Annotated in this window: 111 protein-coding genes and 1 tRNA gene (2 of these 112 cut by a window edge); 66 read left to right on the top strand and 46 right to left on the bottom strand. The window is 59.6% G+C overall.

Annotated features, from left to right (window positions below):
• The 3 genes from BN77_RS06575 to BN77_RS06565 all read left to right on the top strand — a co-directional run.
• Nucleotides 1-322, top strand: partial view of a hypothetical protein gene (locus BN77_RS06575; protein ID WP_007529752.1) — the 3' portion only. It extends 41 nt beyond the left edge of the window; 322 of the gene's 363 nt are visible here — the last part of the coding sequence; the start codon falls outside the window, past its left edge; it ends in the stop codon at nt 320-322.
• A gap of 58 nt (nt 323-380) precedes the next feature.
• Nucleotides 381-686, top strand: a complete 306-nt coding sequence (gene csgH / locus BN77_RS06570) for a curli-like amyloid fiber formation chaperone CsgH (protein ID WP_007529751.1) — start codon at nt 381-383, stop codon at nt 684-686.
• Nucleotides 687-819: 133 nt separating this feature from the next.
• Nucleotides 820-2,136, top strand: coding sequence for a hypothetical protein (locus BN77_RS06565; RefSeq protein WP_007529750.1), 1,317 nt, complete (start codon nt 820-822; stop codon nt 2,134-2,136).
• 8 nt (nt 2,137-2,144) lie between these two features.
• Here the strand turns inward: BN77_RS06565 and BN77_RS06560 are convergent, their stop codons facing one another.
• Together BN77_RS06560 and BN77_RS06555 are read right to left on the bottom strand one after the other, a co-directional pair.
• The gene (locus tag BN77_RS06560) at nt 2,145-3,269 is read right to left on the bottom strand and encodes a helix-turn-helix transcriptional regulator (RefSeq protein WP_007529749.1); all 1,125 of its coding nucleotides are present in this window, start codon (nt 3,267-3,269) and stop codon (nt 2,145-2,147) included.
• 600 nt (nt 3,270-3,869) lie between these two features.
• On the bottom strand, nt 3,870-4,781 hold the full coding sequence (locus tag BN77_RS06555; RefSeq protein ID WP_007529745.1) for a GntR family transcriptional regulator: 912 nt from the start codon (nt 4,779-4,781) through the stop codon (nt 3,870-3,872).
• 238 nt (nt 4,782-5,019) lie between these two features.
• Here BN77_RS06555 and BN77_RS06550 point away from each other — a divergent pair, with 238 nt between their 5' ends.
• From BN77_RS06550 to BN77_RS06520, 7 genes are all read left to right on the top strand, one after another.
• Nucleotides 5,020-6,522: a UxaA family hydrolase gene (locus BN77_RS06550; RefSeq protein WP_007529743.1), complete on the top strand. Its 1,503-nt coding sequence runs from the start codon at nt 5,020-5,022 to the stop codon at nt 6,520-6,522.
• Nucleotides 6,523-6,556: 34 nt separating this feature from the next.
• A complete protein-coding gene (locus BN77_RS06545; protein ID WP_007529741.1) occupies nt 6,557-7,576 on the top strand; it encodes an aldo/keto reductase in 1,020 nt (339 codons plus the stop codon).
• Between the two features lie 9 nt (nt 7,577-7,585).
• The gene (locus tag BN77_RS06540; RefSeq protein ID WP_007529739.1) at nt 7,586-8,032 is read left to right on the top strand and encodes an RbsD/FucU family protein; all 447 of its coding nucleotides are present in this window, start codon (nt 7,586-7,588) and stop codon (nt 8,030-8,032) included.
• A 205-nt stretch (nt 8,033-8,237) separates the two neighbouring features.
• On the top strand, nt 8,238-9,224 hold the full coding sequence (locus tag BN77_RS06535) for an ABC transporter substrate-binding protein (RefSeq protein ID WP_040676812.1): 987 nt from the start codon (nt 8,238-8,240) through the stop codon (nt 9,222-9,224).
• 117 nt (nt 9,225-9,341) lie between these two features.
• Nucleotides 9,342-10,892 carry a sugar ABC transporter ATP-binding protein gene (locus BN77_RS06530; RefSeq protein ID WP_007529736.1) on the top strand — a complete coding sequence of 517 codons (1,551 nt, stop codon included), beginning with the start codon at nt 9,342-9,344 and terminating at the stop codon, nt 10,890-10,892.
• 24 nt (nt 10,893-10,916) lie between these two features.
• Nucleotides 10,917-11,891, top strand: coding sequence for an ABC transporter permease (locus BN77_RS06525; protein ID WP_007529735.1), 975 nt, complete (start codon nt 10,917-10,919; stop codon nt 11,889-11,891).
• A gap of 66 nt (nt 11,892-11,957) precedes the next feature.
• Complete coding sequence (locus BN77_RS06520) at nt 11,958-12,977, top strand: zinc-binding alcohol dehydrogenase family protein (RefSeq protein ID WP_007529734.1); 1,020 nt, start codon at nt 11,958-11,960, stop codon at nt 12,975-12,977.
• A 14-nt stretch (nt 12,978-12,991) separates the two neighbouring features.
• Here BN77_RS06520 and BN77_RS06515 read toward each other — a convergent pair whose 3' ends face one another.
• The 3 genes from BN77_RS06515 to BN77_RS06505 all read right to left on the bottom strand — a co-directional run bounded on the left by BN77_RS06515 (nt 12,992) and on the right by BN77_RS06505 (nt 16,085).
• The gene (locus BN77_RS06515) at nt 12,992-13,939 is read right to left on the bottom strand and encodes an IS110 family transposase (RefSeq protein WP_007529732.1); all 948 of its coding nucleotides are present in this window, start codon (nt 13,937-13,939) and stop codon (nt 12,992-12,994) included.
• A 194-nt stretch (nt 13,940-14,133) separates the two neighbouring features.
• The gene (locus BN77_RS06510) at nt 14,134-14,862 is read right to left on the bottom strand and encodes a copper homeostasis protein CutC (RefSeq protein WP_007529730.1); all 729 of its coding nucleotides are present in this window, start codon (nt 14,860-14,862) and stop codon (nt 14,134-14,136) included.
• A gap of 29 nt (nt 14,863-14,891) precedes the next feature.
• A complete protein-coding gene (locus BN77_RS06505; RefSeq protein ID WP_007529728.1) occupies nt 14,892-16,085 on the bottom strand; it encodes a LysR family transcriptional regulator in 1,194 nt (397 codons plus the stop codon).
• Nucleotides 16,086-16,506: 421 nt separating this feature from the next.
• On the opposite strand from BN77_RS06505, the gene osmF reads away from it, so the two are divergent.
• The 6 genes from osmF (at nt 16,507) to BN77_RS06475 (ending at nt 23,236) form a co-directional block, all read left to right on the top strand.
• Nucleotides 16,507-17,415: a glycine betaine ABC transporter substrate-binding protein OsmF gene (gene osmF / locus BN77_RS06500; protein WP_007529727.1), complete on the top strand. Its 909-nt coding sequence runs from the start codon at nt 16,507-16,509 to the stop codon at nt 17,413-17,415.
• 64 nt (nt 17,416-17,479) lie between these two features.
• Nucleotides 17,480-18,646: an ABC transporter permease gene (locus BN77_RS06495; RefSeq protein ID WP_007529726.1), complete on the top strand. Its 1,167-nt coding sequence runs from the start codon at nt 17,480-17,482 to the stop codon at nt 18,644-18,646.
• Nucleotides 18,643-19,587, top strand: coding sequence for an ABC transporter ATP-binding protein (locus BN77_RS06490; RefSeq protein ID WP_007529725.1), 945 nt, complete (start codon nt 18,643-18,645; stop codon nt 19,585-19,587). Before BN77_RS06495 ends, BN77_RS06490 begins: the two co-directional genes overlap by 4 nt.
• Nucleotides 19,584-20,333, top strand: coding sequence for an ABC transporter permease (locus BN77_RS06485; protein WP_007529724.1), 750 nt, complete (start codon nt 19,584-19,586; stop codon nt 20,331-20,333). The genes BN77_RS06490 and BN77_RS06485 overlap by 4 nt, the downstream gene beginning before the upstream one ends.
• A gap of 47 nt (nt 20,334-20,380) precedes the next feature.
• A complete protein-coding gene (locus BN77_RS06480) occupies nt 20,381-20,776 on the top strand; it encodes a VOC family protein (RefSeq protein ID WP_007529723.1) in 396 nt (131 codons plus the stop codon).
• Between the two features lie 9 nt (nt 20,777-20,785).
• Nucleotides 20,786-23,236: a glycoside hydrolase family 2 protein gene (locus BN77_RS06475; protein WP_007529722.1), complete on the top strand. Its 2,451-nt coding sequence runs from the start codon at nt 20,786-20,788 to the stop codon at nt 23,234-23,236.
• 117 nt (nt 23,237-23,353) lie between these two features.
• Here the strand turns inward: BN77_RS06475 and BN77_RS06470 are convergent, their stop codons facing one another.
• Entirely contained in the window at nt 23,354-23,746 is a 393-nt protein-coding gene (locus tag BN77_RS06470) for a PRC-barrel domain-containing protein (protein ID WP_007529721.1), read from the bottom strand.
• Between the two features lie 247 nt (nt 23,747-23,993).
• On the opposite strand from BN77_RS06470, the gene BN77_RS06465 reads away from it, so the two are divergent.
• The 4 genes from BN77_RS06465 (at nt 23,994) to BN77_RS06450 (ending at nt 28,978) form a co-directional block, all read left to right on the top strand.
• Nucleotides 23,994-25,694 (top strand): long-chain fatty acid--CoA ligase, encoded by a 1,701-nt coding sequence (locus BN77_RS06465; protein WP_007529720.1) that lies wholly within the window; start codon nt 23,994-23,996, stop codon nt 25,692-25,694.
• A 140-nt stretch (nt 25,695-25,834) separates the two neighbouring features.
• Nucleotides 25,835-27,460 carry a glucose-6-phosphate isomerase gene (gene pgi / locus BN77_RS06460; RefSeq protein ID WP_007529715.1) on the top strand — a complete coding sequence of 542 codons (1,626 nt, stop codon included), beginning with the start codon at nt 25,835-25,837 and terminating at the stop codon, nt 27,458-27,460.
• Nucleotides 27,461-27,553: 93 nt separating this feature from the next.
• Nucleotides 27,554-28,033: a GNAT family N-acetyltransferase gene (locus BN77_RS31350; protein ID WP_157224430.1), complete on the top strand. Its 480-nt coding sequence runs from the start codon at nt 27,554-27,556 to the stop codon at nt 28,031-28,033.
• Nucleotides 28,034-28,177: 144 nt separating this feature from the next.
• Complete coding sequence (locus BN77_RS06450) at nt 28,178-28,978, top strand: alpha/beta fold hydrolase (protein WP_040676809.1); 801 nt, start codon at nt 28,178-28,180, stop codon at nt 28,976-28,978.
• A gap of 8 nt (nt 28,979-28,986) precedes the next feature.
• On the opposite strand, the gene BN77_RS06445 is transcribed toward BN77_RS06450, so the two are convergent.
• Nucleotides 28,987-29,913: a carbohydrate kinase family protein gene (locus tag BN77_RS06445; protein ID WP_007529705.1), complete on the bottom strand. Its 927-nt coding sequence runs from the start codon at nt 29,911-29,913 to the stop codon at nt 28,987-28,989.
• 90 nt (nt 29,914-30,003) lie between these two features.
• Nucleotides 30,004-30,693, bottom strand: coding sequence for an orotate phosphoribosyltransferase (locus tag BN77_RS06440; RefSeq protein WP_007529703.1), 690 nt, complete (start codon nt 30,691-30,693; stop codon nt 30,004-30,006).
• A 239-nt stretch (nt 30,694-30,932) separates the two neighbouring features.
• Here BN77_RS06440 and BN77_RS06435 point away from each other — a divergent pair, with 239 nt between their 5' ends.
• A complete protein-coding gene (locus BN77_RS06435) occupies nt 30,933-32,204 on the top strand; it encodes an MgtC/SapB family protein (protein ID WP_007529701.1) in 1,272 nt (423 codons plus the stop codon).
• A 36-nt stretch (nt 32,205-32,240) separates the two neighbouring features.
• On the opposite strand, the gene BN77_RS06430 is transcribed toward BN77_RS06435, so the two are convergent.
• Nucleotides 32,241-32,891, bottom strand: a complete 651-nt coding sequence (locus BN77_RS06430) for a TetR/AcrR family transcriptional regulator (RefSeq protein ID WP_007529699.1) — start codon at nt 32,889-32,891, stop codon at nt 32,241-32,243.
• A 98-nt stretch (nt 32,892-32,989) separates the two neighbouring features.
• Between BN77_RS06430 and BN77_RS06425 the strand changes: the two genes are divergently transcribed.
• Nucleotides 32,990-33,814, top strand: coding sequence for an NmrA family NAD(P)-binding protein (locus tag BN77_RS06425; RefSeq protein WP_007529697.1), 825 nt, complete (start codon nt 32,990-32,992; stop codon nt 33,812-33,814).
• Entirely contained in the window at nt 33,811-34,299 is a 489-nt protein-coding gene (locus tag BN77_RS06420; protein ID WP_007529691.1) for an anthrone oxygenase family protein, read from the top strand. Before BN77_RS06425 ends, BN77_RS06420 begins: the two co-directional genes overlap by 4 nt.
• Nucleotides 34,300-34,481: 182 nt before the next feature.
• Here the strand turns inward: BN77_RS06420 and BN77_RS06415 are convergent, their stop codons facing one another.
• The 7 genes from BN77_RS06415 to BN77_RS06385 all read right to left on the bottom strand — a co-directional run bounded on the left by BN77_RS06415 (nt 34,482) and on the right by BN77_RS06385 (nt 41,070).
• A complete protein-coding gene (locus BN77_RS06415; protein WP_007529690.1) occupies nt 34,482-35,660 on the bottom strand; it encodes a GGDEF domain-containing protein in 1,179 nt (392 codons plus the stop codon).
• A 167-nt stretch (nt 35,661-35,827) separates the two neighbouring features.
• The gene (pyrC, locus tag BN77_RS06410) at nt 35,828-36,868 is read right to left on the bottom strand and encodes a dihydroorotase (protein WP_007529689.1); all 1,041 of its coding nucleotides are present in this window, start codon (nt 36,866-36,868) and stop codon (nt 35,828-35,830) included.
• Between the two features lie 92 nt (nt 36,869-36,960).
• On the bottom strand, nt 36,961-37,308 hold the full coding sequence (locus tag BN77_RS06405) for a DUF805 domain-containing protein (RefSeq protein ID WP_007529688.1): 348 nt from the start codon (nt 37,306-37,308) through the stop codon (nt 36,961-36,963).
• Between the two features lie 109 nt (nt 37,309-37,417).
• The gene (locus BN77_RS06400; RefSeq protein ID WP_007529687.1) at nt 37,418-38,044 is read right to left on the bottom strand and encodes a nucleoside triphosphate hydrolase; all 627 of its coding nucleotides are present in this window, start codon (nt 38,042-38,044) and stop codon (nt 37,418-37,420) included.
• Entirely contained in the window at nt 38,041-38,823 is a 783-nt protein-coding gene (locus tag BN77_RS06395) for an ATP-binding cassette domain-containing protein (protein ID WP_007529686.1), read from the bottom strand. Before BN77_RS06395 ends, BN77_RS06400 begins: the two co-directional genes overlap by 4 nt.
• A 1-nt stretch (nt 38,824) precedes the next feature.
• On the bottom strand, nt 38,825-39,889 hold the full coding sequence (locus BN77_RS06390) for an ABC transporter permease (RefSeq protein WP_007529685.1): 1,065 nt from the start codon (nt 39,887-39,889) through the stop codon (nt 38,825-38,827).
• Nucleotides 39,890-40,044: 155 nt separating this feature from the next.
• On the bottom strand, nt 40,045-41,070 hold the full coding sequence (locus BN77_RS06385; RefSeq protein WP_007529683.1) for a sugar ABC transporter substrate-binding protein: 1,026 nt from the start codon (nt 41,068-41,070) through the stop codon (nt 40,045-40,047).
• Between the two features lie 232 nt (nt 41,071-41,302).
• Here BN77_RS06385 and BN77_RS06380 point away from each other — a divergent pair, with 232 nt between their 5' ends.
• Together BN77_RS06380 and BN77_RS06375 are read left to right on the top strand one after the other, a co-directional pair.
• Nucleotides 41,303-42,550 (top strand): ROK family transcriptional regulator, encoded by a 1,248-nt coding sequence (locus BN77_RS06380; RefSeq protein WP_007529681.1) that lies wholly within the window; start codon nt 41,303-41,305, stop codon nt 42,548-42,550.
• Complete coding sequence (locus BN77_RS06375; protein WP_040676805.1) at nt 42,534-43,016, top strand: RbsD/FucU family protein; 483 nt, start codon at nt 42,534-42,536, stop codon at nt 43,014-43,016. The genes BN77_RS06380 and BN77_RS06375 overlap by 17 nt, the downstream gene beginning before the upstream one ends.
• 3 nt (nt 43,017-43,019) lie before the next feature.
• On the opposite strand, the gene BN77_RS06370 is transcribed toward BN77_RS06375, so the two are convergent.
• From BN77_RS06370 to BN77_RS06360, 3 genes are all read right to left on the bottom strand, one after another.
• Nucleotides 43,020-44,057 (bottom strand): 4-hydroxyproline epimerase, encoded by a 1,038-nt coding sequence (locus BN77_RS06370; protein WP_007529677.1) that lies wholly within the window; start codon nt 44,055-44,057, stop codon nt 43,020-43,022.
• A gap of 586 nt (nt 44,058-44,643) precedes the next feature.
• Nucleotides 44,644-44,964: a hypothetical protein gene (locus tag BN77_RS06365; protein ID WP_007529675.1), complete on the bottom strand. Its 321-nt coding sequence runs from the start codon at nt 44,962-44,964 to the stop codon at nt 44,644-44,646.
• A 106-nt stretch (nt 44,965-45,070) separates the two neighbouring features.
• Nucleotides 45,071-45,439 carry an antibiotic biosynthesis monooxygenase family protein gene (locus tag BN77_RS06360; protein WP_040676802.1) on the bottom strand — a complete coding sequence of 123 codons (369 nt, stop codon included), beginning with the start codon at nt 45,437-45,439 and terminating at the stop codon, nt 45,071-45,073.
• A gap of 97 nt (nt 45,440-45,536) precedes the next feature.
• Here BN77_RS06360 and BN77_RS06355 point away from each other — a divergent pair, with 97 nt between their 5' ends.
• The 3 genes from BN77_RS06355 (at nt 45,537) to BN77_RS06345 (ending at nt 47,491) form a co-directional block, all read left to right on the top strand.
• Nucleotides 45,537-46,013, top strand: a complete 477-nt coding sequence (locus BN77_RS06355; RefSeq protein ID WP_007529673.1) for a MarR family winged helix-turn-helix transcriptional regulator — start codon at nt 45,537-45,539, stop codon at nt 46,011-46,013.
• A gap of 273 nt (nt 46,014-46,286) precedes the next feature.
• Nucleotides 46,287-46,859, top strand: coding sequence for a cysteine hydrolase family protein (locus BN77_RS06350; protein ID WP_007529672.1), 573 nt, complete (start codon nt 46,287-46,289; stop codon nt 46,857-46,859).
• Between the two features lie 161 nt (nt 46,860-47,020).
• Nucleotides 47,021-47,491: an aminoacyl-tRNA deacylase gene (locus BN77_RS06345; RefSeq protein ID WP_007529671.1), complete on the top strand. Its 471-nt coding sequence runs from the start codon at nt 47,021-47,023 to the stop codon at nt 47,489-47,491.
• Between the two features lie 143 nt (nt 47,492-47,634).
• On the opposite strand, the gene BN77_RS06340 is transcribed toward BN77_RS06345, so the two are convergent.
• The 4 genes from BN77_RS06340 to BN77_RS06325 form a co-directional block, all read right to left on the bottom strand.
• On the bottom strand, nt 47,635-48,495 hold the full coding sequence (locus BN77_RS06340) for an urea carboxylase-associated family protein (RefSeq protein ID WP_007529670.1): 861 nt from the start codon (nt 48,493-48,495) through the stop codon (nt 47,635-47,637).
• 172 nt (nt 48,496-48,667) lie between these two features.
• A complete protein-coding gene (locus BN77_RS06335; protein WP_007529669.1) occupies nt 48,668-50,377 on the bottom strand; it encodes an acetyl/propionyl/methylcrotonyl-CoA carboxylase subunit alpha in 1,710 nt (569 codons plus the stop codon).
• Between the two features lie 4 nt (nt 50,378-50,381).
• Entirely contained in the window at nt 50,382-52,013 is a 1,632-nt protein-coding gene (locus BN77_RS06330; protein WP_007529661.1) for a 5-oxoprolinase subunit B/C family protein, read from the bottom strand.
• On the bottom strand, nt 52,006-52,779 hold the full coding sequence (locus BN77_RS06325) for a LamB/YcsF family protein (RefSeq protein ID WP_007529659.1): 774 nt from the start codon (nt 52,777-52,779) through the stop codon (nt 52,006-52,008). Before BN77_RS06325 ends, BN77_RS06330 begins: the two co-directional genes overlap by 8 nt.
• Nucleotides 52,780-52,918: 139 nt before the next feature.
• Between BN77_RS06325 and BN77_RS06320 the strand changes: the two genes are divergently transcribed.
• From BN77_RS06320 to BN77_RS06310, 3 genes are all read left to right on the top strand, one after another.
• Nucleotides 52,919-53,602, top strand: a complete 684-nt coding sequence (locus tag BN77_RS06320) for a GntR family transcriptional regulator (RefSeq protein WP_007529656.1) — start codon at nt 52,919-52,921, stop codon at nt 53,600-53,602.
• 447 nt (nt 53,603-54,049) lie between these two features.
• Nucleotides 54,050-55,249, top strand: coding sequence for a succinylglutamate desuccinylase/aspartoacylase domain-containing protein (locus tag BN77_RS06315; protein WP_007529655.1), 1,200 nt, complete (start codon nt 54,050-54,052; stop codon nt 55,247-55,249).
• Between the two features lie 226 nt (nt 55,250-55,475).
• Entirely contained in the window at nt 55,476-56,486 is a 1,011-nt protein-coding gene (locus tag BN77_RS06310) for a D-cysteine desulfhydrase family protein (RefSeq protein WP_007529654.1), read from the top strand.
• 146 nt (nt 56,487-56,632) lie between these two features.
• Here the strand turns inward: BN77_RS06310 and BN77_RS06305 are convergent.
• From BN77_RS06305 to BN77_RS06295, 3 genes are all read right to left on the bottom strand, one after another.
• Nucleotides 56,633-56,709: transfer RNA gene (locus BN77_RS06305), tRNA-Arg, on the bottom strand.
• A 122-nt stretch (nt 56,710-56,831) separates the two neighbouring features.
• Nucleotides 56,832-58,349: a sensor histidine kinase gene (locus BN77_RS06300; RefSeq protein ID WP_007529653.1), complete on the bottom strand. Its 1,518-nt coding sequence runs from the start codon at nt 58,347-58,349 to the stop codon at nt 56,832-56,834.
• Nucleotides 58,350-58,502: 153 nt separating this feature from the next.
• Complete coding sequence (locus BN77_RS06295) at nt 58,503-60,503, bottom strand: methyl-accepting chemotaxis protein (RefSeq protein WP_208856427.1); 2,001 nt, start codon at nt 60,501-60,503, stop codon at nt 58,503-58,505.
• A 446-nt stretch (nt 60,504-60,949) separates the two neighbouring features.
• On the opposite strand from BN77_RS06295, the gene rpmH reads away from it, so the two are divergent.
• From rpmH to yihA, 4 genes are all read left to right on the top strand, one after another.
• On the top strand, nt 60,950-61,084 hold the full coding sequence (gene rpmH / locus BN77_RS06290; RefSeq protein WP_016552555.1) for a 50S ribosomal protein L34: 135 nt from the start codon (nt 60,950-60,952) through the stop codon (nt 61,082-61,084).
• A gap of 22 nt (nt 61,085-61,106) precedes the next feature.
• Nucleotides 61,107-61,508, top strand: a complete 402-nt coding sequence (rnpA, locus tag BN77_RS06285; protein ID WP_007529647.1) for a ribonuclease P protein component — start codon at nt 61,107-61,109, stop codon at nt 61,506-61,508.
• Complete coding sequence (gene yidC, locus BN77_RS06280) at nt 61,508-63,295, top strand: membrane protein insertase YidC (RefSeq protein WP_007529645.1); 1,788 nt, start codon at nt 61,508-61,510, stop codon at nt 63,293-63,295. Before rnpA ends, yidC begins: the two co-directional genes overlap by 1 nt.
• Before the next feature lie 140 nt (nt 63,296-63,435).
• Complete coding sequence (gene yihA, locus BN77_RS06275) at nt 63,436-64,095, top strand: ribosome biogenesis GTP-binding protein YihA/YsxC (protein ID WP_007529643.1); 660 nt, start codon at nt 63,436-63,438, stop codon at nt 64,093-64,095.
• Between the two features lie 45 nt (nt 64,096-64,140).
• On the opposite strand, the gene BN77_RS06270 is transcribed toward yihA, so the two are convergent.
• The 3 genes from BN77_RS06270 to BN77_RS06260 form a co-directional block, all read right to left on the bottom strand.
• Nucleotides 64,141-64,698, bottom strand: a complete 558-nt coding sequence (locus BN77_RS06270) for a fasciclin domain-containing protein (RefSeq protein WP_007529641.1) — start codon at nt 64,696-64,698, stop codon at nt 64,141-64,143.
• A 125-nt stretch (nt 64,699-64,823) separates the two neighbouring features.
• Entirely contained in the window at nt 64,824-65,543 is a 720-nt protein-coding gene (locus tag BN77_RS06265) for an anti-sigma factor (RefSeq protein ID WP_007529639.1), read from the bottom strand.
• Nucleotides 65,540-66,079, bottom strand: coding sequence for a sigma-70 family RNA polymerase sigma factor (locus tag BN77_RS06260; RefSeq protein ID WP_007529634.1), 540 nt, complete (start codon nt 66,077-66,079; stop codon nt 65,540-65,542). Before BN77_RS06260 ends, BN77_RS06265 begins: the two co-directional genes overlap by 4 nt.
• A 133-nt stretch (nt 66,080-66,212) precedes the next feature.
• On the opposite strand from BN77_RS06260, the gene argB reads away from it, so the two are divergent.
• On the top strand, nt 66,213-67,100 hold the full coding sequence (argB, locus tag BN77_RS06255) for an acetylglutamate kinase (protein ID WP_007529633.1): 888 nt from the start codon (nt 66,213-66,215) through the stop codon (nt 67,098-67,100).
• Between the two features lie 43 nt (nt 67,101-67,143).
• Here argB and BN77_RS06250 read toward each other — a convergent pair whose 3' ends face one another.
• A complete protein-coding gene (locus BN77_RS06250) occupies nt 67,144-67,917 on the bottom strand; it encodes an isocitrate lyase/PEP mutase family protein (RefSeq protein ID WP_007529630.1) in 774 nt (257 codons plus the stop codon).
• 84 nt (nt 67,918-68,001) lie between these two features.
• Nucleotides 68,002-68,100 (bottom strand): Ada metal-binding domain-containing protein, encoded by a 99-nt coding sequence (locus BN77_RS34655; RefSeq protein WP_244426162.1) that lies wholly within the window; start codon nt 68,098-68,100, stop codon nt 68,002-68,004.
• A 185-nt stretch (nt 68,101-68,285) separates the two neighbouring features.
• On the opposite strand from BN77_RS34655, the gene BN77_RS06245 reads away from it, so the two are divergent.
• Nucleotides 68,286-68,993 (top strand): pyrimidine 5'-nucleotidase, encoded by a 708-nt coding sequence (locus BN77_RS06245; RefSeq protein ID WP_007529627.1) that lies wholly within the window; start codon nt 68,286-68,288, stop codon nt 68,991-68,993.
• Between the two features lie 109 nt (nt 68,994-69,102).
• Nucleotides 69,103-69,741, top strand: coding sequence for an EF-hand domain-containing protein (locus BN77_RS06240; protein WP_007529625.1), 639 nt, complete (start codon nt 69,103-69,105; stop codon nt 69,739-69,741).
• 45 nt (nt 69,742-69,786) lie between these two features.
• Here the strand turns inward: BN77_RS06240 and BN77_RS06235 are convergent, their stop codons facing one another.
• The gene (locus BN77_RS06235; RefSeq protein ID WP_007529623.1) at nt 69,787-70,653 is read right to left on the bottom strand and encodes an LOG family protein; all 867 of its coding nucleotides are present in this window, start codon (nt 70,651-70,653) and stop codon (nt 69,787-69,789) included.
• A gap of 179 nt (nt 70,654-70,832) precedes the next feature.
• Here BN77_RS06235 and dapD point away from each other — a divergent pair, with 179 nt between their 5' ends.
• The 3 genes from dapD to BN77_RS06220 all read left to right on the top strand — a co-directional run bounded on the left by dapD (nt 70,833) and on the right by BN77_RS06220 (nt 73,631).
• Nucleotides 70,833-71,693 (top strand): 2,3,4,5-tetrahydropyridine-2,6-dicarboxylate N-succinyltransferase, encoded by an 861-nt coding sequence (gene dapD, locus BN77_RS06230; RefSeq protein WP_007529620.1) that lies wholly within the window; start codon nt 70,833-70,835, stop codon nt 71,691-71,693.
• Nucleotides 71,694-71,854: 161 nt separating this feature from the next.
• Nucleotides 71,855-73,048, top strand: coding sequence for a succinyl-diaminopimelate desuccinylase (gene dapE / locus BN77_RS06225; protein WP_007529618.1), 1,194 nt, complete (start codon nt 71,855-71,857; stop codon nt 73,046-73,048).
• Nucleotides 73,035-73,631: a hypothetical protein gene (locus BN77_RS06220; protein WP_040676799.1), complete on the top strand. Its 597-nt coding sequence runs from the start codon at nt 73,035-73,037 to the stop codon at nt 73,629-73,631. The genes dapE and BN77_RS06220 overlap by 14 nt, the downstream gene beginning before the upstream one ends.
• 250 nt (nt 73,632-73,881) lie before the next feature.
• On the opposite strand, the gene truA is transcribed toward BN77_RS06220, so the two are convergent.
• The 4 genes from truA to BN77_RS06200 all read right to left on the bottom strand — a co-directional run bounded on the left by truA (nt 73,882) and on the right by BN77_RS06200 (nt 77,892).
• Complete coding sequence (truA, locus tag BN77_RS06215; RefSeq protein WP_007529614.1) at nt 73,882-74,682, bottom strand: tRNA pseudouridine(38-40) synthase TruA; 801 nt, start codon at nt 74,680-74,682, stop codon at nt 73,882-73,884.
• Entirely contained in the window at nt 74,682-75,617 is a 936-nt protein-coding gene (gene fmt / locus BN77_RS06210) for a methionyl-tRNA formyltransferase (RefSeq protein WP_007529612.1), read from the bottom strand. Before fmt ends, truA begins: the two co-directional genes overlap by 1 nt.
• Nucleotides 75,618-75,779: 162 nt before the next feature.
• Nucleotides 75,780-76,298 (bottom strand): peptide deformylase, encoded by a 519-nt coding sequence (def, locus tag BN77_RS06205; RefSeq protein ID WP_007529610.1) that lies wholly within the window; start codon nt 76,296-76,298, stop codon nt 75,780-75,782.
• 97 nt (nt 76,299-76,395) lie between these two features.
• A complete protein-coding gene (locus BN77_RS06200) occupies nt 76,396-77,892 on the bottom strand; it encodes a globin-coupled sensor protein (protein WP_007529609.1) in 1,497 nt (498 codons plus the stop codon).
• Nucleotides 77,893-78,087: 195 nt separating this feature from the next.
• Here BN77_RS06200 and BN77_RS06195 point away from each other — a divergent pair, with 195 nt between their 5' ends.
• The 3 genes from BN77_RS06195 (at nt 78,088) to BN77_RS06185 (ending at nt 82,817) form a co-directional block, all read left to right on the top strand.
• Nucleotides 78,088-79,311 carry a DNA recombination protein RmuC gene (locus tag BN77_RS06195; RefSeq protein WP_007529608.1) on the top strand — a complete coding sequence of 408 codons (1,224 nt, stop codon included), beginning with the start codon at nt 78,088-78,090 and terminating at the stop codon, nt 79,309-79,311.
• Nucleotides 79,312-79,358: 47 nt separating this feature from the next.
• The gene (locus BN77_RS06190; RefSeq protein WP_007529607.1) at nt 79,359-80,258 is read left to right on the top strand and encodes a ribokinase; all 900 of its coding nucleotides are present in this window, start codon (nt 79,359-79,361) and stop codon (nt 80,256-80,258) included.
• A 219-nt stretch (nt 80,259-80,477) separates the two neighbouring features.
• Complete coding sequence (locus BN77_RS06185; RefSeq protein WP_007529606.1) at nt 80,478-82,817, top strand: methyl-accepting chemotaxis protein; 2,340 nt, start codon at nt 80,478-80,480, stop codon at nt 82,815-82,817.
• A 70-nt stretch (nt 82,818-82,887) separates the two neighbouring features.
• On the opposite strand, the gene ptsN is transcribed toward BN77_RS06185, so the two are convergent.
• From ptsN to lptC, 6 genes are all read right to left on the bottom strand, one after another.
• Complete coding sequence (gene ptsN, locus BN77_RS06180) at nt 82,888-83,352, bottom strand: PTS IIA-like nitrogen regulatory protein PtsN (protein WP_007529605.1); 465 nt, start codon at nt 83,350-83,352, stop codon at nt 82,888-82,890.
• 64 nt (nt 83,353-83,416) lie between these two features.
• Nucleotides 83,417-83,992 (bottom strand): ribosome hibernation-promoting factor, HPF/YfiA family, encoded by a 576-nt coding sequence (hpf, locus tag BN77_RS06175; RefSeq protein WP_007529603.1) that lies wholly within the window; start codon nt 83,990-83,992, stop codon nt 83,417-83,419.
• A 252-nt stretch (nt 83,993-84,244) separates the two neighbouring features.
• Nucleotides 84,245-85,804, bottom strand: coding sequence for an RNA polymerase factor sigma-54 (rpoN, locus tag BN77_RS06170; protein WP_007529599.1), 1,560 nt, complete (start codon nt 85,802-85,804; stop codon nt 84,245-84,247).
• A gap of 156 nt (nt 85,805-85,960) precedes the next feature.
• A complete protein-coding gene (lptB, locus tag BN77_RS06165) occupies nt 85,961-86,743 on the bottom strand; it encodes an LPS export ABC transporter ATP-binding protein (protein ID WP_007529597.1) in 783 nt (260 codons plus the stop codon).
• 39 nt (nt 86,744-86,782) lie between these two features.
• On the bottom strand, nt 86,783-87,391 hold the full coding sequence (locus BN77_RS06160; RefSeq protein WP_208856426.1) for an LptA/OstA family protein: 609 nt from the start codon (nt 87,389-87,391) through the stop codon (nt 86,783-86,785).
• 13 nt (nt 87,392-87,404) lie between these two features.
• Entirely contained in the window at nt 87,405-88,070 is a 666-nt protein-coding gene (lptC, locus tag BN77_RS06155; RefSeq protein ID WP_007529592.1) for an LPS export ABC transporter periplasmic protein LptC, read from the bottom strand.
• A 211-nt stretch (nt 88,071-88,281) separates the two neighbouring features.
• Between lptC and sppA the strand changes: the two genes are divergently transcribed.
• The 4 genes from sppA to BN77_RS06135 all read left to right on the top strand — a co-directional run bounded on the left by sppA (nt 88,282) and on the right by BN77_RS06135 (nt 91,085).
• The gene (sppA, locus tag BN77_RS06150) at nt 88,282-89,235 is read left to right on the top strand and encodes a signal peptide peptidase SppA (RefSeq protein WP_007529590.1); all 954 of its coding nucleotides are present in this window, start codon (nt 88,282-88,284) and stop codon (nt 89,233-89,235) included.
• A 26-nt stretch (nt 89,236-89,261) separates the two neighbouring features.
• Nucleotides 89,262-89,561: an integration host factor subunit beta gene (locus tag BN77_RS06145; RefSeq protein WP_003544934.1), complete on the top strand. Its 300-nt coding sequence runs from the start codon at nt 89,262-89,264 to the stop codon at nt 89,559-89,561.
• 124 nt (nt 89,562-89,685) lie between these two features.
• A complete protein-coding gene (locus tag BN77_RS06140) occupies nt 89,686-90,018 on the top strand; it encodes a LapA family protein (protein WP_007529580.1) in 333 nt (110 codons plus the stop codon).
• A gap of 161 nt (nt 90,019-90,179) precedes the next feature.
• On the top strand, nt 90,180-91,085 hold the full coding sequence (locus BN77_RS06135; RefSeq protein WP_007529578.1) for a S1C family serine protease: 906 nt from the start codon (nt 90,180-90,182) through the stop codon (nt 91,083-91,085).
• Nucleotides 91,086-91,099: 14 nt separating this feature from the next.
• On the opposite strand, the gene BN77_RS06130 is transcribed toward BN77_RS06135, so the two are convergent.
• Nucleotides 91,100-91,501, bottom strand: coding sequence for a GNAT family N-acetyltransferase (locus BN77_RS06130; RefSeq protein WP_007529576.1), 402 nt, complete (start codon nt 91,499-91,501; stop codon nt 91,100-91,102).
• An 81-nt stretch (nt 91,502-91,582) separates the two neighbouring features.
• Nucleotides 91,583-92,035, bottom strand: coding sequence for an SRPBCC family protein (locus tag BN77_RS06125; RefSeq protein ID WP_007529574.1), 453 nt, complete (start codon nt 92,033-92,035; stop codon nt 91,583-91,585).
• A 118-nt stretch (nt 92,036-92,153) separates the two neighbouring features.
• Between BN77_RS06125 and BN77_RS06120 the strand changes: the two genes are divergently transcribed.
• The 5 genes from BN77_RS06120 (at nt 92,154) to olsB (ending at nt 97,920) form a co-directional block, all read left to right on the top strand.
• On the top strand, nt 92,154-93,254 hold the full coding sequence (locus BN77_RS06120) for a class I SAM-dependent methyltransferase (protein ID WP_040677599.1): 1,101 nt from the start codon (nt 92,154-92,156) through the stop codon (nt 93,252-93,254).
• Nucleotides 93,251-94,111, top strand: coding sequence for a TrmH family RNA methyltransferase (locus BN77_RS06115; protein ID WP_007529569.1), 861 nt, complete (start codon nt 93,251-93,253; stop codon nt 94,109-94,111). Before BN77_RS06120 ends, BN77_RS06115 begins: the two co-directional genes overlap by 4 nt.
• Entirely contained in the window at nt 94,108-94,611 is a 504-nt protein-coding gene (lspA, locus tag BN77_RS06110) for a signal peptidase II (RefSeq protein WP_007529567.1), read from the top strand. The genes BN77_RS06115 and lspA overlap by 4 nt, the downstream gene beginning before the upstream one ends.
• 55 nt (nt 94,612-94,666) lie before the next feature.
• The gene (locus BN77_RS06105; RefSeq protein WP_007529565.1) at nt 94,667-96,937 is read left to right on the top strand and encodes a hybrid sensor histidine kinase/response regulator; all 2,271 of its coding nucleotides are present in this window, start codon (nt 94,667-94,669) and stop codon (nt 96,935-96,937) included.
• A gap of 110 nt (nt 96,938-97,047) precedes the next feature.
• Nucleotides 97,048-97,920: a l-ornithine N(alpha)-acyltransferase gene (olsB, locus tag BN77_RS06100; protein WP_007529563.1), complete on the top strand. Its 873-nt coding sequence runs from the start codon at nt 97,048-97,050 to the stop codon at nt 97,918-97,920.
• Between the two features lie 52 nt (nt 97,921-97,972).
• Here the strand turns inward: olsB and BN77_RS06095 are convergent, their stop codons facing one another.
• Nucleotides 97,973-100,255 carry an NADP-dependent malic enzyme gene (locus BN77_RS06095; RefSeq protein WP_007529561.1) on the bottom strand — a complete coding sequence of 761 codons (2,283 nt, stop codon included), beginning with the start codon at nt 100,253-100,255 and terminating at the stop codon, nt 97,973-97,975.
• A 111-nt stretch (nt 100,256-100,366) separates the two neighbouring features.
• Between BN77_RS06095 and mutS the strand changes: the two genes are divergently transcribed.
• From mutS to murJ, 4 genes are all read left to right on the top strand, one after another.
• On the top strand, nt 100,367-103,099 hold the full coding sequence (gene mutS, locus BN77_RS06090) for a DNA mismatch repair protein MutS (protein WP_040676796.1): 2,733 nt from the start codon (nt 100,367-100,369) through the stop codon (nt 103,097-103,099).
• Between the two features lie 3 nt (nt 103,100-103,102).
• Nucleotides 103,103-103,378: a hypothetical protein gene (locus BN77_RS06085; RefSeq protein WP_007529556.1), complete on the top strand. Its 276-nt coding sequence runs from the start codon at nt 103,103-103,105 to the stop codon at nt 103,376-103,378.
• A gap of 104 nt (nt 103,379-103,482) precedes the next feature.
• The gene (locus tag BN77_RS06080; RefSeq protein ID WP_007529553.1) at nt 103,483-106,392 is read left to right on the top strand and encodes a [protein-PII] uridylyltransferase; all 2,910 of its coding nucleotides are present in this window, start codon (nt 103,483-103,485) and stop codon (nt 106,390-106,392) included.
• Nucleotides 106,393-106,402: 10 nt separating this feature from the next.
• Entirely contained in the window at nt 106,403-107,983 is a 1,581-nt protein-coding gene (gene murJ, locus BN77_RS06075) for a murein biosynthesis integral membrane protein MurJ (RefSeq protein ID WP_007529551.1), read from the top strand.
• 22 nt (nt 107,984-108,005) lie between these two features.
• Here the strand turns inward: murJ and BN77_RS06070 are convergent, their stop codons facing one another.
• Nucleotides 108,006-108,431 carry a YcbK family protein gene (locus BN77_RS06070; protein WP_007529550.1) on the bottom strand — a complete coding sequence of 142 codons (426 nt, stop codon included), beginning with the start codon at nt 108,429-108,431 and terminating at the stop codon, nt 108,006-108,008.
• A 308-nt stretch (nt 108,432-108,739) separates the two neighbouring features.
• Here BN77_RS06070 and BN77_RS06065 point away from each other — a divergent pair, with 308 nt between their 5' ends.
• The 9 genes from BN77_RS06065 to olsA form a co-directional block, all read left to right on the top strand.
• Nucleotides 108,740-109,135, top strand: a complete 396-nt coding sequence (locus BN77_RS06065; protein ID WP_007529548.1) for a VOC family protein — start codon at nt 108,740-108,742, stop codon at nt 109,133-109,135.
• A gap of 97 nt (nt 109,136-109,232) precedes the next feature.
• The gene (gene trpS / locus BN77_RS06060) at nt 109,233-110,297 is read left to right on the top strand and encodes a tryptophan--tRNA ligase (RefSeq protein ID WP_007529546.1); all 1,065 of its coding nucleotides are present in this window, start codon (nt 109,233-109,235) and stop codon (nt 110,295-110,297) included.
• Between the two features lie 98 nt (nt 110,298-110,395).
• The gene (locus BN77_RS06055) at nt 110,396-110,821 is read left to right on the top strand and encodes a cupin domain-containing protein (protein WP_007529544.1); all 426 of its coding nucleotides are present in this window, start codon (nt 110,396-110,398) and stop codon (nt 110,819-110,821) included.
• Between the two features lie 83 nt (nt 110,822-110,904).
• On the top strand, nt 110,905-111,396 hold the full coding sequence (locus BN77_RS06050) for a universal stress protein (protein ID WP_007529542.1): 492 nt from the start codon (nt 110,905-110,907) through the stop codon (nt 111,394-111,396).
• A gap of 111 nt (nt 111,397-111,507) precedes the next feature.
• Nucleotides 111,508-112,074: a NifU family protein gene (locus BN77_RS06045; RefSeq protein ID WP_007529540.1), complete on the top strand. Its 567-nt coding sequence runs from the start codon at nt 111,508-111,510 to the stop codon at nt 112,072-112,074.
• Nucleotides 112,075-112,176: 102 nt separating this feature from the next.
• A complete protein-coding gene (gene tsaB, locus BN77_RS06040; RefSeq protein WP_007529538.1) occupies nt 112,177-112,836 on the top strand; it encodes a tRNA (adenosine(37)-N6)-threonylcarbamoyltransferase complex dimerization subunit type 1 TsaB in 660 nt (219 codons plus the stop codon).
• On the top strand, nt 112,833-113,333 hold the full coding sequence (locus BN77_RS06035) for a GNAT family N-acetyltransferase (RefSeq protein ID WP_425280174.1): 501 nt from the start codon (nt 112,833-112,835) through the stop codon (nt 113,331-113,333). Before tsaB ends, BN77_RS06035 begins: the two co-directional genes overlap by 4 nt.
• 38 nt (nt 113,334-113,371) lie before the next feature.
• Nucleotides 113,372-113,800 (top strand): Fur family transcriptional regulator, encoded by a 429-nt coding sequence (locus tag BN77_RS06030; protein ID WP_007529534.1) that lies wholly within the window; start codon nt 113,372-113,374, stop codon nt 113,798-113,800.
• 30 nt (nt 113,801-113,830) lie between these two features.
• Nucleotides 113,831-114,143: the beginning of a lyso-ornithine lipid O-acyltransferase gene (gene olsA, locus BN77_RS06025; protein WP_007529532.1), read on the top strand. The gene runs 485 nt beyond the window's last position; 313 of the gene's 798 nt are visible here — the first part of the coding sequence; its start codon is at nt 113,831-113,833; the stop codon falls past the right edge of the window.

Raw genomic sequence — 114,143 nt, 5'->3', positions numbered from 1 at the left:
TTCATCGGTGACCGCAGTGTTTGCGGCCGACAACGAGGCAGTAACAGCGCAGTTTGGCTGGGGCAACAGTGCCGGCACATTCCAGTCTGGCAAGCACAACTTCAGCGGCACCCTCCAGGCCGGCGGCTGGAATAATTCGATAACGGAGCAAAGCGGTAAATACAATAAGGCCGGCACAGCCCAATTCGGTTTCGGCAATAATTCGCTTACCGTCCAACAGGGCAAGGCCAACATATCGGGTACCCTGCAATTCGGCCATGGCAATGACGCCCAGACCTACCAGTCCGGCAAGGGCAACGTTTCTGTCACTATTCAGCATTAGTCCAGTACAACTGCAGGTCAGCGGCGTAGCCGCTGACCCCTTTGGTTGGAGTCCGACAATGATTGCAGCCCTCCCCCCAGTACATTGCATCATCGAGCACCATAAGGAGACCGGGGGCGCGATGACCCTCATGCCGACGATCGAAAGTGACGGCCGCGGCGAAGGAACCTATCAGTTCGAGATTTTCTCGAAGTCGAATGGGAACACCTCCAGCAACGTTCAAGGCGGTGATTTCCAAAAGGACGATCCCGGGCGGCTCGTACTTTCGCGATCGACCGTCTCAGTATCGCCAAACGGATGGAGCGCCCGGCTCACCGTCTATGGTCCCGGCGGCGAGAAGCTCTGCGTGGTGTCGGTGCCGTGACATTTATGCACCGTTCGCATGATCTTACCAAAGCGGAGAATCGTGGCTAATTGATTGTATACTAAATTATAATAGTAATAGCCTCAGTATGTCGTGCCGAAGTGCTTCGGCGCCATATTGGGGTGAGGAGAGAATGCGGATCTGCCAAGCTGTTCAGGCGCACAAACTGACCGCTGTTGTTGCTGCGGCTCTCGCAAGCCTTGCAAGCAGCTGGTCCGTTGCAGTTGCGGACGACATCAAAGCAGCGCCGACAGCACAGAACGATGAGCACCCAACAAGCTTGCAGATCGGTACCGGCTTCAACTGGTTCAGCCTGCCAAGTTGGGGTCCCCGCGGACCCGATTTCCTCGGAACCGGAGACAGCAGGGTCATTGATGATGGCCCTGGCTTTGGCATCAGTCTCGATTTGCCGCTCGGGCAAATCGGTTCGCAGCCCTTCCTGCTGGAGTGGAACGGCGGTTTCGCCGACCTGTCGTCCAGTTCGTCCGACCGAACGAGCCTTGCCGGCCAAAATTCGCTGAACCTGAGCGTCGGCAATTCGGCGAACGGCAGAATCACCACGCTGACGGCATCGCCTACAGGCACGCTGCCGGCGACCGCCACGACTAGTGTCACGTTTACCGACAGTGCAGGCGCGACGGGTAGTACTTCAATTACCGGCTCATCTATTGCAGGAAGTCAACAGACGGTGACCGGGTGGAATAGCGGCGTCACGGGCGGCGCGTTCGCCGCGATCCTGACAAACGGTTCCACCCAAAGCGCTTCAGCCTATGCGGCCTATGGCGACAACACCGGCTTTACCTTGGCCGCAACCGGCGATCTCAGCAGCAGCGCAATCGTCGATGAGCGCAACGAAGATGTCACCGTGATCGATCAAGAATTGTTGCTCGGCGCTCCGATCGATCTCCAGGGCGGGTGGACCATTACCCCTAAAATCGGGCCTATGTACCGCTCCATCGATCGGGACGTGGATTTTCGCAGGACGCTTCAAATTACTGCGAATTACCCGGGCGTGGTCGTGCCTGAGGTCGGCTTCGCGCAAACTGACGAACTCGATGCGCGCTACGTCGGCGCCATTGCAGAACTGGCTGTAACCAAAGCCCTTCAGCCGGATCTCAGCGTTTCGTTCGATGCGAGGCTTGGCGGTGCATACCTGCACTCCCGTTATCGGAGCCACTATTCGGCAATTCTACCAACGATGACGACAGGCCCGTTCGACTTCATCTCCGAAACGCGCGACGACGCCAGTTTGCTCGCCGGCCTGGGCGCCGGACTGCGCTATGCGCCGAAGGAAAACCTGCAGGTCGGCTTGGACGCCGGAGTGAACTTCGTCAACAAAATACCAACGATCGATTATGTCGCGGACGCCAGCGGCGGTGTATCGCCCACTATCGGTATGAGTCATGCGATCGACTATAATGTTTCCGTCAGCATCACCTGGCGGTTCTAAACAGCACGTCAGCACATCGCAGAAAGCATGGACAGGCAGTGCAGAAATTGCGTCTGCCGGTTTACCCCGAGGCGGGCCATCGCGGAGGCAAGCTGGTTGTGGACAGTGTTCTTTGAGACACCGCGTTGCCGCGCGATCTCCGAGGCCGTTTCCCCCCTCAGCAGGCAATATGCGAGATCAGCCTCTGTCGGGGTCAAGCCAAATATGGACTTGATGGTGTCGGGCGCCAGCAGGCTGTTCCCACCAAGCTCGCGTATCGTCAGCATGTAGACACGTTCATTGGTGGCAAAGACGTTCTTGAATTGTGATCCGAGACCCACGCGTCCGGACAGCGCATCGACGCTGACCAGCCATTTGATGTTCTTCACCTTGTCCTCGACCCAGGCAACGTGCCGAACACGTCCTTGCGCCGTCGCCATACCGATCAGGCGGGTGACCTCATCCTGAAGAGCCGTATCGACGAAATCGACCACCGCGTCGCTATATTCGACAAGGAGATGCGACGCTTCGACAAATTTCTCAAAACTGGCGTTGGCAAGACGCACCTGATAGTCTTCGGTGATGATCGCCGAGGGTGCGGACGAACTGAAAAAGGCGCTTTCCATATGCGCGGATCTCTCACGCTCCAGAAGCGTCGTCTTCTGTATCGCAAAAGCCGTCTGAAAGTGCGGCAGCAATTTCATCAATGATTCTGCTGCCCTATCCGTTTCGCTTCGACCCGGGCGATCGAAATGGAGCATTAGCGCAATGCGGCGTCCGCCTTCCTTGACGAGGACGAGGACCAGAAGGCTGCCCTCGGTACCAAAGCACTCGTGCAAGGGTACATCCCATTGCGGATTGAGCTTGGTTTTCAAATCGATCGAAAGGAAAGCTCCCTGGCCCAAGGTAAGCGTCGCCGCATGTAACGCAGCGATCATCTGCGGATTGCAGAGGGCAGCTTTCGGAACGCCTTTTGCGAACACGCTTGCGCGCCGATCCTCTGCCCCTTTGAAGCCTACGACGGCGCCGGCCGCAGCCTTGGTGAGATCGATCAGCTCCGCTATGACTTTTTCCCATTCAGGCGGGCTCACAACGGTTTCGTAGATCAACTGTACCAAGGGCAAGTAGATATCTTCACCAAAGCTATTGATCATCGGACCCACTCCAATGCCGTGGCGAATTCCAAAGTTCTACCTTCGGCCGCGTCGCTTTCAGAACGCAGGCCGCTCGATATCGCATGTGGCGGCTCTGTTGCCGCGCTTTGACCTTTCGTGAGTGTTTCAGGCTACCTTCATCCCGGCCCGACGCGTGTGGTCGAAGGTGGTTCCCAGCCGCTTGCCTGTTGGCTTCACAAATCGGCTGTCCTTAGGAAAAGCCAAACAGAAGCCAAGTCTTCTTACGAACCATCGAATGCTTCCTCCAGATTGTTTTTATCTTCAAGTTGTGCGGCCAAGCCGACAACAAGCACTGCGCTCATTTGGCCAAAGACAAACGGCGCTACAGAAATAGCCACCATGTCGGGAATAGTCCCAACATCACCCCTAAAAAACTAGAGATTTCTAAGAATAGCATACGCCCTCTTGTTGTAAAATGCCTGTGGACATCCGTTTATTACAACAATAGAGGTATATATTATTTCAACTCATCAAGAAGGAACGACAGCCGGCAATTGAAGTCAGCTGAACTCTAAGCCGTCGAGCTGCTCAATCATAGCTTCTGTTGCAGCGGCTGCCGGCATGGGTCTTCTTTTGAGATCAACTTCCAGTTAGCGCCTCGTCAGAAGCCGTCTGCGGAAGCGATTGCAACAGCGTCTGTCGCGCCGAGCGCAAGTGTAGCCGACATGCGGAAACGATCGCGGCCTGGTCGCGAGACTCAAGCGCGGCGATGTAATCCAGATGCTCGTGAATTGCGCGTTCGTTGCGCTCGCGCGCGAAGGCTTTGTTCCACTGATAGTGATAGTGGAAGATGATCGCGATCGCATCATAGAAATCGGCGATGAAGCGATTCTTCGAAGCCGCGTGGATGAGCAGATGGAAACGTTCGTCGAGAGTGGAAAACTCCTTGTACCGCGTGTCGAGATCGCGCAGCATCGCCTGGTGTTCCGCCTTGATGTCCGCCAGCGCGCGCCATGCCTCGCTCTCAGGGGGAAGCCTGCCGAATTCCGCCGCTGAATGTAACTCGAACATCTCGCGCACGTCGGCGAGTTCGAGTGCGAAGTCGCGGGTGAATCCCTTGAGGATCCAGTGGCTGTTCGGACGCTTTTCAATCAGGCCGAACCGTGAAAAACGAATTAAGAACTCGCGAACGCTGGTCGTGCCGGTGCCGATTTCGCGCGCCAGCTCCAATTCGTTGATCTGCATGCCGGGAGCGGCATCATCCGACAAGATACGACGCATGAAGCTTCGCTCGATAATATCGTGCAAGGAGTTCGTCTCTTCCGATGGGAACAAATCGGCCTCGGTCGGTTGGCGAAGGACGATTTTTTGGCGTTTGTTCCAGCGAATGATGCCCGCATCGCTGAGCCTTGTCAGAATGGCTCGCGCAGTACTGCGGCTGATGCCAAGCTGGGCTGCGATTTCCGGCTCCGACGGTAATGCCTCATCCGTGCGCAGATCGGCAGCATAGCGGTTGTACGCTTCCTTGAAGACTGTATTCTGCCTTGCCATGCACCCCGCCCCTATTGCCTCGGCATCACGGATCGGTTAGCCGCACAGATGCGGCGCGAAGCGTGGCAGAAGCTTATCTCTTGGCAATCCTTATCTTATTTTGGATTGCATGCGGCTGTTTGCCTCCCTCGTCCACAGGATCAATAATCCCGTTGACTTGAAAATGTTTATTGTAGATAAAAAACAAAATCAATGAGCATTCGCCGACGCAGCGAGTGTTTCCCTAGGGAGAAGAATGTTGACCAAGGACCCCTGGATCATCTTGTCTGCCGGCGACAACGTTGCGGTCGCAACGGCGGCGATCCCCTCCGGCGCGACGGTCGCCGGCATCCAGACACGCGAGAAGATCGACCCCGGGCACAAGATTGCCCTCTGTGATATTGCGCTCGGCCAGCCAGTCGTCAAATACGGCCAGGCAATCGGACGCACGACGGCGGACGTCAAGGCCGGCGACCATGTTCACAGCCATAATCTGCACTTCGAGAACGATCGTCTCGCTGCAACCGCCAACTCCGCGCCCGAGGAAGCAAGCGCTGCAGATCGAGCGCGCACGTTCATGGGCTACCGTCGCGCCGACGGCCGCTCGGCGACACGCAACTACATCGGTATCATTGCCAGCGTGAACTGTTCCACCACCGTCTGTCGTGCGATCGCCGACGAGGCCAATCGGACGATCCTGCCGCACTTCGATGGCATCGACGGTTTCGTGCCAATCGTCCATGACCAGGGCTGTGGCATGAGTTCGACTGGCGATGGCATGGCGGTCCTCCACCGGACGCTTGCTGGCTATACGCGGCATGTCAATTTTGGCGGCGTGCTGATGATCGGGCTCGGCTGCGAAGTCAACCAGCTCACGCTCTACGGTCAGAGCGGCGCCGGTAACGCCAAGCGCCATTTCAACATCCAGGATGCCGGCGGCTCGCGTCGCGCGGTTGAGCGGGCCATGGGTATGCTGCGTGAGATTGCCCAGGATGTTGGCAGGGAAAAGCGGGTGGCGTTGCCGATCGGGGACATCATCATCGGCTTGCAGTGCGGCGGCTCGGACGGCTTTTCCGGCATCACCGCCAATCCGGCGCTTGGCGTTGCCGCTGATCTTCTGGCGGCCGCCGGCGGCACGGCAATTCTGTCTGAAACCTCAGAGATCTACGGTGCCGAGCACCTGCTGCGCAGCCGCGCCGTCAGCGACGAGGTTGCCACGAAACTCGACGACAAAATCGCCTGGTGGGAGAAGTATGTGGCGTTGCATGGCGCCTCCCTCGACAACAATCCCTCGCCGGGCAACAAACGCGGCGGCCTGACCACCATCCTCGAAAAGTCACTGGGCGCGGTCGCCAAGGGCGGTCGTTCGCCGTTGACCGCCGTCTATGGCTACGCGGAGCGAGTCACAGCTACCGGCCTCGTCTTCATGGATACCCCCGGCTACGACCCAGTCTCGGCAACCGGTCAGGTGGCCGGCGGCGCGAACATGATCGCCTTCACCACCGGCCGCGGCAGCTGTTTCGGCTGCCGCCCTGCGCCTTCAATCAAGCTTTCCAGCAATTCGGCTCTCTATGCCTCGATGGAAGAGGACATGGATATCGATTGCGGCACGATCGCCACAGGCGACGCCACGATCAGCGCCAAGGGTCGCGAGATCTTCGACCTGATCATCGACACGGCATCGGGCAAAAAGACGAAGAGCGAAGAATTCGGCTACGGCGATAATGAGTTCGTGCCGTGGCATCTTGGCGCGACGCTCTAAATCACAAGCATATCAAGTCTTCAGAGGAGGAATGATGAAGACGAGGAGGATCGGCCGGACGGAGCTTGAGGTCACCGAAGTAAGCTTCGGTGGCGCGGCGCTCGGCGGCTTATATCGGACCTGCCCACGCGAGCAGGCCATGGAGACGCTGGAGGCTGCATGGGACAGCGGCATTCGCTACTTCGATGTCGCGCCGTGGTACGGCCTCGGCCTTGCGGAACGTCGATTTGGCGATTTCCTGCGTGACAAACCGGAAAAGGAGTGGGTGCTCTCGACCAAGGTCGGCCGGCTGCTTCGCCCGGTGCCGACAGGAACGGTTCCCGACTACAGTTATGTTAATCCACTCTCCTTCGACGCGGACTACGACTATTCCTACGATGGCATCATGCGCTCGGTGGAGTTCAGCTATGCCCGTCTCGGACTGAACCGGATCGATATCCTTTATGTCCACGATCTCGGTGGCTACACTCATGGTGCGGCGAAAAACGCCGCCCACCAACAGCAGTTCCTGGATACCGGCATCAAGGCGCTCGAACAACTGAAGTCCTCCGGCGCAATCAAGGCCTTTGGTCTCGGCGTCAACGAGGTTCCAGTCTGTCTCGACGTGATGCGCAATGCCGATATCGACTGCATCCTGATGGCCGGACGCTACACCCTGCTCGATCGGTCGGCGGAAGCAGAGCTTCTGCCGCTGTGCCGGCGGAAGGGAACATCACTCGTCGTCGGCGGTGTCTTCAATTCCGGCATTCTTGCGACGGGACCAGTGCCCGGCTCCCATTTCGACTACATGCCGGCAACAGAGGAGGTGCTCGCCAAGGTCGCGAGCATGGAGAAGATCGCCATCAAGCATGGCGTGCCGTTGGCCGCCCCGGCGCTGCAGTTTCCGTTTCGCGATCCGCTCGTCTCGTCCGTGCTCATCGGCACAGCGAAAGCTTCCAGCCTGAGGCGCAACATGGAACTCTTCGAGCCCGCCTTGCCGGAATCGATCTTCCCCGAATTCGACAGTCTGACGCTCGTCGCGCCGCCCCTCGGCGAAGACGCCGTACGTGTTTAAGGATCGCCCATGCTGAGAGGTATCCACCCTATCCTCAATCCCGATCTGCTGCGCGCGATCGCTCGCATGGGACACGGCGACGAAATAGTGATTGCCGACGCCAACTTTCCTTCGAGCACGATGGGGCCGGAGGTCATCCGTGCCGACGGCGTCAGCGCGACCGATATGGCCGAGGCAATCCTGACGCACTTTCCACTCGATACCTTCGTGCCAGAAACGGCCTGGCGCATGGAGGTGGTCGGCGATCCGAGGGCCGTGCCCGAGGTCTGCGCCGAATTTGAAGAAATTGTGTCGAGGCGCGCTGGCAGCTTCAAGATCGCCTCTCTGGAACGGTTCGCCTTTTATGAGCGTGCCCGCACGGCCGCCTACATCGTTGCAACGACCGAATTCCGGCTCTACGGCAACCTGATATTGAAGAAAGGCGTCGTTCACCCCGACGAGGTCTACCGCGGCTGACGGAACTTTAGGTCAGGGTTGAACATCTGTAAAAACAACTACTTGCGATAGGCAAAGAAACGACAATGGAGCCTGCGAAGCTACTTGCAATTTGATTTAGGGTCGGCTAGCTTCTGCTGAAATTGTTTTTTATCGATAAAAATCGTCCGCACGCGTTCAGCGGTACGGTTTACCTGGAGGAGAACGCACTTTGGAGGAGAACCGCATGCGCATGAAATCCATTCTTTCCCGCCGAGCCTTCACGGCTCTTGCGGGCGCCGCTGTCATTGCCACCGCAATGCCGGTGACGACGTTCGCGGCTGATGTGACGATCCCGATCATCGTCAAGGACACGACGTCCTTCTACTGGCAAATCGTTTTGGCCGGCGCTCGCAAGGCCGGCAAGGATCTCGGTGTCAACGTGCCGGAACTCGGTGCACAGGCCGAATCCGACGTTAACGGCCAGATCAGCATTCTCGAGAATGCCGTTGCCGGCAAGCCGGCAGCGATCGTAATCTCGCCGACGGAATTCAAGGCGCTCGGCAAGCCAATCGACGAAGCCGCCAAGTCCGTTCCGATCATCGGCATCGACTCGGCCGCGGACTCCAAGGCCTTCAAATCGTTCCTTACGACCGATAACGTCCAGGGCGGACGTATTGCGGCCGACGGTCTGGCCGCCGCGATCAAGGAAATGACTGGTAAGGAAGAGGGCGACGTCGTCATCCTTACCAACCTTCCGGGCGTCGGCTCGCTTGAGCAGCGCCGCGAAGGTTTTCTGGATCAGATCAAAACGAAGCATCCCGGCCTGAAGGTCGTAGCCGACAAGTACGGCGACGGCCAGGCCACGACTGGCCTCAACATGATGACCGATCTCATCACGGCTAATCCAAAGCTTGTGGGCGCCTTCGCTTCGAACCTGATCCTCGGTCAGGGTGTCGGCCAGGCGATTGCGGAGAACAAGCTCGGCGACAAGATCAAGGTCATCGCGTTTGATAGCGACGACAAGACGATTGGCTTCCTCAAGGACGGCTCGCTTGCCGGTCTCGTTGTTCAGGATCCCTACCGCATGGGTTATGACGGCGTGAAGACGGCGCTCGCCGTATCCAAGGGCGAGAAGGTCGAAGAGAAGGTCGATACCGGCGCCAACCTGGTGACCAAGGCTAACATGAGCGATCCGAAAATCGACGCTCTGTTGAACCCAAAGATCAAGTAATGATCTGATGCGGCCGCGCGGGACGAATCCCGCGCGGCCTTTCCTTCACCTGTGTTATCGTCTGAGCCAGGAGCGGACGATTGGTGGAGAGACGGAAATTTCGAGGAGGAGACGTCCATGAGTCTGGAAGAGGTCAGTCATCGCCATGATGACAGCGCCACGCTGACGGAGGCAAACCGCATACCTGCAGGTTCACCGATCCTCGAACTCAAGGGATTGCAGAAGAACTACGGCTACGTCCAGGCACTGAAGCCGGCGACGATCACCTTCCTGGCGGGCGAGATTCATGCGATTGTTGGCGAGAACGGCGCCGGCAAGTCAACACTGATCAAGCTTTTGACGGGCGTCATCACGAGAACGGCAGGCGAGATTCGCTGGTGCGGCCATCCTGTGGCCCTGGCAACTCCCAACGAGGCGATCGCGCGCGGCATCAACGCCGTCCATCAGGAGGTCGTCCTCTGCCCACACCTGACTGTGGCGGCCAACCTCTTTCTCGGCGACGAGGTCAATCAGTATGGTTTGATGCGCAAGCGCGAGATGGAGAAGATGGCGCAGGCCGTCCTCGATGATCTTGGCTTCGGACTACCCGCCGGCGTGCCGCTCGCCGACCTGACGATCGGCCAACAGCAGCTTGTCGCGACGGCGCGCGCGGCAATGCGCGGTACCCAGTTTCTAATTTTCGATGAACCGACCGCGTACCTGACCCGTCAGGAATCGGCCCAGCTTTTCAAGCTGATCCGCCGTCTGCAGGGCGAAGGCGTAACGATCGTCTACATCAGCCACCGCATGGAAGAGGTGTTCGAGCTCGCGGATCGCGTTTCGGTACTGCGTGACGGCACGCATGTAGGCACACGCACGATCGGCGAGACAAACGAGGCCGAGCTGATCGCCCTGATGATCAACCGCTCGATCGAGCAGATTTATCATAAGGAAGAAATTCCGATCGGAGATACGATCCTCGACGTGCGCGGTCTTTCCGGACCGGGCTTCGAGAATGTCTCGCTCTCGGTCAAGGCCGGACAGATAGTTGGGCTCTACGGCCTGATCGGCGCCGGACGCAGCGAATTCGCGCTCGGCCTCTTCGGCCGGGAAAAGACGACGGCTGGCGAGATCCAATGGATGGGCAAAAAAGTCGACATCACGAACGAGCGCACGGCGATGGAACTCGGCATCGCGCTTGCACCTGAGAGCCGGCGCGACCAAGGACTTTGCCTCAACCTGCCAATCGGGCTCAACATCAATCTTCCGGTCTTCAAGCGGCTGAGCAAGGGCCCCGTCATCAGCCACAGCGAAGAAACGCAGAATGCCGACCAGCAGATCCGGGACCTTGCGATCAAGACGCCCAGCAGGCGCGTCCTGGTTTCGGCCATGTCCGGCGGCAATCAACAGAAAGTCGTCATCGGCAAGTGGCTGAGCTACGGCGCGCGGCTCTTCATTTTCGACGAGCCGACTGTAGGTGTCGATGTTGGCACCAAGGCGGAAATCTACCGGCTGTTCGCCAAGCTTCTGAAACAGGGGGCCGGGATCATCCTGATCTCCTCCTATCTGCCTGAGGTTTATGAGCTTGCGGACCGGCTGCACGTGTTCCGCCGCGGCCAGCTGGTTGCGAGCCACGACTTCCACGCCGCGACACACGAAGAAGTGCTGAGCGAAGCGATCGGCGTCTGACAGAATAAGAGGGAGAGAGAACTAATGACCGCAACCCCCACCGAGGTCGCCGCACCGCCACCGCGTAAAAAGGTGAACATTCTTTTCGGCCTGACCCTAATCGGTCTGCTGGCCTTTCTTTGGATCGTCCTTGGCTTCGTCACCGCCAGTTTCTGGACGCCGCTGAACATCTCCAACCTCTTGCGCCAAGGTGCGATGACGGCGATTTTGGCTCTTGGCCAGACCTTCGTGATCATCACAGCCGGAATCGACCTTTCTGTCGGCGCGATCGTCGGCTTCACCAGCGTTATCCTTGCCTGGCTGCTGCAGGCAGGCGTACCGATCTGGGCGTCCATCCTGATAACGCTGCTGATCGGCGTCGGAATCGGCGTGTTCCATGGCTTCGGCATCGTCAAAATGGGATTGCCGCCCTTCATCATCACGCTAGCAACGTTGACGTCGCTGCGCGGTATCGGGCTCCTGATCACCAACGGCTCGACCATCAATATCGTCAACGAGCCCTTCACGAACTTCGCACGCGCAGACTTTCTCGGCATTCCGAGCCTGTTCTGGATGGTCATCCTGGTCGCAGTCCCATCCTACATCTTCCTGCATCTGAGCCGCTGGGGACGCTATCTCTTCGCTGTGGGTTCAAACCGCGAAGCGGCACGCCTCTCAGGCGTCCGGGTGAACCGCATCATCTACCTCGCCTACATTCTCTCCGCCACCTTTGCTGCCTTTGTAGGCGTCCTGCTCGCCTCGCGTATCGCGATCGGCAATGCCACGCAGGCCGACGGATGGGAACTGCAGGCGATCGCCTCCTCGGTGATCGGCGGCACCAGCCTGTTCGGCGCGGTCGGTTCAGTTCACGGGCCGCTCATCGGCGCCTTCATTCTGGCGACCATCAACAACGGCGCGAACCTGCTCAACGTCAATTCGTTCTGGCAGCGCATCATCACCGGCCTGCTGATCATCGTGATTGTCTACTTCGACCAGCTGCGCCGCCGCCGCAATCCGTAAGCTACCCGCGACATATGCAGCCGGCCCCGAGGCCGGCTTCTTCCATTTCAGGAATGCGAGACCATCATGAAAGCAGTACTCTGCCAAGAACCAGGCGTACTCGAACTCGTGGAGCGCCCTTCCCCCGGCACGCCAAAGGCCGGCTGGGTGCGGCTTGCAGTTAGCCATGTCGGCATCTGCGGCACCGATTACCACATCTTCGAAGGCAAGCATCCGTTCCTCGAATATCCGCGTGTGATGGGGCACGAAATCTCGGCGACGGTTCTGGAAGCAGCTGATGGTGTTGCCATGACGGCCGGCACCCCGGTCATCGTCAACCCGTATCTTTCGTGCGGCATCTGTGTTGCCTGCCGTCAGGGAAAACCGAACTGCTGCACCGACATCAAGGTATTGGGAGTTCATACGGATGGAGCGTTCTGCGACGAGATCAGTGTCCCTGCCGGCAATCTCTATGCTGCAAGTGGCGTGAGCATGGAGGCCGCAGCCACCACCGAGTTCCTCGCAATTGGCGCCCATGCGGTTCGCCGTTCCATGGCGCCGGCCGGATCACGCTCACTCGTTATCGGTGCTGGTCCGATCGGGCTAGGCGCCGCGATCTTCTCGCGGATTGCCGGGCATGAGGTCACATTGCTCGACACCAGTCAGGAACGACTGCGAATGGCCGCCGATCGATTTGGTTTCTCCTCGGGCATCGTTGCCGGCGAAGGTGCCTCCGAAGCTGTCAAGGCAAAGACCGACGGCGATGGTTTTGACGTGGTCTTCGATGCGACCGGCTATGGCCCGTCGATGGAGAGGGCCTTCAGCTTCGTCGCCCATGGCGGCGCGCTCGTCCTGGTGAGCGTCGTCAAGGACGATATCCGTTTCTCCGATCCGGAGTTTCACAAGCGCGAAATGATGGTAATCGGCAGCCGTAATGCGACGCGCGTGGATTTCGAACATGTCGTGGATTCGATCGTCAGGGGGTTCGTGCCTGTCGACCAGTTGATCACCCACCGCACGACGCTTGCAGACGCACCGCGCGACCTGGCACGGTGGGCTCACGAAAAGAGCGGCCTGATCAAGGCGGTTATAAAGGTCAGCGCCTAAAGTATCCGTTTTGATCAAGCCGGTTTTTGGCACCATTTTCGCTGATCTCTGATGAGAGCGTTGGCGAGAATAATGAGTTTTCGCATGATTGCGGTGATGGCGACCTTTGGTGGTTTCCTGGCTGCGATAAGGGCGTCGTATTTGGTCTTGAGGTCTGCATTGAACCGGGCTGCGACGAGAGCGGGCATATAGAGTGCCTGGCGCAGATTGGCGCGTCCACCGCAAATGAAGCGCTTGCCCTTCCAGGCTCCCGATTCACGCGGATGCGGAGCAAGGCCTGCCAGGGAGGCGACCTGTCGCTGGTCGAGCGTACCCAGTTCAGGCATTTCGGTGAGGATGACGATGGCCGTCAATGTCGAGATACCGGGAATGGATATGAGAATGTCGAAGCGGGCGGCGAGCGCCTCATCCTGCTTGACGAGCGTAATCGCTTCCTGATCGATCGCCTTAATCTGGTTTTCGATCAGCGTCAGTCGTGCCTGGTTCTGGCGGATGATGAGCTTCGAGCGCTGTACATGGCTGCGGTTCTTGAGGGCGGTGCGGTCGGTAATCAGGCTTTGACGGGCATTGATGAGTTCGCCAAGGTTTTGCAGCGATGCACTCTTTTGCGCTGTCGGCGTCACGTCGACCATGGCTGCGAAGCGGGCCAGCAGCCTTGCATCCACTCGGTCGGTCTTGGCATGGATCCCGATCACGTCGGCAAAGCGGCGCACCTTGCGCGGGTTGGCCTTGGCATAGGCAAGCCCTGCTGCCGCCAGCGCGATCTCCAACTCGCGATGGTAAGGCCCGGTCGCCTCGAAGACGATGCACTCAGGCTGATGTTTGACCAAAAGCGCCACAAGCCTGCGGCAGCCGGCCTTGGTATTGTCGAACTGAACGACGGCGACGTCATTCGAAAAGGCGAGATCGAGCGTCTCTTTAGAGATGTCGATACCGGCGAAAAATGCTATCGTCTGGGTCATCTTTTCCTGTCCTCAGCTTGTCATCCGGGTCTTGAAAACCCCGGTATCCGTTCAGGCCACATGGAAAAGAAAGGGGTGATCAAACTTTAGCTCGGCCCTTCAAAGGTCAGCGTGTCGACGATCCATCCCCTCTCATCACCGGCGGGGTCGAGCCGCCGGTGATGAAACTCAATTTGCCTGATCCGCAGGAAAATTCATAAGACAAGCGTGTCGATCACAGCGCGCATTTGACGGACGACATCGGCATCCGTCCGGTTGGTCGTCGGTGTTTCGAAGCCGAAGGCAACGGCCCGCGGATCGATGCTGTCGACCCGTGAGCTGCAGGAGGCGTGAACCTCGCTTGCGCCCGTAACCCTCAGTATGTCGCCCACGTTGCCGGGACGCACGCCGCTGCCGGGCATGATCGAGATGCGGCCGGCCGCGTTGCGGGAGAGACGTCCCAGCATCTCCAAACCATCGATCGCTTTCGGCATACAGCCGGACGTCAGAATGCGCTCGCAGCCAAGATCGATCGCCTGCTCCAGCGCTGCATCAGCATCAGGGACGAGATCGAAGGCGCGGTGAAGGGTCGATCCAAGGCCCTTGGCGCGCGCCTTTAGTCGGCTGATCAGCGATACATCCAGCGTACCATCCATTCGATTGGCGCCGACGACAACGCCGGCGAGCCCAAAAGCGCGTACGGCATCGATATCGGCTATCATCGCCTCTTCGTCCGCCTCATCGAACACGAAGGGGCCTGCGTGCGGCCGGATCATCGCATAGACAGGAATGGGTGCGGCAGCCGCAGCCTTCATCAGGCCAGCAACCGGCGTCAGTCCGCCAAGCTCCAGAGCAGAGCAGAGTTCGATACGGCCGGCACCTCCGGCGATAGCGGCTGCAAGGCCCTGTGGGCTGTCCACGCATACTTCCAGCAAAACGCTCACGTTCGATCCTCCTGTCGGCCGTTGTCTCTTTAATCGAAGGCGCTCTCTTGCGCGACGGGTGTGGCTATTAATTTGGCAACGGCATCGATGATCATGGCGCTTGCGTCAGCTGAGGCTTTCCGATGGTTGAACGCAACGTGATAGGACATCGGAACGTATTCATCGAGTTCGACGATCCGAACCTTATCGGCAATAGGTACGGCGCTGACGCGGCCAAGAAAAGAGATGTAGCCGTGATTGGCCACGAGATCGACGATGACCGGCAGCGAGTCAGCCGCGGTGATATCCTGGTTTCGGTAGCGGCGATTGTTGGCGCGCTCATGGCTTAGGGCCATCGTGGCGTGCCCGAGGCCGGTTCGGGAACTCGGCGTGCAGATCGCATGACTTTCGACGAGCTCGGTTACTGTCTGCTCGCGACTTTGCAGTGGTGCGATGAGTACCATGTTCGTCTGCAGCAATTCACGGTGCCGGAATCGCTCGAGCCCGAAGACGGAATCGAGAATTGCAACGTCAATCCGGCCGGCCTTGAGAGCTTCGCGCAGGTCATCCGCCGTCATCAACACCAGCGAGATCGCGTTTTTGCTGCGGCTGGCATTCCACTCGGCAGCCAACGTGCCGAGGCATCGCGCCACCCAGCTTTCCGATCCTGTTGGAATGATCGAACCGATGCGTAGCGCCCGCGCCGCGCGCTGATAGCGTTCGTCTGCGGATGCCTTCAGGTCGTTCCATCCCTGGGTGATGGCCTGGAAGATGGCATAGATCTCACTCCCCCGATCGGTGAGCGCGGAGCCCTGAGGTTGCCGCTCGAACAGACGGTGACCGAGCGCCTTCTCCAAAGTCGCGATCTGGAGCGAAAGCTGTGGCTGACCAAGCTTTAGCCGCCGTGCCGCCCGGTTGATACTGCCCTGGTCTGCGACTTCGAGAAATCGCTCCATCGTGGCGATCTTGATCGAGAGGCGCGATGGCTCGGCGTTTTTTATCCATCCCGCCAGTGTCTCGGCAGACCGCACGATCGGCAGGAGCTTTTCACGGACGTCGTCGCTGGCAAGCAGTGTCGCGAGCTCGCCGGAACTGCGTTCTGTCAGCTTCAGTGCCAGCTCGGTTTCAAGATTACGGACTGCCGTCGAAACCGTTGATGCTGCGAGTGAAAGGGCGCGTGCTGTCACCCTCACCGAGCCTGATGACAACACCTGGCTAGCAACAAACAACGTGCCGAGCTGCAACTGCGTTCTCCATAACGATATGAAAAATCGAACGATATGATGTGTTCGCCAAAAAAGATATCCCTGCCGCAAAATCGGAAAGCTATCCTCCTGCCAAGTACAAAACCGGGCGTGGCAGTAGAACCACGGAAAGAGCACCGGACATCTGCGGAAACGCGCAAGGGAACAAAAACAAATCGCCGCGGCGATAGAAAAGGAAATGCATTTTCGCGCAAGCGTCTGCATTCACCGCCATAATCACGCCGCGACCGCAAAACTGGAGAGGCTTGCATCGATTTTTTCAACGCGAACGCTATTTCCATCACGCACGTATTTCCGGCACCATCGCAGCGAGACTGCTTTCGCCGGCAATTTTATACGCGGGAGCCTTCCGCCGGGGGCTTTGCGCGCATTCAAACGGTGTAAATCAAGGGGACAATCCATGCTGAAGAATTTCGCTCTCGCCGTTTCGCTTGCCGCCTTTGCGGCAGGCACGGCCCATGCCGCCGACGTCGTGGTTTCATCGAAGATCGATACGGAAGGCACGCTGCTTGGCAACGTAATCGTGCTGGCGCTCAATGCAAACGGCATCAAGACGCAGGACCGCGTTGCGCTCGGTACGACGCCGGTTCTTCGCAAGGCGATCACTGCCGGCGAAATCGATATCTATCCGGAATACACCGGCAATGCCGGCTTCTTCTTCAACAAGGCCGATGACGCGGCCTGGAAGAACCTCCAAAAGGGCTACGATCTCGCAAAGAAACTCGACTACGATGCCAACAAGATCGTCTGGCTAACGCCAGCACCGGCCAACAACACCTGGGCTCTTGCCGTGCGCAATGATGTCGCCGGCCCGAACAAGCTGAAGACCATGTCGGATTTCGGCAAGTGGGTTGCCGGCGGCGGCCCCGTAAAGCTCGTAGCTTCCGCCGAGTTCATCAATTCGGCCGGCGCGCTTCCCGCGTTCCAGACGACCTACGGCTTCACGCTGAAGCCGGACCAGGAAATCGTTCTTTCCGGCGGTGATACCGCCGCGACCATCAAGGCTGCCGCCGAGCAGACAAATGGTGCCAACACCGCCATGGTCTATGGCACTGATGGTGCAATCCAAGCCGCCGAACTGACCGTTCTCGAGGACGACAAGAACGTGCAGCAGGTCTATGCACCAACCGCGATCATCCGCGAGGAAGTGTTGAAGGCAAACCCGAAGATCGAGGAAATCCTCGCACCAATCTTCAAGAGCCTCAGCGCCGATGAACTACGCAAGCTGAATGGCAAGATCCAGGTGGATGGTGAACCGGCGAAATCCGTTGCCGAGGGCTACCTGAAGGAAAAAGGCTTCCTGAAATAATCTCGTCGCCTGATGCTCCGCCCCCCACGGCGGAGCATCTTATCGACCGGACAGGGATGGATCGATGGAAGAAACCTTAGCGGTCCGAAAGCTGGACCGGCTTGGCGTGGTGCTGGTGACGTCCGGCGTCGTCGCGACTGCGCTCCTGCCCTTCATCTATGTGAAGGCAAACCGTATCGCCGCCGGAAAACCCATGGTGTTGACGCAGCTTCTGAACCAGCCCTCCGCCGTCATCCTGACAATCCTCCTCGTCGTCACCGCCCTGGCCGTGCTTTTCCTGCAAAATGCGCTGTTGCGGCTGGTGATTGCCACCCTGTGCATTGGGGCATTGCTTGCGACGATCGGGCTTGCGGCAGCTGCATTCACACCGCCAAACAGCAATGCCGCGCGTATGACGCCGGGCGGTGGATTCTGGGTGCTGTTTGCCGTAATCGGGCTCGTGGTCTCGGATGCGCTTGTGAGGATCAAGCTTACGCCGTGGATGCGCATTGCGGCACTTGCTGCCTATACCGGCCTGCTTGGCATCTTCCTGACCTCGGGTCTGCTTGACAATCTCTCGATCATGAAGGAATTCGCGACGCGGTCCGCACAATTCTGGACCGAGGCGCTGGCGCATCTGCTGCTGGCGATCGGCTCACTGGCAATCGCGATCGTCATCGGCCTGCCACTCGGCATCCTGTGTTTCTGGGTGCCGCGGTTGCGCGCGGTCGTACTGCAGGCTCTAAGCCTAATCCAGACAATCCCGAGCCTTGCCCTCTTTGGCATTCTGATGCTGCCGCTCGGCTATCTCGCGACCCATGTTCCGGCAGCTGCCTCAATCGGTATTCGCGGTATCGGCGCGGCTCCCGCATTGATCGCCCTCATCCTCTATTCGCTGCTGCCGATCGTCGCCAACACGGTTGTCGGGCTCCAGGGGGTTGATCCTTCTGTCCGCGACGCCGCAGCAGGGATGGGCTTGACGCGCCGTCAGATCCTCACGGGTATCGACCTGCCGCTTGCCTTTCCCGTCATTCTCACCGGCATTCGGATCGTCCTCGTGCAGGCGATCGGCCTGGTGACGGTAGCGGCGCTGATCGGCGGGGGCGGTTTTGGCATCTTCATCTTCCAGGGTCTCGGCCAGACGGCCATGGACCTCGTTCTGCTCGGCGCCGTGCCGACCGTCTTCTTCGCCTTCTCTTCGGCCGTCATCCTCGATGCGGTCATCGACAGCATACGAGGATCCGCCGCATGAGCATGATCGAAATCAGGAATGTTACCAAACGCTACGGTCCGACCGCCGTCGTCGACAACGTCTCGATGGATGTGGAAAAGGGCTCGATCACAGTCGTTGTCGGCACCTCGGGCTCGGGTAAATCGACGCTGATGCGGATGATCAACCGTCTCGTTCCGATCACGTCGGGTGAGATTTTCGTCGGCGGCCAGAACATCATGGACGTGCCGGTTACGGAGCTGCGCCGCAAGATCGGCTATGCTATCCAGGGGCACGGCCTTTTTCCCCATCGGACCGTCGCGCAGAACATCGCAACGGTGCCGCAGCTTCTCGGCTGGGATACGACAAAGATCAAAGGCCGCGTCGCGGAACTGCTGGGCCTCTTCAACCTCGATCCCGCGACCTTTGCCGAGAAATATCCGCACCAGCTCTCGGGCGGCCAGCAGCAACGCGTCGGGGTTGCTAGAGCGCTGGCGGCCGAACCGGAACTGCTGTTGATGGACGAGCCATTCGGTGCGCTCGATCCTGTCATCCGCGGCAAGGCCCAGGACGATCTTTTGGCGATCCAGAAGCAGTTCGGTACGACGGTCGTCCTCGTCACCCACGATATGGACGAGGCCTTCCACCTCGGCAACCAGATCGTTGTGATGAGCGCCGGCAAGGTCTTGCAGTGCTCAACCCCGGAAAAAATCCTGACCGAACCGACCGATCCCTTCGTGCAGCAGCTGACTGGCACCTCCGACCGAGCGCTAAAGCTGATGTCGCTGCTGCCGCTGAAGGAAAGCATGGAGCCAGCAAAGTCAGGCCTGACCTACGCATTGCCGCAGACGCTCAGCCTGCGCGACGCGCTTGCTGAAATGATCTGGCAGGGGGTCGGAGAAGCCGCCGTTCAGGACGCCAGCAATGTACCGGTCGGCTCGATCTCGATGACGCGGTTGCTTCAACTAGGCCGCAAGGCATGAAGCTCGTCTCTGCGAACCTTTTCCGCATTGCCGCGTTGGGGCTGCTTTTGATGCTCTTGTTTAAGACGGAGTGGCTGTCCTTCCTCCTCGTACCGTTGACCAGCAACAATGCGCCTGCCGTCTACACCCAAAACAGCCTTCCGCAGCTTGCCGCCTCGCATCTCCTACTTGTGGCAATCTCGATCATCGGCAGCGCCTTTCTTGCGATCCTGGGCGGCATTTTCGTCACCCGCAAGAGCGGCGAGGACTTCCTGCCGTTGTCGCGGGCGATCGCCAATGCCGGCCAGACCTTTCCCCCGGTGGCGGTGCTCGCCCTTGCGGTGCCCGCAACCGGCTTCGGCGCAGGACCGACGTTGATCGCACTTTTTCTCTATGGTCTGCTGCCAATTTTCGAGAATACCGTCTCCGGTCTCAAGCAAGTTTCTCCCTCAGTGCTCGACGCCGCCGACGGCATGGGCATGAATGGCACGCAACGGCTCTTTCAGGTTGAATTGCCGCTTGCCCTGCCGCTGATCCTCGAAGGCTTGAAGGTTGCGACCGTCATCAACATTGGCACCGCAACGATCGGTTCGACGGTGGCCGCCAAAGGACTGGGTGAAGTCATTATTGCCGGGCTGATTTCGGACAACACCGCCTTCATCCTGCAAGGCGGCCTGATCGTCGGCCTGATGGCGGTGCTGATCTACGATGCAATGGGGTTGATTGAAAACGCCGTTACGCAAAGAATTGGCTTGCGCCCGGCATAAGTCGACGGCTACCAACGCTGCCGTGATATCGGCAATGGGAGGCAGCCTTGGCCAAAATGATTCACTCCATGATCCGCGTTCTCGACGAGGCGCGCTCGGTCGAGTTCTACAGCACGGTCTTCGGCCTCAAGGTTGCCGATCGTATCGACTTCGACACTTTCACCCTGATCTATATGAGCAATGACGAGACCGGCTTCGAACTGGAGTTGACTGTCAACAAGGGTCGCGTCGAGCCCTACGATCTTGGCAATGGCTACGGGCATCTGGCCCTTTCCGTCCGGGAAGTGGAGGTCGAACACAAGCGTCTAACGCAAGCGGGTCTGAACCCCGGCAAGATCGTCGAGCTCAATCGCGACGGCAAGCTGCTCGCTCTATTTTTCTTCATTACCGATCCCGACGGCTACAAAATCGAAGTCCTGCAGCGCCACGGCCGTTATCTCTAAGAGCTTTCCATGATCGAAAAGACCGAACTCAGCCGGGGCTGGACACTTTCCTGCAACGTTACAGGAGGACGCGAGCTGCCGGCGGAAATTCCAGCACAGGTGCCCGGCTGCGTACATCTCGACCTTCTCGCCAACAGCCTGATCCCGGATCCCTATCTCGACGTCAACGAGATCACCAACGACTGGATCGGCAAGGAAGACTGGACCTACCGCTGCAGCTTCGATGCATCGCCGGAAGCCGGAAAGGTGCAAGAGCTGGTGTTCGAGGGCCTCGATACAGTCGCGACGATCGTGCTGAACGGCGAGGAACTTAGCCGAACCTTCAACATGCACCGCACCTACCGCTTCGACGTATCAGCGCGGCTGAAACAAGGTCCGAACGAGCTCGTCGTGACCTTCCGCTCGCCTTACGCGTACGGCGCCGAGATCGAGGCCCATTACGGCTATCGGCCGAACAACTATCCAGGCCCCGGCAACTTGATGCGCAAAATGGCCTGTAATTTCGGCTGGGATTGGGGTCCGACGCTGGTGACATCGGGGATCTGGAAACCGGTGCGGCTGGAAAGTTGGGAGCGGGCACGGTTTGCGGAGACGCGGGTTTCGGCAAAGCTTGCCGGCGCCGACGGGCTAGTGACGGTGCGCGCGCGCATCGAGCGCCACAGCGGCACGGATGCGAAGATCGTTGCGAGCATCGCCGGCATCAGCCATGTCGCAAAGATCGCGGAGGGAGCCGATGAGGTCGAGTTCCGGCTGAGGGTTCCGGCGCCGCAGATCTGGTGGCCACACCATCTTGGCGCGCAACCGCTCTACCCGCTGCAGATAGAATTGCGAGATAACGTAAGCGGTGACTTACTGGATAACTACACTAGACAGATCGGATTCCGCTCCGTCAGGCTTGACACCGCGCCCGACGAGCACGGCTCGGCCTTCACCTTCATTATCAACGACGTGCCGCTCTTCCTCTGCGGCGCGAACTGGATTCCGGACGACTGCTTTCCGCCCCGAGTGACGGGCGAACGCTACGTTTCCCGGATCGAGGAGGCGAAGGCTGCGAACATCAATCTGCTGCGCGTCTGGGGCGGCGGCATCTTCGAGCGCGACGAGTTCTATGAGACGTGCGATCGCCAGGGGATGCTCGTCTGGCAGGACTTCCTGTTTGCCTGCGCCTCCTATCCGGAAGAAGAGCCCTTGCGCAGCGAGGTCGAAGCAGAGGTACGCGACAACGTCGTCCGGCTGATGCCGCATCCGTCGTTGATCGTCTGGAACGGCAACAACGAGAACATTTGGGGCTTCGACGAGTGGGGCTGGCGGCCGATCATCAAGGAGGGCGTAAGCTGGGGGCTCGGCTACTATCTCGATGTTCTGCCGAAACTTTGCGCCGAACTCGACCCGGATCGGCCCTACTATCCAGGCAGCCCATATTCGGGGACGATGGAGATCGAGCCCAATGCGGATGGGCACGGCTGCAAGCACATCTGGGACGTCTGGAACGACGTGGGCTACGAGATCTATCGCAACTACATCCCGCGCTTCTGCTCCGAATTCGGGTGGCAGGCGCCTCCGAACTGGGCGACGATCGAGGAAACTGTACATGACACGCCACTGACGCCGGTTTCGAACGGCGTGTTCCATCATCAGAAGGCGACGCAGGGCAATGACAAACTCCTGCGCGGCCTCGTCGGGCATCTGCCAGTACCACGGACGATGGACGACTGGCACTTCGCCACGCAGCTCAATCAGGCGCGTGCGATCCGCTTCGCGATCGAGCACATGCGCTCTCATCGCGACATCTGCAAGGGCGCTGTCGTTTGGCAGTTCAACGATTGCTGGCCGGTAACGTCCTGGGCGGCACTCGATTCGGCGGGACGGCGCAAACCGCTCTGGTACGCGATGCAACAGGCATTCGATCCGAGGCTTTTGACGATCCAGCCGCGTAACGGCGGTCTGACGGCAGTCGCCGTCAACGAGCGCACTCTGTTCTGGCGGGCGAAGATATCAGGCAAGCGGCTGCGGCTTGACGGAACGGTGCTTGCCGAATTCGAGTTCTGGCGGCTGCTATGTGACCGTTTCGAGGCGAAGGAATTTCCGCTACCGGCGGATATCGCAACTCCAGACAGCGCAAACGATGAGGTCATCGTCGTGCAGATGCTCGACCGGCGTGCATTCCACTACTTTATCGAGGACATCCATCTGAAACTTCCGGCGCCGCGTGCGTTGATTGAACTTAGCGCCACGACGGATGGATATGTTGTGAAGGTGACGGCCGAGACGTTGTTGAAAGACCTTTGCCTGATGGCCGACCGGCTCGATCCGGCAGCCGTCGTTGATTCCATGCTGGTAACGCTGCTTCCGGGGGAAACTCACGTGTTCGCGCTACGGACCGCAAAAGCGTTATCGGTTGGGGATATCAGCATTGGTACCGTACTGCGCTCGGCCAACGATCTCTTCGCCCAAAACTGAAAAGGCCCCATCAGCGACGGGGCCCATCCAGGTCGTTTTACCACGCCGAAGCGCAAGGAAGAAACGCCTGCGGCGCAGCGCATATGCACGCGATTAACCGCGCGCATGCGGACGACGTTACATCCAGTAGGGAGGCACGCCGTAGTAATCATACACGCGGCGGCCATTATCGTTGTACCAGCTGTCGTCATCGTCCGCATAGCTCGGAGCGCCTTCGATCTGCTCCTTCGTCAAGTCGATGCGGTACCCATCGAGCTGGGTATCATATGTCAGCTTTTCCCACGGCAGCGGATAATGATCGTGGCCCATCCCCAAGAAGCCGCCGAACTCGAGCACGGCGTAGGCGACGCGGCCGTCCCGTTTGCCGATGATCAATCGCTCGATCGATCCGATATGCTTGCCGTCAGCTCCATATACCCGAGTGCCTTCCACGCGGTCGCTGGCAATCAACGTCGGTGTGTCCTTCACGTTCGGGTCGCGGCGGTTCTGGTCAGCGTCCTGATGCAACATCATGCACCTCCTTTTTGTTTTCTCGTGGTTGTTCCACGGATAAAAACGTCGCCTCGAACTCGATGTTCCCAATTCAGTCCCAACAACTGGCCACGAGGTATGATTGACGTTTACGTTAAGGTTAGTGTAACGCTATTCTCGGCTTGAACCATTCAGGCGATGACATAAGCTGCCGCGTTGGAAGATGGAGGATCGTCCAATCGGCTTCGCCGGTGGACCGGCGGGCAGCGACAGGGAGAGAGACAAGATGAACAGCATTTCCGTCCATCAAGGCGGCGCAAACTCCGAGAAGCCCTGGCTTGCGACCTATCCTGACAGTGTGCCGGCGGAGCTTCCTCCGCTGGAATATGAATCACTGGCGGAATTGCTCGAGAAATCCTGCACGCGCTATGCCAACCGCACCGCATTCTCCAGCATGGGAAAGGCGCTGACCTACCGCGAGCTCGAAAGCCACACGCGCAAGATTGCAGCGTGGCTGCAAAGCATCGGCCTTCAGAAAGGCGACCGTGTCGCCGTGATGATGCCGAATGTGTTGCAGAACCCCATTGCTGTCTACGGCATTCTACGCGCCGGTTTTGTGGTGGTGAACGTCAATCCGCTCTACACCCCCCGCGAACTCGAGCATCAGCTGCGCGACTCCGGCGCCAAGGCTATCTTCGTGCTGGAGAATTTCGCCCGCACTGTCGAGCAGGTACTGGTCAAGACTGACGTGCGGCATGTGGTCGTCACCTCGCTCGGCGAAATGCTGGGTGCCAAGGGACTGATTGTCAATCTCCTCGTGCGCAGGGTGAAGAAGCTCGTTCCGTCCTGGTCCATCCCGCAGCACAAGACTTTCAAGCAGGTGCTCGGCGAAGGAGCGGGCAAGGCGCCGAAGCCCGCGGACCTCAAGCAAGACGACATTGCCTTCCTGCAATACACCGGGGGTACGACGGGTATCGCCAAGGGTGCTATCCTCACCCACAAGAATCTCTTGTCCAACAAGCTGCAGCTGGAACTCTGGCTGCGATCGGCCTTCGACAAGAAGCCGCGCCCAGATGTTCTTAACTTCCTTTGTGCCCTGCCGCTCTATCACATCTTCGCGCTCACGGTGAATTCGCTGATGGGCATGTCGCTCGGCGCGCACAACATCCTCATCGCCAACCCGCGCGACATCCCGGCGCTCGTCAAAGAGTTCGGCAAGATCAAGGTCCACATCTTCCCCGGCCTCAATACGCTCTTTAACGCGTTATTGAACAATGCCGATTTCGCCAAGGTCGACTTTTCCTCCATGGTGATGTCGCTTGGTGGCGGCATGGCGGTCCAGCGGCCGGTCGCCGAGCGTTGGATGAAGATCACCGGCTCCCACATCACCGAAGGCTATGGTCTCTCCGAGACTTCGCCAGTGGCGACGGCAAATCGCTTCGACTCTGCAGAGTTCACCGGGTCGATTGGCTTGCCGATCCCATCCACCGAGCTCGACATTCGTGACGAGGACGGCAATTCGCTTCCGCTTGGCGAGATCGGTGAGATCTGCATACGTGGTCCGCAGGTGATGGCCGGCTACTGGAACAAGCCTGAAGAGACCGCTCGGGTGATGACGCCGGACGGCTATTTCCGCAGTGGCGACATGGGTTTCATGGATACGCGCGGCTACACCAAGATAGTCGACCGGAAGAAGGACATGATCCTCGTGTCCGGCTTCAATGTCTATCCGAATGAAATCGAGGAAGTGGCGGCGATGCATCCGGGCATTCTCGAGGCCGCGGCTGTCGGCATTGCCGACGGGCACTCAGGCGAGGCCGTCAAGCTCTTCGTGGTGCGCAAGGACCCGGCACTGACAGAGGCCGACGTAAAGGCGCATTGCGCCGCAAATCTCACAAATTACAAACGTCCGCGTTTCGTGGAATTCCGCACCGAATTGCCGAAGACGCCAGTCGGAAAAATCCTGCGCAAGGATCTCCGGGGCTGAGTTTGGCGGTTGCGTGAAATGACGAGCCATCCGTTTTTGCGCGGGTGGCTTTTTTGCATCTCGAGAGGTCGCCGAACTTGATTTGCGCCCTACAAAGCGAATAGTTTCCGCGACCCTCTCGCCCTGCAAAGGAGCCTGCCATGAATGCCATCGTCGAACAACTGAAGAGCACTGCGGCCGCCACCAAGGCAACCGACCTGCGCGCCGCCTTTGCCGCCGATCCGCAGCGTTTCTCCCGCTTCAGCGTATCGCTTGACGACCTCCTCATGGACTATTCCAAGACGGCGGTGAACGACGAGATCCTGGCTCTCCTGGTCAAGCTCGCCGAAACGGGCGGCGTCGAAGCCAAACGCGATGAGATGTTTGCTGGCAAGGCGATCAACTTCACTGAAAACCGTGCCGTCCTACACACAGCCCTACGCAACCGCTCCAACACGCCGGTGCTGGTCGACGGCAAAGATGTCATGCCCGATGTCAACGCCGTGCTTGCAGCTATGGGCAAATTCGCCGACGGCATCCGTTCCGGCAGCCTCAAGGGCGCGACCGGCAAGGCGATCACCGACATCATCAACATCGGCATCGGCGGCTCCGACCTCGGCCCCGTCATGGCAACGCTCGCGTTGGCGCCTTTCCATGACGGCCCGCGGGCGCATTTCGTCTCCAACATTGACGGCGCCCATATCGCCGATACGCTGAAGCTTGTTCAGCCCGAAACGACGCTTTTCATCGTCGCGTCCAAGACCTTCACGACGGTGGAGACGATGACGAATGCGCAAACGGCGCGCAAGTTCATTGCCGATGCGCTCGGGGAGACAGCCGTCCAGCATCATTTCGCCGCCGTTTCGACGGCCCTCGACAAGGTCGCAGCCTTCGGCATCGGGAGCGAACGCGTCTTCGGCTTCTGGGACTGGGTCGGCGGTCGCTATTCCCTCTGGTCGGCGATCGGCCTGCCGATCATGATCGCCATTGGCCCGGAGAATTTCATCAAATTTCTCGAGGGCGCCCATGCCGTCGACAATCACTTCCGCGAAGCGCCAATCACCAGGAACCTGCCAATGCTGCTTGGCCTGATTGGCTTCTATCATCGCAATGTGCTCGGCTATCCGACCCGTGCGATCTTACCCTACGATCAGCGCCTGTCGCGCTTCCCGGCGTATTTGCAACAGCTCGACATGGAATCGAACGGCAAGGGTGTCACGATCGATGGCACGCCTGTCGAGGGCAATTCTGGTCCTGTTGTTTGGGGCGAACCGGGCACCAATGGCCAGCATGCCTTCTACCAGCTGATCCACCAGGGCACGAGCATCATACCGGCCGAATTCATGATCGCTGCCAATGCCTTCGAGCCGCAACTGCGCCACCAGCACGAGCTTCTGATATCGAATGTGCTCGCACAGTCCGAAGCGCTGATGAAGGGCCGCACCTTCGAAGAGGCGAAGAAGCAGCTGACCGACAAGGGCATGGACGACAAGAAGGCCGACTTCATCGCTCCGCATCGCGTCTTCACCGGCAATCGTCCGTCAATCACCTTCGTCTACGACAAGCTGACGCCCTATGCACTCGGTCGCCTAATCGCGCTCTATGAGCACCGCGTCTTCGTCGAAGGCGTTCTCTTCCGCATCAATTCCTTCGACCAGTGGGGCGTCGAGCTCGGTAAGGAACTGGCAACTGGCCTGCTACCTGTCGTGGAAGGAAAAGAAAGCGCTGCGGGTCACGACTCTTCGACGCAGGGTCTAGTGGCGGCGCTGGCAAAACTCGCGAAGTAAGTCTTTGCCCTCGAATACTCCCGCGGTACGCTGCGGGAGTAGCTTATGCTATGCTGAGAAGCCCAACGCCCTGTGGCCTTGTTTGCGCCCGGCTTGTCTGATCTAACCACAGGTATGACGACTCCGGTCTATCGACTCCGCCCGTCCGTTGTGGCCGACTACGAGGCCATTGCCGACGTTTGGCACAGCAGCGCCAGCTTGCCGGATGTGGGGCCGCCCATCATGCCGACCCTCCGGGAACTTCGCGAACGTGTAGACGTTGCATTTGCTGCGAGTTGGGAGGTGACGCTTGCTGCGCGCGAACGCGACGTCCGCGGGTTTGTCGCGATCAAACCCCGTGAAGCCGTTCTCGATCAATTGTTTGTCCGGCCCAGATTTCTCGGTCACGGCATTGGCCGGGCGCTCCTTGACCACGCGATGACCACAATGCCGGCCGGTTTCACGCTGTTTACGGCCTCCAGCAACACCAGGGCGCGAACGTTCTATGAAAAGGCCGGGTTGGTTTTTCTCAGCGAAGCTGCGCACCCGCGGACGGGCCATCCTGTCAGCTGCTATGGCTGGAGCAGTCTCTGAGAAGTTCAGATGACGTTCACTGCCGCAATAGAAATGGCCAGGGCCAAAGAAACAAGGGTGCCAACGTATGCGTCAGTTTTTTTCATGACCGATGTCGAAAATTCGACTTCACAACACGTTCTTACCAAGCGTTTTCGGGAGTGAATGCACATGACGGACGACGAACTTGTAAACTTCGAAGCACACGGCGCGACACCCCTGCCAAAGTCGGAGAATGAAGGCTTCGTCAAAAATGACGGCGCTAGCATCTGGTATGCGACCTACGGTTCCGGCCCGGCCGTCATCTTGCTGCATGGCGGTCTCGGCAACGCCGGAAACTGGGGCTATCAGGTGCCGGCACTGGTCGCCGCTGGCCGGCAGGTCGTCGTCATCGACAGTCGCGGCCACGGTCGCAGCACGCGCGACGCGCGTCCGTATCATTATGTCCAAATGGCGGCTGATGTGCTTGCCGTCATGGATCGACTGGAACTCGCCAAAGCCGCCCTCGTCGGCTGGAGCGATGGCGCCTGTACGGCACTGGTCCTGGCCGACAAGCACCCGGAGCGAGTTGCCGGTGTGTTTTTCTTCGCCTGCAACATGGATCCCAGCGGCACGCTTGAATTCAAGCCGACACCGGTGATTGATCGGTGCTTCAGTCGCCATCGCAAGGATTATCAGGCGCTATCCGCCACGCCCGACGCCTTCGAGAGCTTCGTGACCGACGTGTCGAAGATGATGGCAACGGAACCGAATTATACGGCCGCCGACCTCGCCCGCATCAAGGTGCCGGTCGCCATCGTGCTCGGGGATAATGACGAGTTCATCAAGCGCGAGCACGCTGATTACCTGGCGCGCAGCATTCCCGATGCCGAACTGATCCTCCTTCCGGAGGTCGGCCATTTCGCGCCACTTCAGCGGCCGGAGCACTTCAACCGCGAAGTGCTCGCCTTTCTCGATCGATTATAGGCCTCGTCTTAGAGGCCGATTTCCTTGGCCCACGGCGGATTTGCGCCGGCGCGCGAGACCGTGACAGAGGCCGCCTTCGCACCAAGCGAGAGCGCGTTCTGCAGCGCCCTTTCGCTGAGCGACGCGACTTTTTCCTTGGTCAGGAGATCGTCGATCTTCAGAGAGGCAAGCACGCCGGCGTCGAAGGTGTCGCCCGCCCCGACGGTATCGACGACGGTGACGCGCTCGCTCGGGACGGTAACCTTGCGCGCGTTGGTGTAACCCGACGCGCCTTCAGCGCCCTTGGTGATGACGACGAGCTTGGCGCCCTGCTTCAGCCAGTAGGCCGCCAGGTCGTCATGGCTGCCCTCGAGTCCGAACCACGCGAGGTCCTCGTCGGAGAATTTCAGGATGTCGGACTTCGACGCCATGCGCTTGATGCGCGCCATGTGGGCTTCCTTGTTCTTGATGAAGCCGGGGCGGATGTTGGGATCGAGCGAAATCACCCGCTTGTCGCACTCGCGGTCGAGCAGAGCTTCATAGGTTTCGCCGCAGGGGCTGGGGATGAGGCTTATCGCGCCGAAATGCAGCGCCTCACAATCGTTGCCGAGAACAGGAAGATCGTCGGTGGTGATCATGCGACCCGCTGTACCTTCATCGTAGAAGGCATAGGTCGCCTGACCATTGACCAGCTTGACGAAGGCGAGTGTGCAGGGGCGAGGCGCGGTCGCGCAGAGGCTGAAGTCGACATTGCTCGCCTTCAGCGTATCGCGCAGGATTTCGCCCATCATGTCATCGGCAAGACCGGTGAAGAAGGCCGTCGGAATGCCGAGGCGTCCGAGCGCAATCGCCGTGTTGAAGATCGCCCCCCCGGCGTACGGCGCAAAGGCCTTCTCGCCGAAAGTCGTCTCCCGCGGCAGCATGTCAATCAGCGCTTCGCCACAGCACAAAATCATTCCGGCCTCCCAAGAATTACGATCCATCGATGTTCAAATCGATTAGATAATTTCATGGCAAAAGCAAAGCGCTACGACGCAATTCTTCATTCAAAGTGATGAAATGCCGCCATTGCGTCCGGACCAGGCGAGCGGCGCATCGAGGAATGCCTCGACTTCGCCCAAGGTCTTTTCGTCGAACAGCTTCTGCGCCTTGGCAACAGCGAGCACATCGCGCCAAGTTGCGATGTAGTGCAGCTTCACCTTGCCATCGGCAAACCGCAGCGCGCCTTCGTCGAAAATGCCATAATAAAACAGTGCGATACCGTGGTCGACCAAGCCACCGGCAGCCCGCACGGCATCGATGAACTTGAACATGCTGCCGCCAGCCGTCGTCAGGTCCTCAATGACGAGCACGCGGGAGCCCTCTGGCATGCTGCCTTCGATCTGCGCGTTGCGGCCATGACCCTTCGGTTGCTTGCGGACATAGATCATCGGCAGGCTAAGGCGATCGGCGAGTAGTGCCGCAAAGGGAATGCCTGCGGTTTCCCCACCTGCTATGCAATCGAACTGCTCGAAACCGGCATCGCGCAAGACGACACTCGCGGCAAAATCCATCACGGTCGAGCGAACACGCGGAAAGGAGAGCAGCTTGCGGCAGTCAATGTAGACCGGGCTCGCCATACCGGAAGCGAACTTATAAGGCTGGGCGGCATTGAAGTGCACCGCCTTGATCTCCCAGAGCATCTTCGCCACGAGTTCCGCCATCACGGCGCGGTCGGTGAATGTTGTCTGGATCATCGCTCTCTCCTTTGGTCTAATTTATGGGGCAATAGCAGCAAGTGCCGCAAGTTTCCAGAACCGCGAGTGCTTCCATGCCGACAATGAAGGAAAATGCCTTGGTGATCGAAGATCGATGACCTGCTGCCGCGCGAGGAAAAGCCGACAAGAACCAGGTTCGCGGTGCTGTGGTCCGCGATGCACCAATTCTTTCAGCTATTTGCGCTTGCACCCCGGCGTAGCGACGATATCGTCAAGCCATGGACCATATCGAAGTTTTCCAGCGCCTCGGCGTCGCACTCGCCATCGGCCTGCTCGTCGGCGTCGAGCGGGGCTGGCAGGAGCGCGAGGTTCGCGCGGGCGGCAGGACGGCGGGTATCCGCACCTTCGGTCTGACCGGCTTTCTCGGCGGAATAGCTGGAACGCTTCAGCCCATGATCGGCCCCCTTTTGCCCGCGGCAATCGCTGTGCTTCTGGGTCTGATCTACATTGCCGGCAAGTGGCAGGAGACAAAGGAGGACGAGGACTACAGCATCACCTCAGTCGTGGCCGCCCTTGTGGTGTTCGGGCTCGGCGTTCTGGCTGCCGTCGGCGATATCGTGACCGCGGCAGCTGGCGGCGTCGCAACGACGGTCGTTCTTGCGGCGCGCCACAGCCTGCACGGCTTTCTCAGAGGGTTGACCTGGGTGGAACTTCGCTCGGCGCTGCTATTGCTCGCGATGACTGCGATTGCGCTGCCACTGTTGCCGGATGAGGCACTCGATCCCTGGGGTGCACTCAATCCCTATTCCCTGTGGCTTTTGACGATCACCATCGCAGCCCTGTCGTTTGCCGGTTACACCGCGATTCGATTAATGGGCACTAGCCGTGGCGTTCTGCTGGCGGGGGCGGCAGGTGGGCTCGTCTCGTCGACAGCCTTGACGCTTTCCTTCGCCCGCTACTCTTCGGAGGCGCCGCAGAGTGCGCGGCAGCTTGCGGCGGGGGCAGGAATTGCCGGCGCGCTCTCGTACGCTCGCGTGCTCGTCATTGCGAGCGCGCTCTCCGTTGCTATGCTGGTGCCCCTCGCGTCCGCGCTCATCCCAGCGATCATCGGCTTCCTGGCGGCCGGCCTATTTTCGGTTTGGCTTTCCAAGACTGCGACTGAGGCCCCGGAGATCGACCTGAAAAACCCTTTCGAGCTCAAGACCGTCCTCTCCTTCGCGGCGCTTCTGGGCCTCATCAGCCTCGTCTCGAAGATGGCGATCGACTACGTCGGGCCATCCGCGCTCTTCGTCGTGGCAGCGATCTCTGGCCTCGTCGATGTCGATGCCATCACGCTTTCGACCGCACGCCTCGTCGGCACCACGATTGACGTGAGAACGGCGGCCGATGTTATCCTGATGGCCGTTGCGGTCAACACGGTGGCGAAGGTGGTTCTTGCCTTCACCACGGGACGGCAAGCATATGCGTTGTCGCTCGGCGCGGCATCGGCCGTGGCGGTGGTCCTCGGAGGAGCCGGCTATTTTGCGGCGCGCAGCTTTTTGCCGGGCTGAAGCCGATCGCAACACCGAAAGCAGGCAAGCCAGCAACTACGACAGTAATGCGATATCGGCGGGCAACATCCGCTGATAAAGCGCGATCGCCGCCCGTCCCTCTGCATCATCCAGTGAGATTGCATAGCGAACGGCGGCAGCCAGCAGCTGCATGGTAAGTCTGGCGATGGCGACCAGTTCACCTTTGCTCCGCTCCGGCTTCAGCTTTGCAAGGACGGAAAGCAAGGCCTGGGCGTGAAATTCCATGTCCTTTGCATCGACCTCCTGAAGCAGGCGATCGGCCTGCGTAGCGAACCATATATCCCGCATGACCGGCTCTTGACGGAAGAAGTCATAATATTGGTCGGCGATATTGCAGAGCGCCTGCCGCAGCGTGGTAGCGTCCGTCACCATTGCAAGCTCGGACGCCACGCAAGCCCTGCCCTGCTCGTTGAATCGTTCGGCGAGCGTTCGGATAATCGAACTCTTGTCCGGAAAATATTGGTAAAGCGCTCCGAACGATAACTCGGCCTTTTCTACGATCTCGCTCATCTTTAGGGCGTCGCTACCGTTTTTCTCGATCAGCTCCAGGGCTACTGAAAGAATCTTCTCGAAACGCTCGCGGCCTCTTTTCTGCTGGGGAATGCGGCGCGGTTGGCCGGTCGACTCCGGTTGCCTCTTGCGCCTCACGGCAACCTCTTCGCCCATCCCACCCTCCTATTTTCCGCTTGACGCAGAAAATAAGAGAGTTTATCGCATTATGCAAATGAGAGACTTTCTCTTGTTTTATTCGGAGGAGTATCCACATGCCGAATTCCGAAATTATTCTCATTGGCGGCGCGGGTAAGACCGGTGGCCGCATCGCCGAACGGCTGACGAGAAAAGATCTCAACTTCCGCTTTGCCTCACGCTCCACTGCGCGCCCATTCGACTGGGCGAAGCCCGCTGACTGGTCCGCAACGCTCATCGGCGCAAGGAGCGCTTATGTGAGCTTCCAGCCTGATCTTGTCGTGTCATGGGCGGCGGACGCGATCGGTGCGCTCGCCAGCACGGCGGTCGATTGCGGTCTCACTCATATCGTTCTGTTGTCGGGTCGTGGCGAGGAAGGCGCGCAACGCGCTGAGGAAGCACTTAAGGCGTCCGGCATCGGCTACACTATCTTGCGCGCCTCCTGGTTCTGCCAGAACTTCAGCGAAGGGGTCTTTGCCGAACCGGTCGCAGCTGGCGAATTGGCTCTTCCGGCCGGTGCCGTGAAGGAACCCTTTATCGATGCGGGCGACATTGCGGATGCGGCGGTGGCCGCGCTGACTGATCCCCGCCATATTGGCAAAACCTACGAACTAACCGGCCCGCGCGCCCTCACCTTCCGCGAGGCGGTCGCCGAGATCGCTGCCGCGTGTGGCAGGAACATCGCCTATCAGCAGATATCCATGGCTGAATTCAAGGAGGGACTTCATGCCGCCGGGCTGCCGAAAGACATGATCGACCTGCTCGAAGAGCTCTTCACGCAGGTGCTCGACGGCAGAAATTCGCTTGTTGGAAGCGGCGTTGCAGAAATGCTCGGTCACCCTGCAAGGGATTTCGCCGACTATGCATGCGGCGCTGCCGCCAATGGAACGTGGAGGATATGATAATGACGCTTGTGCTTTGGATTGTCCTCGCGGCCGCTGCAATCGGCAGCGGCCTTGTCGCCGGCATCTTCTTTGCCTTCTCGACCTTCATCATGACATCGTTTGCCCGCATCCCCACGGAGCAGGGTATCGCGGCGATGAACTCCATCAATGTCACGATCGTCCGCTCGCCCTTCATGCTGCTCTTCGTACCGACCGCGGTTTTCTGCCTCGTGATTGCTGCCGTGGCGTTCTTCAACTGGCGCGGTGGCATCAGCGTCTGGATGCTCTCCGGCGCAATTCTCTATGTCTTTGCGTCGTTCCTCTCGACGATCGCCTTCAACGTGCCGATGAACGACGCGCTGGCGAAAGTCAGCGGCAGTGGCGCCGAGGCGACCGCGCTCTGGGCAACCTATCTCAAGGACTGGACATGGTGGAACCACGTGAGGACGATCGGGTCGCTGCTCGCTTCGATAGCCTTCGTGCGTGCCCTCATGCTTGTGTGACACAAGGCGAAAGGGGATACCTGCCGCCTGAGGATGCCGTTCGCAGAAAGTTAGCGGTTATTTTAAGGGATCGATGATCTCCGGTCGCGGCCCCAAGGTGCCTCGCACGGACCCGGTTTCCTATAACGATACTGCTTGGCCGCGAATTCTGACGGCGGCAATCGGCGGGCCGATGTTTCCGATCAAGAGCCAGCGCGAGCAGCGCCGGCCGGTATGGAGTGAAGATGACCAGCGAGCTCTATCCGGTTCCGGCCCGCACGCTTGGCCACGTAGAGCGCCTTGTCTGCTGCGCTCAGCATGGCGTCGAAATCAATTGGTGTGGAACGCCCTGGCGCCACCCCGACGCTGACCGTGCACCTCAAGGTGTCTTCGTCGAGGTAGATTTCGCGGCTGGCGAAGACCTTGCGGATGCACTCGGCCACCATTTCCGCGCGGCCAGGCATGACTTCTTTCAGAACTAGCGCAAATTCCTCGCCTCCAAGGCGTGCGGCGATGTCGCCGGTCCCGCAGTGTGCGGCGAGGTCGGCGGCGAAAACCTTCAGCACCCGGTCGCCACCAGCGTGCCCAAAAGAATCGTTGATGGACTTGAAATGATCAAGATCGAAGATCAGCACTGCCGTAGCAGGGCCGATCGGGCCCTGCCCGTAGCGATCGAAAAGCGCGCGGCGGTTCACGAGCCCGGTCAGCGGATCCGTCATGGCATCCAGACGGTGCCTTGCGGCGAGCCGCCACTGGTGAAGTGCCAGCGAAAGGGCGCCGATGCCGGTCATGCTGGCGATGCAGATCGCGATACTGAGATCTTCGGCCCAATTGCTTGGCGCAGCGCCCAACACTATCCTGCCATCAAAGATCAGAACGGCAGCACAAAGGACGAAGGAGATCGCCGTCATGCAGTAGAGTGCGGTAATTCCGGTCAGGGGCGCCAGTGCCTCTTCCCGCGCCCGCCAATACTGATAACCGGTAGCGAAGAGCATAGCAGCGATCGCTGTATTTTCAGCGATAAACGCGAGCCCATCATAACCGACCAACAGAGGAGGGATGGAAGCGAGCATTGCCACCAGGGCGCAGGCGATAGTGGCTCGCAACGGCAATCTGTCAGTGCGAAACTGGTAGCCTGCACCCCAAATAGTTGCAAAGCCGGCATGGAAAAGTACGAAAGCGACACCGGCAAACACAACCATCGGATTGTCGACGTACATGCCGTAAGCAACAATGCCGATGACGATGAGAACGAGACCCAAAGTGCAGGTTAAAAGAAAGGTTTCGGAGCGGCGCACACACCAGCTGCCCAGCGATATAAGGGCAAGACACGTGGTCGAGACAGCAAGCGCCATCAAAAGGGATTTGTAATCAAGCATCATGCTTTAGCCGCCCCCATTCGTGCGAAGACTACGGCTCTGCTATGACGAATGTCTTATTTATTTCGCTAAAAATTCACGCATTTAGATCGGCGCCACCACGAGAATAGCTTATCTGCGCCGCCTGCAAAGAAGAGCGGAGTAGAAATCGCATAAATATCAGACGGTCCTTATCGAGCGATATCCCAGTAAAGCGGGAACATTGGATCGAAAACGGTAACTAGACCCGCACCGGTTTCGACCTTACTTGGAAAATTGAGGGGATTATCGCGCTTGACCAGCGTTATTCTTTCCTCGTTGAGCGGCAGGCCATACCAAGCGGGTCCGTTCAGAGACGCGAAGGCCTCGAGCTTGTCGAGCGCGTTTTCCTGTTCGAACACATGCGCAAGGCAGCTCATTGTGTTGATCGAGGTGTAAATGCCGGCGCAGCCGCAGGCGCATTCCTTCAAAGGATCGATATGGGGGGCGGAATCCGTGCCAAGAAAGAAGCGCGGATCGCCGCTCGTTGCAGCTGCACGCAGCGCAAGGCGATGGTTTTCGCGCTTGGCCACCGGCAGGCAATAGTAATGCGGGCGAATACCGCCGACCAGGATGGCATTGCGGTTGATAATCAGGTGATGAGTCGTGATCGAGCCCGCGAGATTGCCCTTCGCGGACTTGATATAGTCGATGCCGTCCTTGGTGGTCACGTGCTCCATCGTAACCTTGAGTTCCGGCAAACGTTTGCGCAGCGGATCCAGGACGGTTTCGATGAAGACCGCCTCGCGATCGAAGATGTCGACACCAGGCGTGGTGACTTCGCCATGAACGCAAAGCGGCAGGCCGATCCTGGCCATGCGTTCCAGCACCGGCATCGCCTTTTCGATATCGCGGACACCGCCATGTGAATTGGTCGTGGCGCCGGCGGGGTAAAGCTTGACGGCGGTAATCAGTCCACTCGTCTTGCCAGCCTCTATGTCATCCGCATTCGTATCTTCCGTCAGATAAAGCGTCATCAGCGGTTGGAACTTGTCGCCCTTCGGCACCGCCGCCATGATGCGACCGCGATAGGCTTCGGCGTCGGCCACGGTCACCACCGGCGGCACGAGGTTCGGCATGACGATTGCGCGGGCGAAGTCACGGCTGGTATCGCCGATCACGCCTTCCAGCATGGCACCGTCACGCAGGTGCAGGTGCCAGTCATCAGGGCGACGGATGGTGATCGATTGCATGCGCTGAAACTCCGCGGGCTAGCCTAATAAGGTTCAGCCCTGCGCATTATCACCCCGACGCGGGGCAAGGCAAACATTTTGCCTGCAGTTCTTCAGGCAGGTGCGCCATATTCGTTGGAACCGGGCGCGCCGGGGCTGAGATACCATACGAGCAGAACGATCCAGCCCACGAGCGGAATGATGCCGACGAGAATCCACCAGCCGGAGCGGCCGATATCATGGAGGCGGCGGACCGCAACGCCTAAGCCGGGAAGCAAGACGGCAAGACCGTAGAGGGCGCCAAGTATTTCGTAGCCGAAGAGGACTTTGTCGAGAAAAGCCACGATCAGTGAGGCGATGACGTTAAAGAGCGCAAACCACCAAAATTCGGGTCGGCCGGCGCGGCCACTGAAGACGGCATACTTAGAGAAGACTGACGAAACTGCTTCCGTGAAGCTCATGCGCTCTCCCTCCAGCTGTGGCCACTTCGCTTGGAGCAGAAGTTGCATGAGGATGAACCTGCAACGATTCCACCTTACGCTGCAAGTCCTGTCAGGGACGGCAGAGAGATCAGGCTGTTTCGAGGGTCATGTCCGCCCTGCGGCGATTACCGAGGATCAGCCGGCCATTGGGCAGATCATTGCCGTAAACCTTGGCGCTCGCCTCCTCCTCGCTCAGCTTGTAGCCGCGCCAGCGCGCCCACAGCCGTTCCTCGAGCAATTCGATCGGCGGCGCCAGCATGACCGAGTAGTCAAAGATGCCTTCGAGCTCGGCCCACTTGCCTTGGCTGAACAGCAGGTAATTTCCCTCGACGATGATGAAACGATGCTCCGGCGACACAACACGCGCAGAGGCGATTGCAATTTCGCGGGAGCGGTCGAAGACGGGGATCAACACCTCCTGGTCGGCAGGGCGCACAGCCCTGATGATATCGAGAAATCCCCTGACGTCGAATGTCTCCGGGATACCCTTGCGTGCCAGAAGACCGCGTTCGATGAGGATGGCATTGTCCATGTGGAAGCCGTCCATCGGCAAGACCTCAGCCGTTTCGCCCCTGGCCTTCAGGGCATCGGCAAGATTGTCCGCCATGGTGGACTTGCCGGCGCCTGGGGGACCGGCGATGGCGATCAGGAAACGTTTGACATCGCCGGCGCGGACGATGACTTCGCCGGCGATTTCATCGATCGTTGCGCTCATGCGGCAACCGGCTCCGTCGGCACGGCCTTGGCGCCGGTCATGAAGGCGACGGCATCGGACATCGTATATTCCTTCGGATTGATGACAGTCAGACGGCGGCCCAGCCGATGAATATGAATGCGGTCGGCGACTTCGAAAACATGCGGCATGTTGTGCGAGATCAGCACGATCGGCAAGCCACGCGAACGCACGTCGAGGATGAGCTCCAACACCTTGCGGCTTTCCTTGACGCCGAGGGCAGCCGTCGGCTCGTCCATGATGACGACCTTCGAGCCGAACGCCGCGGCACGGGCCACAGCCACACCCTGGCGCTGGCCACCCGAAAGGGTTTCGACCGCCTGGTTGATGTTCTGGATGGTCATAAGGCCAAGCTCGGACAGCTTGGAGCGTGCCCGCTTCTCCATCGCCGGGCGATCGAGCATGCGGAACCAGCTGCCGAGGATACCCGGCCGACGAATTTCGCGGCCGAGGAACATGTTATCGGCGATCGAGAGCGCCGGCGACAGGGCGAGGTTCTGGTAGACGGTCTCGATACCGGCTTCGCGCGCCTCCATCGGAGACTTGAAATGCACGGTCTTGCCTTCCAGTGTGATCTCTCCCTCATCGGGGCTGACGGCCCCTGAGATGGCCTTGATGAGCGAGGATTTGCCAGCACCATTGTCACCGATGACGGCTAGAATTTCGCCGGGATAAAGGTCGAAATCTGCATGATCGAGTGCGGTAACGCGCCCGTAGCGTTTAACCAGACCACGCGCGGCGAGGATGGGTTCGTTTGCCATGTTACACCGAAACCTTTCTGATCCACTGGTCGATCGCGACTGCGGCAATGATGAGCACGCCGGTGAGCAACACCTTCCACTGCGGATCGGCGCCGAGCATGTTGAGGCCCATCGAGACGACGCCGACGATCATCGCACCGAACAAAGTGCCCAGGATCGAGCCGCGGCCACCGAAGAGCGAGATGCCGCCAATCACGGTCGCCGTGATCGCCTGCAGGTTATAATCCGTCACCGCGGACGAGGGAGAGATCGAGCCGTTACGGCCAATCGAGACCCAGGCTGCGAAGGCGGCAATGATGCCAGAGACGGTATAGACGGTAAGCAGCACGCTCTTGGCCTGAATGCCGGAAAGCTTGGCTGCTTCAGGGTCATCACCAACGGCGTAGACGTGGCGGCCCCAGGCCGTGTGATTGAGGATATACCACAGCACGAGCACGAGCAGCACCATGGCGATGACGCCGAGAGTAAGCACGGCGGTGCCGAGCCTGAAACTGATGGCAAAGAAATGCAACAGAGGCGCCTGCGCATCCACGTCCGCGTCGCGGATCGTTTCGTTGGCGGAATAGATGAAGTTCGTCGCCATGACGATGTTCCAGGTGCCGAGCGTAACGATGAAAGGCGGCAGCTTAACGTAGGCGACGAGGAAACCGTTCAGCAGACCGCAGAGGCCGCCCACAAGCATGCCGGCCAGCACGGCGATCGGCGTGGGGATACCGTAGGTGATGGCGCAATTGCCCATGATCACAGCCGAAATGACCATGATGACGCCAATCGACAGATCGATGCCTGCGGTCAGGATGACCAGCGTCTGCGCTGCGCCGAGAATACCGACAATGGCGATCTGCTGCAGGATGAGCGTCAGCGTGTAGGACGAGAAGAACCGTCCACCGAGCGCGACGCCAAAGATAACGATCGCCAGCACCAGCACAATCAGCGGCACAGCGGCCGGCGTCGAGTGCAGGAAGTGCTGCGCACGTTTCACAAATGGTACGCTTTGGTGTTCGAACGACGCGACGTTCTTGTCGCTGCCGTCAAGCACCCGTTCGAAGTCCTGTGCTCCGGTCATTGTTCCTCCTCCGCTTTCGCGCCGAACCGCGCGCGGAAAGCCCCTGCCCCATATCGCGCCGGTTTTCGTTCGCCGGTTCTTGAGGCAGCAGCTATGGTCAGTCGAAACCGGCCGAGGATCAAGCCCCGGCCGGCAATAGGTTCACGTTTTGGGATTTAGCCCCAGCACTTAGCCGTGCCTTCCTTGGTGTCGATCGACTTCAAACCGGGAACCGGCTTGTCCGTCACCAGCGAAACGCCGGTATCGAAAAACGACTTGCCTTCGGTCGGCTTCGGCTTTTCGCCGCTGTCGGCGAACTTCTTAATGGCCTCGATGCCAAGCGAAGCCATCAGCAGCGGATACTGCTGGGAGGTGGCGCCGATAACGCCTTCCTTGACCGACTTGACGCCCGGGCAACCGCCGTCAACAGAGACGATCAGCACGTTCTTTTCCATACCGACAGCCTTGAGGGCCTGGTAAGCGCCAACAGCGGCCGGCTCGTTGATCGTGTGAATGACGTTGATGCTCGGATCCTTCTGCAGAAGGTTTTCCATCGCCTTGCGGCCGCCTTCTTCGTTGCCGTTCGTCACGTCGTGACCGACGATGCGCGGATCGTTTTCATCACCGATCTTGTTCGGATCCTTGGTGTCGATGCCGAAGCCCATCATGAAGCCCTGGTCACGCAGAACGTCGACGGTCGGCTGCGACGGCGTCAAGTCGAGGAAGCCAACCTTGGCATCCTTTGCCTTGTCACCGAGCGTGTCCTTGGCCCACTGGCCAATCAGCTTGCCAGCGAGCAGGTTGTCGGTTGCAAACGTTGCGTCAGCAGCGTCAGCCGGATCGAGCGGGGTGTCGAGGGCGATCACGAGGAGGCCGGCATCGCGGGCTTTCTTGACCGACGGGACGATGCCCTTCGTATCGGACGCGGTGATCAGGATACCCTTCGCGCCGTCGGCAATGCAGCTTTCGATCGCGGCAACTTGGCTTTCGCTGTCACCATCGATCTTGCCGGCATAGGACTTAAGCGTCACGCCGAGTTCCTTGGCCTTGGCTGTCGCACCTTCCTTCATCTTGACGAAGAATGGGTTGGTGTCAGTCTTGGTGATGAGGCAGGCGGAAACATCCGCGGCCATGGCCGGCGCCGAGAAGGCGACACCGAGGGCGAGCGCTCCGAGCGCGGCGGAAAGCACTGATTTCTTCATTGAGTCCTCCCTGAGATTAGCGACCCACCCCCTGGCGGGCCGGAATTGACGCGCACGAGAACCGCTGCAGTCTCGCCGGCGGCCTCCTCCAAGCCGTTCCGTGCCGTTTGACGATAGCAATTAAGAGCGAAAGAAATTGCCTTGTCAATAAATAAATCCAATTGAATTATTAATTCGCTATGGCATGCTGGACGAAAATAGCGCATAGGCCAACAGATGGGAGGAGTGGCCAATGTCGTCTTTGGACGGTCCGGTACATACGCCGGCTCAACCGCCAATTTTGAGTCCGGCAGGCGGCGCGAACCAGATCAGGGTGCGCGCCTATAACGAGCGGCTCGTGCTGTCGCTGGTGCGCCTTTACGGCTCCCAGTCGAAGGCTGATATCGCGCGGCGAACTGGGCTTTCGGCACAAACAGTTTCCGTCATCATGCGGGCATTGGAGAAGGAAGGCTTGCTCTCCCGCGGCGAGCCAGTGCGTGGCCGTGTCGGCCAGCCATCTATCCCGATGCGGCTCAATCCCGATGCGGTTTACTCATTCGGCGTAAAAATGGGTCGACGCAGCGCCGACCTGGTGCTGATGGATTTCGTGGGCAATATCCGCCTTCAGCTTCACCAGACCTATGCCTATCCGCTGCCCGATGTCTTTCTGGATTTCATCACCACAGGGATCCGCGATCTCGAAAACCGGCTCGACGAAAAGCAGCGTGGCCGCATTGCCGGCATCGGTATCGCAGCCCCCTTCGAGCTCTGGAACTGGGAAGAGGAAGTCGGTTCACCAAAAGGTGCAATGGATGTGTGGCGCGACTTCGATCTCCACACCGAGATTGCCGCCCGCGTGCCCTACCCGGTCTACCTGCAGAACGATGCGACAAGCGCCTGCGGCGCCGAACTCGTGTTCGGGATCGGACCATCCTATCCCGACTTCGTCTATTTCTTCATCGGCTCCTTCATTGGCGGCGGCATTGTCCTTAATTCCGCAATCTTTTCGGGCCGCACGGGTACAGCCGGCGCCATTGGTCCACTCCCTGTGCGCGGCAAGCACGGCGAAACAATGCAGTTGCTTGAAGTTGCCTCAATTTTTGTTCTGGAAAATATGCTGCGCGAACGCGGCATCGACCCGCAACCCCTCTGGTATTCCGCCGACGACTGGATCGATTTTGGCGAGCCTCTGGAGATGTGGATCCAGGACACCGCCCGAGCACTCGCACAGGCGATCGTCGCGGCCGCCTCGATCATCGATTTCAGCGCTGCCGTGATCGACGGCGGCTTTCCCGGATGGGTGCGCGAACGAATTGTGCAGGCGACGATCCACGAGGCCGCGATGCTCGATCTGCAGGGCGTCGTCATGCCCGACATCATTGAAGGTGCAATCGGCCCTCATGCGCGCGCTATCGGCGGCGCCAGCCTGCCGATCTTCGCGCGCTACCTCACGGACCAGAACGTTTTATTCAAGGAGGTCGAAAATGCTGAAGGGACTTAACCCACTTTTGAGCCCGGAACTGCTTTCGACGCTGCGTGCCATGGGACACGGCGACGAAATCGCCATCGTCGACGGCAATTATCCCGGCGTCGAACATGCACGGCGGTTGATCCGCCTCGATGGCCACGGCATCGTGGCCGTTCTCGATGCCGTTCTCAGCGTCCTGCCGATCGACGATTTCGTTCCGGAAGCGATCTTCCGGTCGACTGTCAAGGCCGAGCGGGACAGGCTCGATCCGGTTCATGAGGAAATGATCGACTGCTGCGCCCGCCACGAGCCGCATCGACAGGTGGTGCCGCTCATCGGGGCAGACTTTTACAATCGAGTGCGGGCCGCACACGCCGTGATCCAGACCAGCGAACCGCGGCTCTATGCCAACATCATCCTGCGTAAAGGTGTCATCTACCCCGAACAGGCGGGCGACCACGCCGTTGAAAAGGCAGACGTCGACCCCTTTACGTACTGAGCGTCAGATTTCGCCGGCCAATGGTCCCCAGACATCCGTCAAGGCAAAACCGCCGGGATGGGGATCGAAGGGATCAAGGGCGACCTGCGAAAGACCGAAGGTGAAACCGCGCCCGGCGATCGTTGGTATGATCGCGGGACGACCGGCGACTTCGGCTTCCGCCAACAATCCGACTTCGAATTCGGAACCGATGATTGACCGCGACTTGAAGACATCCCCAACCTTCGCCTTGCCGCGCGCATGTCGTGCCGCAAGGTTGGCAGAATTGCCCGTGCCGCAAGGCGAGCGATCGGCGCGTCCCGGCCACATGGTCGTGCAGGTGCGAACGGTGCCGTCTGCTTCGAGGTCGCGGAACATGACATAGGCGACGCCGGAGATTGCCGGTATTTCCGGATGAACAACATCGATGCCGCGGTTGATCAACTCCTTCAACACCATGCCAGCCTGCACGAGCGCCGCGGCATTGCCCTTTTCGATCGTCAAGTTGATCTGCCCTACATCGACTAGCGCGTAGAAGATACCGCCATAGCAGAGATCCACCTTGATCTTGCCCCAGTGCGGTGTCTCGACCTCCACGTCGAGTTCGTGGACGAAGGACGGAACCATCGTGAGCTTGACCTTCTCGCAGCGCCCGTCGCGGCAGGTCGCCGTCGCCTTGACGAGGCCGGCGGCCGTCTCCAGCGTGACGATGGTTTCTGGTTCCTTCATCTCGACTATGCCGGATTCCAGCAAGGCCGTTGTGACGCAGATCGAGTTCGAGCCTGAGCTTGCATGCGCCTGATCAGGCTGGAGGATGATGAAGGCCGCGTCGGCATCCGGATGTTTCGGTGGCAGCAGCAAATTGACCGAGCCAATCGGCGCGCCGCGTGGTTCGAGGCAGAGGAAACGGCGAAGTTCCTGACCCTTCGGATTGGTGTTTAGCCAGTCCAGCTGTTCGGCGACTGTCTTGCCGGGGATCTTGGGTACCCCACCGATCGCGACCTTGCCGATCTCACCTTCGGCGTGAACGTCCAGAAGCTGGATCGTGCGCTTCCATCTCATCAGTCAACTCCTCTCAAGCGTACCCGCGTGATTTCGCCTTAGGCCGCATCGTTGGCCAATGTCCGGCATCATGTCAGCCTGATATATCAGATCGCCACAAGTTGCCTATGGGTATTTTCGTCTGCGAGGACTTTGCGACCGCCAACTGCAAGCAACGCGCGACGCAGTGTAGGCACCCCGCCCATATCGGCCAGCGAAGGACTTATGATTATCGACCCGGAAAGCAAAATAGAAAAGAGCCCGGCGCGGGAGGAGGTGTACCGGGCTCTTGATCCTGACTGACAACTGGGAGGAGGAGTGTTGCCAGTCCGATGAAGGAGCGCTGGGAGGAGGAGTGCGCTGCCTTCGAGATAATAGATAGCCCACCGTTTCGATCAGGAATAGGGATAATACCGCAATGCAGCAATGCGTTTTGCGCATATCTCGGCGATCGCTAAAGCCTCTTTTTGCGGCATTTTTTCCATCGCCTTTTGCGTTCACGCGAAATAGGCATCGCTGCGTGGCCTGCTGCCGTCGCCATTAAGGTATTACGCGAGGGCCTGCCCAAATCTCCGACTTGCGCCTAGAGGTGCGGTACCGAGCCGAGCTATCTCGCGATGCGGTATCCCTGGCTCGACAGGCACGTGACATACTGCCGGTGTGCCGCGGCGGCCGCGGTTGCCTCTTCCGCCGCCGGATCGATCGGATAGCCGCCCATGCCGGCGCGCAGTTCGTATTGCTTCTTCGCCTCGCGATACATGAAATTGCCGTCACCGACACAGATGCGATGCGCAACACCCGGTAAATTGAGCGGCGGATCAAAGGGCGCCGCGACGGGCACGAGGGTCGGCATATTGGCGTCGACGCAGCCGGCAAGGGCCGCAACGGCCACGCACAACGCAAACGCTCCCACCATACTCCTCGGCATATTCCCTCCGGCCACGCGCGATGAATCGCTGCATGCGGGCAGCGCCGACCACACCATGACTTCGCAATATTGCGCCAAGCTAGCGCGCCGGCCCGAGCGAAGCGAGTCAGGCCGTGCAGATACCATCGACCCCGACCTTCTGGAACAGGTGCGGTCTTGCAATTGCGGACGGCGGATAGCCCGCCAGCTTCGCCCGGAACTCAGGGTGCGTGAAGGCTGTGCAAAACGCTTCGTTCGTTTCCCACACCGCATAGTTCAGGTAGGTCGGGCTCTCACCGATGGCGCGATGGAGCTGGGTAGAGATAAACCCCGGCTGGCGCTTCATGAACTCGGCGTCATTCTTCCAGACTTCGAGAAAGCGCTCTTCATCTGCCGCATCGAGCGTGAAGAGGTTGATGAGTACGACCGGTGCGGCTGGGATGGCCAGTTGGCGCTCGATAGGTAGTTTCTCGTCCATGGGCTTCATAGGAGACATTCCTGAGTTCCTTCCGAGTTGTATGCTTGGTGTCAATTCGATATGATCGAGTCATAGTACTTTGACATTATGATGTCAACAAAGATGGATGTTGCCGATGAACAATGCGATTCGAAGCCAAAAGGGCGATGACTTGACCGAGCTGATCCTCGCCCTATTCAGGGCTAATAACCTCACACTTATGTGGGGTGACAGACTGGTCGGGCCATTCGGGCTGACCAGTGCCAGGTGGCAGATTCTAGGAGCGATCGTGCAAGCCAACCGGCCGCAGCCGGTAGCGTGGCTCGCCCGCGATCTCGGAGCAAACCGGCAGAATGTGCAGCGGATCGTGAACGATTTGCACCAGGAAGGAATCGTGATGTTCAAGCCCAACCCGCACCACCGGAGGGCGCATCTCGTGGTGCTAACCGAAAAGGGACGCCGCGCCTACGACTCCGCGATCAACGCATACAACCCGAGGGTCGATTCGCTGGCTGAGGACCTTTCACTCGATGATATCAGGATAGCACACCGCGTGATGACGACGCTGCGCGCAAGACTAGAAGAAGAAATGGATGCTGAAAAGCACGGTTAGCGGTAGATAAACTCCATCAGGCTTCGCTCCAACCACGCGCACACCCGCTCGGCTTAATCCAGATCCGGCATGCGCCGAACCTCATACGCGCCCAACGAATCCGAAGCGATCGCGATCGCAGGATACCGATCTCAGCCGCAGCGTGGGTCTGGGTGATTTTTCAGTTCTGACCTCTGTAATGTCAATTTCGCGAATTCACACGATGCCGCGTCAAACGTAATTTGTTCATGAGCGGGCAGGAGCCGCCCCCGAAGGAATCGAGGATACAAGGACATGAACAAGCGCGCCCTCATCGTTGTCGATATTCAAAACGATTATTTTGCGAACGGCAAATGGCCATTGGCTGGTGCCGAGGCAGCGGCCGACAACGCCGCACGGATCATCGCGGCTGCCCGCGATGCAGGCGATCTAGTGGTCCACGTCACGCATGAGTCGGCCGGCGAGAATGCCGCCTTTTTTCTGGCCGGTTCGGAGGGTGCGCAGATTCACCCGAAAGTGCTGAACCGGCCCGGCGAAACCGTTATCGTCAAGAACCACGTCAACGCGTTCCGTGAAACCGATTTGAAGGCGACACTCGATCGCAATGGCATCGAGGACATCACCGTTGTCGGCAGTATGAGCCACATGTGCGTCGACGCCGTGACACGGGCTGCCAGCGATTTCGGGTATCAGGTGACCGTCATCCACGATGCCTGCGCAACGCGCGATCTCGAATTCAACGGCGCGCTGCTTCCCGCCGCACAGGTGCATGCAGCCTTCATGGCGGCATTTGCCTTTGCCTACGCCTCGGTACTCTCTACGGACGAGGCACTTGCCGTACGCGGCGAACTGAGAGCCTCGGCCTAATGCAGCGATCCTCACGGAGCAAAAAAGGGCGCCCGCCATTGGTCATGGCGGTCATCAGCCAGCAGGCCGCGGCAGGCATTCACGGCCGTTCGCCGTTGACTTCACAGGCAATGAGAGGACAATGCCCCTATGCCTCACCACGCCATTTAAGGGGGCTCCAGATGACAATCGCAAGGAAACTTCAGGACTACATCGACGGTGAGGGCATCGCCTATGAAACCCTCGATCATCATCGCACAGCGACAACCAGCCAATCCGCGCAAGCCGCGCATGTTCCGGGCAGTCGGCTGGCCAAATCGGTCGTCGTACACCACGAAATGGGATATGTTCTGGCCGTCGTTCCAAGCACGCATCGAATCGAACTCAGCACGCTGCAGGAGGTGATGAACAAACGCCTGGGTCTCGCCTCGGAAGATGAGGTCAGTTCGCTTTTCGCCGATTGTGACATTGGCGCGGTCCCACCGATCGGATCGGCCTACAACGTGCCTGTAATCCTCGACGAAAGCCTCGGCAGCGCTAGCGACGTCTATTTCGAGGGCGGCGATCACAGGACACTGGTCCATATGAGCGGGCTCAGCTTCCGCAACCTGATGAAGGATGCGCAAATCGCCCGCTTTAGTCACCGACCGTAATGTCGTGACTCCAGGTCGTACTGGCGCGACCACTAAGAGGTTAGCAGCTCGTACGCCTTCAAGATCGGCAACCACTAGGCTACTCATGGCTGCCCAATGCCCCGGCCATGTGACGCCTGGACGGAGGCAGAGGCTCTTGCTCCTCAGACGCCGTGCGAACGGTCGTAGCCGTTCAGCTGCGGCGGACGCCAGTTCTCCGGCAGGTGCGCTGACCTGTACACTTCCACTTCAAGAGGGTGGCAGGCTGCTGCATCCGACGAATGCTCCGAAGAGCAGTCTCCGCCGGGGCAGGCCGACATGCAGCCGAGAAGATCGATTTCGGCGAAGAACTCCAGGTAGTCCCCCGGCCGGACAGGGCTGGCCTTCATAAAATACTGGCCGGTTTCGCGGGTGAAACCCGTGCACATAAACACGTTCAGGACATCATGGATGTGACCTTCGGCCTCGACCAGCGATTTGCCTGTCTGCGTTGCAAGGGCGCGTGTGAGGTTGGAGTGGCAGCAATGATGATATTGACCCCCATGGCTCAGGAGGTTGTTGGTATAGGGATCGCAGCGCGTACCGATCACGTCGTGCACTGAGCCGCCGAATTCGTCGAAACCGTACCAGTCGAGCGTGTCGTGCGTGATGGTCGCGATTGGGCGCAGGTAGGGCATGTTCGAGAACAACTGGTCGCCGAGGCCGACATGGGTGCCGTTGAGCGCCCGGGTCTTGCCGGTGTAAAGACGCTCGGCGAGATTGTTGGCGTTGAAAAGGTTTAGATCGCCCACCTGCGCTCCCTCAATGCAAAGGATGCGGCAGAAGTGTCCGGCGGGAACCGACCAACAGGCTGCGTCTCGCGCGGGAACCGTGATGCGATCGACGAGCTCGAGATCGTTGCGCAGGGCGCGGTAGGCCGAAAGATCGGGACGCGGCAGCGTCTCGACCGGATAGCAGATCACGGGTTGGATCGCCCTGCGGGCGGCCGCATCCTGGGGGGCATTCGTTGTAGGCTTGGGCTTCATTCCTGTTCTTCTCCGTATCCTAGATCATTCGTCAGGAGACCTTGGCTATGCGCCATCTCCGGAATGGCGCGATCCAGTTCCTGCACGTGTTGCTCGAACACCCGGGATAATCGTCCGCCGCTCCCTTGTTTGCGGAGAGCTGCGGAACCCCCTGATCCCGCCGGCCTCATGCTCAGCGTATGATCGCCAACCCAGCGCCGATTCCGACGATTGCGCCGGTTTCGACAAGCAGGCTGATCCGCCCGGTCCTGGGGGCGGTGAGGCGGGTTTCCATTTTCATTGCCTCCATAACTACTACGGACTCGCCCTTCGTGACTTCAGCGCCGTCCTCCACCAGCCATTGCCGCAACGTGCCGGGAATCGGTGCGGTCAGGGTGCCATCATCGGTCTTAGGTACACTGGCGACCGCAGGCTTCTGCACACTGGGGCTCGAGAACAATGTTGCCGGCAAGCCAAGTTCGTGGCGCTTTCCGTCAATCTCGATGAAGCTGCGCAGGAGGCTGCCATCGACCGGATCGACGCGCGGCGACGGCGCAATGCCGCGAAAGGCCGTCTCGATCCAATTCGTAAACACCTTGAAGCCATCCTCCCCCGTGAAGTCCCGTTCATCGAGAACCGCGCGGTGGAAAGGCAGGACGGAGGCGACACCCTCGATGCGAAACTCTGCAAGTGCGCGCCGTGCGCGGACAAGGGCCTCCTGACGCGTCGCCCCAGTGACGATGAGCTTTGCCATCATGGAGTCGTAAAGGCCCGGGATTTCCGATCCCGTTTCGACGCCTGAATCCAGACGTACGCCCGGCCCAGAAGGCGCGCGAAAGTGCGTGATCAAGCCGGGCGTGGGAAGAAAACCTCGGCCGGGATCCTCAGCGTTGATACGGAACTCGAAAGCATGGCCACGCGGCTCCGGCGTCCGCACGACAGAGAGTGGGAGGCCATCGGCCACGCGCAGCTGCTCCGTCACGATGTCGAGGCCCGTCGTTTCCTCGGTCACCGGATGTTCGACCTGGAGGCGAGTGTTGACCTCAAGAAACGAAATCACCCCGTCCTGAGACAATAGGAACTCGACTGTTCCGGCTCCGGTATAGCCGGCTTCGACGCAAATCGCGCGGGCAGCTTCGTGGATGCGGTTGCGCTGTTCCTCAGTGATGAAGGGCGCGGGAGCTTCCTCGACAAGTTTCTGATTGCGACGCTGCAGCGAGCAATCGCGCGTGCCGAGAACCACGGTATTGCCGTGGCTGTCGGCAATCACCTGGGCCTCGATATGGCGCGGTTTATGGAGAAATTGCTCGGCATAGCACTCGCCGCGGCCAAAAGCCTCGGTTGCCTCACGCACGGCGGATTCAAACAGCTCACCGACCTCCTCGAGACGGTGCGCGACCTTCATACCACGTCCTCCACCGCCAAAGGCAGCCTTGATGGCGAGCGGCAGGCCGGTCTCACGTGCAAAGGCAACGGCCTCGGCGGCCGACGAAAGCGGGCCGTTTGATCCCTTGACCAGCGGAGCCCCCACCTTTTCGGCGATACGCCGCGCCTCCACCTTGTCGCCGAGTGCCGTGATGACCTCCGGTGCCGGGCCGACCCAGATCAATCCGGCGTCGATCACAGCCTTCGCGAATTCTGCGCGTTCGGATAGGAAGCCGTAGCCGGGATGGACCGCATCAGCCCCTGAACGGCGGGCGACCTCCAAGATCTTATTGATGTTCAAGTAAGTTTCGGCAGGACGGCCAGGGCCGAGGCCATAGGCCTCGTCGGCGAGTTCTGCGTGCAATGAGCTTGCATCAGCATCCGAATAAATACCAACAGAAACAGCGCCGTAGTCACGCGCGGCGCGCATAATGCGGATGGCGATCTCGCCACGATTGGCGATGAGAAGCTTTTTCATCGGATCAGTCTTCCTGTTGGTCGACAGCGGACGCAGCATACGGTCGGGATACCGTCTCGTAGGGATCAAATGCGGCGATGGGGTTGAAGCGGATGCGTGCGCCGATCGCGATCTGGCCGGCCAGATCCATATGGTGCCGTGCCACAACGGCGATGACAGGGTAACCGCCGGTTAAGGGGTGATCGGCGAGGAAAAGGACTGGCTGGCCATTGTGCGGCACCTGAATCGCGCCAAGCGGAGTCGCCTCGGACAGCAATTCCGCCTGATCGCGCCGCTCTATCGAACAAGGGCCCGACAGCCTCATGCCGACACGGCTCGATTCAGGCGTCACGTCCCACTCCTGCGAACTCAAGGTTTCGACGCCCGTCTGAGTGAACCAGTCGGTTCTCGGTCCGAGGAGGACGTCGAGCGTTACCAAATCGCCTGCACGCGGGAGGCGCGGCGGTTCCGGCGGGGCGACATCGACAGCTCCAGCCGGCTGGTTTGCCGGAACGAGAACGCTTCCCGCGTGAATGGCTTCGGGGCCGATTTTAGCCAACGTATCTGTGGCGGCGGATCCGAGCACTGCTTCTGCCAGAAAGCCGCCGCGCAGAGCGACATAACTGCGCATTCCTTCAGGCGGGATGCCGAGGATCAGCTCGTCTCCGACATCGAGTGCAAAGGGGCGAGCGAACGGTGCTGAAATTTCCCGTCCGTCGGCTGCCCGGATCATGAGTGGGCAAGGCGCGCCAGTCACGGCCATGGTCGCCGCGCGATCTGTCCTAAGGGCAAATCCTCCCAAGGCCACTTCAACGACCGGGGTCTCGCGAGGATTGCCGAGGCAGGCGTTGGCCATTTTTGCGGCGGCCCGGTCGAGCGCACCCGATGCCGCCACGCCCTGGCTTGCGCGCCCGGGTCGCCCGAGGTCCTGGTAGAGCGCGGGCCGGTCTGCGCGGGTTACGATCAATCCCTCCAAGCACTTTGCAATTACCGGCTTCGCTGTCCGCAGCCTTGTCGCGTGAACGCTCCCGCCCTTTGCCATGTCGCGAAAGTGCACACGATCGCCGGGTGCCAACAAGGCGGCCCGTGCGCGTGTCGGGTCCCACATCTTCAGTGGCGTGGTCCCCAGCAACTGCCAGCCACCAGGACTGTCGGAAGGATAGATGCCGCCGAATTTCCCTGCCACCGCAACCGATCCCGCGGGAATGCGCACGCGCGGGCTCTTACGCCGCGGCAAATCAAAGCCGGGATCGTCGCAGGTCATGTAAGCAAAGCCAGGAGCGAAACCGGTGAATGCGACGGTATAGGTGGCTTCCGTGTGGCGGCGAATCACCTCTTCGATTGACCAGCCAAGGAAGTCGGCCACGTCGCCGAGATCCTCGCCATTGTAAGTCACCGGGATTTCGAACGATTCACCTTGGCGCGAACTGCGTTTCGTCAAGTCGAACCGAGACAGGAGAGCTGTCAGTCGCGCGCGGTCAGTAAGAGACGGATCAAACCGGATCATTACGGTTCGGGCGGCGGGAATTGCCTCAACCATTCCTTCCGGCGGGTCAGCAAGGAGCGTGTCGAGCAAGGTCAAGGTTGTCCCCAGGTCGTCGAGCTCGACGAGGACACAGCCGCTGCCGGCTGGCAGAAAACGCAGGTGCTCAGCCATGACGCACGTCGATAAAAGACTTCGGCTCGACACCGCGCGCCTCCAGTGTCTCGCGCAGGGTACGGGCGATGACAACGGCGGCGGGCGTGTCGCCATGAATACAGATCGAATGCGCCTCCAGCGCAACGTCGCTGCCGTCGATAGCGATGACGCGCCCTTCGATAACCATTCGCAGCATCCGCTCGGCAACTACGGCCGGATCGTGGATCACCGACCCCGGCAGCCGGCGGCTGACCAAGCTCCCATCAGCATTGTAGGCGCGGTCGGCAAAGGCTTCGCACACCACCGTCAGGCCGGCTTCCCGAGCCTGCGCCACGATCGGCGCCCCTGCCAGCGCCATCAGTACCAGGGAAGCATCGACGGCCTTAATCCCCGTGATCACGTCGGCCGCCTGCCGGGCGTCCTGAGCGATGGTATTATAAAGCGCGCCGTGCGGCTTGACATAACGCACCGACGTGCCTGCGGCGCGGGCGAGACCCTGCAAGGCCCCGATCTGGTAAATAGTATCGCCGATGAGCTCGGCGCTGGATGGATCCATGTTGCGGCGGCCGAAACCCACGAGGTCGCGGTAACCGACATGAGCGCCCACCGCCACCCCGCGGCGCGCTGCCTCGCGAAGCACCGTAAGGATTCCCGCCGGGTCTCCGGCGTGAAAACCGCAGGCTATGTTGGCGCTGGTGACAATCTGAAGCATTGCGGCATCGTCACCCATATGCCAGGGGCCGAAGCTTTCGCCCAAATCGCTGTTGAGATCGATGCTTGCCATGTCGCACACCCATTGAACAATTTCGCCACCCCAATTATTGTTGAATAACCTATTACAGATTGTTCAACAATATAAAAATCGTGGGCGGCTCGAAAAGCGTCGCCAGCACCCAGTGAAACGAGATTTGACAAGGTATTCCATGCCTGACGCGAGGTCCAAGGCCGACGATCAATCGCTCGCCACGCAAGTTGCGACCACGATCAGGGAAATGCTGATCGATGGCGCTTTCGAGCCACGCGAGAAGCTGTCGGAGCAGCAGATCGCCGCACAGTTCGGCATTTCCCGCAATACTCTGCGCGAAGCCTTCCGGCTGCTGAGCAGCCAGGGCCTGCTCGAGCAGATCCCCAATCGTGGTGCGTTCGTTGTCGCTCCGGGCGAGGCGGCCGTCCTTGACATCTATCGAGTTCGCCACGTGATTCAGAGAGGCGCGGTGCTAGCCGCAACCCCAGGACATCCGGCGCTGGCGCGCATGCGCGACCTTGTCGAACAGGCGGAGGCGGCACGCAGAGACGGTGACTGGCAACGGGTAGGTACCCTTAACATGGAGTTTCATCGCACCATGGTCGAGCTTTGTGACAGCCCGCGCCTAAGCGCCTCATTCGACCTCGTTCTGGCCGAACTTAGGCTGGTCTTCGGACAGTTGAACGACACGGCTCACTTGCACGAACCCTACATCGCGCTGAATACCGCGCTTGTTTCTTTGCTGGAAGCGAGGAAAATACCCGACGCGATTTCGCAACTGGAGTCCTACCTCCTGAAATCGGAAAGAGCCGTTTTGGGCGCACTGCAGCGGGAGAGAATAAAAGGCCAACCGTCCAGCTGAAATTCACTCGCCTGCCTGCCCACCTCCCTCCTTCTGCGCGATACTGCACTAGGACAAGTTCTACCGCAGAGCGTTCCACGCGTCGCAACCATACCTTCGCGGGGAATGCCGGCGTCGAGACGGATTTGGTGATGGGGGCCGGCCGCCCAATGGGCGGACCCATCTTGTTCCGGCTGCAAGATCAGGATGCCCTGCTATGCGCTCAACGTCCCCTGAAAAGGCCGAACTGGCAGCATTCATCGGAATGATCGCAACGGAGGACTTCGCCCCGGAAAATGAAGGGTGCATCAGCTCCAAAACTGCGCCGTCCAACAGCCGGCATGATCACCCACCATAGAAGTGGCCGTCTTTGAGGAAACCCGTCGTTTGGAGTCGCGCGGAATTTTCATGGCCGCTTTGCATGCCGTGTTCTAACGTAGCCTTTCAAATCGCAAAGGGGCCTGCCTCATGTCGGACACATCGAAGAAAGGCATTGATCGCCGCGATCTCATACTCGCATCTATTGCCACGGTCGGCGCTTCGGCTGCCCTCGCCGTCAGCGCTGGTTCTGGGAATGCTCAGGGCGCAGCGACACCCGCTGCGCAGCCTGCATCAGGAACAGGAACGCTCTATACCGGCGATGTCATCCGGGGAAAAAAGGTCGTCAGCGCGCTCGACGTCCACGACCTCGAGCCGGGGCTGAGGCACTTCCTGTATTTTCAGGGTGCGCAAATGCCTACGGGGCAGCACTGGTACGTGTCCGTGACGGTTGCAAAGGGGGCGAGGCCAGGTAAGCGCGGCATTCTGACCAGCGGTGTACATGGCGACGAAATGAGCAACATTCACACAGTCCAGACCGTGATGAACCAGCTTGATCCGGCGCAGATGTCGGGTACTGTCATGGCGGTGACCGACGTGGCACGCCCGGCCATTGAAGGCATGCAGCGCAGATGGCCCAATCAGGGCAGAGGCCTCGACCTGATCGACATGAATCGGGAATGGCCTGGCAACGAGAACGGCGCCACCGCGCCCAGCCGACACGCCGGTCTGTTGTTCAACCGGCTGCTGCGCCCGAACGCCGACTTCGCGATCGACTTTCACACCGGAACAACTGGATTCGAAGTCACCGCATTCAATATTGGCGGTATGGATGTGCCCGAGGTCAAGGCGATGATGGAACTCTATCCGGTCGGCCAGATCTTCGACAACCATGTCTATCCCGGCGTCCTGCACAATGCGTTCATGGACGCTGGCATCCCGTCCTTCACGCCGGAGATCGGCGCTGCCCGCGTTCTGGACCTCGAGATGATCCCACTGTTCGTGGAAGGGACGATGAACGTCCTCAAGCATTACGGTATCGTTGCTGGGCCGATGGGTCGGACAGGCAAGGATGTGAGTGTTTTCGTCGGCAACAGTGCCTTCCCGATCCTGGCAACCCAGGGCGGGATCGTCGAGCATTTGGTCAAGCTCAACGACAAAGTCGAACCCGGACAGAAGGTGGCCGTTCAACGCAACAGCTTTGGCGAAGTGGTCGCGGAGTATACAAGCGGCGTGGCCGGAGAGATAACGGGCCAGCGCAGCGATGCAATGGCCGAGCCCGGCAACCCCCTGGTATTCATCCTCTTCCACAAGGCGCCGTCGGAGGGCGCGGAGTCCTATCCCGAATAGGCGCCAAGCACAAAATCATTTGGCGTCACTAGCGCCTGTATGACGGAACTGCGTAGGCCAAAAATTGTGGCGATCAGTCAGAGAAGCCCGGCCTAGTCGGTGTGCCTTTTCCTAACTTGGCCGCGTACCGAGCTCTCCACCCAGCCGCGGTCTATATACGCGCTCTGCATAACTCTGTACGTTCCAAATGATTTTACTGCCTTATACCCAGCGAGGTTCCAACCCGATGCCGCTCGACGCACACCCACGGCAGATACTGTCCCAATGGCCAACGCCGATCGAGACACTCGACCGCCTATCCGCCGCTTACGGTGGCCCGCGGATCTCCATCAAGCGGGATGATTTCGGGAGCATCGCCATGGGCGGCAACAAGCTGCGGAAGCTCGAATATCTAATGGGAGACGCGTTGGCGAAAGGATGCGACATCGTGGTCACGTCTGGAGCCTTGCAATCGAACCATGCCCGCTTGACTGCGGCGGTGGCGGCCAAGCTTGGCCTGAGGTGCCATTTGGTCCTAAAGAACGAAGTCCCCGGGCGTTCCGAGACCTACCACAACTCGGCGAACCTGCTTCTGGATCGGCTGGTCGGTGCGGAGATCGTGCAGGTCGGATGCAATGATACGCTCTCCGACGCGGTGGAGGCCCATGCGGCGTCGTTGCGGGCGCAAGGGCTTACGCCGTACGTCGTGCCGCTGGGAGGGTCGAATGCGATCGGGTGCCTGGGCTACGTGACCTGCGCCGTGGAAATCGCGGAGCAGGAACGGAAACTCGGAAAGGCGTTCAGCCATATCTTCGTCGTGTCAGGATCAGGTGGTACGCATGCGGGGCTTCTTGCCGGCCTCAAACTCACCGGCTCGACGGCGAAGCTGGTCGGCGCGACAATCTCACGGTCCAAAGCGGTGCAACGTCCTCTTATCGAGCAGTTGGTCTCAAATGTCGCTCCCCTGATCGGGATCCATGAATCTGAAACCACGGATGCCATCGAACTCGACGACAGCATGTACCTTCCAGGCTACGGGCTTCCGAACGACTCTTCGACGAAGGCCGTCGTCCAATGCGCGAGGTCCGAGGGCATCCTCCTCGACCCGGTCTACACTTCGAAGGCGATGGCGGCTCTCTTCAGCCGAATCGAGGCGGGAACCTTCAAGCCGTCGGATGAGGTTCTGTTCATTCACACTGGCGGTGCGCCAGCATTGTTCGCTTACGATGAGGCCTACGCCAAGCACGCTCCGTTGTAGTCGCTTCCTTGGCAGAGCTCTCGCAGCAGCTCTGTGAGCGTTGCCAGCCGTCTAATGGTCCATTCCCAGCTTTGGGTAGGATATCGGACGCAGGAGACCAGCCATCCATACGGTGCTTAGTTCTGTTATGGATTGGTGGAGGTAAATGGCGCACCCGAAGAGATTCGAACTCCTGACCCCCAGATTCGTAGTCTGGTGCTCTATCCAGCTGAGCTACGGGTGCGTGCCGGAAGCGGCCGAACCGCTTGCGTGGGCGGTTCTCTAAAGGGTCCTTTGAGGGATTGCAATAGGCTTTCTGAAAAAATCGCGACTTTGGTGATGCAGAACCGAAATGCGCAAAATCAATCACTTTTCGTGGAGCGTGCGGCCGCGGTAATCATCCAGGGATACCGGACGATCCGGGATCTCGATGCGGAACTGCGTCCCGACCGATGGCTTTTCCACAAGCGCGATCGTGCCGCCATGGGCAAGCACCAGCTCGCGGGCAATCACCAGCCCCAGGCCCGTGCCGCCGGAGCGGGCAGAGCCACGGAAGGCAGCGAAGAGATTCTGCCTGGCCTTTTGCGGCATGCCGGGTCCAGTGTCATCAACGATGATGCTGACGACGCTGCCGACTCGCTGGGCCGAAACCGTGATTCGCTTGCCACCATCCAACGTCCGCCCGACGGCGCTCAGCGCCTGCAAGGCGTTGCGGCAGAGATTGTGGATGACACGAAACAGTTGCTCGCTGTCAGCGTCTACCTCGAGCTCGGGCGCCATCTGGTCGATGAACTCAATGCCGCTTTGAGCATCGATCGCCAACATGTCCTTCACGTCCTGTGTTAGGTCATAAAGCCGGATGCGGCGCCTGCGAGGCGCTGCTTCAGTTGCTTGGCCATATGACAATACCTCGGTCGTATAGCCGACGGCGCGGTCGATGGTGCGCAGCAGCTTTGGTGCGAATGCCTTCACCATGGGATCATTGACATCCACGAGACGGTCGGACATCAGCTGCGCCGAGGCAAGAATGTTGCGCATGTCGTGATTGATCTTCGAAACGGCGAGGCCAAGCGCAGCCAGGTTCTTCTGCTGCTTCAGCGTCTTTTGCAATTCCGTCTGCATTGAGGCCAGATGCCGGCCGGCCACCGCAAGCTCATCGCGTCCGCCATCGCCAACAAAGACATTCTGCGGATTTTCGGGATCAGAAGAAAATTGCTGCATGCTGCCGGTCAGTTTGCGAATCGGCCGGATCAGGATGCGATTTATCGCGAAGAACACCAGCGTCGCAGTAAAGAGAGAAATCAGAATCGACAGCAGAAAGACATTGCGGGAATAAACAAGCATCGCATTGCGAAGGTGCTTGTCCTTCATCACAACTTCGACGCCGGTATTGGTATCCTGGACCGGGCCATAGACGCGGATCATGCGATTGCCGCCGAAAATCATCGTATCGAGCGCATCACGAATCGCGATCACAGGCGGCACGTCGGTCAGATCATACTGTTCATCGACGGAGGTCGGCATGTCGGTCGTCGCAAGCAAACGCGAGGTCCCCTCTTTCCGCAGCACGATCGCTTTGGTGCCGGTCGCTTCCAGTGTCTCCTTCTGCAGCGCACGGGGCAGCTCCACCGGCTGCAGGCCATCGATTACGATCGCCGCCGCGGCCGCTGCGTTCAACCTCTCGTCCAGCCAACGCAGGCGCATGCTGGCGACCGACGGAAAGAAAATCAGCACTTCGGCGAGCATGATGCAAACAACCGTCAGCCATAGCAACTTGCCGGAAAGCCCGCCGAACTTCCCGCACGGGCGCTGTTCCGCCTTGTCGGCCTCGCTCCCTGCAGCACCGCCTGGGAGAAGATTGTCGCCTTGATCGTGCGCTTGCATGGTGTCTCGTCCGTTTCGCGCCCAGCGCCTCTTGCGCGTTCTATATTAGACGATGACGGTCGGCTTTCAAATCTTTGCGAGCAACGCCATTTACGACAAAAGGAACGCCGCCCCTGGGGCGGCGTTCCGGTCGATCGAAAGGATCACGGGTGATCAGAACTCTTCCCAATTCGGTTCGGCGACGGCGGCATTGCCGCTAAACGCTCGCGCGACAGTGCTCATGGCGCGACGAGCCGGCGACGTCACCGGACGATGCTCCTGATGGCGAGCAACGGCGACCGGGGTCGCAGCTGGCGCGTTCGAGACCTTGAAGCGCGAGATGAGGCGGACGAGACTGTCGGCCTCGCCGGAGAGCTTGTGCGTCGCTGCCGAGGTTTCCTCGACCATGGCGGCGTTCTGCTGCGTTACCTGATCCATCTGATTGACGGCCGTATTGACTTCCTTAAGGCCCGTAGACTGTTCCTTCGCTGCGGTCGCGATCGAGTGAATATGGTCGTTGATCGCGTTGACGCGGCGTTCGATCTGGGCCAGCGCCTCACCGGTCGCCTGGACCAGCTTCACACCGACCTGCACTTCATCGCCCGACTTGGTGATCAGGCCCTTGATATCCTTCGCAGCTGTTGCCGAGCGCTGCGCCAGTTCGCGGACTTCCTGGGCGACGACGGCGAACCCCTTGCCTGCCTCGCCGGCACGCGCGGCTTCAACACCGGCGTTGAGGGCAAGCAGATTCGTCTGGAAGGCGATCTCATCGATGACGTTGATGATCTGGCTGATTTCGCGCGAGGCCTGCTCGATGCGGCCCATGGCGTCGACGGCATTCCGGACAACAACGCCCGACTTGCCGGCATCGTCCTTCGCCTCTGAGACCATGACACTGGCTTCCTGGGCACGCTCGGTCGAGTTGTTGACCACCGCAGTGATCTCGTCGAGGGCCGCCGAGGTTTCTTCGAGGGCGGCAGCCTGCTGCTCGGTACGCTTGGAGAGGTCGTCGCTGGCGGCGCGCAACTCGTTGGTGTTGCCGTGGAAGCCTTCAGCCGTTTCACGCACCTCGCGCATCGTCGTCTGCAGCGTCGCGAAGGTGCTGTTGACGTTCTGCTGCAGCTCGGCAAAGGCACCCTGGAAGGTGCCGCGCATCGTCTGTGTCAGATCGCCCTCAGCCAGGCTTGCGATCACGCGGCGCGTTTCGCCGACACCTGTATCGATGCTTGACAGCAGATGGTTGATGTTGCTGGCAAACTGATTGAGGCTTTCGTCACCGTAGTCCTTTTCGATGCGGCGGCTGAAATCGCCCGCAGCTGCAGATGCAACGACAACGGACATGCTTGACTGCAGATCGTCGCTCTTCGCACGCATGGCAGCTTCCTGCGCATTCATGCGGCGAACGGCGAGACCATTTTCCTTGAAGACGGCAACGGCGGCAGCCATGTCGCCGATTTCATCCTGGCGACCGGCGAAAGGCACTTCCGCCTCAAAGTTGCCATCCGCCACTTGCTTGATCGCATCCGTCACCTTTTTGATCGGGCGGCTGAGCTGAATCGTGCCGATGTAGAACCCCATGCTGACACCGGCCACAATGCCGATACCGGTGATCGCAATCACTAACCACAGAACCGAGGCGCGAGAGCTTTCGACCTGCGCATTGACGGCATCCAGCGTCGCCTTGTCCGTGGCGACGATCGCATCGATCTCCGCCTGGAAAGCCTTGCGATTGGCACGGTTGGCGTCATTGTTACCCTGCTCGTCGGCAGCCTGGGGGCTCACTTCCGTACCGAGGCGCGCCGTTTCGGCGCGGAATGTCCGGAATTCCTTTGCGCGCTCAGTCATCTTCACAAAGGCATCCTTCTGGCTCTCCGGAACCAGCGGCGCCCAAGAGGCGATTACCTTGTCGATCTGGTCGAGATCGCTCAGCAGTGCCTTGGCAAAGTTTGAGGCCTCTTTTGTCGACTGCGCGTTATAGATTCCGCGCGCCTCCATTACCGTAGCCGTCACGAAGCGGTTGAGGCGCTCGCCGGCGTAGGCGCGATCGGACGCATCTCCGTATGCCGACAGATTCTCGTCGTACTGATAGACGGCCCATAATGCCGTTGCCCCGATCAGAAGCGCAACGCCACACATGGCGCAGACAAGCAGATTGATCTTACCTCGAATTTTCAAAAGAAGCCTCCCAAGACTAATCACAAGCCGGGAAAGCATTCCGGCCGACAGCTAAAATTGGCCGAAATAAATTAATGCCAGCTTTCGGGCACTCGGCCGCGTCACTACAAAAAATTACCTGTACTTAGTCGTCGCCGTTTCTTTTTTTGCGCCGAAAGCGCTAGATCGTCGGAAGAGTGCGCGCGGCAGTTGCGAGCAAGGAAAAATATTACGCAGGTGCAGCAAATAACCTGTCGTCACAAACCTTAATGCGCTTTGCAAAATCCTGTACTTCAGCGTGAAAGTCGGAAATTCCGAGCGATAATTGACTTTGGCAGCCTTCATCCGTATAAGCCGCGGCACGTCCGGTCATATAAGGCTTTCGTTAGCCTCGCCCGTTCGAAAAACAACGCTCCTTGCAATATATGCAAATTCAAGAAGGGCCGCACTCCGCGGTGTTTAAATAAATGAAGCGTACCTACCAACCATCCAAGCTTGTTCGCAAGCGCCGCCACGGTTTCCGTGCACGTATGGCCACCAAGGGCGGCCGTAAGGTAATCGTTGCTCGCCGCGCACGCGGTCGCAAGCGTCTTTCGGCCTAAGGCCGGAATTGCCCGATAAGAGATGGCGGGCGAATTGACGACCAATAATAAGAAAATGACTGCCGGGCGGCTAAAAAGCCGCCCGCAGTTTCTTGCTGTTCGCCAGGGCGAAAAGCGCAAGGGTAGTTTCTTCCTGCTCGAAGTGCTCGACCGGAACGAACCCGAGACCGAAGCCCGCGTCGGCTTCACGGTCACCAAAAAACAAGGCAATGCAGTTGAGCGAAACCGCATGCGGCGGCGGCTGAAAGAGGCGGTGCGACTTCATGCAGGATTTGCAATGCAGCCCGGACACGACTATGTGGTTGTCGCGCGAAGGGACGTGCTGAAAGCATCCTTCAAGGAATTAGCCGCAGAGCTCAAAACTCGCGTCGCAACCAAGCCGAAACACAAGCGGTCCGGAGACGGCCGCCCCAGGAACGTATGATGCAAAACAACCGCAATTACTTCATTGCGATCGCTCTCTCGGTGCTGATCGTTCTCGGCTGGCAATTCTTCTATATGAATCCGCGCATCGAGGCGCAGCGTAAGGCCGAGCTGGCGCAGAAAGCGCAGCACACCGAGCAGACGCAAACCGCCGGCGGAACGACGACGGCACAGCCGAACGGCGCGGCTCCTACCGGGCAGGTTCCGGCTGTGGCATCGATTGCGGATGCTCTTGCGAAGAACCCGCGCATCACGATCGATACGCAGGCACTTTCCGGCTCGATCAACCTTGTCGGCGCCCGCCTCGACGATCTCCGTCTCAAGCGCTACCGCGAGACAGTCGACCAAAACAGCCCCATCATCACACTGCTCAGCCCTTCAGAAACGAAGGACGGTTATTTTGCCGAACTCGGCTATATCGGCGGCGACGCGACTGGCAGTGTTCCGGGTCCCTCGACGCTCTGGACGGCGCCAGCGGACGCAAAGCTGACCGAAAAGACCCCGGTCACACTGACCTACACCAATGACAAGGGTGTGACTTTCGCTCGTACCATTTCCGTCGACGAAAACTACATGTTCACCGTCACGGACAAGATCACCAATGCCGGTCAGGCTCCGGTTGCGCTTTCGGGCTATGGCCGCATCACGCGCTACAACAAGCCGGCTGTAGCCTCCACCTACGTGCTGCATGAAGGCTTCATCGGCGTTATTGGCGACAATGGGCTTGTCGAAAGCAAGTATACCGCCGTGGAAAAAGAAGCCGTCCATATGGCGAACGCAACCGGTGGCTGGCTTGGCATCACAGATAAATACTGGGCCGCGACGCTCATTCCCCCGCAGCAGACTGCCTTCGACGCCCGCTTCAGCCATTTCACCGATGGACAGCCGCGCTTCCAGGCAGACTACAAGCAAAACGCCGTGACCGTCGCGCCCGGCCAGTCGACCGAGATCAAGAACCTGATCTTTGCCGGCGCCAAGGTTGTTCCTGTCATCGACAGCTACAAAGAAACCTATCAGATCCCGCGCTTCGACCGCCTGATCGACTGGGGCTGGTTCTACTTCCTGACGAAGCCGATGTTCAGGCTGATGGACTTCTTCTTCCATTACTTTGGCAACTTCGGTGTCGCGATCCTGCTGACCACCATCATTGTCAAGGCGCTGTTCTTCCCGCTCGCCAGCAAGCAATACGCTTCGATGGCGAACATGAAGCGTGTGCAGCCGAAGATGGAAGAGTTGAAGGCCAAGTTCGGCGACGACCGCATGGGCCTGCAGCAGGCGACAATGCAGCTCTATAAAGACGAGAAGATCAATCCGATCGCCGGCTGCTGGCCTATCGCGCTGCAGATCCCGATCTTCTTCTCGCTCTACAAGGTGATCTACATCACCATCGAGATGCGCCACGCGCCGTTCTTCGGCTGGATCCAAGATCTTTCAGCGCCCGATCCGACCTCGTTCATCAACCTCTTCGGCCTGTTGCCATTCGCGGCTCCGACCTTCCTGCATCTAGGCGTCTGGCCGCTGATCATGGGTGTGACGATGTTCCTGCAGATGCGCATGAACCCGACACCGCCGGATCCGACGCAGGCAATGATCTTCAACTGGATGCCGTTGGTCTTCACCTTCATGCTGGCGAGCTTCCCGGCTGGTCTGGTCATCTACTGGGCATGGAACAACACACTCTCGGTCATCCAGCAGTCGGTGATCATGAAACGCCACGGCGTGAAGATCGAGCTCTTCGACAATCTGAAGGGACTCTTCAAACGAAAGCCGGCTCCAACAGAGAAATGATGATAGCCCCGCTTCGGCGGGGCTTTTCATTTGCGCCGGCATAGCGGCCCCTCTAGGCGGACTGCCTGCCTGGCGGTTGACAAGATCGCCCGAAACCTGAATGCCATAAGGCACACTGGACTTGGATTGGAAAAGGCCGAATGACCGACAACAAGAACGACAAGCCGCTCTTCGGGCGTCCCTGGACTTTTATCCGCGGCGTTCCATCCCTGAAATTCCTGCCGCCGGAAGGACCTCTGGAAGTGGCCTTTGCCGGCCGCTCGAACGTCGGCAAGTCTTCGCTGATCAACGCGCTCGTCAGTCACAAGGGGCTAGCGCGCACGTCCAATACCCCGGGACGTACACAGGAGCTTAATTACTTCGTGCCGGAGGGCTATTCAGGTGAAGCTGGCGACCTGCCACCAATGGCGCTGGTCGACATGCCAGGCTACGGTTACGCGCAAGCGCCGAAGGATCAGGTCGACGCCTGGACGAAACTCGTCTTCGACTACCTGCGTGGGCGCGCGACCCTGAAGCGCGTCTATGTGCTGATCGACAGCCGTCACGGCGTGAAAAAGAACGATGATGAGGTTCTCGATCTGCTCGACAAGGCGGCCGTCTCCTACCAGATCGTTCTGACCAAGACAGACAAAATCAAGCCACCGGCCGTGACCAAGTTGCTTGCGGACACGACGGAAAAGATCAAGAAGCGACCGGCCGCTTATCCCGGGATCATCGCCACGTCATCTGAAAAGAGCGAAGGCCTCGATGATTTGCGCGAGGCCATCGCGCAGACGGTCGGCATCGCCAACTGGAAATAATCGAGGCGCCCTGGAAAAGGCGCCTCGTTGACTGCCTGAACTTTTTTACATCTTCGGCAGCAGGACCGTGTCAACGACGTGGATGACGCCGTTGGACTGCTTCACGTCAGCGATGGTCACGTGGGCGACGTCACCGTTTTCATCGGTGAGGGTGATCTTGCCCATGTTTTCCTTGGCCTTCAGCACGCAGCCGCCGACCGTCTTAATCTCGTGCTCGCCGCCATCGGCCTTGATCATCTTGGCGACGGTCTTGGCCATCGCGGCGGCGGCGACGACGTGGCAGGTCAGGACCTTTGTCAGCTTGGCCCTGTTCTCCGGCTTCAGCAGCGTATCGACTGTGCCAGCGGGTAATTCCGCGAAGGCCTCATTGGTGGGAGCGAAGACGGTAAAGGGACCTTTGCCTTCGAGCGTCGATACGAGGCCGGCAGCCTTGACGGCAGCAACCAGTGTCGTGTGATCCTTGGAGTTCATCGCATTTTGCACAATATCCTTGGTCGGATACATAGCAGCTCCGCCGACCATCGGGTTCTTGGCCTGCGCAGTGAAAGCAAATGCGGAAACGGCAGCAGCAAGCGCGCTCAAGCGCAGTGCGGATTTAATCATGGCGGTTCTCCTTTGGTGTTCGTGCAAACGACCGGCCGAATGCCGGTTTTCGCTTGCGAACATCAGGATCTACGGGAGACTTGGACGGCGAGTTTCAGCGAGAGCGCAAACTTGGTGAGAAAAGGTCAGCGGCGATGTGTCGTGCCGCTTGCCACGATGGGCCCAGTGACCTGACCGGTCGGAGAACCGCCGAAGGGTTCGAGGCTGACGGCAAGAGCTGCTCCCTCATCTATGTTGCCGCGCAAATCGACAGGTATGACCAATTCGCCTGCCTGACCCGGAGGGAACACGCCAAGCGATCTTGGCGCACCGCTTGCCGGAACAAGCCAAAGCTCCAGTGATTTTTCTTGAGGCTTGCCCGTGGCGACGGGCACGATCCTCAATCTTCCGGTCTGCCGTTCATAGGAGGCCAGCAGGTTGACCTGGCTGCTGGAAGTGGTCAACTCGGCCACGAGCGGTGCTTGGGCCTGAGGCGGCGCGACAGCAACTGTCGCAATTGTCAGCGCACCTGCTGTAATCAGCAATGAGACAAGCGCAAGACAGCGCCAGAAGACGATGGAAGCCCACAAACCACGTGCCGGCCTCGGGGCTGTTTCCGGCGAACCGAACAGCCGCGCTTCGATCTGCTTGAACGTTTCCTGGCCGGGGCTTACGACATCGTAGTCGTCGTTGAAAGCGGAAAGATTGGTCTCCCAGCGGCTGACAATAGCTGCAAATTGCCTGTCGCGGCGCATACGCTCTTCCACCACCCGCCGATCCTTGAAGGAAAGAACACCAAGAACATACTCACCGGCGAGTACCTCGTCGCGGGAGCGGCCCCCCTTGCTCTGATCCGGCGATGTCATCGTTCCATGCACTCTCTCAGTTTCAAGAGGCTGCGACGCAGCCATGTGCGCATCGTGTTCAAAGGGACGCCAAACTGATCGGCCAGTTCCTGATAGCTCTGCCCTTCGACGTAAGCTCTCTTCACCGCCATTGCCCGATCAGCTTCCAACTCTTCCATGCAGGTGTCAATGCGCCTTCCTTCATCCTTGATCACAGTCTGTATCTCGGGGGAGGGTTCGTCATCCGCGAGGTCGTAGCCGCTATCCAATTCGTCGGCGATCGGCTTGCGCGCGCGCATGATGTCTATCGCCTGATTGCGCGCAATTGCGGCGAGCCAGGAGGAAGGCGCGCCTGCCCCGGCGGCGAACACATCGGCGCGCTGCCAGATCTTGACGTAGACCTCCTGAAGCGCTTCCTCGGCGTCCCTTCTGTCCTTCAAGATACGCAAGCAGATGGAGAAGAGTTTCGGGCCGGTCTCGCGATATAGCATCGCAAAGGCCTTGCGATCGCCCATTGCAACCTGGCTGATCAGATGCGCGATTTCGTCGCCCGTCATGTCATGCCTCTTGGAGACAGCTGTGTCGTCCTGCACTCACTTGCCGGCAGATACGCTAAACTAATGGTCTCTGGATTATTCCATCTGTCAAAAACTTGCGATAAAAGGCCGCGATCAATCTGCGGGGTATCCCATGAACCAGTCTGAAAGCGAAACCCAGGCGCGCCTGCTTGCGCAGGCCCTTCCCTTCATGCAGCGCTACGAAAACAAGACGATCGTCGTGAAGTACGGCGGCCATGCCATGGGCAATCCCGAACTCGGCAAGGCGTTCGCGAGCGACATTGCGCTACTGAAACAGTCAGGCGTCAACCCGATCGTCGTCCACGGCGGCGGCCCGCAAATCGGCGCGATGCTCACCAAAATGGGCATCGAATCGAAGTTCGAAGGCGGCCTGCGCGTCACCGACGCCAAAACGGTCGAGATCGTGGAGATGGTTCTCGCCGGCTCCATCAACAAGGAGATCGTCGCCCTCATCAATCAGACCGGCGAATGGGCGATCGGCCTTTGCGGCAAGGACGGCAACATGGTCTTCGCCGAAAAGGCGCAGAAGAAGGTCAAGGATCCAGATTCGAACATCGAACGCGTGCTCGACCTCGGCTTCGTTGGCGAGGTCGTCGAAGTCGACCGCACGCTGCTTGACCTACTCGCCCGCTCCGAGATGATCCCAGTCATCGCTCCGGTCGCCCCTGGCCGCGATGGCGCAACCTACAACATCAACGCCGACACCTTTGCCGGCGCGATCGCCGGTGCGCTGAACGCCACCCGCCTGCTCTTCCTGACGGATGTCCCCGGCGTCCTCGACAAGCAGGGCAACCTGATCAAAGAACTTTCCGTCGCGCAGGCGCACGCGCTGATCGCCGACGGCACGATCTCCGGCGGCATGATCCCGAAGGTCGAGACATGCATCGACGCGATCAAGGCGGGCGTCCAGGGCGTCGTCATCCTGAACGGCAAGACCGCCCATTCCGTGTTGCTCGAGATCTTCACTGAGCACGGTGCGGGAACGCTAATCGTTCCTTAAGCCTTTACATAAGGTAGTCCCGGACGAAAAACCTGGAACTGCCTTAGCTCGCGGCGGCATAAACCGCCGCGGCTGCCTCTCTCATCTTTTCCATCATCATCCGATAGGGGCCTGGCCCGTAGCTGATGCGGCTAACGCCAAGTTTGGCCAACGACTTCACGTCCGGCGCACCCTGGCGCATCATGATGTTCACCGGCAGTGGCAACGCGTCGCAGATTTTCTGGATCAGCGTTGACTCAATCAGCCAGGGCACGAAGAAGCCGTTGGCGCCAGCGGCAGCGTAAGCCTTGCCACGCTCGATTGCAGCATCGACCAGGCTCGCATGTTTCGAGAGGTCGCCTTCGCGCAAGAACAGGTCGGTGCGCGCATTGATGAAGAGGGCAATGCCGCGGCGGTCCGCCGCCTCGCGAATGGCGCGGATGCGGGCGACCTGTTTCTCTACCGAGTGCAGTCCATCGCCGCCGACCACCTGATCTTCGAAATTGATACCGGTAGCACCGGCGTCAATCAGCACCTCGACATTAGCGGCAGCGCCGGCAGGCTCGGTTGAGTATGCCCCTTCGAAATCGACGGAGAGCGGTAGGTCGTTGACCGCCGTGATTTGGCGGGTCGTGGCGACCAACGTTTCCAGTGGGATCTTCTCACCGTCGCCATAACCCTGCGCTGCGGCAACCGACCAACTTCCCGTTGCCAGAGCCTTAGCGCCTGCCTCGGTCACCGCTTTCGCCGTTCCAGCGTCCCATATGTTGTAAAGAATGACGGGATTACCCTTCTGATGCAGTGCGCCGAATGCTCTTGCCTTCTCAGCCTGATTCATTGAATCCCCTCCACAAACAATCCCTTGGTTATCATCTCCTGCCTCTTGCACTGGCCGGCACCGCTGGCAGGGTCGGAAACTGGACTACGTGCAGGTGGCGATGGATTCGCAAAAGGCCGCATTTTCCCCCTTCCGCTTGAGAACCGGGCAAGTCAACCGGCAGAAAATGCCGGTTGTCGTCATGCAGACATATGCGAGGCCTTCGCAGGCCGGATCTGCGGCTAATCAGCGTACCATAGAACGCTTCATTGGGAAGGTCGAAGAGCATGAGGCGTTTCATCATCCGTTGCGGGCTGCGTCGGCCGCAAATCGTGCGTCTATTTGTTCTTGCCGATTTCCTTGCCCGTCCAGCCATGCCATAACGAGCCATGACCAAGATAGATCGCACGCCAACCAAGGCGGATTTCTCGCATGTGACCGAGTGGGTTTTCGACCTCGACAACACGCTCTACCCGCATCATGTCAACCTGTTCGCGCAGATCGACAGGAACATGACGGCCTACGTCTCGACCTTGCTACAGATGGAGCGGGAGGAGGCGCGCAAGCTACAGAAGCAATATTATCTTGATCATGGCACGACGCTTCAGGGGTTGATGATCCACCACGGCGTCGATCCGAACGACTTTCTTGAGAAGGCACATGCGATCGATTATTCAAGCCTGACGGCGCAACCCGACCTGGGTGCAGCCATTAAGGCACTGCCGGGTCGCAAGTTCATCTTCACCAATGGCAGCGTCAAGCACGCCGAAATGGCTGCCGGGGCGCTTGGAATCCTCGAGCATTTCGACGATATCTTCGACATCGTGGCTGCCGACTTCGTGCCGAAGCCAGCACAGGTAACCTACGACAAGTTCGCCGCACTGAAGCGGATTGAGACGGACAAGGCGGCGATGTTCGAGGACCTTCCTCGCAATCTCAAGGTTCCAAAGACGCTCGGGATGCAGACCGTTCTGCTGGTGCCGAACAACCTTGAGGAAACGGTTGTCGAATGGTGGGAAAAGACCAGCGGCGACGATGATCACATTGACTTCGTGACGGACGATCTCACTGATTTTCTTGCGAAGATCGCCGGCTAGATTACTAAACTTTCATCCAGCTTACCGATCTTTAATTGGGCGATTTGCTCCATCGGCCCTACCCTTTTGTCTGTAATCCCGTTGCGATTGCACTTTGAAAGGAGCTGAAATGTCTCGGAACAAGCTGATACTGGCCGCACTCTCCTCCGTCATGATCGTAGGTGCCGCAGCCGGCACCAGTTTTGCTGCGTCTCACGACAAGAAGCATCATCCTCCACGTCCCCAACACGGCATGGGCATGATGATGGGACCGCGCATGGGCGCGATCCGCGAAGTCATCTTCGTTCGCATGCTGAAACAATTCGACACGAATAAGGATGGCCAGATTTCCAAGCAAGAGGCCAAGGACGGGATGGAGGCGATCTTCGTCGCGATCGATACTGACAAGGACGGCTCGCTGACGCCGGGCGAAATCCGTAAATACCGCGAGGCCCAGATGTCCAAGGTAAAGGCGTCCGCCGATCAAACCCTGGATGACGATGCTATGCCAATGGCACCGGCGCCGGATGCGGACAACGCCCAGCCGCCACCACCACAGCCTGGGCCCGACGCCCGACCAGATCGCCGAGGCATGCATGGCGGTATGATGCGAGGCATGATGTTGATGCAGCGCTTCGACACCGACGAGAACGGCCAGATTTCCAAGCAGGAAGCCGAAGCCGCCTTCGACAAGTTCTTCACCTGGATGGATCGCAATAAGGACGGAGTAATCTCGCTCGACGACATGCCCGATCGCCCATTCCCGTAAGCGGAAGCTTACCGAGACCAAAGCCTGCCAGCTCGGCGGGCTTTTCTATTCGTGGTGCTCGTAGAAATCCTGGATGATCTTCCAGGCGGCATCGGCCGTATCGACAAAGCTAATCAGATCGACATCGTCAGGCGCAATGGTGCCGAATTCCGCAAGCGCCTCGAAGTTGACGATGCTCCGCCAGAACTTCTCTCCAAACAGAATAAGCGGCATCTTCTCCATGCGACCGGTCTGGATCAGCGTCAGACACTCGAAGAATTCATCGAGAGTGCCGAAGCCACCTGGGAAGACAGCGATGGCCTTGGCGCGCACCATGAAGTGCATCTTGCGGATTGCAAAATAATGGAAATTGAAGCTGAGCTCCGGGGTAACGTAGACGTTCGGTGCCTGCTCATGCGGAAGCACGATGTTGAGGCCGATCGAGGGGGCGCCTTCGTCGGCTGCGCCACGATTGCCGGCCTCCATGACTCCCGGGCCGCCGCCGGTCACGATGACATATTCACGGAAATCGAAGCCCGCCGAATATTTCGAGCATAGCCGCGCGAACTTGCGCGCCTCGTCGTAATAGACCGATGCCGCTTCGAGGTTGGCGCGCTGCGTTTCGTTTCTCGCGGCCCATGCGCTTTGGCCTGGCGCGGGAATGCGGGCGCCGCCAAACATCACCACCGTCGACCTGATGCCGCGTTCCGAAAGCATCATCTCGACCTTCAGCAGTTCCAGCTGCAGTCGGATTGGCCGCAGTTCCTCGCGGCACAGAAACTCTTCGTCAACATAGGCAAGGCGATAGGATGGCGACAGCGTCTGCGGCGTCTTCGGCACGGCCTCGGCACGGTGCTTGTCAATTGCGCTCGTCTTCAGCGGATCCCAAACGCCATCCTTGCGCCGCAGCCTGCCGTTCCGTGCCTTTGCCATGTCAAATGCCTTTCAATACCGCCGGCTTCCACAGCCGGAATGTCGTCTCGAAGCGTTGAATCGCCGCGGAAAAATCATTCCATTTTAGCCGTTCATGCGATAGAGCAGATCGCATCCCGCCAATCACAATTCCGGAGGCTTCGGTCTCCACGATAGAGATCGAAGTTTAAGGAATTCCCATGAGCGCCAGCGACCTTTCTTCCCTTGAAAAGACGATCGAAGTTGCCTTCGATAACCGTGACAACGTCAATACGTCCACGAAGGGCGAAGTTCGCGATGCCGTCGAGGCAGCGCTCGAGCTTCTGGATGGCGGCAAGGCACGCGTTGCCGAGCGCGGCAGCGACGGCGCCTGGAAGGTCAATCAGTGGCTCAAGAAGGCCGTGCTCCTATCCTTCCGCCTGAATGACATGGAAGTCGTGAAGGGCGGTTCAGGCAACTCGACCTGGTGGGACAAAGTGCCTTCCAAGTTCGAAGGCTGGGGTGAAAACCAGTATCGCGCCGCCGGCTTCCGTGCCGTGCCGAACTGCGTCGTCCGTCGCTCCGCCTTCATCGCCAAGAACGTCGTGCTGATGCCATCCTTCGTCAACCTCGGAGCCTTCGTCGACGAGGGCACGATGGTCGATACCTGGGCGACGGTCGGCTCCTGCGCGCAGATCGGCAAGCATGTGCATCTTTCGGGCGGCGTCGGCATCGGCGGCGTGCTTGAGCCAATGCAGGCCGGCCCAACGATCATCGAGGACAACTGCTTCATCGGCGCGCGTTCGGAAGTCGTCGAGGGCTGCATCATCCGCGAGGGCTCAGTCCTCGGCATGGGCGTCTACATCGGCAAGTCGACCAAGATCGTCGATCGCGCCACCGGCGAAGTGATGTACGGCGAGGTTCCGCCCTACTCCGTGGTCGTCGCGGGCTCGATGCCATCGGGCAATTCCACCATGGCCAACGGGCAGCCGGCACCGCACCTCTACTGCGCCGTCATCGTGAAGCGCGTCGACGAGAAGACCCGCTCGAAGACGGGCATCAACGAACTGCTGCGCGACTGATCCAAACTTGAAGTTCAGGCGGTCTGTACGTCTCGGAGGATGCACGCCGCCCGAACACTAACAGTCGGACTTGATCCGGCAAAATGAACGGCAACATTTCAACTAGGCGGTATTGCCGCCTTGCCTTTTCTTTGCCACCACCGCTGGATAATTCCACTCTCATGACAACTTCCGATCCCGTCGCAAATCTTCAGACCCTGATTCGCTGCCCATCCGTTACGCCAAGCGAGGGTGGCGCGCTTTCGGCGCTCGATGCCATGCTGTCGCCGCTCGGCTTCAAGGTTGACAAGGTAAGGGCGACCGAACCTGGAACGCCTGACATCGAGAACCTTTATGCGCGGCTTGGCACCGAGGGCCCGCACCTAATGTTTGCCGGCCATACCGACGTGGTCCCGGTTGGCGACCAAGCCGCCTGGACGCATCCGCCCTTTGCTGCCGAAATCGCGAACGGCGAACTCTTCGGGCGCGGCGCTGTCGACATGAAGGGCGGCGTCGCCTGCTTTGTTGCGGCGATCGCCCGCCATATCGAAAAGCATGGCGTGCCGGAGGGCTCGGTCTCGTTCCTTATCACCGGCGATGAGGAAGGGCCGGCGATCAACGGCACGATCAAGTTGCTGCAATGGGCCGCCGAGCGCGGCGAACGCTGGGATGCATGCCTCGTCGGCGAGCCGACCAATCCGGACAGACTCGGCGACATGATCAAGATCGGCCGCCGAGGCTCGCTCTCCGGCAAGATCACCGTGCATGGCGTTCAGGGTCATGCCGCATATCCGCATCTGGCCGACAACGCCGTGCGCGGCATCCTGCAGCTGACGCACGCGCTGATGCACCCGCCATTCGATGCCGGCACCGACAACTTCCAGCCATCGAACCTGGAAGTGACCACCGTCGACGTTGGCAATCCGGCGACGAACGTTGTGCCTGCCAAGGCGACGGCGAGCTTCAACATCCGTTTCAACGACACTTGGACGGCAGAGAGTCTGCAGAAGGAGATCCTGCGCCGCCTTGATGCCGCCGCGGCTGAGGGTGTCCTCCGTCCCGGCCGCGAGCCACTCAAGTATGATGTTGTCTGGGCGGAGCGACCGAGCCACGTCTTTCTGACGCGCAACAATGCACTGATCGCCTCGCTCTCCTTCGCCGTCGAGAGCGTAACCGGCCAGTCCCCGAAGCTCTCCACCACGGGCGGCACCTCGGACGCGCGCTTCATCAAGGATTACTGCCCCGTCGTGGAATTCGGTCTGGTCGGCCAGACCATGCACATGGTCGATGAACGCGTTGCTGTTTCTGACCTCGAGCAACTCACAGTAATCTATGAAACCTTCATTGAGCGCTGGTTCGCGAATGCCAGGCTTTAGAGAAGTTCAGTATTATCTCGCGGGGATCTGGCTATTGATCCGCATGGATCCTCGCGGCTTTCGCTTCCTCGACCTGTCGGAGCGCGGCGTCAACCGCTCGTTTTGGGCGATCTTCTGGTGCCTCCCGCCAATGGGGATCTCGTGGCTCTGGTGGCGCCAGGCTTTCCTGCAAACGATGCCGCCGCATACCAACGTCGGCCCCCTCTTCTATTTCCGGCTCGCGCTGGTCGAAGCTGCCAACTGGTTCGTGCCGTTGGTCTTTGCGGGCTTGCTGCTCCTCGCCTTCAAGAAAGGCGAGCGTTTTGCGCCCGTCATCGTCAGCGTTAATTGGCTCGGCGTTCCGCTTTCCTACATCAACGGCTTGCTTCTCGCGCTGGTCTTCTTCCTGCCGCAGTTAGTCGGATTGGTCTCACTGCTGCTCTTGGCCTTTATGCTTGCGCAGGTCTATGTGATCGCCCGCATCCTGAGGATGATCTTCTACGGCCAAGGCCTAGTGGTCGGCGCTCTGACGCTGGTGCTGCTCGTGCCGTCGCTCATGCTGTCGGAATATCTGCAGCGCTTTCTCGGCATCTATCCGATATAGATCCGCCGGAATCGACCTGTTGCGATAGTGCGGCCATCCGCGCCGCCAGCAGATCGATCATCCCTTTCGCCTTCGCCGTCATTGCGCCTGGCGGTGGGGGCGCATGGATGCCGCAACCATGCGGTCTCCGTGGCAGCGTTGGGAAGATCCGCACCAGTTGCCGTCCCTGACCGGTTCGGCTACCAGCCACGTTTGCAGATGGATGATCCCCAGGCCGGCGCCGAAACCGTCAGCCATCCCTACGGTCGGACTATGATAGCTCGTCATCGTCGTCTGCCATTGTCGGGCGGCGATCGGAGACTACCGCCGGATAATCCACCTGCATGAAATAGAGACCATCCGGCGGCGCGACAGGACCACAGGCTTTGCGGTCGCGTGCGTCCAACGCGGCGCGGACATCGTCGGGCGTCCATTTGAGCTCGCCCGCGAGCTTGAGTGTTCCCGCGAAGGAACGGATCTGGTTGTGCAGGAAGCTTTGGGCCGTGGCGCGGATCTCGATCAACTCGCCATTTCTTGTCACATCCAGCCGATCAAGCGTGCGAATCGGGCTGTTTGCCTGGCAATGGGCGGAGCGGAACGTCGAGAAGTCATGCTTGCCGACCAAGGTCTGCGCTGCCGCATGCATAGCCTCGTGGTCAAGTGTCTTTGGCACCCACCATGCCTTGCCGGATTCGAGCGCCAGCGGCGCCCGGCGGCTGATGATGCGATAGAGATAGTGGCGCCGCAGTGCCGAGAACCGTGCATCGAAGAACGCGCTGGTGACTTCAACGCTGATGATCGCGACCCGCTCGCCGGCCATCTTGAGATGGGCGTTCAGTGCATTCTGGAGCTTGAAGGCCTGCCACTCTCTGGCAAGGTCGGCATGAACCACCTGACCCATGGCATGAACGCCGGAATCGGTGCGGCCCGCCCCACGGATGGAGACATTCTCACCGCTTGCCGACAGGATCGCCTTCTCGATCGCGCCCTGGACGGAAGGCCCGTTTTCCTGCCGCTGCCAACCGACATAAGGACCACCGTCATATTCGACGATCATGCGGTAGCGATGCATCAGGATAGCCTCGAGCCAGATGCAAGCGGCGTCCCGCGCAGAAAATCGGGGGCAGGCAGCGGCTTGCCTCCGGCCTTCTGCAACCTGGTCAGGCGAACGGCGCCGGTTCCACAGGCAACGACCAGATCATCTGTCACCAGTTCGCCAGGGCTGCCGCTACCTTGTGCAAGTTCGCAGGCCAGCACCTTGACGCGCTCAGGCTTGCCGGCTACCGCAACTTCGAACCATGCGCCCGGAAATGGTGCCAAACCGCGAATGTGGTTATGGACTTCGACGGCGTCCCGCGAGAAGTCGATCCGAGTTTCCCCCTTGTCGATCTTGGCGGCGTAGAGCACACCTTCCGACGGCTGGGGTGTCAGGGGAAGGTCCCCCACCTCGAGCTTGACCATCGCCTCAGCCATCAGCTTGGCGCCGAGATGCATCAGTTTATCGTGCAACTCGCCAGCCGTGGTATTGGCGCCGATCTCGACTTCGCTGGTGAGAGCCACCGGGCCGGTGTCCAGGCCCTTGTCCATCTTCATCACCATCATGCCGGTCTTCTCGTCACCGGCCATGATTGCCCGCTGTATCGGGGCCGCACCCCGCCAGCGCGGCAGTAGCGAGGCGTGTCCATTGTAGCAGCCGTGACGCGTGCCAGTCAGGATCGCCTCCGGCAGTAGAAGGCCATAGGCAACCACAACGGCAACGTCAGCATCGTGAGCCTTGAAGCGCTCACGCTCTTCCGGATCCTTGAAATTGAGGGGAGTAAAGACTGGGATACCAAGCAGTTCAGCAGCCTGATGCACGGCCGACTTCTGCAGATCGAGGCCGCGCCTTCCCCCTGGCCTTGGCGGCTGGGTGTAGACGGCAAGAATCGTGTGACCCGCGTCGACCAGCGCGCGCAAGGTTGGAACGGAGAATTCGGGCGTGCCCATGAAGATGATGCGAAGCGACATTTTGTCCGCCATGTTTCCGGTCTGCCTCATCAATCGGGTTTGCGAGCGCGATATCAAGCCCCTGCGAACCCGTTCTCGACGACATCACTGCTCGGACGAAGCCGATGTCGGCGCAGTCTGACCACAATGGCCGCACAGAGCCGGTAGCGGCGCAGCCCGGAGTTAAAGCGCCTTCGCCGACTTAGCCGCCTTGGTGAACTTCTTGATCACCATGTCTCGTTTCAGGCGAGAGATGTGGTCGATAAAGAGAACGCCGTTCAGGTGATCGATTTCATGCTGCAGACAGGTCGCGAGCAGCCCGTCGGCCTCCACCGTCTGCTCCTTGCCGTCACGATCGAGATACTTGACGGTGACGGTCGCCGGGCGTTCGACCTCGGCATAGTAGTCAGGGATTGAAAGGCATCCCTCCTCGTACACCGAGCGCTCGTCGGACGACACGACGATCTCTGGATTGACGAATACGAGGGGCTGCTTCTCTTCGCCTTCGCGAGAAACGTCAATGACCAGCATACGGCGCGGCACGCCGATCTGGATGGCAGCAAGGCCTATACCCGGCGCATCGTACATGGTTTCAAGCATGTCGTCGGCAAGGCGCTGAAAATCGGCATCGACGCGCTCGATCGGTTTGGAAATCTGACGAAGCAGCGGATCGGGGAGAATGATGAGTGGCTTGATGGTCATGGCGTTCCCATAACGCATCTTTTTCCAGGATGGAATTATCCGCCAGGTGAGCGGAGCGCTTTTTTGCACTCCGGCCCGGAATATTGTCCTACTCGTGTCAAGCGGCGCGACGCGGAGCGATCATCGAACGATGTTCAATGCCGGTCCGGAAGCGCTGCAGCAATGCCACCAGATTGTCGACTTCGCCACGAAGGTGCCGCGTCTCAGCAGAGGTGTTCTCGACCATTCCCGAGTTCTGCTGGGTGATTGTATCCATGTTGCGAATGGCGACGCTGACCTCATTGACGCCTGTTGCCTGATCGCGAGCCGCGGCGGCAATGTCGGCGACGAAGCGGTTAATGACATCGATGCGGTTGATCATGTCGCTCAGCGCCTCGCCGGTGCTGCTGACGATGTCGACGCCTTGGTTCACCTGGACCGAGCTTTCCGAAATCAGATTCTTGATTTCCTTGGCCGCGTCGGCGGTGCGCTGTGCGAGTTGGCGGACTTCCTGCGCCACAACGGCGAAGCCCTTGCCCGCATCACCAGCGCGCGCGGCTTCGACACCAGCGTTCAGGGCCAGCAGGTTCGTTTGGAAAGCGATCTCATCGATCACGCCGATGATCTTTGCGATCTCGGTCGATGACTGTTCGATCGCGGCCATTGCCGAAACGGCGCTGGTGACGAGTTCACCCGAATTCTTGGCCTTCTGCTGCGTCTCCCGAACGGCACCGGATGCCTTTTCGGCGTTTGCAGCAGTCTGACCGACGCTCACGGAAAGTTGTTGGAGCGCTGCCGAGCTCTGCTCGACGCCAGCGGCCTGCTGGGCGGTCCGCAAGGCAAGGTCATCGGAAGCCTTGGCGATGATATCGGTGCCCCTCAGGATTTCACCCGAAGTTGCCCGCACTGAGGCAAAAGATGTACGAAGAGCCGCGACCGCGCGATTGTAGTCATCGGCCATGCCCTTGAAGTTGCCGGGAAGGTCGGAGGGCAGCGTCGCCTCAAGATCACCGTTCGAAAGCGCTTCCAGGCTACGGCGGAGATAATCGAGCGCGATTGTCTGATCCTGTTCGGTTTTCGCCCGCTCTTCCTCCAGCATCCGGCGCTTTTCTTCAATAGCTTCGAGATAGACCGAAATCGAGTAGTCCATATCGAGCATCGCGGCTTTGATGACGGCGGCGAGCTTTTCAGCCAGCACCTTGCCCTGCTGCCTTGCAAACATAGAGGGCCATTGCTTGGCCATCAGGCCCTTAACGAGTTCGCTCATCAGTAACGCATAGCCGCCGATGTACCAGCGCGGCTCGAGGCCGATGCGGGCATGCGTCCTGCCGACCGCGACAACACCTTTCACATAGGTCTCGTCGAAGTTGCCGCCAGCCAGATTGGCCCAATGGTCTTCCTGGCGCTTTTTGGCCCGTCCCATATGCGCCGCGTCGGCAAAGAAGCTCGCGACCTCTTTTGTCTTCGCCAGCTTCGCGTAGAACTTGTCGAGGGCACCGCCGAGTAGCTCCGAAATCGCCGGGCGCATTTCGCGGAGCGCCCTGCGAGCTCCATCGTCCAGCTCGATGAAATCGAGGCGTTGCTTGATCGCGCTGTCGGATTGCTGGCTGGTCATGATGTCTCTGCTTTGTAACTGATACGAAAGGGAATTTGAGCAGAGCTTTTGCGCAATATGGTTGAGCAATAGTTAAGTGGGCCGCTTATTTGTCAGCAGTCGTTTGTTCCTTCCGGTCATCTCCCTTACCAAAACGGTTGTGAGTTGTTCACGTTTTGATCTAGATATCTCATTTGAGTTTGCTATTGTTGCCGCATGAACAACAGCTCCCAGTCCTTTCTCCTCGCCCTGTCACAGACAAGCCCCACCGTGCTCACCCTCGCCGGAGGCGCAATCGCCACACTGATTTTGCTTTTGGTCATCCTCCTTGTGCGCAGCGGCCAAGTGCGCCGCGAGCAGGCCGAAGTGGCGAGCCTTCGTGCCGCCGAGACGGATGCCCGCATGGCCGAACTTCTGAAGATTCAGGCAGAGATGCACGGGCGCATGTCGACGATGGCCGAGGTGTTCGGCTCCAGGCAATCTGAGCTCAACCAGGCGATCAACCAGCGGCTGGACGGAATGTCGCAGCGCGTCAGTACGACGATCAGCGAACAGACCAAATCGACGCACGAGAACCTGCAACGGCTGCAGGAGCGTCTCGCCGTCATCGATGCCGCCCAGAGCAACATCCAGACGCTGGCGAAGGACGTCGTCGGTCTTCAGGCGATCCTCTCCAACAAGCAGACGCGCGGTGCTTTCGGCCAATCGCGCATGGAGACCATCGTCGCCGACGGCCTTCCAATGGGCGCCTATGCATTCCAGCAAACGCTGTCCAACGGCTCGCGCCCCGACTGCACGATCCGTATGCCCAATGGCGCACCGCCCTTGGTGATCGACGCGAAATTTCCGCTTGAGGCCTGGAACGCGATCCGAGATGCCGGCGGTCCGGATGGAGCCAAGGTCGCCTCACAACAGTTCCGCCGCGATATGGAAACGCATATTCGCGACATATCCGAGAAATACCTGATCCAGGGGGAGACCCAGGACACGGCCTTCATGTTCGTTCCGTCGGAATCGATCTTCGCGGAGATCCACGAAAATTTCGAAGCGATCGTGCAGAAGGCACATCGATCGCGCATCGTCATCGTGTCACCTTCGCTTCTGATGCTGTCCATCCAGGTCATCCAGGCTGTGCTGAAGGATCAGCGGATGCGGGCGCAGGCACACGTCATCCAAGGCGAAGTCGCGAATCTGATGGATGATCTCGGTCGCCTCGACGAACGCGTCCGCAAGCTGCAGAACCATTTTTCCATGGCTCAGAGGGATGTCGACCAGATCCTTACCTCCGCCGACAAGCTCACCAAGCGCGGCGCCAAGATTGAGGCTCTGGAATTCGAGGGCGGCGACAACGGTAAGGCCGGGCGCGACAATGATCCTGCACCGAAATCGGTCGACAGCCGGAGCGGTCTTCTGAAGCTCAGGGTGGTTGACGACGAGTAAGGCCTTCGGGCAGTGTCGCGCCCAAGAAGAACACCGGACGGGACCCTATGATCACAGTTTTCGGCTCCATCAACATGGACCTCATCGCCACCACCGCACGCTTGCCGAAACCTGGTGAGACAGTCGCTGGCAATGGCTTCTCGACCGCCGCAGGCGGTAAGGGCGCCAACCAGGCGCTGGCGGCACGACGCGCCGGACGCACGGTACACATGGCGGGCGCCGTCGGCCGGGATGGCTTCGCGGAACCCGCGCTCGCGCTCCTGAAAGACGCCGGTACAGATCTTGGGACAATCAAGCAGGTGGACGAGCCGACTGGAACCGCGCTGATCCTCGTCGGCGGTGACGGCGAAAACATGATTGCCGTTGTGCCCGGTGCAAACGGTACGGTAACGCCAGCCGATGCCGACGCTGTAGTGGGTGCCATGAGTAAGGACGACATCCTGATGCTTCAGTTTGAAGTTCCCGTTCCGGCCGTCGAGGAGGCGCTCACTGCCGCCCGCATCAAAGGTGTGACGACCGTCCTCAACCTTGCCCCGCTGATCGACGATGCCGCTCGCCTCGGTCGCCTCGCCGACATTGTGATTGCAAACGAGACAGAGTTCGAGCGTCTCGCCGGCCAGGAGAACATGGCGGCGGATGATCGTGAGGGTGCATTGAAGCGGCTCAATGCAGAAACCGGGCAAACCCTGATCGTGACGCTCGGTGCGGACGGCGTCATCGCGATCCGAGATGGCGCTATAACCCGTGCAAAGGGGCTGAAGATCGAGCCCGTCGATACCGTCGGGGCCGGTGACACCTTCTGCGGCTACTTCGCGGCGAGCCTCGACGAGGGTGTGGATTTCGAGGCCTCTCTTCGCCGCGCGGCGGTCGCCGGATCACTCGCCTGCCTCAAGCAGGGTGCTCAGCCATCGATCCCATCGAGCGCCGAAGTCGCAAAGGCGCTATAAGGCAAGTCCTTACGCGACATGCCGCGGCTGCTTGGCGCAGATGCGGGCGATTTTCACAAGATTTCATTCAAATTTAATAGGTTTCCGGCGATGGTCCTGCCATCACCGGACCTCTCCAGGGAGGCCGGACCTATAACGGCTGCTCCATGAGGGGGCGACGCCTCCTCCCCTGTGCCGATGAATGCCCCGTTCGGCGCATCCTTGCTTCCCGAGGAACCCATGTTCATCTTTCGCATGAAATCGCTTGCAGCCAAGCTTATCCTCATCACCGGCATTGCCATCGCGCTCGTCCTCCTCGTTTCCAACTACTTCCTCATCGGTGAGACGCGCAATCGCGTTCAGACCCTCACCATGGATCAAGCCAATCTCGAAGCGAAGGCGATCGCCAACGAGGTAGCTTCCTCCGTTGGAGAACTAGCGGGAGCGGCACGTTCCATGGCTGGCTCGCTCGGCCGCGGTCATGAAGGTAAATATCTCGATCGCAAGGCCGTTCTTGACATGCTAAAGGCAAACGTCGAGCGCAACCAGTTCGCCTTCGGCAGCTGGTTTGCTGAAGAGCCAAACGCCTTCGACGGGCAGTCGCCATCCATGGCAGGCAAGACCGATTTTGGTTCTTCTAAGGACGGCACATTCAACCCCTACTGGACTAAGAGCAAGGACGGTGGCTTCACCTTCTCCACCTTCGATTCCGACTACAAGGCTGCCTGGTACGCGCTTGCTGCGGAAAGCAAGAGGGGCGCCCTGACGCCGCCTTATGCGGAAACGACGACCGGCGAAAACACCGCGATGACTTCGATTGCCTATCCGGTCATGTCGGGGGGCAAGATGATCGGTGTCAGCGGCGTCGATATTTCGCTGAAATCGCTCCGTGACAAGCTCTCGACGCTTCATCCATTCGGCTCCGGCCGCGTCACGCTGCTTTCGCAGACCGGCAAATGGATCGTCGCCCCGAACCCCGATCTCTCGATGAAGGACTATGACGGCGAAGGCGCTGACGCAGTCAAGAGCGCCCTATCGACAACTCAGCCGGCGGTCGTCAAGAATCTGACTTTGGACGGCTATGAACCCTTCGACCGGGTCATCTATCCCTTCGCCCTGCCGGATGTGAACTCGACATGGGCGATCCTCGTCGATGTGCCACACACTGCCATCAACGCGCCTGTGAAGGACCAGACCTTCTTGATGATCGTCGCCGGCATCCTCGTGCTTGCTGCCGTCATGATCGCTCTCTACTTCGCGGTTCGGGCCTTCGTTCAGCGGCCGATCGGCGGTCTGGTCGCGACCGTCAACGCACTCAGCGACGGCAAGTACGGGCAGCCGGTGGCGGGCCAGAATCGCGCCGATGAGATCGGCTCTGTGGCGAAGGCCCTTGAAGGCTTCCGCTTTGCGCTTGCTGATGCACAGCGCCTTGAGATGGAGGCGAACAGCCAGCGTGACGCCGCCGACGCGGAGCGCGGTCGCTCGGAAACCGAGCGTCAGCAGTCGATCACGTTGCAGCGTCACATCGTCTCGATCGTCGGCTCCGGTCTGTCCGAGTTGTCGCAGGGCAATCTCGGCCACCGCATTACCGAGGACTTCCCGGGTGAATACGCCCAGCTGAAACAAGATTTCAACGCCGCGCTCGAAAGCCTCGAGGAGACCATCAAAACGATGAATCTCAGCGTTGTGAACATCGGCTCCGGTACCAGCGAAATCAGCGGCAGCGCCTCCGATCTCGCCAAGCGCACCGAGCAGCAGGCAGCAAGCCTGGAAGAAACGGCGGCCGCGCTCAACGAGCTCACCGCGCAGGTCAACTCCAGTGCCGACAACGCCCGCACCGCAGCTGATAGCGTTAATCTCGCCTGCGAGGATGCAGAGAAGTCAGGCGAAGTGGTACGTAAGGCGATCGCCTCGATGCAGGGTATCGAGCAATCCTCCACAGAGGTCTCGCGCATCATCGGCGTCATCGACGAGATTGCCTTCCAGACCAACCTTCTGGCGCTGAATGCCGGCGTCGAAGCGGCACGTGCCGGTGAAGCCGGCAAAGGCTTCGCCGTCGTCGCGCAGGAAGTTCGCGAGCTTGCACAGCGTTCCGCCAATGCCGCCAAGGAGATCAAAACGCTCATCAACACTTCGGCCGTGCAGGTTAAGGAAGGCGTCGATCTGGTCGGCCGCGCCGGCGACACGCTGCACAAGATCTCCGAACAGGTCATGGGCATCAATGGCCTCATCCGCCAGATCTCGGCATCGGCCAGCGAACAGGCGATCGGCCTGAAGGAGATCAACCAGGCCATGAACCAGATGGACCAGGTGACCCAGCAGAACGCCGCCATGGTCGAGGAGACGACAGCAGCCAGCGTCACTCTCAACGACGAAGCCCAGACGCTGAAGCAACTCGTGACACGCTTCCGCGTATCCGGCATGGGTCACGCTTCCGCACTGCGCTCGACGGCTCAGCAGATGCGCGCACCAACTGCCGCACCGACCTATCGTCAGGCTGCTGCGCCGGCGCAACGGCGCTCAGCTCCTCAAACACACGGCTCGGCAGCACTTGCCCAGGACAACTGGGAAGAGTTCTAAGCCGAGTTCGGCCGCTTGAAACAAAAAAGGCGCCTGAGCACAGGCGCCTTTTTGCTGAAAGAATGAATGCTCAGGCTGCGTTCGAGGTCTGCTCCTCGTTGAGGAACGCATAGATCGCGGAAGCGGAGTCGGTCGCACGCAGCTTGGCGACGAGATCGTGATCGCGTAGCACGCGGGCGATGCGCGACAGAGCCTTGAGGTGATCGGCACCTGCGCCTTCGGGCGCCAGCAGCAGGAACACCAGGTCAACGGGTTGATCGTCCAACGCCTCAAAATCGACCGGCTGATCGAGACGCGCAAAAATGCCGACGATGGAGTGGACGCTTGCGAGCTTGCCATGCGGTATTGCGATGCCGTTGCCGACGCCGGTCGAACCGAGGCGCTCGCGCTGCAGGACAACATCAAAAATTTCCCGTTCCGAAAGACCTGTGACTTTCGACGCCTTTGCAGCCAATTCCTGGAGGAGCTGTTTCTTGGAATTTACCCTGAGGGCGGGAATGATCGCATTTTGCTGCAGCAAATCTGCCAATGCCATTTTATTTTCCTTCTGCGCCAAGAGAGGGAGAGCGGCGGTTTAACCGCCGCCCTTCGCCTTGATCTCAGCTTTTGATGCTGGCTGCATCGATCCAGCCAATGTTACCGTCGTGCCGACGATAAACGATGTTCAGTTGTTCCTTGCCGGGGCTGCGAAAAAGCAGCAACGGCTCGTCCGTCATGTCAAGCGCCATCACGGCGGTCGCGACAGACATTGTTTTCAGTTGCTTGGTGCTCTCGGCGACAATCGCCGGCGCAAAATCGTCCGGAATCTCGTCGTCGTGTTCCGACATCACATCCATGACGGTGTAGGCGACTTCTGCAGAACCATTCTGGTGATTTCCGGAGTGGTGATCCTTTAGTTTGCGCTTGTAGCGACGAAGACGCTTCTCGATCCGTTCGGAAGCTGCATCGAAGGCCAACTGCGGGTCCATGGCCTCTCCGGCGGCATGCAACACAACTCCGCTATCGAGATGAAGCTTGCAATCGGCGGAAAATCGGGCGTTGGCCTTCTGCACGATCACTTGTCCGGAATACCCTCCGTCGAAGTATTTCGTGACGGCGACACCGATTTGGTCCTCGATCCGTTGGCGGAACGAGTCACCAATTTCCATATGTTTACCGGATACACGCACACTCATGGAGTTTCCCTTCTTATGGTGGTTTGCGAGTACCAGTTTACGCCAAGGCTCCCCCTCATCCAAGCACTTCGCGCGATCCCAAGCAAGATCGGCCGAAGTTCCCGGCTTCAGGCGCCCTGGGGATGATGGGGATAACTTCCACGCTGTCCACAGCGCCAATTGCGGCGCGCTTCTAGCTAGAAGTTAAAAAATTGTCAACAGAGACATTATTTAGCTATCTGAAATACACGCAATGATCGTATCACGCAATACTCAAAAGCCTGCGACCTTGGCTAAGGCCCGCTTCTCCCGCCTGCGCTGGACGGAGGAAGCAATGTTCATTGCCTCGCGATATTTCGCCACCGTTCGGCGGGCAAGATCGACGCCGCCCTTCTTGAGAATATCCACGATGTCGTCATCCGAAAGCACCGCATCCGGGCTTTCCTGCATGATGAGGGTGCGGATCTTATGGCGCACCGCCTCTGCAGAATGGCTGTCCCCCCCCTCGACAGCGCTGATGGAGACGCTGAAGAAATACTTGAGTTCGAAGAGCCCCCGCGGCGTCAGCATGTATTTGTTGGAGGTCACGCGACTGACGGTGGACTCGTGCATCTTGATAGCGTCGGCCACCGTCTTGAGGTTGAGCGGCCGCAGGTAGTCGACACCATGCATCAGAAATGCGTCCTGCTGGCGAACGATCTCGCTGGCCACCTTCATGATCGTCTTGGCGCGCTGATCGAGGCTGCGGGTCAGCCAGTTGGCCGTCTGAAGGCATTCCGACAGAAAGGCATGATCGTCACCGCTCTTGGTGACTTTGGCAAAATAAGCCTGATTGACAAGAACGCGTGGCAGGGTGTCCGGGTTGAGCTCCACCACCCAGCCACCATCGGAGCCTAGTCGTACGACGACATCAGGCATGATCGCTTCCGACATTCCGGTTTCAAAGCCAGCGCCCGGCTTCGGATTGAGCTGGCGGATCTCGCCCAGCATATCGAGCAGGTCTTCCTCGTCGACGCCACACAGCCGTTTCAGTGTCGAAAAGTCGCGCCGGGCTAGAAGCTCGAGATTGCTGACCAGCGCCTGCATGGCAGGGTCAAAGCGATCCTTCTGCCGAAGCTGGATCGCCAAGCATTCCGCCAGATTGCGGGCGAAGACGCCGGGCGGGTCGAGCGTCTGCAAGGCGACGATCACGCGCTCGACGTCATGTACGCTCGCGCCAAGCCTATCAGCCGCCTCTATGGCATCGCCCTGGAGATAGCCTGCCTCATCCAGCTGGTCGACGAGATGCTGGGCGATCAACCGATCCGCCATTTCAGGCAACACGAAAGGCAATTGCTGGGCAAGATGATCGCGCAGCGAGATCTGACCGGCGACGAAATCATCGAGGTCATAACTGTCAGTCCCTTCGCCGTTGCCGGGCATCGACTTCCATTGGCTGATCAGTTCGGGAGCATCGGCGCGCTGCGGGACCCCGTCATCGGGAAAAACATTGGCATAATTGGCATCGAGCTCATCGCTGAGGCGGCTTGCCCCGGCGCTGTTGCCACTCTCGTACCAATCACCCGACAAAATCTCGGCGCGGCTGTCGTAGCCCTCATCTGAGGGCTCATCCGCTGCCTGATGGGGATAGGTCTCGTCTTCCGCGCCGCGCTCACTGCCCGTTTCCGTATCATTTGACGGAAGCTCCAGCAGCGGGTTCTTCTCGACTTCCTGGGCAATAAACTGCGTCAGCTCGAGATGCGTCATCTGCAGCAACTGAATGGACTGCATCAGTTGCGGTGTCATTACCAATGACTGATTCTGGCGCAGAAAAAGATTGGCCGACAGTGCCATAGCGGACGCGAAACTCCCGTTCGTCTCCCCCGGGAAACCGCGTCCTGTTACGGGTTCAGGCCACGGAAATCCAAGTTGGCCCAAAAATTGCTTTTTTATTCTATTTGGTCAAGCGGAACTGTCACAGAAGGTGAATTTCAGCCGTGCATCAGAGCATCAAAGGCTGAAATTGTCGCCTAGGTAAAGGCGGCGCACTTCCGGGTTGTTGACGATATCGTTGGCACGACCATGCGTCAGCACTTCTCCCGCATGGATGATGTAGGCACGGTCAATAAGGCCCAGCGTCTCGCGCACGTTATGGTCGGTGATCAACACGCCGATGCCACGTGCCGTCAAGTGATGCACCAGATGCTGGATATCGGCCACGGAGATCGGGTCGACGCCGGCGAACGGCTCGTCGAGGAGCATGAAGGTCGGATCGGTCGCCAACGCGCGGGCGATTTCGAGGCGGCGACGCTCGCCACCTGAAAGCGAGACGGCAGCGCTCTTTCGCAACTTACGAATGTGAAACTCGTCGAGGAGTTCGTCGAGCTTCTTCTCGCGCTGAGCCTTATCGTTGATATGCACTTCTAAGACCGCCCGAATGTTCTCCTCGACGGTCAGGCCGCGGAAAATCGAGGCTTCCTGCGGTAGGTAGCCAACGCCCAGTCGCGAGCGGCGATACATCGGCATCGTCGTGACATCATTGCCATCGATCTCGATTGTGCCCTCATCGACGGGCACCAGCCCGGTGATCATATAGAAACAGGTCGTCTTGCCGGCACCATTCGGGCCAAGTAGGCCGACGGCCTCGCCTCGCCGAACGACCAGCGACACGCCGTTCACAACGCGCCGGGTGCTGTAGGTCTTTGTCAGACCGCGCGCAATTAGCGTGCCCTGGTAACGGCTCTTGTCACCGGCGTGGGTCTCAGCAGCTTGCTGCCCGGACCCGCCGAACATGGTCGATAGCGAAAATAGCTTCACGTGGTAAGGCCGGGGTCAGTTCTGTTTCTGCGATTTCGGATCAAGCTGAATCTGGACGCGCCCCCCGCAGCTCTCCAGCTGTGCCTGCCCCGTTTGCATGTGGACCGTCAGCTGGCAGCCCGTAAAGACGTTTGGCCCATCGGTAAGCACAACCTTTTCACCCTTGAGGATGAAAAGCTGCTTGGCCATGTCGAACGAGCCGTTATCGGCGGTGGCTGTTTGCGTACCCGAATTCAAGAACACCTTGTCCGTGACGATGATGTGATCGATGTCGGTGTTGCCCGATGAAATCGAGGCCGAAGCGGTCTTGGCGCCATCCGCCGGAGTCGCATTCGCATCCTCGGCCTTCGGCTTGTAATAGACCGTCATATGTCCGGCCTGCAGCGTCGTCTTCCCCTGCACCACCTTCACATTGCCAGTAAAATCGGCTGTGTGCTCCTGATCGTGGATCTCCAGCTTGTCGCTCTCGATCTGGATCGGCTCGTTGCTGTTCAGCTTCAGCCCATCCATCTGACTGGTTGTTGCCTGCGCCATGGCGCTTCCGGTCAACAGTAGCAGCGCGACCGCGCCACTAAGGAATACTGCTCCCGCTTTGCGGGTAGAAATGCGACAATCGTTTGTCATGGTGACCCGGCTGTTACGTGCCCTGTTTGTGAATAGTGGAGGGATCGACATTCATGCGAACGTTCCCCTCGAATGTGATCGTCTGCCCCTTATCCGTCATCTTGATCGACTGCGCAACAATAGACGCGCTATCTTTCTGAATACTTACGGGGTCCTCGCTGGTGAGCTTTCCACCCTTTATGTCCACCTTGGCGCTCTGGAAGTTGGCCGTCAGTCCGTTGCTCAAAAGGATGGCAAAGGGTGATTTGACATCGAGATTGTCGGTCGCACGGTCATAGTCAGCAGCCGTCGCTTCGACGCGAGCGATCAGATCATCCTTCATCGGTACGGCGGCCTTGATGTTCTCCAGCGTCATCAGGTTGGGGTTCTTGATGTCCTGAAGCGCCCTTTCGGCCAGCATCGAATAGTTGATTCCATCCGAATTGCGGCCCGAGATGGCAGGTTTCTCCATCACGACTTTACCGTTCTCAATCTTGGCGCCCTCGATCTTGATGTTTTCCGGCAGATAGGTGCGGATCACGGAAACAGCAATAAAGATCAGCGAAACCACGACGGCCGCGATTGGGAGGATGATCTTCAGCCGGCGCACGCGCGCGGAGTGGAAACGCGCAGCGCCATAGGCGCTCCGCTCCGGCCTCACATAGTCAGCCTTTCCGGTGGTGTTCAAAGTGTTGAGCATAAACCAGGTCCGTGTCGTGATCAGGCAGCGTATAGACATTGTCGCGCCCGATCACAGTTCGTTTCGCATTATTACACTGACTTGCCAATATGGATTTTTTTCTGCAACAAACAAGAAAGGCATGGGCGCGGGGTAAAATCAACGTGTCCGAACCGCGCTCGAGCCCTAGATTTACGGGATCGCGCGTGCTCGCCACCCCCTGGAGGAAAGCATGGACAGTTCGATGATTGCCGATCGCCGCAGGCTTCGCCGCAAGGTTGGCTTTTGGCGCGTCGTAGCGGTATTGCTGCTCGTTTTATTGGGTTTCATGGCCTATCGGCTCATCGTCGGCGACGTCGCCACGAGCCGGGCGCACGTCGCCCACGTAACCATTTCCGGGCTAATCACCGACGATGACGAACTGCTGGAGCGCTTAAAGAGGATCGAAAAGAGCGACTCAGTGAAAGCGGTCATCGTCTCGATCTCCTCGCCTGGGGGTACAACTTATGGCGGCGAGAGGATCTTCAAAGCGATCCGTGCCATTGCTGCCAAAAAGCCCGTCGTATCCGACGTGCGCACGCTTGCTGCTTCCGCTGGCTACATGATTGCGACCGCCGGCGACATGATTATAGCAGGAGATAACTCGATCACCGGTTCGATCGGCGTTATCTTCCAGTATCCGCAGATCAGGCCGCTGCTCGACAAGATCGGAGTTTCGTTGGAGGAGATAAAGTCTTCGCCATTGAAAGCCGAGCCGTCGCCATTCCACCCGGCGAGCGAAGAGGCTAAGGCCATGATCAACAATATGATCATCGACAGCTACGGCTGGTTCGTCGATCTCGTCGCGGAGCGTCGCAAGTTACCGCACGAGGAGGCCCAAAAGCTCGCCGACGGCTCCATCTTTACCGGTCGCCAGGCTCTCCAGGCCAAGCTGATCGACCAGATCGGCGGGGACGACGAGATCCGGGCCTATCTTGAAACACGCAAGGTCAGCAAGAGCCTGCCGGAAGTCGATTGGAACAAGAGGAGCAGCACTCCCTTCCTCCTCGCCGAAAGCGTGTCCCAGATCTTGACGCTGCTCGGCTACGACGATCTTGTCGCGGCGCGAGGCCTCGCCGGAATTTTGCCCCCAAAGTTGCTCCTTGACGGGCTCCTTTCAGTTTGGCAGGTTGGCAATGACCAATAAGAAATCAATAATTTAAGGGGGCGAAAGTGATCAAGTCCGAACTGGTGCAGATAGTTGCAGCCCGCAACCCGCATCTTTACCATCGCGATGTCGAGAATATCGTCAACGCGGTCCTCGACGAGATCACGGACGCGCTCGCAGCGGGCAACCGCGTTGAACTGCGTGGATTCGGCGCTTTTTCGGTGAAGAACCGCCCCTCCCGTTCCGGCCGCAACCCACGTACAGGCGATACTGTTTTCGTTGAAGAGAAGTGGGTTCCCTTCTTCAAAACCGGCAAGGAACTGCGCGAGCGCCTCAATCCGGGACAGGCCGACGAAGAGGATTGATCCTCTCCACGTGGCGACCTGCGGCAACCCCTCACTTGAACTTGGCTTCCGGCCCACTATCCTGCTGACCAGATCAAAGCGACCGCGCCAAAGATGGGCGCGCGTCGAAATACGGAGGCCGAGCATGGCGAAAAAGATCACCAACCTTTTGATTTTTCTCCCACTTGGAATCATCCTCATCATTTTTTGTGTCGCCAACCGGCAGGTCGTGACCCTGGCCTTCAATCCCTTCCGACCAGAAGACCAGGCGCTCTCTCTGTCTGCGCCGTTATTTGTATTTATCTTCATCGCTTTGATCATTGGTATTATGCTCGGCTCTGCAGCCACATGGCTCAACCAGGCCAAATACCGCAAGCGCGTCCGAATAGAGGCGAAGGAAGCCGCCCGCTGGCAGGCAGAGGCGGACCGCCACAAGAACCGCGCCGAGGAAATTGCTGGGCAGTTGCCGTCGCGGTGATGCACACCGGGCGCAAGGCCAGGCGCGCAGTCTGAAATTCCGGCGCGCAAGCACTTGCAGCGACGGCCCCACCTCCATAGCTATATGAAATAGACCCACTGCACATCTGCCAGGCACAGTCGTTTTCCGAAACATGCGCCGCGCCTTGGAAGGATGGGACCATGAATATCGACGAAATCCTGCGGTCAGTCGTGGCCGTTAGCTCCTCAATTCCTGACGACGCCTTTACCGCGGGCACACTGGGCACCCGCCGGGAAGGCAGCGGCGTTGTCATCAGGGAATCCGGACTGGTCCTTACCATTGGCTACCTGATTACCGAGGCCGACGAAGTGTGGCTGACCACACTTGACGGGCGTGTCATTGCTGCCCATCCGCTCGCCTATGACCAGGAGACAGGGTTCGGCCTTCTTCAGGCGCTGGGAGATCTCGGCCTGCCGGCGTTGGAATTTGGCGATGGCAGCGGAGCCAGCCTCGGTGACCCCGTCGTGCTGGCGGACGGTATCGGCCAGTTTGTGGAAGCCAGGATCGTGGCGAAACAGGAGTTCGCGGGCTATTGGGAATATCTGCTCGATGAAGCGATCTTCACGACGCCGGCGCATCCCTCATGGGGAGGCGCGGCCCTCATTGACACCAAGGGCAAATTGCTTGGGATTGGTTCCCTGCGTCTGCAGATGAGCCAGAACGACGAGGTGGCCGACATCAACATGATCGTGCCGATCAATCTGCTTCCGCCAATTCTCGACGATTTGATGACCCGCGGTCGCGTGAACAAGCCGCCGCGGCCGTGGCTCGGAGCCTTCTCAGCGGAAAGCAATGGCGATGTGGTGGTGATGAGCGTGGCTGAGGGCAGCCCGGCGGCTGACGCCGGCTTGCGGCGCGGTGACATTATTTCTGAAATCCGGGATGGCGAAGTCGATGGGCTCGCCGATTTCTATCGCAAGGTCTGGAGCAGCGGACCCGCAGGTGCGGAAATTCCGATGCGCGTGCTCCGCGATGGCCGTGAGGCATGGCTGCGCATCAGGTCCGCTGATCGCAACGCGTTCCTGAAGAAACCGCAGTTGCAATAGGGCGGGCAAAGGGGTTACGCATCCGGATAAAAGCTCATCTCCTCAAAGTCGCCTTCCGCTGATGTGCCCGAACCCGTAACGACGAACCCCTTGGAACGATAGAATGCCTTCGCGCGGCTGTTCTTCACCAAGCATTTCAAACGATATTTGTTGTGCGGCCAATCCGGCAGCGCCGCCAGCAGCGCAGCGCCGGCGCCCTGCCCTTGCCAGAATTTGCTGACATAGAGCATGTGTATGAAATCGTCCGGTGGCCATAACGTCATGAAGCCGGCGATCTCGCCATTTGGTGCCTCCGCCAGCCACAGATGTTCGCCGTGCGTGTGAGTTTTAAAATCTTCGTGGCGGAAGCTGGCGGGATCAACCCATACAAACGTCTCGCGGCGTACGGTGAGATAAATGTCGGCCAGAATTTCCAAGTCCGACTGACCTGGCGACCTGATGGTCCATTTTACGGGTTGCGGTCGTGTTTGGGCGGAAAGATCTGTCAATTCGGATCCTTATTCCGCGGCCTTGGCACTGACGGCGGCGTTGAAACTGGAGAAGAACTGCTGGGCTAGCTTCGTGGATGTCGAGTCGATCAATCGCGCTCCGAGCTGTGCGATCTTGCCACCGACCAGGGCTTTTGCTTCATACCGCAAGACCGTCTCGCTTCCCTCGTCCTTCAGCACGACATCAGCCCCGCCCTTGGCAAAGCCAGCGATACCGCCCTTGCCTTCGCCTGAGATCGTGTAACTCTCCGGCACGTTGATATTGGAAAGCGTGACCTCGCCGTTGAAGGTCGCCGAAACGGGGCCGATCTTCACCTTAACCACCGCGGCCAGCTCGGTCGGCGACTTCATCTCCAGGCTCTGACAGCCCGGAATGCACTGCTTCAAAATCTCGGGATCATTCAGCGCGGCCCATACGACGCCCCGTGGCGCCAAAATCCGTTCTTCGCCGATCAAGTCCATTCGAAATCCTCTCATTTCGCCCTGGCTCAATTTATCACAGCCGGAAAGCGCTTTGCCAAGGTGAAACGGAATGCTATTTGCACGAGTTCTATCGAACCGAAGCACGCGGAACATCACGTTGAGACAAAAAGAACGCCGGCCAGGCCAGAAATCCGCCGCCGGCCCCTCCGGCGGGCGCCGCGCCGACGACCGCAGCCCGCGGCCGACAAGGCCCGCGGCAAAGCCTGCGCCGGCGCGCGAAAAGCTACGCGAACCGGCCTCGGTTCCGACGGCGACCGATCGTCCGTTGACGGCGCGAACCGGCGAGCGGCCGGCTGAGCGCGTGCCCGTCATCCTCGAATCTCTTGATGCTGGTGACTTTCATCTGATCGACAGCGGCAATGGCGAGAAGCTGGAACAATACGGCCCCTACCGGATCGTGCGCCCTGAAGGCCAGGCACTGTGGCAGCCATCCCTGCCGAAGCAGGTCTGGGAAAAGGTCGATGCGGTCTTCACCGGCGATACGGACGAGGAAGGCACAGGGCGCTGGCGCTTTCCCAAGGAGGCGCTCGGCGAGACCTGGCCGCTCAACCTGCTCGGCGTGGATTTCCTCGGCCGTTTTACCTCCTTCCGGCATGTGGGCGTCTTTCCAGAGCAGATCGTCCACTGGACCTGGATGAAGCAGCAGGTGGAAGCCACTGGACGACCACTGAAAGTGCTGAACCTCTTCGGCTACACCGGCGTCGCCTCTCTCGTGGCGGCAGCAGCAGGCGCCGAGGTTACGCATGTCGATGCGTCGAAGAAGGCGATCGGCTGGGCTCGTGACAACCAGGCCCTGAGCCGGCTGGAAAAGGCGCCGATTCGCTGGATCTGCGAAGACGCAATGAAGTTCATCCAGCGTGAGGAGCGCCGCGGCAACAAATACGACATCATCCTCACCGATCCGCCGAAATTCGGCCGTGGGCCGAATGGCGAGGTCTGGCACCTGTTCGAGCATCTGCCGGTCATGCTCGACATCTGCCGCGAAATTCTGTCGCCGAAGGCGGTCGGGCTGGTGCTGACGGCCTATTCGATCCGCGCCAGCTTCTATTCGATCCATGAGCTGATGCGCGAGACGATGCGCGGCGCCGGCGGTGTCGTCGAGTCAGGCGAGCTCGTCATTCGCGAGGGCGGGCTGGACGGCAAGGCGCCAGGGCGCGCGCTCTCGACCTCCCTTTTTTCCCGCTGGGTGCCGAAATGATCCATGAACACAAGGGCCACGGGCCACACAAAGTCGGGCATGTGAAAGAGGTCACCTCGCTCGCCAATCCCATCATCAAGGATATCAAGGCACTCAGCGACAAGAAGACGCGTGAGCAGAGCGGCACCTTCATGGCCGAAGGCCTGAAGCTGGTGATCGATGCGATCGAACTCGGCTGGATGATCCGCACTCTTGTTTATGCCAAGGCCGCCAAGGGCAAGCCGCTTGTCGAGCAGATGGCGGCGAAGACCATTGCATCAGGCGGGCTGGTGCTTGAGGTCAGCGAGAAGGTGCTCTCCTCGGTCACCCGTCGCGACAATCCGCAGATGGTGGTCGGCATCTTCGAGAGTCGCTGGAAGCCGCTGCGCGACATCCATCCAAAGCCCGGGGAAACCTGGATCGCCCTCGATCGGGTCCGCGACCCCGGCAATCTCGGCACAATCATCCGCACCGCCGATGCCGCCGGCGCCTCCGGGGTCATCCTTGTCGGCGAGACGACCGATCCGTTCTCGCTGGAAACGGTGCGCGCCACCATGGGTTCGGTATTTGCCGTTCCTGTCGCCCGCGCAACCCCCGAGGAGTTCATCGTCTGGAAGAAGCACGCCGGCGTTTCTGTCGTCGCCACGCATCTGGCGGGCTCGGTCGATTACCGGACAATCGACTACAAGAAGAAGCCGGTGGTGATCCTGATGGGCAACGAGCAATCCGGTCTGCCGGAGCATCTTGCCAAGGAAGCCGATACGCTTGCCCGTATTCCGCAGCAGGGCCGCGCCGACTCGCTCAATCTGGCCGTTGCCAGCGCCGTCATGCTGTTCGAGGCACGCCGGCATCTCCTCTCACTCGACGAGGCAAAATGACCGAACCGACGCTCGAACGACCGACGCTATTTGCCCGGCCAGTGCCGATCCTGATCTTTATCGTCATTGCCGTCGTGCTCGACCAAATCGTCAAGATCGTTGTCGACCACACGCTGCCGCTCCAGGAACCGGTGCACCTTATCCCGATGCTGGCGCTCTACCGGACCTACAATCTCGGCGTCGCCTTCTCGATGCTCTCGGGCATGGACGGCTGGTTCATCGTCGGCATGCGCCTGGCCATCGTTGCGTTCGTCGTCTGGCTCTGGCATCGCACCGGTAAGCAACGCACCTTCGCTCACCTTGGCTATGCGCTGATCATTGCCGGCGCACTCGGTAACCTGATCGACCGCTTCCTCTATGGACATGTCATCGACTACATTCTGTTTCATACCGATACATGGTCGTTCGCCGTCTTCAACTTAGCCGACAGTTTTATCACGATCGGCGCTGGATGCGTGATTTTGGACGAACTGGTACAACCTAAAAACGCAGACCGTTAAAATCTTAGCAGTTTGCTGAAGCCATTTAGAACCGCCGTCGTGTTATCCGACGACCATGCAAAGTCTTGGTCGATTGCACGAGAGACTTGCCGCCGCATTCGGGCGGCCCACCACTCATCGCGATGGCGAGCGGGTTTCGAATGCTGTTGCCCAACAAACCGAGGTCATTTCTCCGCAATCCGAACGCCGCCGCATAGGCTACAAGCTGATGTCATGGTGGTTGGGTGGACTTGGTCTTGTTGTAGGCCTGATCCCAGCTGCAGTGGCCAACACAGGCGGTCCGCTGTTGCTTTCGATAGAGCTCGTCGTTGCAGCACTATCCGTTGCGGTCCTTCTCGCAATCTTTTCGACTGCCAGACAAAGAAGCGTACGGAACCACCTAACTGGCGTTTCTCCCGCATGGGGCCAAGGGACGGCTCTTTTCGCCGATATCCATGACGCGCTCGGCGACATTACAGTCACGCGCAACATGGACCGTCGTATCGTCGGCGCCAACGAGACGTTTCGTCGGCTGACCGGTCGCGCCAATCCGGTGGGGCTGACCTGTGAGGAGATTGGAATCGCCTTTCGTCCGGGCCCAGCACCGCATCGCTTCGAAGTCGAGATTTCGACGCCGGTGGGCCAGCGCATCTACTTCTGGCGTGATGTCGTGACCCGCGATCCGGCCGATGGACGATTGCTGCTGCAGAGCATCGCCCGCGACGTCACCGAAGAGCGGCTGACGGCGCAGGCCCGCGAGGAGGCCCGGCAAAAGGCTGAATACAACAGCGCTGCCAAATCGCGCCTGCTTGCCACCGTCAGCCACGAAATCCGCACCCCGCTTTCTGGCATTCTTGGCATGACTCATCTCCTGACCGAAACCCGCCTGACGCAGGAGCAGCAGAACTATCTCACAGGCATCCGGCAATCCGGCTATGCATTGACACAGCTGGTCGAGGACTTGCTCGACTTCTCCACTATCGAGGTCGGTCGCTTTCAACTGCGCCCGCGCGCCGAATCGCTGCGCAAGCTGATCGAGAGCGTCGTCGAAATGCTTGCCCACCGCGCCCATGAAAAAGGTATTGAGATTGGCGCGACTGTGGCTTGCGACCTGCCGGAGTTGATGAGCTTCGACCCAGCGCGCCTGCGTCAGGTGTTGTTCAACGTCATCGGAAACGCCGTGAAGTTCACCCAGACAGGCGGCGTTTTCGTGCGGGCGTCGCTGGAGGCCAGCGATGTTGTGATCAACGTCACCGATACCGGGCCTGGAATGACTGAGGAAGAACGCAACCGCATCTTCGGCGAGTTCGAGCAGGGCGGCACATCGATCGAAAAGAGTGCGGGGACGGGACTTGGTCTCTCCATCTCCGCCCGTATCATGCGCGAATTTTGCGGCTCTCTTGCCGTCGCCAGCAAAAAAGGAACCGGCAGCGAATTCAGCATCCGGTTTCCGATCGACATTGCGGAGGAAAGCCGCGGCAGCCGCAACGGCGTGCTTGCTGGAAGCGTCGTGCTGCTGCTTGCGCCTTCCGGCGCGGCGCGGATGGCAATATCGGAAACGATATCAACGCTCGGCGGCGATTGTCACCTCGTGACTGACGGCGCGAGTGCGCATGAGATGTTGCTTTCCATGGCCTCTGGCGGTCGCCGGCCAACCGACATTATCGTCGACCACCGCATGTCGGCGGAGTTTGCTGATCACCTTGCCGACCGAGCCGAAATCGCGGCATTGGGACTGCGCAAGATCTTCCTCGTCAACCCCGAAGAGCGAAACGCCCACGCGCTCGACCTGTTCGACGCCTGGCTGATAAGGCCGCTGCGAGAGCAGTCGCTGATCGACGTGCTGCGTGGACGGATGCGCGGCATGGAGAAGCGCGATGCGCTTAACGACAACCAGCCAGGGTTTAGCGTCTCCATCCCCGAAGCTGGAATCCAGAGCGGGCTGCGGATTCTGCTGGCTGAAGATGACCAGATCAACGCAATGCTCATCCGCGCCATGCTCGAGAAGGCCGGTCACACCGTCGAACATGTCGAACATTTCGAGACGCTCCTCGATCGCGCACTGTCGGAAGGAAGCGCGCGCCCCGAAATCGTCATCAGCGACCTTTCCATGCCGGGTGGCGACGGTATCGACATGCTTGGTCGGCTACGCGGTCATGAACGCCGGCTTGACGTTTCGCCCGTTCCTATCATTGTTCTGACTGCCGACAAGCGCGATGAATCCCGTAGACAAGTCTTGCTGAATGGTGCAAACCGCGTCATGGTAAAGCCGGTTGACCCGATAAGGTTGCTGACGGAAGTCCAAGCTGTTGCTGCGCTTTCGGCCCGCCGCGCGGAAGCGCGGTAGCCATCAAACAACCGGCACGCTTCTTGCGTGTGACCGGGTGAATGATGTCACTTTCCTGTCGCATATAAGTGTTTTATGGCGTGTCAAAAGCCGGCAACGGGAGAATCGCCATGTCAGTAGACGCTTTTAATAGTGCCGTCGCCGAAGTTCATCGGCCGTCGCGCACGCTTGCGCCGAAGGAAGGCGATATCCTCGGCCGCATCGGCAATCTTGAGACTCGTCTTGCCCGCACAGCCAGTGAGATTGATGCCGCCCAGGCTGTTCGATTTCGGGTCTTCGTCGAAGAGATGGGTGCACAGCTTTCGCTGGAGGCCATGCGCCGTAAGCGCGATTTCGATTCCTACGACGAATTCTGCGACCATCTGCTCGTGCTTGATCGCTCGATCGAGGGCGACAGCGAGGATCAGATCGTCGGTACCTATCGCCTGCTGCGACAGGAAGTCGCGATGGCCAACGGCGGCTTTTACTCGGCTTCGGAATTCGCAATCGACGAGCTGCTCGCCCGCCACCCGGATAAGCGGTTCATGGAGCTCGGTCGCTCCTGCGTGCTGCCCGACTACCGGACCAAGCGCACGGTCGAGCTCCTATGGCAGGGCAACTGGGCCTATGCGCTGAAGCATGGCATGAGCGCCATGTTCGGCTGCGCCTCGTTCCCAGGCATCCACCCGGAAAGCCACGCGCTTGCATTGTCCTTCCTGCACCACAACGTAGCCGCCAAGGATGAATGGGCCGTCGCAGCCCTTCCGCACCTGGCTCGTGACATGGATTTGATGCCGGCCGAAGCTGTCAATCCGAAGCGGGCGCTTATGGCGTTGCCGCCTCTGATCAAGGGTTATCTGCGCCTCGGCGCCATGGTCGGCTCGACCGCCGTCGTCGACAAGGCCTTTAATACGACGGACGTTCTGATCGTGTTGCCGATTGCCAGCATTTCCGATCGCTACCTGAACTACTACGGCGCCGACGCCGGACGGTTCTCGAGCTGATTTTCCACCGATGTAACGAAGGAGCGGGAGGATGCCTCCCGCTCTGTCTCCTTCACGATCCAGCATAGGCCGCGATTGCGGCCATGTTGACGATGTCGGAATCCTTCGCTCCCATCGACGTGATCTGAACCGCCTTGTCGAGGCCGACGAGGATCGGGCCGATGACGGTCGAACCGCCGAGTTCCTGCAGCATCTTCGTGGAGATCGACGCCGAGTGGAACGCTGGCATGACCAGTACGTTGGCCGGTCCGGACAGGCGGCAGAACGGGTACTGCTCCATCACCTTACGGTTCAGCGCCACGTCGGCCGCCATCTCGCCGTCATACTCGAAATCGACGCGGCGCTTGTCGAGGATCTTAACGGCTTCGCGCACGCGCTCGGAGCGCTCGCCCGAGGGATGGCCGAAGGTCGAATAGGCGAGCATGGCAACACGCGGCTGATAACCCATGCGGCGCGCAAAACCCGCGGCTTCCACGGCGATATCGGCGAGCTCCGCGGCCGATGGCATGTCGTGGACGGCCGTATCCGCGACAAAAACGGTGCGACCGCGGCAAAGCGCAACCGAAACGCCGATCACCTGATGTCCCGGCTTCATGTCGATGCAGCGGCGCACATCTTCGAGCGCCGTCGAATAATTGCGGGTGATGCCCGTCACCATCCCGTCGGCATCGCCAAGCGCCACCATGCAAGCGGCGAAGTGGTTGCGGTCCTGATGGATCAGACGTTGGGCATCGCGGTGGAGGTAACCCTTGCGCTGCAGGCGCGCATAGAGATAGTCGATATAGGCCTCGACACGGGTGGAGATGCGTGCGTTGACAATTTCCAGTCCCGGGCGATTGAGATCGATGCCGGCGCGCTCGGCGGTCGCATGAATCAGGTCCTCGCGGCCGAGGAGGATCGCCGTGCCGAGCTGCTGGTTGGCGTAGGACATTGCCGCACGCATGACCTGCTCTTCTTCGGCTTCGGCAAAGACTACCCGCTTCGGGCGGCGGCGAACGCGCTCGTAGAGGCTCGCCAGCGTCGAGGCGATGGGATCTCGGCGGGCCGAAAGTTCGCGGGCATAGGCTGCCATGTCGACGATCGGCTTGCGGGCGACACCGCTGTCAATCGCGGCCTGCGCCACGGCCACCGGGATTGCGGAAATCAAGCGCGGATCGAACGGCACCGGAATAATGTATTGCGCGCCGAAGCGCGGACGATTGCCCTGATACGCCGCCACAACATCATCAGGCACGTCTTCGCGTGCGAGGTTTGCCAGCGCCTGGACAGCCGCAATCTTCATGGCGTCGTTGATAGTGGTGGCACGAACATCCAACGCACCACGGAAGATATAGGGAAAGCCGAGAACGTTGTTGACCTGGTTCGGATAGTCGGATCGGCCAGTTGCCATGATAGCGTCGTCGCGAATGCGGGCGACCTCTTCAGGCGTAATTTCCGGGTCGGGATTGGCCATGGCAAAAATGATCGGGCGATCGGCCATCGAACGGATCATGGTCTCGGAGAAGGCACCCTTCTGCGAGAGACCGAAGACCACGTCCGCGCCCTTCATGGCCTCCTCGAGCGTGCGCGCCTTTGTCTTGACCGCGTGCGCTGATTTCCACTGGTTCATGCCCTCGGTTCGGCCCTGGTATATCACGCCCTTTGTGTCGCAAAGGACAATATTCTCGGGCGCGAAGCCCATGGCCTTGATGAGTTCGACGCAGGCAATGGCAGCGGCACCTGCACCGTTGCAGACGAGTTTCGTCGTCTTCAGGTCGCGGCCGGTCAGTTCCAGCGCGTTGATGAGACCTGCGGCAGCGATGATCGCCGTGCCGTGTTGGTCGTCATGGAAAACAGGAATGTCCATCAGCTCGCGCAGGCGCTGCTCGATGATGAAGCAGTCCGGCGCCTTGATATCTTCGAGATTGATACCGCCAAAGGAAGGGCCGAGGAAGCGGACGCAGTTGATGAACTCGTCGACATTTTCGGTATCGACTTCAAGATCGATGGAATCGACGTCGGCAAAGCGCTTGAAGAGCACCGATTTGCCCTCCATGACCGGCTTGGAGGCCAACGCGCCCAGATTGCCGAGACCGAGAATCGCCGTACCGTTTGAAATGACTGCGACCATGTTCCCGCGGGTCGTGTAGTCGTAGGCGGTGGCAGGATCGGCGGCGATTGCCTTCACCGGAACGGCAACGCCCGGCGAATAGGCAAGCGACAGATCGCGCTGCGTCGCCATCGGTTTCGTGGCGTTGATCTCGAGCTTTCCGGGCCGCCCCATGGCGTGGAACTCAAGAGCCTCGTTGTCGGTCACTGATGTAACCGGCCGCTGCTTCTTCTCGGTGTCGGGCATTTTTCCTCCAACGTCTTGTGGGTGACGCCTTGCTCTTCCTCAATCGCGGTTGTCATCTATAGCTGTGGGCAGCTAGGGTTGGCACCTCTTTTTTGGAAAAAATGCATCTCCGTGAACGAACGAATTGACACTGGAATAGAAGCCTTTTCGGCTGCCGAGCTGACCACGGAAGAAAGTCGCGCCTCGGCAACACCGATGATGGAGCAATTCATCGAGATCAAGGCCAACAACCCTGACTCGCTGTTGTTCTATCGCATGGGCGATTTCTATGAACTGTTCTTCGAGGATGCACTGGAAGCCTCCCGCGCGCTCGGCATCACGCTCACCCGTCGGGGTCAGCACATGGGGCAGGACATTCCGATGTGCGGGGTGCCTGTTCATGCGGCCGACGACTATCTGCAGAAACTGATCGCCCTCGGCTTCCGGGTTGCCGTCTGCGAACAGGTCGAGGACCCGGCGGAAGCCAAAAAGCGCGGCTCCAAATCGGTCGTGAAGCGCGACGTCGTCCGCCTCGTGACACCGGGCACGATCACCGAGGAAAAGCTGCTTTCGCCATCGGAATCGAACTATCTGATGGCGCTTACCCGGATTCGCGCCAGCGCCGAGCCGGTACTGGCGCTCGCCTGGATCGACATCTCGACCGGGATTTTCCGAGTGGCCGAGACTGAAAACTCGCGCCTGCTCGCCGATATCCTACGCATCGACCCGCGTGAACTGATCGTGCCCGATACGATCTTTCACGATCCCGAGCTGAAACCCGTTTTCGACGTACTGGGCCGCACCGCCGTTCCGCAGCCGGCTGTGCTCTTCGACAGCGCCACTGCCGAAGGGCGGATCGCACGTTATTTCAATGTCTCGACGCTCGACGGCTTCGGCAGCTTTTCGCGCGCCGAGCTTGCCGCCGCCGCTGCAGCCGTCGCCTACGTCGAGAAGACACAGATCGCCGAACGACCGCCGCTCGGGCGTCCGGAGCGCGAGAGCGGCGCTTCGACGCTGTTCATCGATCCGGCCACCCGCGCCAATCTCGAACTTGTCCGCACGTTGTCGGGCGATCGCAACGGCTCGCTGCTGAAGGCGATCGACCGCACAGTGACCGGCGGCGGCGCGCGCTTGCTCGCCGAACGGCTGATGTCTCCACTGACCGACCCCATACGTATCAATGAGCGGCTGGATTCGATTGGCTTCCTGATGGAGGAGCCCTCGCTTTGCGGCGACCTGCGCCACCATCTCAAGCATGTGCCGGATATGCCGCGGGCGCTTTCCCGCCTTGCACTCGACCGCGGCGGACCGCGAGACCTTGCCGCCATCCGACAGGGACTTTGCGCTGCAGGTGATCTCGCTCGGTTGCTGGCGGACGCGCTGCTGCCGGAGGAACTGAAGCTTGCGCTTTCGAGCCTTCAGGCCCTCCCCTCCGGCCTCGCGGCGCTACTGTCCGAGACACTCGGCGATGAGCTACCCCTGCTGAAGCGCGACGGCGGCTTCCTGAGGGATGGCGCCAATGCCGAACTCGACGAGGTCAGGGCGCTTCGTGATCAGTCACGCCGCGTGATTGCCGGCCTGCAGCTGCAATATGCCGAGGAAACCGGCATAAAGTCGCTGAAGATCAAGCACAACAACATCCTCGGCTATTTCATCGAGGTCACTGCCGGCAATGCCGGACCGATGACCGATACGCCGGAGGCGAAGGGCCGCTTCATTCACCGCCAGACGATGGCGAACGCGATGCGGTTCACCACGACCGAACTTGCAGACCTGGAAAGCCGGATCGCTAACGCCGCCGACAAGGCGCTTGCGATCGAACTGGCGGCCTTCGACCACATGACCTCGGCCGTCGTCGCCGAGGCCGAGGCAATCAAGGCGGGCGCTCGCGCCCTGGCCGTCATCGACGTTGCCGCCGGCCTTGCGCTTCTGGCCGACGAACAGGCCTATTGCCGGCCGCTCGTCGATCACTCGAAGATCTTTGCAATCGAAGGCGGGCGCCACCCGGTCGTCGAGCAGGCGCTGCGGCGGCAGTCATCCGGCCCATTCGTGGCCAACAACTGCGATCTGTCGCCAGTCTCCGACGGCAAGGATGGCGCGATCTGGCTGCTGACAGGCCCGAACATGGGCGGCAAGTCGACCTTTCTGCGTCAGAACGCGCTGATTGCGATCCTCGCGCAGACAGGTTCCTTCGTACCGGCGATCTCCGCCCATATCGGCATCGTCGATCGCCTGTTCTCGCGCGTCGGCGCCTCCGACGATCTCGCTCGCGGCCGCTCTACGTTCATGGTGGAAATGGTCGAAACGGCCGCGATCCTCAACCAGGCGACAGACCGGTCGCTCGTCATTCTCGACGAGATCGGCCGCGGTACGGCAACTTTCGACGGCCTCTCCATCGCTTGGGCCGCGGTCGAGCATCTGCATGAGGCGAACCGCTGCCGTGGTCTCTTCGCCACCCATTTCCATGAGCTGACGGTGCTTTCGGAAAAGCTTGCACGCCTATCGAACGCGACGATGCGCGTGAAGGAATGGGACGGCGACGTGATCTTCCTGCATGAGGTGGGCCCCGGTGCTGCCGACCGCTCCTATGGCATCCAGGTTGCCCGACTGGCAGGTTTGCCGGCCTCGGTCGTGTCCCGCGCCCGCGACGTGTTGATGCGTCTCGAGGATGCCGACCGCAAGAACCCGGCGAGCCAGCTTATCGACGATCTACCGCTGTTCCAGGTGGCTGTGCGTCGCGAGGATGGCAATCGTGGCCCCTCGAAGGTGGAGGAAGCCCTGAAGGGTATGAGCCTCGACGACATGACCCCGCGCGAGGCAATGGATGCGCTCTACGAACTTAAGAAGAAGCTGAAGCAGGGATGACCGATGTTCATGGACCGGCTGTTCAACGAGACCCAGAGGCTTGCGGCGATCTTCAGCGCGCTTGAAGCGCTGCGGCTCGCGGACGAGCGCGGCATGCCCCGCGGATGGGCCTCTCCCTTCGGTCTGTTGCAGATCATCCGCTGCTGCGCCAGGATTCTGGAGCTATCGTCCTGTGTTGCCAAAGCAGGCTACCGCGAGTGTGACCAAGAGACGCTGGAGGCGATTACCAGCGAGACACGTCAGGTGCTCTATTCCGTGCGGGCGCTGATCGCTGCCTGATCGCCTGATGCCGACGGTTTCCGGCCGACAACACCTTTTCGCCAAAATTAAGGGTTCTGCAGTAGGAAATCCCGTGTCATCGGCGGGCAAAGAGGCTATAGCGCATGCAGACGAAACGAGAGGCGCAGCAGGAAGCGGCTGCGCCGCGCGAACAGGAAGCCGCCCCGCGCATGGCGACGACGAACGAAATCGATTTCTCCGATATCCTCGACACCGACTATCTCCTGAAGATGTGTGACGCCGTGGCCGAGGCCAACAAGACACGGCCTGACGTCATGCGATCCGATCTGCTGGCGACCCTCAAGAAGGCGAGCAGCGAAGGTCGGCGGAAGGCACGAGAACTGCTTTCGGCCGACGGCAGCGGTATCAATTGCGCCCGCCGGATTTCATGGCTGCAGGACCAGATTACGACAGCTCTCTACGAGTTCGTCTGTGCCCATGTCTTCCCGAAACAGAAGGACAAGTTCGCCGTCACGGCCGTCGGCGGCTATGGGCGCGACACGCTGGCGCCGGGCTCCGATATCGACCTCCTGTTCCTGTTTCAGCCGAAGCCGGCGGAGGAGACGCACAAGGCGGTCGAATTCATGCTCTACGTCCTTTGGGACATGGGCTTCAAGGTCGGACACGCGACACGCACGATTGAAGAATGCATCGCGTTGTCGAAATCAGACATGACGATCCGTACCGCGATCCTTGAAATGCGCTACATCTGCGGCCTGCGCTCGCTCGAGGCGCAGCTCGAGGCGCGCTTCGACAAGGAAATCGTCACCGGCACCGGTCCCGAATTTATCGCCGCGAAGCTTGCCGAGCGCGACGAGCGCCACCGCAAGGCCGGCGACACGCGCTATCTGGTCGAGCCTAACGTCAAGGAAGGAAAGGGCGGCTTGCGCGACCTGCACACGCTCTTCTGGATCTCGAAATACTACTACCATGTCCGCGATACGGCAGAGCTTGTCCCGCTCGGCGTTCTCTCGAAGCACGAGTATCACGTCTTCCAGAAGGCCGATGATTTCCTCTGGGCAGTGCGCTGCCACATGCATTTCCTGACCGGAAAAGCCGAAGAACGCCTGTCCTTCGATATCCAGCGCGAGATCGCCGAGGCGCTTGGATATCATTCCCGCCCCGGCCTCTCCGCCGTCGAACGCTTCATGAAGCACTACTTCCTCGTCGCCAAGGATGTCGGCGACCTGACGCGCATTCTCTGCGCAGCGCTCGAGGACCAGCAGGCGAAGTCGACGCCGGGTCTGACCGGCGTCATCAGCCGCTTTGCAAATCGTAGCCGCAAGATCGCCGGCAGCACCGAGTTTGTCGAGGATCGCGGCCGTATCGCGCTCGCAAGCCCCGATGTATTCAAGAGTGATCCGGTCAGCATCATCCGCCTGTTCCATGTCGCCGATATCAATGGGCTGGAATTCCATCCGGACGCACTGAAGCGCGTCACCCGTTCGCTAAGCCTGATTGACAACAATCTGCGCGAGAATGACGAGGCAAATCGCCTCTTCATGTCGATCCTGACCTCGAAGCGCGATCCGGCGCTGATACTTCGGCGTATGAACGAGGCTGGAGTGCTCGGGCGCTTCATCCCGGAATTCGGCAAGATCGTCGCGATGATGCAGTTCAATATGTACCACCACTATACGGTAGATGAGCATCTGATCCGCACGGTCGAGGTGCTGTCGGAGATCGACAAGGGCAAGGCCGACGACCTGCACCCGCTCGCGAACAAGCTGATGCCCGGCATCGAGGACCGCGAAGCGCTTTACGTCGCCGTGCTGCTGCACGACATTGCCAAGGGCCGACAGGAGGATCATTCGATCGCCGGCGCCCGCGTTGCCCGCAAGCTGTGCGCTCGCTTTGGCCTGTCGCAGAAGCAGACGGAGATGGTCGTCTGGTTGATCCAGGAGCATCTGGCTATGTCGATGGTCGCGCAGACCCGCGACCTCACGGACCGAAAGACGATCACCGATTTTGCCGATGTGGTGCAGTCGCTCGACCGTCTGAAGATGTTGCTTATCCTGACGATCTGTGACATCCGCGCCGTCGGTCCCGGTGTCTGGAACGGCTGGAAGGGTCAGTTGCTGCGCACGCTTTATTATGAAACGGAACTGCTGCTTGCCGGCGGCTTCTCGGAGGTTTCACGCAAGGAGCGCGCCAACTTCGCGGCCGAAGCGCTCTACAATGCGCTCTCCGACTGGAGCCAGAAGGACCGCAAGATCTACAGCAAGCTGCACTATCAGCCCTACCTGCTTTCCGTTCCCCTGGAAGACCAGGTGCGCCATGCCGGATTTATCAGACAGGCGGACAAGGCAGGTCAGGCGCTGGCAACGATGGTGCGAACCGACAGTTTCCATGCAATCACCGAAATCACAGTATTGTCGCCCGACCATCCGCGCCTCTTGGCCGTCATTGCTGGGGCCTGTGCCGCGGCTGGCGCCAATATTGTCGACGCGCAGATCTTCACGACCTCGGATGGCCGTGCGCTTGATACCATCCATGTCAGTCGCGAGTTCAAAGACGACGCCGACGAGCTACGGCGTGCAGGCACCATTGGGCGGATGATCGAGGACGTGCTTTCCGGCCGCAAGCGGCTCCCCGAGGTGATCGCGACGCGGACCAAGAACCGCAAGAAGAGCAAGGCCTTCGTCATCCCGCCGTCGGTCAACATCTCGAACAGCCTATCGAACAAGTTCACCGTCATCGAGGTAGAATGCCTTGACCGACCGGGCTTGCTGTCGGAAATCACGGCGGTTCTCTCGGATCTGTCGCTCGATATTCAATCGGCCCGCATCACCACCTTCGGCGAGAAGGTCATCGATACCTTCTACGTGACCGACCTTGTCGGCCAGAAGATCTCGGGCGACAGCAAACGCTCGAACATCACCGCGCGCCTCAAGGCCGTGATGGCAGAGGAGCAGGACGAGCTGCGCGAACGCATGCCCTCAGGCATCATCGCGCCGCCGACCACGTCCCGCGCTACGACGCAGACAGAAAAGAAGGCGGATTCGCCCGCATGAGCCAAAACGTATGAGCCTCGTTAGAAAATTCGCCACCGTCGGCGGTGCCACGCTTGGCAGCCGCATCTTCGGTTTTGCCCGTGAAACGCTGATGGCCGCAGCCCTCGGCACCGGTCCGATGGCAGACGTATTCTACGCCGCCTTCCGCTTTCCGAACCTCTTCCGCCGGCTCTTTGCCGAAGGTGCGTTCAACGCCGCCTTCGTGCCGCTCTTCGCCAAGGAGATCGAGGCAAACGGAACGGATGGCGCCAAGCGCTTCTCCGAGGAAGTCTTTGGCGTTTTGTTTTCGGTACTGCTCATCATCACCATCGTGATGGAGCTCTCTATGCCACTGCTCGTGCGGTTCGTCATCGCGCCGGGCTTTGCCGACGATGCGGAAAAATTCTCGATCACCGTCCGGATGGCGGCGGTGATGTTCCCTTATCTCATGTGTATGTCGCTAACGGCGATGATGAGCGGAATGCTGAATTCGTTGCATCATTTCTTCGCTGCAGCGATTGCGCCCGTTTTTCTCAACGTGGTCATGATCGGGGCGCTGTTTTACGCGCTCTACACCGGCGCGGAACCACTTCAGACCGCCTGGTATCTCTCCTGGGGCGTACTGGCGGCCGGCATTTTGCAACTCGTCGTGGTTTACGTCGGCGTCCTGCATGCCGGGATGAGCATTGGCCTTCGCTTTCCGCGCTTTACATCGAACGTCAAGCGCCTGCTGATCCTCGCGGTCCCAGCTGCCGTCACCGGCGGCATCACCCAGATCAATCAAATGATCGGCCAGGCGATCGCCTCCGCTCGCGAAGGCGCGATCGCCGCGCTTCAATATGCGGACCGGATTTACCAGCTGCCGCTCGGCGTCGTCGGTGTCGCCGTCGGCGTGGTTCTACTACCGGAGCTGGCTCGCGCCCTTAAGGGCGGCAATCTGCGCGAGGCCGCCAACCTGCAGAACCGGTCGATGGAATTCGTGCTGTTTCTGACCATCCCGGCCGCCTTTGCGCTCTGGATCCTCTCCGACGAGATCATCCGCGTGCTCTATGAGCGCGGCGCCTTCCATCAGGAAAACACCTCGATCGTCGGGTCCATCCTCGCCATCTATGGCATCGGGCTGCCTGCATTCGTGCTGATCAAGGCGCTGCAACCAGGATTTTATGCGCGCGAGGACACCAAGACGCCGATGCGCTTTTCCGCCGTCGCCGTGGGAGTCAACTGCGCGACCGCGCTCACCCTCTTCCCGTTCCTCGGCGCCCCAGGCATTGCGGTCGCGGAAGCAACGGCGGGCTGGATCAGCACCGTCCTTCTTTTCACGACGCTGCTGCGCCGCGGCCACCTTACTTGGGAATGGGCGCTGGCGCGGCGCACGTCGCTACTCGTCGTCTCCGCAGGCGTGATGGGCGGCGTGATCATCTACCTGCAGCACCGCTGGGAACCGTGGCTCGCCTCAAGCGCGCATCTGGCGACGAAGGTCGGCACGCTCGGCCTTTTGATCGTCATCGCCATGGCGGTCTACTTCGTCACGGCGTTCCTGATCGGCGGCGCAAACCTCGGCATGATCCGGCGAAACCTGAATCGCACGCCGGCAAAAAAAGTGGAAGGCTAGCGGGGGGTACTGGCGCAGTGCTTCAACAGTAGGTCCATCGTCGTCTAGGCCCGACGTCAACATGAACGATGCCGTTGCAGTAGCGGCCGATTCCGCCGATTCCTGGTGCCGTTGCGGCAATCGCAATGATCGTTTGCTCCGACACACCGGGAATCCGGATGTCCGCGGCTGCGCAATAGCGATGTTGAGAGTGCGATCGGCCGTGCACTCGCAGCCCCGAGGTTACTATCGGACGGCGGCCGGTTCTGGCTGCGATATAGGCAAGGACGCCGCGCAGCTGCGGCGGGAAGCAGTTCGCCTGGACGCTGATGGTCTGCAGAGAGTAGGCGAGCGTTTCTTGGTGCTTGAGCGGCGGTATGGCAACTCTTCTGACATTCTGGGCGTCGGCACTGTCGAAACACGACAGACTGAACAGGCCGGCGAGTGCGATGGAAAATGCGGAATGCATGGTTCCCTCCCCTCGTATACACCGGATCACCGGCGCACGTTTCTGGCGGATGGAAAGCTCTCCCCAAAAATGGCCTTTTTGTGAAATTCTTTACCTTACGTAACGGAAGCATGCCTTCTTTTACCACTAATTTATGAATTAGATACTCGTCAAAAGGGGTATAACTTTTCACGTCACGCAAACATTCGAGCAGCGCTCATTCCGGGGCAAGCCCGCCATGACGGTTGGCACATGGGACCAAACGATGGTGACCCTTGACCGGCTGCTCATCCTTAGCAACAACACCTCACCGCAAATCGGAGCCTGTAATGTCCCAATCGCTTTTTCTGGTAACGCTGGTCGTCGACGATTACGATCGCGCCAAAGACTTCTACTGCGGCGCGCTCGGCTTTGACTGCCTTCAGGACGATGTCCAGCCGGACGGCAAGCGATGGGTCGTGGTCGGGCCGACGGGCGAAGATGGCGCGGCATTTTTGCTCGCGCAGGCTGCCAACGACCGACAAATGGCGGCGATGGGCAACCAGACTGGCGGGCGGGTTGGCTTCTTCCTTAAGACCGACGATTTTGCGCGTGACCATTCGTCGATGCTGGCTAACGGCGTGCAATTTCTTGAGGGGCCCCGACACGAGGTCTACGGGACGGTCGCCGTGTTTTCGGATCCTTACGGCAACACCTTCGACCTGATCGAACACGTCGCAGGCTGAACCCCTTGATTGCCGTACCGCGCCCGTGCATAAGCGCGCCCGTTAGCAACATGGGTTACAGACCCTGGGGCCCTCCACCAGCCTAATCGAGGACATAATGAGCGAATTCAAGAAAGTCGTCTTCTCCGGCGTCCAGCCGACCGGCAATCTCCATCTCGGCAATTATCTCGGCGCCATCCGCAAATTCGTGGCATTGCAGGAAGGCAACGACTGCATCTACTGCGTCGTTGACATGCATGCGCTGACGGCGCAGCTCGTTCATGAGGATATGCCGAACCAGATCCGTTCGATCGCCGCCGCCTTCATCGCGTCTGGCATTGATCCGGAAAAGCATATCGTTTTCAACCAGTCGGCCGTGCCTCAGCATGCCGAGCTCGCCTGGATCTTCAATTGCGTCGCGCGCATTGGTTGGATGAACCGCATGACGCAGTTCAAGGACAAGGCCGGCAAGGACCGCGAGCAGGCCTCGCTCGGCCTTTACGCCTATCCGAGCCTAATGGCGGCCGACATTCTCGTTTACCGTGGCACACATGTCCCGGTTGGCGACGACCAGAAGCAGCACCTAGAACTCGCCCGCGACATCGCCATGAAGTTCAACCTCGACTATGCGGAGCATATCCGCAAGACGGGCTACGGCATCGACATCACGGTCGGCGATGAGCCAGTGCATGCCTATTTCCCGATGGTCGAGCCGCTGATCGATGGTCCGGCGCCGCGCGTCATGTCGCTTCGCGACGGCACCAAGAAGATGTCGAAATCGGATCCGTCGGATCTCTCGCGCATCAACCTGATGGACGACGAGGACGCAATCTCGAAGAAGATCCGCAAGGCCAAAACCGATCCGGAAGGCTTGCCGAGCGAAGTCGACGGTCTCAAGGGTCGCCCGGAAGCCGACAATCTCGTCGGCATCTATGCCGCGCTTGCCGACGGGTCGAAGGCTGACGTGCTTGCCGAATTTGGCGGCCAGCAGTTCTCGGTGTTCAAGCCGGCGCTTGTTGATTTGGCCGTCAACGTGCTCTCGCCGATCACCGCTGAAATGCGTCGCCTGATGTCGGACACCAGCCACATCGACTCAATCCTGCGCAACGGCTCCGAACGGGCGCGGGCGCGAGCCGAGGTGACAATGAAGGAAGTGCGCGACATCGTCGGCTTCTTATACTGAAAATACGACCTTAGCTCGGGGCGTGCCTCACCGCCCCGGGCTTGTCGAAGCCGGACCTGCGGCGTAGTCTTATTAAAACGGACCGTCAGGAGGCTTCGATGCGAGATCGCAACCTCATCCAGATCGGCGCCATGGAGATCCGGTTTCTGATCGACGAGGATCAGAGTGCCGGTGTCCTTGTAATGTTCGAATTCACGGTCCCGCCTCAGGCACGTGTCCCGGCCCCTCATTATCACCGGGACGTCGACGAAGTAATCTATGGATTGTCAGGCACGATGACGACGACGCTGGACGGGCGCAAGCACGAGATTGGCCCGGGGGAGACTCTGTTCATCCCGCGCGGCTACGTCCACACCCACGAGAACCTGCACAGTGAAACCGCCAAGGCCTTGATCACCATGACGCCAGGCTTGATCGGGCGGCGGTATTTCGAAGAAATGGCTTTGGCCATCAACGTCCAGGGCAAGCCAGATATCGAGCATGTGAAAGCGATCATGCGCCTTTATGGATTGGTCCCGGCCTGACGCAGCCCGTGGGCAGGCGCTCCCGTGACGGTCAAAAACGAAGGGCTTGCAAATTTTCCGGTTCGCGTGTCAGAGTCCGCGCCATGGTATCGAAACGACTCTCCCGCCTTGAAGGTCATCGCCGCAAATTCATTGCGGTCATCGACGATACGCCCGAATGCTCTCGCGCCGTCCACTACGCCGGCCGACGCGCCAAGAACTCGAACGGCGGCCTCGTGCTGATGTATGTGATACCGGAGGGGGATTTCCAGCAGTGGCTGGGGGTGGAGGAGATCATGCGCGCCGAGGCGCGCGAGGAAGCCGAAGCCGTCGTTGCCAAGGCAGCGCATGTGGTTCGCGAAACGATCGGCATCGACCCTGAGATCGTCATCCGCGAAGGAAGTGCAACCGAGCAGATCAATGCAGTCATCGAAGAAGACCGCGATATCGCCATCCTTGTGCTTGCCGCAAGCTCGGCCAAGGAGGGACCGGGACCACTGGTGTCATCGATCGCCGGGCGCGGCGCGACGTTTCCTATCCCCGTCACCGTCCTGCCGGATACATTGACCGACGAGGAACTGGATGCCCTCGCATAAAGCCATTTCTTGAGTGTCAGTCTCTTGAATAGAGTTGCCAATCGGCTTATTTTCCTTTTTTGAAGAATTCTAAAGACGGCCTGGGCCGCTGCCGGCCGCACGGAGAGCGACATGTTTATTCAGACCGAAGCCACACCGAATCCCGCCACGCAGAAGTTCCTGCCGGGCCGGGTCGTAATGGAGAACGGAACAGCCGAATTCCGCAGCGCCGACGAGGCCCAGGCATCGCCGCTCGCAGCCCGTCTGTTCGAGATTCCTGGTGTGACTGGTGTCTATTTTGGCTACGATTTCATCTCCGTCTCCAAGGAGAATGCCGAGTGGCAGCACCTGAAGCCGGCAATCCTTGGTTCGATCATGGAACACTTCATGTCGGGCAAGCCTGTGATGGGCGATGCATCGTTTCTTTCCGAAGACCTCGATGCTGGTGGAGAGTTCTTCGACGAAGCCGACGAGTCTATCGTTCTCACGATCAAGGAACTGCTGGACACGCGTGTACGCCCCGCCGTTGCGCAGGACGGTGGCGACATCACCTTCCGCGGTTTCAAGGATGGCAAGGTCTATCTCAACATGAAGGGCTCCTGCTCCGGCTGCCCGTCTTCGACGGCGACGCTGAAGCATGGCGTGCAGAACCTGCTTCGCCATTTCGTTCCGGAAGTCGAGGAAGTCATCGCCGCCTGATGGCGACACACAAGTTCCGTCATTCGTCCTGGCGCAGCATTTGCAAGCGCGGCAGGGTGAATGTATGGACGCTGAGGAACGTTTTATTCGGAAATTGATTCCATGATCATACTGGCGCTCGACACCGCAGGTGTGGATTGCGCTGCCGCTCTCTATGATAGCGGCAGGGATACGATGCTTGGGGAGGCATCGGACATGATCGGCAAGGGGCATGCTGAACATTTAATGGGAATAATCGACCGCGTGCTCGGCCAGGCAGGGGTGGCGCTTTCGGCCGTCGATCGCATTGCCGTCACTATCGGTCCGGGCTCATTCACCGGCATTCGCGTTGGTGTCGCCGCGGCCCGCGGCTTTGCGCTGTCGCTCGGCGTTCCGGCAGTCGGCGTCACCACGCTTGCGGTGATGGCTGAAGCGCAGCGGCTGAGGACGCCCGGGCGTCCGGTGCTTGCCGCCATGGATGCGAAGCGAAACGAGATCTACCTGCAGGCCTTCAATGCCGACGGCGAGCCACTCAATGAAGAGCGTGCCGTCACCATCGAGGAAGCGCACGCGTTAGCCGCGTCTTTCGAGGGCGAAATCACCGGTTCGGCCACGCCTCTGCTGAAGCCCGACGCGACCGGCGATCACGCCAACCATTTCCCGATTTCCTTGGTGGCGCGCCTCGGCGCCGCCGCTGACCCGTCTGCGGGAAAGCCGAAACCTCTTTATCTACGCGGGCCCGACGCCAAGCCGCAAGCCGGGTTTGCCATTGCGCGAGTATGAGTATGTTGGAATCCTATTTGACGCTGAAGCCGGAATTTGAAATCCTTGCGATGGATGCCGATGATTGCCGCGCGGTCGCGGCTCTGCATGGCGAACGCTTCGCGCGTCCGTGGGGCGACGGTGAATTCTACAGCCTGCTTAGTCAGGCCAACGTCTTCGGGTTCGTGGCCCGCCAGACCAATGCGTTTCTCAAGAAGCCGCTGCCGGGTTTCGTGCTGGCGCGTCAGGTCGCCGGCGAGGCGGAAATCCTGACGATCGCGGTGCAGACGAAAGTCGCGCGCGCCGGCCTCGGCTGGCGGCTGATGCAGGCCGCGATGCGCGAAGCGGGTGCGCGCGGCGGAGAAAGCATCTTTCTGGAGGTCGATGATGGCAATGCGGCCGCGCTCGGGCTCTACCGCAAGCTTGGCTTCGAGAAAGTTGGCGAACGCAGGGGATACTACAAGGATGCCAAGGGCGTGGTTTCCACAGCGCTTGTCATGAAGCGCGTTCTTCGCTAGTTCCGTTGCTTGAACTTTGACTATTCGGAAGGCAGCCCATGACTGACGTCGCCAAGACCCTCGAGGAGCTTTGCGCTGAACGCGGCATGCGTATGACCGAACAGCGCCGCGTTATTGCGCGCATCCTCGAAGAATCCGCCGATCACCCTGATGTCGAAGAGCTCTACCGGCGTTCGGTGAAGGTCGATGCAAAGATCTCGATCTCCACTGTGTATCGCACCGTGAAACTGTTCGAGGATGCCGGCATCATCGAACGGCACGACTTCCGAGACGGCCGCTCGCGTTATGAGACGGTGCCGGAAGAGCACCACGACCACCTCATCGATCTCAAGTCGGGTGTGGTGATCGAGTTTCACTCGCCCGAGATCGAGGCATTGCAGGAACGCATCGCCCGCGAGCATGGCTTCAAGCTGGTCGACCATCGGCTGGAGCTTTATGGCATCCCGCTTAAGCAGGACGAGCGCTGAGGCCATGATCGCAGCCGTGGAGCCCTTGTCTTGATTGCCTGGCTGCGAGTCGCCGTCGCCGGCATCATCATCCTCCTCGCCAGCATCCTGCTCATGCCTTGGCAGCTCTTGGCGCTCCGCTTCGATTGGAAGCTGCGGCGTTGGCTGCCGCGCCTATGGCACCGCATCATCTGCTTCTGCCTCGGCATCCGCATCCGCGTCCATGGCAAGATCGAAACGCACAGACCCTTGATGCTTTGCGCCAATCATTCGTCGTGGATGGACATCATGGTGTTGTCGGCTGTCGCCGACGTTGCCTTCATCGCCAAAATCGAGGTGCGTGACTGGCCGATCTTCGGCACGC

Source organism: Rhizobium mesoamericanum STM3625, assembly GCF_000312665.1.
GTDB classification, from domain to species: Bacteria; Pseudomonadota; Alphaproteobacteria; order Rhizobiales; family Rhizobiaceae; genus Rhizobium; species Rhizobium mesoamericanum.
This window is presented reverse-complemented; position numbering and strand designations above follow the sequence as displayed.

Bases quoted from the DNA above. Each gene is read 5' to 3' on its own strand.
- rpoN (WP_007529599.1), bottom strand. From the start codon at position 85,804: ATGGCACTGTCGGCCAATCTTTTTCTGCGCCAGAATCAGTCATTGGTA.
- BN77_RS06315 (WP_007529655.1), top strand. From the start codon at position 54,050: ATGTCGGACACATCGAAGAAAGGCATTGATCGCCGCGATCTCATACTC.
- BN77_RS06560 (WP_007529749.1), bottom strand. From the start codon at position 3,269: ATGATCAATAGCTTTGGTGAAGATATCTACTTGCCCTTGGTACAGTTG.
- BN77_RS06485 (WP_007529724.1), top strand. From the start codon at position 19,584: ATGAAGCTCGTCTCTGCGAACCTTTTCCGCATTGCCGCGTTGGGGCTG.
- BN77_RS06160 (WP_208856426.1), bottom strand. From the start codon at position 87,391: ATGACAAACGATTGTCGCATTTCTACCCGCAAAGCGGGAGCAGTATTC.
- BN77_RS06470 (WP_007529721.1), bottom strand. From the start codon at position 23,746: ATGTTGCATCAGGACGCTGACCAGAACCGCCGCGACCCGAACGTGAAG.
- BN77_RS06555 (WP_007529745.1), bottom strand. From the start codon at position 4,781: ATGGCAAGGCAGAATACAGTCTTCAAGGAAGCGTACAACCGCTATGCT.
- BN77_RS06070 (WP_007529550.1), bottom strand. From the start codon at position 108,431: ATGCATTCCGCATTTTCCATCGCACTCGCCGGCCTGTTCAGTCTGTCG.
- BN77_RS06440 (WP_007529703.1), bottom strand. From the start codon at position 30,693: ATGATCCAGACAACATTCACCGACCGCGCCGTGATGGCGGAACTCGTG.
- yihA (WP_007529643.1), top strand. From the start codon at position 63,436: ATGACCGACAACAAGAACGACAAGCCGCTCTTCGGGCGTCCCTGGACT.
- BN77_RS06515 (WP_007529732.1), bottom strand. From the start codon at position 13,939: ATGACCCAGACGATAGCATTTTTCGCCGGTATCGACATCTCTAAAGAG.
- BN77_RS06525 (WP_007529735.1), top strand. From the start codon at position 10,917: ATGACCGCAACCCCCACCGAGGTCGCCGCACCGCCACCGCGTAAAAAG.
- BN77_RS06435 (WP_007529701.1), top strand. From the start codon at position 30,933: ATGGACCATATCGAAGTTTTCCAGCGCCTCGGCGTCGCACTCGCCATC.
- BN77_RS06405 (WP_007529688.1), bottom strand. From the start codon at position 37,308: ATGAGCTTCACGGAAGCAGTTTCGTCAGTCTTCTCTAAGTATGCCGTC.
- BN77_RS06565 (WP_007529750.1), top strand. From the start codon at position 820: ATGCGGATCTGCCAAGCTGTTCAGGCGCACAAACTGACCGCTGTTGTT.
- BN77_RS06430 (WP_007529699.1), bottom strand. From the start codon at position 32,891: ATGGGCGAAGAGGTTGCCGTGAGGCGCAAGAGGCAACCGGAGTCGACC.
- BN77_RS06450 (WP_040676809.1), top strand. From the start codon at position 28,178: ATGCACATGACGGACGACGAACTTGTAAACTTCGAAGCACACGGCGCG.
- BN77_RS06250 (WP_007529630.1), bottom strand. From the start codon at position 67,917: ATGAATCAGGCTGAGAAGGCAAGAGCATTCGGCGCACTGCATCAGAAG.
- dapD (WP_007529620.1), top strand. From the start codon at position 70,833: ATGAGCGCCAGCGACCTTTCTTCCCTTGAAAAGACGATCGAAGTTGCC.
- BN77_RS06425 (WP_007529697.1), top strand. From the start codon at position 32,990: ATGCCGAATTCCGAAATTATTCTCATTGGCGGCGCGGGTAAGACCGGT.
- BN77_RS06085 (WP_007529556.1), top strand. From the start codon at position 103,103: ATGTTCATGGACCGGCTGTTCAACGAGACCCAGAGGCTTGCGGCGATC.
- BN77_RS06300 (WP_007529653.1), bottom strand. From the start codon at position 58,349: ATGCAAGCGCACGATCAAGGCGACAATCTTCTCCCAGGCGGTGCTGCA.
- olsB (WP_007529563.1), top strand. From the start codon at position 97,048: ATGTCAGTAGACGCTTTTAATAGTGCCGTCGCCGAAGTTCATCGGCCG.
- BN77_RS06520 (WP_007529734.1), top strand. From the start codon at position 11,958: ATGAAAGCAGTACTCTGCCAAGAACCAGGCGTACTCGAACTCGTGGAG.
- BN77_RS06265 (WP_007529639.1), bottom strand. From the start codon at position 65,543: ATGACATCGCCGGATCAGAGCAAGGGGGGCCGCTCCCGCGACGAGGTA.
- ptsN (WP_007529605.1), bottom strand. From the start codon at position 83,352: ATGGCATTGGCAGATTTGCTGCAGCAAAATGCGATCATTCCCGCCCTC.
- yidC (WP_007529645.1), top strand. From the start codon at position 61,508: ATGCAAAACAACCGCAATTACTTCATTGCGATCGCTCTCTCGGTGCTG.
- lptC (WP_007529592.1), bottom strand. From the start codon at position 88,070: ATGCTCAACACTTTGAACACCACCGGAAAGGCTGACTATGTGAGGCCG.
- BN77_RS06245 (WP_007529627.1), top strand. From the start codon at position 68,286: ATGACCAAGATAGATCGCACGCCAACCAAGGCGGATTTCTCGCATGTG.
- BN77_RS06345 (WP_007529671.1), top strand. From the start codon at position 47,021: ATGACAATCGCAAGGAAACTTCAGGACTACATCGACGGTGAGGGCATC.
- BN77_RS06220 (WP_040676799.1), top strand. From the start codon at position 73,035: ATGCCAGGCTTTAGAGAAGTTCAGTATTATCTCGCGGGGATCTGGCTA.
- tsaB (WP_007529538.1), top strand. From the start codon at position 112,177: ATGATCATACTGGCGCTCGACACCGCAGGTGTGGATTGCGCTGCCGCT.
- BN77_RS06200 (WP_007529609.1), bottom strand. From the start codon at position 77,892: ATGACCAGCCAGCAATCCGACAGCGCGATCAAGCAACGCCTCGATTTC.
- BN77_RS06240 (WP_007529625.1), top strand. From the start codon at position 69,103: ATGTCTCGGAACAAGCTGATACTGGCCGCACTCTCCTCCGTCATGATC.
- osmF (WP_007529727.1), top strand. From the start codon at position 16,507: ATGCTGAAGAATTTCGCTCTCGCCGTTTCGCTTGCCGCCTTTGCGGCA.
- BN77_RS06540 (WP_007529739.1), top strand. From the start codon at position 7,586: ATGCTGAGAGGTATCCACCCTATCCTCAATCCCGATCTGCTGCGCGCG.
- BN77_RS06370 (WP_007529677.1), bottom strand. From the start codon at position 44,057: ATGAGATGGAAGCGCACGATCCAGCTTCTGGACGTTCACGCCGAAGGT.
- BN77_RS06195 (WP_007529608.1), top strand. From the start codon at position 78,088: ATGAACAACAGCTCCCAGTCCTTTCTCCTCGCCCTGTCACAGACAAGC.
- BN77_RS06050 (WP_007529542.1), top strand. From the start codon at position 110,905: ATGGTATCGAAACGACTCTCCCGCCTTGAAGGTCATCGCCGCAAATTC.
- lspA (WP_007529567.1), top strand. From the start codon at position 94,108: ATGACCGAACCGACGCTCGAACGACCGACGCTATTTGCCCGGCCAGTG.
- BN77_RS06330 (WP_007529661.1), bottom strand. From the start codon at position 52,013: ATGGCTGAGCACCTGCGTTTTCTGCCAGCCGGCAGCGGCTGTGTCCTC.
- BN77_RS06105 (WP_007529565.1), top strand. From the start codon at position 94,667: ATGCAAAGTCTTGGTCGATTGCACGAGAGACTTGCCGCCGCATTCGGG.
- BN77_RS06320 (WP_007529656.1), top strand. From the start codon at position 52,919: ATGCCTGACGCGAGGTCCAAGGCCGACGATCAATCGCTCGCCACGCAA.
- lptB (WP_007529597.1), bottom strand. From the start codon at position 86,743: ATGTTCGGCGGGTCCGGGCAGCAAGCTGCTGAGACCCACGCCGGTGAC.
- BN77_RS06335 (WP_007529669.1), bottom strand. From the start codon at position 50,377: ATGAAAAAGCTTCTCATCGCCAATCGTGGCGAGATCGCCATCCGCATT.
- BN77_RS06190 (WP_007529607.1), top strand. From the start codon at position 79,359: ATGATCACAGTTTTCGGCTCCATCAACATGGACCTCATCGCCACCACC.
- BN77_RS06530 (WP_007529736.1), top strand. From the start codon at position 9,342: ATGAGTCTGGAAGAGGTCAGTCATCGCCATGATGACAGCGCCACGCTG.
- murJ (WP_007529551.1), top strand. From the start codon at position 106,403: ATGAGCCTCGTTAGAAAATTCGCCACCGTCGGCGGTGCCACGCTTGGC.
- BN77_RS06095 (WP_007529561.1), bottom strand. From the start codon at position 100,255: ATGCCCGACACCGAGAAGAAGCAGCGGCCGGTTACATCAGTGACCGAC.
- BN77_RS06140 (WP_007529580.1), top strand. From the start codon at position 89,686: ATGGCGAAAAAGATCACCAACCTTTTGATTTTTCTCCCACTTGGAATC.
- pgi (WP_007529715.1), top strand. From the start codon at position 25,835: ATGAATGCCATCGTCGAACAACTGAAGAGCACTGCGGCCGCCACCAAG.
- BN77_RS06115 (WP_007529569.1), top strand. From the start codon at position 93,251: ATGATCCATGAACACAAGGGCCACGGGCCACACAAAGTCGGGCATGTG.
- BN77_RS06385 (WP_007529683.1), bottom strand. From the start codon at position 41,070: ATGAAGAAATCAGTGCTTTCCGCCGCGCTCGGAGCGCTCGCCCTCGGT.
- BN77_RS06310 (WP_007529654.1), top strand. From the start codon at position 55,476: ATGCCGCTCGACGCACACCCACGGCAGATACTGTCCCAATGGCCAACG.
- BN77_RS06545 (WP_007529741.1), top strand. From the start codon at position 6,557: ATGAAGACGAGGAGGATCGGCCGGACGGAGCTTGAGGTCACCGAAGTA.
- BN77_RS06490 (WP_007529725.1), top strand. From the start codon at position 18,643: ATGAGCATGATCGAAATCAGGAATGTTACCAAACGCTACGGTCCGACC.
- dapE (WP_007529618.1), top strand. From the start codon at position 71,855: ATGACAACTTCCGATCCCGTCGCAAATCTTCAGACCCTGATTCGCTGC.
- BN77_RS06055 (WP_007529544.1), top strand. From the start codon at position 110,396: ATGCGAGATCGCAACCTCATCCAGATCGGCGCCATGGAGATCCGGTTT.
- BN77_RS06350 (WP_007529672.1), top strand. From the start codon at position 46,287: ATGAACAAGCGCGCCCTCATCGTTGTCGATATTCAAAACGATTATTTT.
- BN77_RS06365 (WP_007529675.1), bottom strand. From the start codon at position 44,964: ATGCCGAGGAGTATGGTGGGAGCGTTTGCGTTGTGCGTGGCCGTTGCG.
- BN77_RS06375 (WP_040676805.1), top strand. From the start codon at position 42,534: ATGCTGAAGGGACTTAACCCACTTTTGAGCCCGGAACTGCTTTCGACG.
- truA (WP_007529614.1), bottom strand. From the start codon at position 74,682: ATGCATCGCTACCGCATGATCGTCGAATATGACGGTGGTCCTTATGTC.
- BN77_RS06135 (WP_007529578.1), top strand. From the start codon at position 90,180: ATGAATATCGACGAAATCCTGCGGTCAGTCGTGGCCGTTAGCTCCTCA.
- hpf (WP_007529603.1), bottom strand. From the start codon at position 83,992: ATGAGTGTGCGTGTATCCGGTAAACATATGGAAATTGGTGACTCGTTC.
- BN77_RS06340 (WP_007529670.1), bottom strand. From the start codon at position 48,495: ATGAAGCCCAAGCCTACAACGAATGCCCCCCAGGATGCGGCCGCCCGC.
- BN77_RS06355 (WP_007529673.1), top strand. From the start codon at position 45,537: ATGAACAATGCGATTCGAAGCCAAAAGGGCGATGACTTGACCGAGCTG.
- BN77_RS06535 (WP_040676812.1), top strand. From the start codon at position 8,238: ATGCGCATGAAATCCATTCTTTCCCGCCGAGCCTTCACGGCTCTTGCG.
- BN77_RS06475 (WP_007529722.1), top strand. From the start codon at position 20,786: ATGATCGAAAAGACCGAACTCAGCCGGGGCTGGACACTTTCCTGCAAC.
- BN77_RS06125 (WP_007529574.1), bottom strand. From the start codon at position 92,035: ATGGACTTGATCGGCGAAGAACGGATTTTGGCGCCACGGGGCGTCGTA.
- trpS (WP_007529546.1), top strand. From the start codon at position 109,233: ATGAGCGAATTCAAGAAAGTCGTCTTCTCCGGCGTCCAGCCGACCGGC.
- BN77_RS06325 (WP_007529659.1), bottom strand. From the start codon at position 52,779: ATGGCAAGCATCGATCTCAACAGCGATTTGGGCGAAAGCTTCGGCCCC.
- BN77_RS06420 (WP_007529691.1), top strand. From the start codon at position 33,811: ATGATAATGACGCTTGTGCTTTGGATTGTCCTCGCGGCCGCTGCAATC.
- def (WP_007529610.1), bottom strand. From the start codon at position 76,298: ATGACCATCAAGCCACTCATCATTCTCCCCGATCCGCTGCTTCGTCAG.
- fmt (WP_007529612.1), bottom strand. From the start codon at position 75,617: ATGTCGCTTCGCATCATCTTCATGGGCACGCCCGAATTCTCCGTTCCA.
- rnpA (WP_007529647.1), top strand. From the start codon at position 61,107: ATGGCGGGCGAATTGACGACCAATAATAAGAAAATGACTGCCGGGCGG.
- BN77_RS06260 (WP_007529634.1), bottom strand. From the start codon at position 66,079: ATGACGGGCGACGAAATCGCGCATCTGATCAGCCAGGTTGCAATGGGC.
- BN77_RS06185 (WP_007529606.1), top strand. From the start codon at position 80,478: ATGTTCATCTTTCGCATGAAATCGCTTGCAGCCAAGCTTATCCTCATC.
- BN77_RS06395 (WP_007529686.1), bottom strand. From the start codon at position 38,823: ATGGCAAACGAACCCATCCTCGCCGCGCGTGGTCTGGTTAAACGCTAC.
- pyrC (WP_007529689.1), bottom strand. From the start codon at position 36,868: ATGCAATCGATCACCATCCGTCGCCCTGATGACTGGCACCTGCACCTG.
- BN77_RS06465 (WP_007529720.1), top strand. From the start codon at position 23,994: ATGAACAGCATTTCCGTCCATCAAGGCGGCGCAAACTCCGAGAAGCCC.
- BN77_RS06445 (WP_007529705.1), bottom strand. From the start codon at position 29,913: ATGATTTTGTGCTGTGGCGAAGCGCTGATTGACATGCTGCCGCGGGAG.
- BN77_RS06080 (WP_007529553.1), top strand. From the start codon at position 103,483: ATGCAGACGAAACGAGAGGCGCAGCAGGAAGCGGCTGCGCCGCGCGAA.
- BN77_RS06270 (WP_007529641.1), bottom strand. From the start codon at position 64,698: ATGATTAAATCCGCACTGCGCTTGAGCGCGCTTGCTGCTGCCGTTTCC.
- BN77_RS06415 (WP_007529690.1), bottom strand. From the start codon at position 35,660: ATGATGCTTGATTACAAATCCCTTTTGATGGCGCTTGCTGTCTCGACC.
- sppA (WP_007529590.1), top strand. From the start codon at position 88,282: ATGGACAGTTCGATGATTGCCGATCGCCGCAGGCTTCGCCGCAAGGTT.
- BN77_RS06030 (WP_007529534.1), top strand. From the start codon at position 113,372: ATGACTGACGTCGCCAAGACCCTCGAGGAGCTTTGCGCTGAACGCGGC.
- csgH (WP_007529751.1), top strand. From the start codon at position 381: ATGATTGCAGCCCTCCCCCCAGTACATTGCATCATCGAGCACCATAAG.
- BN77_RS34655 (WP_244426162.1), bottom strand. From the start codon at position 68,100: ATGACGACAACCGGCATTTTCTGCCGGTTGACTTGCCCGGTTCTCAAG.
- BN77_RS06065 (WP_007529548.1), top strand. From the start codon at position 108,740: ATGTCCCAATCGCTTTTTCTGGTAACGCTGGTCGTCGACGATTACGAT.
- rpmH (WP_016552555.1), top strand. From the start codon at position 60,950: ATGAAGCGTACCTACCAACCATCCAAGCTTGTTCGCAAGCGCCGCCAC.
- BN77_RS06360 (WP_040676802.1), bottom strand. From the start codon at position 45,439: ATGTCTCCTATGAAGCCCATGGACGAGAAACTACCTATCGAGCGCCAA.
- BN77_RS06495 (WP_007529726.1), top strand. From the start codon at position 17,480: ATGGAAGAAACCTTAGCGGTCCGAAAGCTGGACCGGCTTGGCGTGGTG.
- BN77_RS06400 (WP_007529687.1), bottom strand. From the start codon at position 38,044: ATGAGCGCAACGATCGATGAAATCGCCGGCGAAGTCATCGTCCGCGCC.
- BN77_RS06035 (WP_425280174.1), top strand. From the start codon at position 112,833: ATGAGTATGTTGGAATCCTATTTGACGCTGAAGCCGGAATTTGAAATC.
- BN77_RS06235 (WP_007529623.1), bottom strand. From the start codon at position 70,653: ATGGCAAAGGCACGGAACGGCAGGCTGCGGCGCAAGGATGGCGTTTGG.
- BN77_RS06390 (WP_007529685.1), bottom strand. From the start codon at position 39,889: ATGACCGGAGCACAGGACTTCGAACGGGTGCTTGACGGCAGCGACAAG.
- BN77_RS06045 (WP_007529540.1), top strand. From the start codon at position 111,508: ATGTTTATTCAGACCGAAGCCACACCGAATCCCGCCACGCAGAAGTTC.
- argB (WP_007529633.1), top strand. From the start codon at position 66,213: ATGAACCAGTCTGAAAGCGAAACCCAGGCGCGCCTGCTTGCGCAGGCC.
- BN77_RS06380 (WP_007529681.1), top strand. From the start codon at position 41,303: ATGTCGTCTTTGGACGGTCCGGTACATACGCCGGCTCAACCGCCAATT.